This window comes from Rothia sp. CCM 9419 (genome assembly GCF_048512815.1).
In the GTDB taxonomy this organism is placed as follows: domain Bacteria; phylum Actinomycetota; class Actinomycetes; order Actinomycetales; family Micrococcaceae; genus Rothia.
The window spans coordinates 115343-230685 of sequence record NZ_JBLXXY010000003.1; the positions used below are offsets into that span (position 1 = coordinate 115343).

Annotated in this window: 95 protein-coding genes and 7 tRNA genes (2 of these 102 running past the window's edge); 74 read left to right on the forward strand and 28 right to left on the reverse strand. The window is 48.6% G+C overall.

Annotated features, from left to right (window positions below; genetic code table 11):
* A protein-coding gene (locus ACN08W_RS03795) for a DUF3732 domain-containing protein (protein WP_419108842.1) crosses the window boundary here: on the forward strand, window positions 1-893 show its 3' portion. The gene continues 268 nt to the left of window position 1, outside the view; 893 of the gene's 1161 nt are visible here — the last part of the coding sequence; the start codon falls outside the window, past its left edge; the stop codon is at window positions 891-893.
* Between the two features lie 1545 nt (window positions 894-2438).
* Here the strand turns inward: ACN08W_RS03795 and ACN08W_RS03800 are convergent.
* Window positions 2439-3179, reverse strand: a complete 741-nt coding sequence (locus ACN08W_RS03800; RefSeq protein WP_419108843.1) for an ABC transporter permease — start codon at window positions 3177-3179, stop codon at window positions 2439-2441.
* On the reverse strand, window positions 3154-3879 hold the full coding sequence (locus tag ACN08W_RS03805) for an ABC transporter ATP-binding protein (protein ID WP_419108844.1): 726 nt from the start codon (window positions 3877-3879) through the stop codon (window positions 3154-3156). The genes ACN08W_RS03800 and ACN08W_RS03805 overlap by 26 nt, the downstream gene beginning before the upstream one ends.
* A gap of 77 nt (window positions 3880-3956) precedes the next feature.
* On the opposite strand from ACN08W_RS03805, the gene ACN08W_RS03810 reads away from it, so the two are divergent.
* A complete protein-coding gene (locus ACN08W_RS03810) occupies window positions 3957-4133 on the forward strand; it encodes a hypothetical protein (RefSeq protein WP_419108845.1) in 177 nt (58 codons plus the stop codon).
* A gap of 777 nt (window positions 4134-4910) precedes the next feature.
* Here the strand turns inward: ACN08W_RS03810 and ACN08W_RS03815 are convergent.
* Both ACN08W_RS03815 and ACN08W_RS03820 read right to left on the reverse strand, forming a co-directional pair.
* Window positions 4911-6302, reverse strand: a complete 1392-nt coding sequence (locus tag ACN08W_RS03815; RefSeq protein WP_419108846.1) for a hypothetical protein — start codon at window positions 6300-6302, stop codon at window positions 4911-4913.
* A 494-nt stretch (window positions 6303-6796) separates the two neighbouring features.
* Window positions 6797-6994, reverse strand: coding sequence for a hypothetical protein (locus ACN08W_RS03820; protein WP_419108847.1), 198 nt, complete (start codon window positions 6992-6994; stop codon window positions 6797-6799).
* A 767-nt stretch (window positions 6995-7761) separates the two neighbouring features.
* On the opposite strand from ACN08W_RS03820, the gene ACN08W_RS03825 reads away from it, so the two are divergent.
* On the forward strand, window positions 7762-8289 hold the full coding sequence (locus ACN08W_RS03825; protein ID WP_419101507.1) for a hypothetical protein: 528 nt from the start codon (window positions 7762-7764) through the stop codon (window positions 8287-8289).
* Window positions 8290-8398: 109 nt separating this feature from the next.
* Here ACN08W_RS03825 and hisN read toward each other — a convergent pair whose 3' ends face one another.
* The 4 genes from hisN to ACN08W_RS03845 form a co-directional block, all read right to left on the reverse strand.
* Window positions 8399-9187, reverse strand: a complete 789-nt coding sequence (gene hisN / locus ACN08W_RS03830; protein WP_419108848.1) for a histidinol-phosphatase — start codon at window positions 9185-9187, stop codon at window positions 8399-8401.
* Window positions 9188-9216: 29 nt separating this feature from the next.
* The gene (rsgA, locus tag ACN08W_RS03835; protein WP_419108849.1) at window positions 9217-10317 is read right to left on the reverse strand and encodes a ribosome small subunit-dependent GTPase A; all 1101 of its coding nucleotides are present in this window, start codon (window positions 10315-10317) and stop codon (window positions 9217-9219) included.
* Window positions 10310-11692 carry a 3-phosphoshikimate 1-carboxyvinyltransferase gene (gene aroA, locus ACN08W_RS03840; RefSeq protein WP_419108850.1) on the reverse strand — a complete coding sequence of 461 codons (1383 nt, stop codon included), beginning with the start codon at window positions 11690-11692 and terminating at the stop codon, window positions 10310-10312. The genes rsgA and aroA overlap by 8 nt, the downstream gene beginning before the upstream one ends.
* Window positions 11693-11893: 201 nt before the next feature.
* The gene (locus ACN08W_RS03845; protein ID WP_419103636.1) at window positions 11894-12406 is read right to left on the reverse strand and encodes a DoxX family protein; all 513 of its coding nucleotides are present in this window, start codon (window positions 12404-12406) and stop codon (window positions 11894-11896) included.
* 175 nt (window positions 12407-12581) lie between these two features.
* Between ACN08W_RS03845 and ACN08W_RS03850 the strand changes: the two genes are divergently transcribed.
* Window positions 12582-13211 (forward strand): sigma-70 family RNA polymerase sigma factor, encoded by a 630-nt coding sequence (locus ACN08W_RS03850; RefSeq protein ID WP_419103635.1) that lies wholly within the window; start codon window positions 12582-12584, stop codon window positions 13209-13211.
* Between the two features lies 1 nt (window position 13212).
* Window positions 13213-13482, forward strand: a complete 270-nt coding sequence (gene rsrA, locus ACN08W_RS03855; RefSeq protein ID WP_419108851.1) for a mycothiol system anti-sigma-R factor — start codon at window positions 13213-13215, stop codon at window positions 13480-13482.
* Window positions 13483-13573: 91 nt separating this feature from the next.
* Here the strand turns inward: rsrA and ACN08W_RS03860 are convergent, their stop codons facing one another.
* The 3 genes from ACN08W_RS03860 to ACN08W_RS03870 form a co-directional block, all read right to left on the reverse strand.
* Window positions 13574-13648, reverse strand: coding sequence for a 50S ribosomal protein bL37 (locus ACN08W_RS03860; protein ID WP_095343185.1), 75 nt, complete (start codon window positions 13646-13648; stop codon window positions 13574-13576).
* A gap of 191 nt (window positions 13649-13839) precedes the next feature.
* Window positions 13840-14439, reverse strand: a complete 600-nt coding sequence (locus tag ACN08W_RS03865; protein WP_419101500.1) for a GDSL-type esterase/lipase family protein — start codon at window positions 14437-14439, stop codon at window positions 13840-13842.
* Window positions 14440-14673: 234 nt separating this feature from the next.
* The gene (locus tag ACN08W_RS03870; protein ID WP_419108852.1) at window positions 14674-18387 is read right to left on the reverse strand and encodes a multifunctional oxoglutarate decarboxylase/oxoglutarate dehydrogenase thiamine pyrophosphate-binding subunit/dihydrolipoyllysine-residue succinyltransferase subunit; all 3714 of its coding nucleotides are present in this window, start codon (window positions 18385-18387) and stop codon (window positions 14674-14676) included.
* A 492-nt stretch (window positions 18388-18879) separates the two neighbouring features.
* Here ACN08W_RS03870 and ACN08W_RS03875 point away from each other — a divergent pair, with 492 nt between their 5' ends.
* The 5 genes from ACN08W_RS03875 (at window position 18880) to ACN08W_RS03895 (ending at window position 24305) form a co-directional block, all read left to right on the forward strand.
* On the forward strand, window positions 18880-20226 hold the full coding sequence (locus tag ACN08W_RS03875) for a hemolysin family protein (RefSeq protein ID WP_419108853.1): 1347 nt from the start codon (window positions 18880-18882) through the stop codon (window positions 20224-20226).
* Window positions 20226-21302 carry a hemolysin family protein gene (locus tag ACN08W_RS03880; protein ID WP_419103631.1) on the forward strand — a complete coding sequence of 359 codons (1077 nt, stop codon included), beginning with the start codon at window positions 20226-20228 and terminating at the stop codon, window positions 21300-21302. The genes ACN08W_RS03875 and ACN08W_RS03880 overlap by 1 nt, the downstream gene beginning before the upstream one ends.
* 180 nt (window positions 21303-21482) lie before the next feature.
* Complete coding sequence (locus ACN08W_RS03885) at window positions 21483-22547, forward strand: metal ABC transporter solute-binding protein, Zn/Mn family (RefSeq protein ID WP_419108854.1); 1065 nt, start codon at window positions 21483-21485, stop codon at window positions 22545-22547.
* A 4-nt stretch (window positions 22548-22551) separates the two neighbouring features.
* Window positions 22552-23406, forward strand: a complete 855-nt coding sequence (locus tag ACN08W_RS03890) for a metal ABC transporter ATP-binding protein (protein ID WP_419108855.1) — start codon at window positions 22552-22554, stop codon at window positions 23404-23406.
* A complete protein-coding gene (locus ACN08W_RS03895) occupies window positions 23403-24305 on the forward strand; it encodes a metal ABC transporter permease (RefSeq protein WP_419103628.1) in 903 nt (300 codons plus the stop codon). Before ACN08W_RS03890 ends, ACN08W_RS03895 begins: the two co-directional genes overlap by 4 nt.
* A 24-nt stretch (window positions 24306-24329) precedes the next feature.
* Here the strand turns inward: ACN08W_RS03895 and ACN08W_RS03900 are convergent, their stop codons facing one another.
* On the reverse strand, window positions 24330-24755 hold the full coding sequence (locus tag ACN08W_RS03900; protein ID WP_419106924.1) for a Fur family transcriptional regulator: 426 nt from the start codon (window positions 24753-24755) through the stop codon (window positions 24330-24332).
* Window positions 24756-24894: 139 nt separating this feature from the next.
* On the opposite strand from ACN08W_RS03900, the gene ACN08W_RS03905 reads away from it, so the two are divergent.
* The gene (locus ACN08W_RS03905) at window positions 24895-25548 is read left to right on the forward strand and encodes an MBL fold metallo-hydrolase (protein WP_419108856.1); all 654 of its coding nucleotides are present in this window, start codon (window positions 24895-24897) and stop codon (window positions 25546-25548) included.
* A gap of 38 nt (window positions 25549-25586) precedes the next feature.
* Entirely contained in the window at window positions 25587-25985 is a 399-nt protein-coding gene (locus tag ACN08W_RS03910) for an HIT family protein (RefSeq protein ID WP_419108857.1), read from the forward strand.
* Between the two features lie 98 nt (window positions 25986-26083).
* Here ACN08W_RS03910 and hrpA read toward each other — a convergent pair whose 3' ends face one another.
* Both hrpA and ACN08W_RS03920 read right to left on the reverse strand, forming a co-directional pair.
* A complete protein-coding gene (gene hrpA / locus ACN08W_RS03915) occupies window positions 26084-30334 on the reverse strand; it encodes an ATP-dependent RNA helicase HrpA (RefSeq protein ID WP_419108858.1) in 4251 nt (1416 codons plus the stop codon).
* Between the two features lie 141 nt (window positions 30335-30475).
* Window positions 30476-30548, reverse strand: a tRNA-Arg gene (locus ACN08W_RS03920).
* Between the two features lie 203 nt (window positions 30549-30751).
* Here ACN08W_RS03920 and argS point away from each other — a divergent pair.
* The 8 genes from argS (at window position 30752) to ACN08W_RS03960 (ending at window position 42009) form a co-directional block, all read left to right on the forward strand.
* Window positions 30752-32413, forward strand: coding sequence for an arginine--tRNA ligase (argS, locus tag ACN08W_RS03925; RefSeq protein WP_419108859.1), 1662 nt, complete (start codon window positions 30752-30754; stop codon window positions 32411-32413).
* A 1-nt stretch (window position 32414) separates the two neighbouring features.
* Window positions 32415-33902 carry a diaminopimelate decarboxylase family protein gene (locus ACN08W_RS03930; protein ID WP_419108860.1) on the forward strand — a complete coding sequence of 496 codons (1488 nt, stop codon included), beginning with the start codon at window positions 32415-32417 and terminating at the stop codon, window positions 33900-33902.
* Between the two features lie 186 nt (window positions 33903-34088).
* Window positions 34089-35369, forward strand: a complete 1281-nt coding sequence (locus tag ACN08W_RS03935) for a homoserine dehydrogenase (protein WP_419108861.1) — start codon at window positions 34089-34091, stop codon at window positions 35367-35369.
* Between the two features lie 45 nt (window positions 35370-35414).
* Complete coding sequence (gene thrB / locus ACN08W_RS03940) at window positions 35415-36419, forward strand: homoserine kinase (RefSeq protein ID WP_419103658.1); 1005 nt, start codon at window positions 35415-35417, stop codon at window positions 36417-36419.
* A 380-nt stretch (window positions 36420-36799) separates the two neighbouring features.
* Window positions 36800-38848, forward strand: a complete 2049-nt coding sequence (gene rho, locus ACN08W_RS03945) for a transcription termination factor Rho (RefSeq protein ID WP_419108862.1) — start codon at window positions 36800-36802, stop codon at window positions 38846-38848.
* A gap of 118 nt (window positions 38849-38966) precedes the next feature.
* Entirely contained in the window at window positions 38967-40046 is a 1080-nt protein-coding gene (gene prfA / locus ACN08W_RS03950) for a peptide chain release factor 1 (protein WP_419108863.1), read from the forward strand.
* A 4-nt stretch (window positions 40047-40050) separates the two neighbouring features.
* Window positions 40051-40965: a peptide chain release factor N(5)-glutamine methyltransferase gene (gene prmC / locus ACN08W_RS03955; RefSeq protein ID WP_419108864.1), complete on the forward strand. Its 915-nt coding sequence runs from the start codon at window positions 40051-40053 to the stop codon at window positions 40963-40965.
* A 45-nt stretch (window positions 40966-41010) separates the two neighbouring features.
* Window positions 41011-42009 (forward strand): L-threonylcarbamoyladenylate synthase, encoded by a 999-nt coding sequence (locus tag ACN08W_RS03960; protein ID WP_419108865.1) that lies wholly within the window; start codon window positions 41011-41013, stop codon window positions 42007-42009.
* Between the two features lie 68 nt (window positions 42010-42077).
* Here ACN08W_RS03960 and ACN08W_RS03965 read toward each other — a convergent pair whose 3' ends face one another.
* A complete protein-coding gene (locus tag ACN08W_RS03965) occupies window positions 42078-43082 on the reverse strand; it encodes an NAD-dependent epimerase/dehydratase family protein (protein ID WP_419103617.1) in 1005 nt (334 codons plus the stop codon).
* Window positions 43083-43339: 257 nt separating this feature from the next.
* Here ACN08W_RS03965 and ACN08W_RS03970 point away from each other — a divergent pair, with 257 nt between their 5' ends.
* The 13 genes from ACN08W_RS03970 (at window position 43340) to ACN08W_RS04030 (ending at window position 56059) form a co-directional block, all read left to right on the forward strand.
* On the forward strand, window positions 43340-45220 hold the full coding sequence (locus ACN08W_RS03970; protein WP_419108866.1) for a glycosyltransferase: 1881 nt from the start codon (window positions 43340-43342) through the stop codon (window positions 45218-45220).
* Complete coding sequence (locus ACN08W_RS03975) at window positions 45217-47067, forward strand: polysaccharide biosynthesis protein (protein ID WP_419103615.1); 1851 nt, start codon at window positions 45217-45219, stop codon at window positions 47065-47067. Before ACN08W_RS03970 ends, ACN08W_RS03975 begins: the two co-directional genes overlap by 4 nt.
* Window positions 47068-47112: 45 nt before the next feature.
* Window positions 47113-48162 (forward strand): MraY family glycosyltransferase, encoded by a 1050-nt coding sequence (locus ACN08W_RS03980; RefSeq protein WP_419106934.1) that lies wholly within the window; start codon window positions 47113-47115, stop codon window positions 48160-48162.
* Entirely contained in the window at window positions 48152-48559 is a 408-nt protein-coding gene (locus ACN08W_RS03985; RefSeq protein ID WP_419106935.1) for a hypothetical protein, read from the forward strand. Before ACN08W_RS03980 ends, ACN08W_RS03985 begins: the two co-directional genes overlap by 11 nt.
* Before the next feature lie 36 nt (window positions 48560-48595).
* Window positions 48596-48850, forward strand: coding sequence for a hypothetical protein (locus ACN08W_RS03990; RefSeq protein ID WP_419103612.1), 255 nt, complete (start codon window positions 48596-48598; stop codon window positions 48848-48850).
* 92 nt (window positions 48851-48942) lie between these two features.
* A complete protein-coding gene (atpB, locus tag ACN08W_RS03995; RefSeq protein ID WP_419103611.1) occupies window positions 48943-49734 on the forward strand; it encodes a F0F1 ATP synthase subunit A in 792 nt (263 codons plus the stop codon).
* A 128-nt stretch (window positions 49735-49862) separates the two neighbouring features.
* Window positions 49863-50072, forward strand: coding sequence for an ATP synthase F0 subunit C (gene atpE, locus ACN08W_RS04000; RefSeq protein ID WP_419101473.1), 210 nt, complete (start codon window positions 49863-49865; stop codon window positions 50070-50072).
* A gap of 48 nt (window positions 50073-50120) precedes the next feature.
* Window positions 50121-50675, forward strand: a complete 555-nt coding sequence (locus ACN08W_RS04005; RefSeq protein WP_419103610.1) for a F0F1 ATP synthase subunit B — start codon at window positions 50121-50123, stop codon at window positions 50673-50675.
* Window positions 50675-51490 carry a F0F1 ATP synthase subunit delta gene (locus tag ACN08W_RS04010; RefSeq protein WP_419103609.1) on the forward strand — a complete coding sequence of 272 codons (816 nt, stop codon included), beginning with the start codon at window positions 50675-50677 and terminating at the stop codon, window positions 51488-51490. Before ACN08W_RS04005 ends, ACN08W_RS04010 begins: the two co-directional genes overlap by 1 nt.
* Before the next feature lie 162 nt (window positions 51491-51652).
* Complete coding sequence (gene atpA / locus ACN08W_RS04015) at window positions 51653-53278, forward strand: F0F1 ATP synthase subunit alpha (protein ID WP_419103657.1); 1626 nt, start codon at window positions 51653-51655, stop codon at window positions 53276-53278.
* A 79-nt stretch (window positions 53279-53357) separates the two neighbouring features.
* A complete protein-coding gene (locus tag ACN08W_RS04020; RefSeq protein WP_419108867.1) occupies window positions 53358-54290 on the forward strand; it encodes a F0F1 ATP synthase subunit gamma in 933 nt (310 codons plus the stop codon).
* Window positions 54291-54335: 45 nt separating this feature from the next.
* Window positions 54336-55799 (forward strand): F0F1 ATP synthase subunit beta, encoded by a 1464-nt coding sequence (atpD, locus tag ACN08W_RS04025; RefSeq protein ID WP_419101469.1) that lies wholly within the window; start codon window positions 54336-54338, stop codon window positions 55797-55799.
* Complete coding sequence (locus tag ACN08W_RS04030) at window positions 55799-56059, forward strand: F0F1 ATP synthase subunit epsilon (RefSeq protein ID WP_419101468.1); 261 nt, start codon at window positions 55799-55801, stop codon at window positions 56057-56059. Before atpD ends, ACN08W_RS04030 begins: the two co-directional genes overlap by 1 nt.
* 148 nt (window positions 56060-56207) lie before the next feature.
* Here the strand turns inward: ACN08W_RS04030 and nucS are convergent, their stop codons facing one another.
* Window positions 56208-56927: an endonuclease NucS gene (gene nucS / locus ACN08W_RS04035; protein WP_419106936.1), complete on the reverse strand. Its 720-nt coding sequence runs from the start codon at window positions 56925-56927 to the stop codon at window positions 56208-56210.
* A gap of 92 nt (window positions 56928-57019) precedes the next feature.
* Here nucS and ACN08W_RS04040 point away from each other — a divergent pair, with 92 nt between their 5' ends.
* Window positions 57020-57352: an ATP/GTP-binding protein gene (locus ACN08W_RS04040; protein WP_419101466.1), complete on the forward strand. Its 333-nt coding sequence runs from the start codon at window positions 57020-57022 to the stop codon at window positions 57350-57352.
* A 93-nt stretch (window positions 57353-57445) separates the two neighbouring features.
* On the opposite strand, the gene ACN08W_RS04045 is transcribed toward ACN08W_RS04040, so the two are convergent.
* Entirely contained in the window at window positions 57446-58714 is a 1269-nt protein-coding gene (locus tag ACN08W_RS04045; RefSeq protein ID WP_419103606.1) for an AI-2E family transporter, read from the reverse strand.
* A gap of 160 nt (window positions 58715-58874) precedes the next feature.
* Between ACN08W_RS04045 and ACN08W_RS04050 the strand changes: the two genes are divergently transcribed.
* From ACN08W_RS04050 to ACN08W_RS04080, 7 genes are all read left to right on the forward strand, one after another.
* A complete protein-coding gene (locus ACN08W_RS04050) occupies window positions 58875-59801 on the forward strand; it encodes a co-chaperone YbbN (RefSeq protein WP_419108868.1) in 927 nt (308 codons plus the stop codon).
* A gap of 293 nt (window positions 59802-60094) precedes the next feature.
* Window positions 60095-60850, forward strand: a complete 756-nt coding sequence (locus ACN08W_RS04055) for an ABC transporter ATP-binding protein (RefSeq protein WP_419107003.1) — start codon at window positions 60095-60097, stop codon at window positions 60848-60850.
* Complete coding sequence (locus ACN08W_RS04060; protein WP_419108869.1) at window positions 60826-62421, forward strand: hypothetical protein; 1596 nt, start codon at window positions 60826-60828, stop codon at window positions 62419-62421. The genes ACN08W_RS04055 and ACN08W_RS04060 overlap by 25 nt, the downstream gene beginning before the upstream one ends.
* Window positions 62422-62481: 60 nt before the next feature.
* Complete coding sequence (locus ACN08W_RS04065) at window positions 62482-62778, forward strand: DUF3039 domain-containing protein (RefSeq protein ID WP_419101461.1); 297 nt, start codon at window positions 62482-62484, stop codon at window positions 62776-62778.
* Window positions 62779-62955: 177 nt separating this feature from the next.
* Window positions 62956-63708 carry a hypothetical protein gene (locus ACN08W_RS04070; protein ID WP_419108870.1) on the forward strand — a complete coding sequence of 251 codons (753 nt, stop codon included), beginning with the start codon at window positions 62956-62958 and terminating at the stop codon, window positions 63706-63708.
* Window positions 63672-64370: a hypothetical protein gene (locus ACN08W_RS04075; RefSeq protein ID WP_419108871.1), complete on the forward strand. Its 699-nt coding sequence runs from the start codon at window positions 63672-63674 to the stop codon at window positions 64368-64370. The genes ACN08W_RS04070 and ACN08W_RS04075 overlap by 37 nt, the downstream gene beginning before the upstream one ends.
* Before the next feature lie 150 nt (window positions 64371-64520).
* A complete protein-coding gene (locus ACN08W_RS04080; RefSeq protein ID WP_419101459.1) occupies window positions 64521-66317 on the forward strand; it encodes a DEAD/DEAH box helicase in 1797 nt (598 codons plus the stop codon).
* A gap of 142 nt (window positions 66318-66459) precedes the next feature.
* Here ACN08W_RS04080 and ACN08W_RS04085 read toward each other — a convergent pair whose 3' ends face one another.
* Together ACN08W_RS04085 and ACN08W_RS04090 are read right to left on the reverse strand one after the other, a co-directional pair.
* Window positions 66460-67083, reverse strand: coding sequence for an isochorismatase family protein (locus tag ACN08W_RS04085; protein WP_419101458.1), 624 nt, complete (start codon window positions 67081-67083; stop codon window positions 66460-66462).
* A gap of 111 nt (window positions 67084-67194) precedes the next feature.
* On the reverse strand, window positions 67195-68460 hold the full coding sequence (locus ACN08W_RS04090; RefSeq protein ID WP_419108920.1) for a nicotinate phosphoribosyltransferase: 1266 nt from the start codon (window positions 68458-68460) through the stop codon (window positions 67195-67197).
* Window positions 68461-68727: 267 nt separating this feature from the next.
* On the opposite strand from ACN08W_RS04090, the gene clpS reads away from it, so the two are divergent.
* From clpS to ACN08W_RS04125, 7 genes are all read left to right on the forward strand, one after another.
* Window positions 68728-69021 (forward strand): ATP-dependent Clp protease adapter ClpS, encoded by a 294-nt coding sequence (gene clpS / locus ACN08W_RS04095; protein WP_419101457.1) that lies wholly within the window; start codon window positions 68728-68730, stop codon window positions 69019-69021.
* A gap of 1 nt (window position 69022) precedes the next feature.
* Window positions 69023-69586, forward strand: a complete 564-nt coding sequence (locus tag ACN08W_RS04100; RefSeq protein ID WP_419108872.1) for a DUF2017 domain-containing protein — start codon at window positions 69023-69025, stop codon at window positions 69584-69586.
* A gap of 98 nt (window positions 69587-69684) precedes the next feature.
* Window positions 69685-70644, forward strand: a complete 960-nt coding sequence (murI, locus tag ACN08W_RS04105) for a glutamate racemase (RefSeq protein ID WP_419108921.1) — start codon at window positions 69685-69687, stop codon at window positions 70642-70644.
* Window positions 70645-70656: 12 nt separating this feature from the next.
* Window positions 70657-71505 carry an MBL fold metallo-hydrolase gene (locus ACN08W_RS04110; protein WP_419103894.1) on the forward strand — a complete coding sequence of 283 codons (849 nt, stop codon included), beginning with the start codon at window positions 70657-70659 and terminating at the stop codon, window positions 71503-71505.
* A 41-nt stretch (window positions 71506-71546) separates the two neighbouring features.
* Window positions 71547-72275, forward strand: a complete 729-nt coding sequence (gene rph / locus ACN08W_RS04115) for a ribonuclease PH (RefSeq protein WP_419108873.1) — start codon at window positions 71547-71549, stop codon at window positions 72273-72275.
* Between the two features lie 2 nt (window positions 72276-72277).
* On the forward strand, window positions 72278-72931 hold the full coding sequence (gene rdgB / locus ACN08W_RS04120) for an RdgB/HAM1 family non-canonical purine NTP pyrophosphatase (RefSeq protein ID WP_419105977.1): 654 nt from the start codon (window positions 72278-72280) through the stop codon (window positions 72929-72931).
* A 32-nt stretch (window positions 72932-72963) separates the two neighbouring features.
* Window positions 72964-73839, forward strand: coding sequence for a phosphotransferase (locus ACN08W_RS04125; RefSeq protein WP_419108874.1), 876 nt, complete (start codon window positions 72964-72966; stop codon window positions 73837-73839).
* Window positions 73840-73963: 124 nt separating this feature from the next.
* Here the strand turns inward: ACN08W_RS04125 and ACN08W_RS04130 are convergent, their stop codons facing one another.
* Window positions 73964-75106 (reverse strand): ADP-ribosylglycohydrolase family protein, encoded by a 1143-nt coding sequence (locus ACN08W_RS04130; protein WP_419108875.1) that lies wholly within the window; start codon window positions 75104-75106, stop codon window positions 73964-73966.
* Between the two features lie 92 nt (window positions 75107-75198).
* Here ACN08W_RS04130 and ACN08W_RS04135 point away from each other — a divergent pair, with 92 nt between their 5' ends.
* Genes ACN08W_RS04135 through ACN08W_RS04145 form a run of 3 tightly spaced genes read left to right on the forward strand, consistent with a single transcriptional unit; the run spans window position 75199 to window position 80865 of the window.
* Window positions 75199-76356 (forward strand): metallophosphoesterase family protein, encoded by a 1158-nt coding sequence (locus ACN08W_RS04135; RefSeq protein ID WP_419108876.1) that lies wholly within the window; start codon window positions 75199-75201, stop codon window positions 76354-76356.
* Window positions 76357-76358: 2 nt separating this feature from the next.
* Window positions 76359-79532 (forward strand): AAA family ATPase, encoded by a 3174-nt coding sequence (locus ACN08W_RS04140; protein WP_419108877.1) that lies wholly within the window; start codon window positions 76359-76361, stop codon window positions 79530-79532.
* The gene (locus ACN08W_RS04145; RefSeq protein WP_419108878.1) at window positions 79513-80865 is read left to right on the forward strand and encodes a hypothetical protein; all 1353 of its coding nucleotides are present in this window, start codon (window positions 79513-79515) and stop codon (window positions 80863-80865) included. Before ACN08W_RS04140 ends, ACN08W_RS04145 begins: the two co-directional genes overlap by 20 nt.
* 97 nt (window positions 80866-80962) lie before the next feature.
* Here ACN08W_RS04145 and ACN08W_RS04150 read toward each other — a convergent pair whose 3' ends face one another.
* The 6 genes from ACN08W_RS04150 to bcp form a co-directional block, all read right to left on the reverse strand.
* Window positions 80963-81760 carry an alpha/beta fold hydrolase gene (locus ACN08W_RS04150; protein WP_419103887.1) on the reverse strand — a complete coding sequence of 266 codons (798 nt, stop codon included), beginning with the start codon at window positions 81758-81760 and terminating at the stop codon, window positions 80963-80965.
* 114 nt (window positions 81761-81874) lie between these two features.
* Window positions 81875-82990 (reverse strand): YihY/virulence factor BrkB family protein, encoded by a 1116-nt coding sequence (locus ACN08W_RS04155; protein ID WP_419108879.1) that lies wholly within the window; start codon window positions 82988-82990, stop codon window positions 81875-81877.
* A 227-nt stretch (window positions 82991-83217) separates the two neighbouring features.
* Entirely contained in the window at window positions 83218-84702 is a 1485-nt protein-coding gene (locus ACN08W_RS04160) for a malate:quinone oxidoreductase (RefSeq protein WP_419108922.1), read from the reverse strand.
* A gap of 168 nt (window positions 84703-84870) precedes the next feature.
* A complete protein-coding gene (locus tag ACN08W_RS04165) occupies window positions 84871-86715 on the reverse strand; it encodes an ABC transporter substrate-binding protein (RefSeq protein ID WP_419108880.1) in 1845 nt (614 codons plus the stop codon).
* Between the two features lie 113 nt (window positions 86716-86828).
* A tRNA-Leu gene (locus ACN08W_RS04170) sits at window positions 86829-86910 on the reverse strand.
* A 107-nt stretch (window positions 86911-87017) separates the two neighbouring features.
* Window positions 87018-87494: a thioredoxin-dependent thiol peroxidase gene (gene bcp, locus ACN08W_RS04175; protein WP_419103884.1), complete on the reverse strand. Its 477-nt coding sequence runs from the start codon at window positions 87492-87494 to the stop codon at window positions 87018-87020.
* 338 nt (window positions 87495-87832) lie between these two features.
* Between bcp and ACN08W_RS04180 the strand changes: the two genes are divergently transcribed.
* The 3 genes from ACN08W_RS04180 to ACN08W_RS04190 all read left to right on the forward strand — a co-directional run bounded on the left by ACN08W_RS04180 (window position 87833) and on the right by ACN08W_RS04190 (window position 88858).
* Window positions 87833-88453: a MarR family winged helix-turn-helix transcriptional regulator gene (locus ACN08W_RS04180; protein WP_419108881.1), complete on the forward strand. Its 621-nt coding sequence runs from the start codon at window positions 87833-87835 to the stop codon at window positions 88451-88453.
* A 98-nt stretch (window positions 88454-88551) separates the two neighbouring features.
* Window positions 88552-88627 (forward strand) — tRNA-Lys (locus tag ACN08W_RS04185).
* A 155-nt stretch (window positions 88628-88782) separates the two neighbouring features.
* Window positions 88783-88858 (forward strand) — tRNA-Lys (locus ACN08W_RS04190).
* 88 nt (window positions 88859-88946) lie between these two features.
* Here the strand turns inward: ACN08W_RS04190 and ACN08W_RS04195 are convergent.
* The gene (locus ACN08W_RS04195; protein WP_419108882.1) at window positions 88947-89402 is read right to left on the reverse strand and encodes a hypothetical protein; all 456 of its coding nucleotides are present in this window, start codon (window positions 89400-89402) and stop codon (window positions 88947-88949) included.
* Between the two features lie 446 nt (window positions 89403-89848).
* On the opposite strand from ACN08W_RS04195, the gene ACN08W_RS04200 reads away from it, so the two are divergent.
* From ACN08W_RS04200 to metG, 5 genes are all read left to right on the forward strand, one after another.
* Entirely contained in the window at window positions 89849-91681 is a 1833-nt protein-coding gene (locus tag ACN08W_RS04200) for an acetolactate synthase large subunit (protein ID WP_419108883.1), read from the forward strand.
* A 3-nt stretch (window positions 91682-91684) separates the two neighbouring features.
* The gene (ilvN, locus tag ACN08W_RS04205; protein WP_419103880.1) at window positions 91685-92194 is read left to right on the forward strand and encodes an acetolactate synthase small subunit; all 510 of its coding nucleotides are present in this window, start codon (window positions 91685-91687) and stop codon (window positions 92192-92194) included.
* 119 nt (window positions 92195-92313) lie between these two features.
* The gene (gene ilvC, locus ACN08W_RS04210; RefSeq protein WP_419105967.1) at window positions 92314-93342 is read left to right on the forward strand and encodes a ketol-acid reductoisomerase; all 1029 of its coding nucleotides are present in this window, start codon (window positions 92314-92316) and stop codon (window positions 93340-93342) included.
* A gap of 297 nt (window positions 93343-93639) precedes the next feature.
* Window positions 93640-95235 carry a phosphoglycerate dehydrogenase gene (serA, locus tag ACN08W_RS04215; RefSeq protein WP_419108884.1) on the forward strand — a complete coding sequence of 532 codons (1596 nt, stop codon included), beginning with the start codon at window positions 93640-93642 and terminating at the stop codon, window positions 95233-95235.
* A 160-nt stretch (window positions 95236-95395) separates the two neighbouring features.
* Complete coding sequence (gene metG, locus ACN08W_RS04220; protein WP_419108885.1) at window positions 95396-96934, forward strand: methionine--tRNA ligase; 1539 nt, start codon at window positions 95396-95398, stop codon at window positions 96932-96934.
* An 85-nt stretch (window positions 96935-97019) separates the two neighbouring features.
* On the opposite strand, the gene ACN08W_RS04225 is transcribed toward metG, so the two are convergent.
* Window positions 97020-98087 carry a hypothetical protein gene (locus tag ACN08W_RS04225; RefSeq protein ID WP_419108886.1) on the reverse strand — a complete coding sequence of 356 codons (1068 nt, stop codon included), beginning with the start codon at window positions 98085-98087 and terminating at the stop codon, window positions 97020-97022.
* A gap of 101 nt (window positions 98088-98188) precedes the next feature.
* Between ACN08W_RS04225 and ACN08W_RS04230 the strand changes: the two genes are divergently transcribed.
* The 15 genes from ACN08W_RS04230 to ACN08W_RS04300 all read left to right on the forward strand — a co-directional run.
* Complete coding sequence (locus ACN08W_RS04230; protein ID WP_419108887.1) at window positions 98189-99163, forward strand: hypothetical protein; 975 nt, start codon at window positions 98189-98191, stop codon at window positions 99161-99163.
* Between the two features lie 103 nt (window positions 99164-99266).
* Window positions 99267-100706: a threonine synthase gene (gene thrC, locus ACN08W_RS04235; protein ID WP_419108888.1), complete on the forward strand. Its 1440-nt coding sequence runs from the start codon at window positions 99267-99269 to the stop codon at window positions 100704-100706.
* Window positions 100707-100815: 109 nt separating this feature from the next.
* Window positions 100816-101880, forward strand: a complete 1065-nt coding sequence (locus ACN08W_RS04240; RefSeq protein WP_419108889.1) for a 3-isopropylmalate dehydrogenase — start codon at window positions 100816-100818, stop codon at window positions 101878-101880.
* Window positions 101881-102044: 164 nt separating this feature from the next.
* On the forward strand, window positions 102045-103145 hold the full coding sequence (locus tag ACN08W_RS04245) for a branched-chain amino acid aminotransferase (protein WP_419108890.1): 1101 nt from the start codon (window positions 102045-102047) through the stop codon (window positions 103143-103145).
* A gap of 273 nt (window positions 103146-103418) precedes the next feature.
* Window positions 103419-104552: a pentapeptide repeat-containing protein gene (locus tag ACN08W_RS04250; RefSeq protein ID WP_419108891.1), complete on the forward strand. Its 1134-nt coding sequence runs from the start codon at window positions 103419-103421 to the stop codon at window positions 104550-104552.
* Between the two features lie 68 nt (window positions 104553-104620).
* On the forward strand, window positions 104621-106363 hold the full coding sequence (locus tag ACN08W_RS04255) for a pentapeptide repeat-containing protein (protein ID WP_419108923.1): 1743 nt from the start codon (window positions 104621-104623) through the stop codon (window positions 106361-106363).
* A gap of 410 nt (window positions 106364-106773) precedes the next feature.
* On the forward strand, window positions 106774-107880 hold the full coding sequence (locus ACN08W_RS04260; protein ID WP_419108892.1) for a pentapeptide repeat-containing protein: 1107 nt from the start codon (window positions 106774-106776) through the stop codon (window positions 107878-107880).
* A 237-nt stretch (window positions 107881-108117) separates the two neighbouring features.
* On the forward strand, window positions 108118-109620 hold the full coding sequence (locus ACN08W_RS04265) for a pentapeptide repeat-containing protein (protein ID WP_419108893.1): 1503 nt from the start codon (window positions 108118-108120) through the stop codon (window positions 109618-109620).
* 40 nt (window positions 109621-109660) lie between these two features.
* The gene (locus ACN08W_RS04270; RefSeq protein ID WP_419103870.1) at window positions 109661-110434 is read left to right on the forward strand and encodes a fumarylacetoacetate hydrolase family protein; all 774 of its coding nucleotides are present in this window, start codon (window positions 109661-109663) and stop codon (window positions 110432-110434) included.
* Window positions 110435-110498: 64 nt separating this feature from the next.
* Window positions 110499-112016, forward strand: a complete 1518-nt coding sequence (gene gltX / locus ACN08W_RS04275) for a glutamate--tRNA ligase (RefSeq protein WP_419108894.1) — start codon at window positions 110499-110501, stop codon at window positions 112014-112016.
* A 222-nt stretch (window positions 112017-112238) separates the two neighbouring features.
* A tRNA-Gln gene (locus ACN08W_RS04280) sits at window positions 112239-112310 on the forward strand.
* A 35-nt stretch (window positions 112311-112345) separates the two neighbouring features.
* A tRNA-Glu gene (locus tag ACN08W_RS04285) sits at window positions 112346-112418 on the forward strand.
* 160 nt (window positions 112419-112578) lie between these two features.
* A tRNA-Glu gene (locus tag ACN08W_RS04290) sits at window positions 112579-112651 on the forward strand.
* Window positions 112652-112766: 115 nt separating this feature from the next.
* The gene (locus ACN08W_RS04295) at window positions 112767-114524 is read left to right on the forward strand and encodes a dynamin family protein (protein WP_419108895.1); all 1758 of its coding nucleotides are present in this window, start codon (window positions 112767-112769) and stop codon (window positions 114522-114524) included.
* Between the two features lie 3 nt (window positions 114525-114527).
* Window positions 114528-115343, forward strand: partial view of a dynamin family protein gene (locus ACN08W_RS04300; RefSeq protein WP_419108896.1) — the beginning only. It continues 900 nt past the right edge of the window; only the first 816 of its 1716 coding nucleotides appear in the window; its start codon is at window positions 114528-114530; the stop codon falls past the right edge of the window.

Sequence of the window (115343 nt, forward strand, 5' to 3'; positions counted from 1 at the left end):
ATCTAGACTACTCAGATGAGACCATCGATGAGTTGCGAGTGCTTCTGAACTCTCTGGAAACTCGCCTCGAAGCATCGAACGGGGTGTCGTCGCGACGCCAAGCGATAATCGAACGTCTGGAGGCGAGGCGTGAACCTCTGGTGGAGGAACTCCGAGAAAACGTTATTGAACTTGATGCTGTTGCTCAGCAAGAAGCCGCAATCGCGGCGGGCCGTGAGCGACGCGAGCGAATCGCATTCCTCCAAGGCCGGGTCAGCCAAGAACTCGAACGAGGCGTGGACATTGTTGCTGACCTTACTGAACTGCGAAACGCTGAACGTCTGTACCGCTTACAACTTGACCGGTTGGAAGATATTAGTGAGCGTGACGATCCTGCCGCCGCTCTTCGCGTCGGTATTGACTCGGTGTCTGAACTGATGACGGATTATGCGCGTTACCTTCACCTAGAAGGTTCCAAGCACTATGTCCGTCTTGATCCAGTTGAGCTGACCGTATCTATTCAACGACCTGGAGGCCGCATACCACTTAGTCGCATGGGAAGTGCTGAAAATTGGATCGGCTACCATCTCGTCGCTCACCTCGCCCTTCACAACTGGTTCGTGACCAACAATCGGCCTGTTCCACGGTTCCTTATGTTCGATCAGCCTTCACAGGCTTTCTTCCCCGAAGAGATTGTTGATGCTGCTGAGGATGAGAATGCCGACTGGGAAGCAGTACGTAGACAATTCGCACTGATGCGAGATGTTGTAGTGGAACTTGCCGGTAAGCTTCAAGTCATTGTGTGTGATCACGCGAACCTCGCAGATGGCTGGTTCCAGGACGCTGTCATCGGGAACTGGCGAAACGGTGTCGCCTTAATCCCCACGGACTGGTTAGATGAAGAAGCAGGATGAACCAGAGCCACACGTGTCCTTATTCTACGGAATCCGCTACGGGAAAACGGACTGGCTCGCGGAGAAGATAAATGACACAGATTTTGTCCCTTTTGTCCTTTATATGACTATCGTGGTTCGTTGATGCCTCTATAATGATTGTGCCGGAGCGATAAATTTCTTCGGCTGCTGTCTGGGCATAAGCTAGTAGATAAATGAGGTTTCCCTCGTCTGCTGGTACTTCGGGATGTGGTCTAGTCCGGGCACTCATACGCATACTGTCTCCTTGATATAGATATATGTGACGCGAGAGTGCCTGAATTATCCGTATCGTCTGGATAACTGGGGTGCCCACACACGGTATTACTTGTGCCGTTACATATCCATTGATAGCTACTGGATATGATTCGGTACCAATCTAATTTTCAAGTACTAGCTTTAACATTGAGACAAAAACTGGTCAAACCGGTTAGGGTAAGAGGGCTTAACATCCGGTATTAGTGGCCTCTGAGTCAGCGTATAACGTCAACTTTGAGGGGAGAAATCTCTATTTCTCAGGGGAAGAGAATCATATTGGAGCAACACGTCAAGTAACAAGTAATCTCGTTAAACACGGATTTTGACACACGTTCCCTGAATTCTACTATTAAAATGCTCTACCCATTTTGATACACAGTTCAGTTTAGCCGAGTGGTGTGCTGAGATGGCGTTTTTACTTATTATCGTAGGTTTCTTATGGTCTTCCGCAAACGGTAGCTACGGTTTTGTGACTGCTGGGAGTATTACTTTTTGGGGACGGTTTAAGTGTGTTAACGGTTACAGGAGGACGGTACCGTCCTATCCGCTAAATTATGTAGCTTGTACTAAAAGTATAGGTTGTCACTAAAAGGTTGAGGACCCCCACATATTCGATACAAAACATGGGTATACGGTTAATGAATGAACTGTAACTCCGGTGTTTACAGAAATCCGCGGTCTGAAGCTGATCCTCCACAGCCCACACTCGCTATAGCAAAGGTATAAAATGAGAATACAAACAAGAGCGTCGCAGCAGACTTCCCTGAAGAACACATACTTCTAGAAGGCAACCTACCAAAAATTCACGGCAAACGCATAGATACTAATCAACGGGTCGAGGGAAGTCTAACAAAACAAAGTTTTAAACGATACTCTTGACGGTCCAAGGATGCGGAAATGCTCGATGTCTGTTTTTTTTGATGGGTTGCGTATTTTCGTAACCTCTTCTATACCGTTTTAGCGAGAATGCAATGGCACTTGAAGTGCTGTAAGAAATCTGTGTATGAAGCGTTCTATAGCTCCTTGGCACAACTCCATGCTTCGTGAGCATTGAGATTCAACTGACCTAGACATCGAATAAGTTTTTTCGTCTATTGCTCTCGAAACGTTTAGTGTTGCCAAGCCAATCCGCGAGTTGCGATGTGCGTCGGTAATGTTTCCTTGGCCATGACCAGTTGTACCGCGTCGAAGCCATGAAAGTCCTATATTCCCCAGCAAGGCGCCAAATGAAAGTGTCTTCCCAACTATAGTCAGGGCATGTTTTGTGGATTACTTGGGTGCCTTCCATCTCAGGTAGGCGGCAGTTGATATTGCGCTTAGAAGCACCACTAAGACCGCCGCAGACTCCAACAGAACACCACCGGAAACGGCATGAGCCGCTGGATCCCAAGCTGCTCTGAGTAGAAGATTGAGCCGATAGAGCGGGTTTATCTGAGCAATCGTCTTGAGATATTCTGGCATTATTTGCAGAGGAAGCGTGGCATCACTCAAAAGCATCAGGGGAGTAAATATTGCTATGCCTACGGCTGAGAATTTGGCGGTTTCGTCGAATAGCGCTCCGAAGGTGAATCCGAATACTAAGGCAACGATTACTGTTCCGAGGAAAGCTGGAATGAAAGACCACAGCGCTGGAGGGGTAATATCAAAAACAAAATAGGCTAAGAGCAGTATTAGCATGAAAGAGAGCACAGAAACGAGAAATACTTTGAGCACAACAACACACATCACTCTGAACATACTTACTGGAGTGACTGATAGGCGACGATATATCCCACGCTCTCGTTCTGAAACTACCTGGTTGGCAACGTTGAACACACCGGTAGCAAACAAAATAATGACACAAAACCCTGGAATATAGGCAGCAAAGAAGTCTAGGCCACCATAAGAAGCATCTTTGTAAATTGATCCAAATATTCCGAAGCTTATAGCAGGCATTACCACGCTAAATAAGAGGTAAAGCGGTTGCCGAAGGTAAATTTTAAGTTCAATTTTGAGCTGCTCGAGAAGCATGAGCGGACCTCGATTCCTGTGCGATACGTATGTAGAGACTATTCAAATCTGGTGCGCCGGTTTGCTCAAGGAGAGAATCAACCTGACCCGCGTAACGAAGCTTACCGCGGTCTAAATGTACTAAATGGGTACAATTCTCTTGAACCTCAGACATATAATGCGATGAGACCAGAACCAGTCGTCCGACGCAGAGGTCACATAGTGTGGTCCAGAAATCGAGGCGGGCAAGCGGGTCTAGACCTGTCGTGGGTTCGTCAAGAACCACTACGGAGGGGTCATTGAGAAAGGCGAGGGCAAGGTTGACTTTCTGTTGCATACCGCCAGAGAGCGCGCCGTATCGTTTATTAATGAACGAACGCATGTCAAGAAGATCAACAAGATCATCAATAGGCAGTACCGGCCCTGAATAGTAGGTGGAGAATAGGCGCAACAGCTCTAAGGCTGTGGCTGATTCGTAGAAGTTGTTTTTCTGTAAGACGACACCAATTTTCTCTTTCAACGGAGCGCCTGATAGTTCTGCAGAGAGGTCAATTTTCCCCTCGCTTGGTTGCTGAATCCCCATTATTATCTCAAGGAGCGTTGTTTTTCCGCTACCGTTATGCCCGATGACCGCGACAGTCGCATCGGTAGGCGTTGAGAAGGAGACTGAGTCCAGTGCTTTGACGGAGCCGAAGCTTTTCGATAGGTTTTGAATGTCCATTCGACCAGTAATCTCTTAGATGTTGGTTTGCCGACGGAAAAAGAAGGCAGACCGGATGATTTGCTGTTGCACCAGCTGTGGGTGTGAACGTTGCAGGAAGAAATCAAGACTCAGCAAAGCAACTATTGCATAAAGAAAAGCCCGATGAAGCAGCAGCTTCGAAGGGGCGTCATCATCTTGTCAAGTTCTACGACTTCGATACCGGCGAAAGCGTCGCAGGCTCATGGCAGTTTCCTTTAGCTAGATTTGGATAGTGCAAAGTGCATTTACCCCTCGGAGGGGTGGCGCTTTCAACCGACTCCGGCAATCTTATAATAGTGCAAAATATCTCATTTTTGTAGTTTTAATCAACAATCTTGGCACTATCTAGTTTTTGAAATGACTAGGACCGTCCACAATTCGCCATTTAATCTGATGAGATTCTGAGTAATGTTTCGCACTTGCAATTATCGCTTGGAACGGTCCATTCGGTTTTGTCTCGATTGCTTGTTCTACATACTGGTATCGAATACGGTCGTAAATTCCTAGCTTTACGGCATCTTTCTGGAACTGGGGAATAAGTCATACTGCTCATACGTTTACCGAGAGAGTCAGAGAGTCAGAGAGTCAGAGAATCAGAGAATCTAGCGTAAGGCTGTAAGGATTAGTTCTACACGATATGTTATCGGTGCCAGATTTTAGCGTTGACGGTCTATATGTATATTCGCTGATCTAAGTGCTTAGAAATACTATTGGTGTTGTTCCTTAAACTGCTGAAGATTACGGTGTTTCGCTTTTCGCGAGGAGATACCCGTCGATGTTTTGAGAATATCTAGAAACATTCGAAGCATTATGAATGGAGCTGTCCTAGCATGTCTTGCCAGGTATAAGAAGGAATATCTCCTTGGCAGTTATTCTTCGAAGTACATAGTTAATTAATGATTATTAGTTTTGATAGATGGAACTAATAACAAGATTCCCGATGATGTAGAGGTAAGCCCTTTCGAGGGGAAAATCCACATGCATCGGGAATCTTTTTATCGGATCAAGCTTTAGTAGTCTTTTCTGCTCTGTTCATACATGGCCTCAAGCATCATATTGCGAGCTTTTTCTCTAGTGCTATCATAGGATGCTCCACCTTTACCAATACGTTGAGGATCCCAGTCTGCCATTTCGATAATGGGTTTGAGGGCACCGATAATTTGCTTTAAATTATCGGCGTTTTGGAAGAATTCTACAGGATTGACCATCCACCCCAGTTTTTTCTTCTCTTGATCCACTCGAATTAGCGCTTGAAGGCTAAAAATGGCTGGCATGATATAGCCTAGTGGCGGTACCTCATGGGAAATAGGCTCTTGTGAAAATAATGTTTTTTTACTGTGTGAGTTGCTGGATTTTCTCACAGCTGCGATACGGCCGAAAGATCCGGAATTGGAATTATATGCGGTGCGGTAGCCCTTATATATCAGGTCATAGCATTCTAAAACTTGAGGAACCATGCGTAATGCAGATGCAATATAGCTGTCTGTAACAGTTATGCTAAGCCCGTTGTCGCTTCTGGTGGTTGCTCCTTCTGCCTCCATAAGTTTAGTGAAACGGTTAAGAGCTTCGGCTTTACTTGAATAAGCGCTGGTTCCGCTAAGAGGTGAGATGCCGTACTCACTGAGTGTTGGAATCTTAGCAAATGTGACCCATGAGAGGCAGACAAGGAATCTAGGATCAAGGCGACCTTCATCGTTTGTTCGCCATGCTACCTCTTTTGAGATATTTTCGGGCAGAACGTTTTTGAGCGGATCAAAAGCTCCACTTTGGTTTGCTATAGCGTCGGCCGCTAACTGTGCATTCTGATTCCTGTTTGCACAAATGCTGAGGATTAGATCGTTGAATAGAGATTTGCTGTCTTCCGCTTGTTCTCTATTGGATGGGCTTAGTATTTCTACTGGGATAAGGGCTTCTAATGTTGGGGTAGATGCCTTTGCCTTTTTTAGTTTTTCGATTAGGTCGATGTTTTTGTGCCAGCATTCTTTTAAGTCGCGCCATACTCTAATCTTGTTGATCTCTTTTTCAGGGACTTCTGCTTCGGTGAGGAGTGCAATACCTATGGCCAAGGCATTATGCCCGCCGTCGAGGATTCCTTCTCTATGAGAATCAGAGAATTCGAGCTGGAAGCGATTTCTGTCGCGATCTGTCACTTCGGAGGATCCAATTAAAAGCCCTTTGGAGTAGAAAGGCATCATTGCTGGGTTATGTTGAAGTGTGTAGAGAATATCTTTGGTGATGGCTGTTTTCTTTGAATGGCGAGGGTTGGCTTCTAGCTCTTCTTGAGTGATGAGAGTGATAAGCCCAGACATTTTCACGAACCCTGTAATTCTGCGAAGTTCGCCAATATTGGAGTCGTTGTGGAACTCTAGTTTTAAAATGACTGGTGATTGAGCGCTGTTCATGGTGCCTCCTATTTAGGTTAACTACGGAATCTCGATGCGAAAGGATCTATCGTTGCAATACGCATCGAGTTTCCAGAGCTAATCTCCGGAAGCCACCTAACAGTACCTGTTAAGTTCAGTCCTACATCCCATCCGGGAAATATATCTCGTCTCGAGATTGGCTCGGAATCTTATGGAATTGCATCTTCCAATTCCGTCCTTGCCTGTAATTAGTATAAAGGGGGAAAAACACAGATTCAATATTCTATTTTGTTATATAAGTCTCAATATAGAGTTTTGAATCTGTGTTTAGGGCGCGTGAATTTTTGCTTTGCTGGATTTTCTTTAGCTATAAACTAAAATCTTTGATCCTCATATGATCCAGGCACTCTTGCGTCTAAGCAATCTGACATAACCGATATACCACATCTTGCGCAATGATACTTGATAAAGATCCTGCAACGTTTTCCAGGTGTTTGGGCGATAGCGTGCCTGTTCGGATGGAGAACAACGTATTAAAGAGGGTTATTGTCGCACTGGCTGCGACGAAGAGTAACCACAAGATTTGTGAACAGTGCTGTTTCTGCTCGTGTTATTCCGATGATTATGAGTAGTCCGGTACCGGCTGAGCCTATGGCAGGGAGGATGAAAGCTTGCCAGATAACGGCTCCTAATAACAGAATTTCTAATTCCTTGTGTTTTTTTGACTCCAAAATGTGTTTCTTTCTGTAGAGTCAGCTTCGAGGGTATTGCGGAAGCACCGTGCTTGCGCGAGTGTGTTACCAAAAGGAATACCATGTGCACGGTTGCACTACCTAGGGATAGGGTTGAAAACGCTCCTACCCCTAAGAGGTCGCAAACTAACATGTTTGACTAATCATGATTCCTAAATGCCAAGAAGTACATGACAGAAGAACCCAGACCCATACCTAAAGAAATCATAAGAACCTTTGGTAAATGAAGATTCTCTATCTCTTGGCTCACTACCAAGAAAAGACAGGAAAGAGAAAATGCAAGTAAAAAAGCGCCGATACTCTGAATACGAATACTTTTCACAATAAACCTCTCTGTTTACTGATTGTTCATCTCGACAGTTGTCTGCCTTAACTGCTACCGCACTGTCTTTAACTAGACCGGTAAAATCCTGTATTCGCCAGTAATAATATACGCTATGAAGAGTTTTGACCAAGGACTCGCAGTGAATTCTTGTAGCGTCTTGTAGCTTGCTAAATATGGTGTTTCCAGAACATCAGCTGGTTACCATGTTCTAAATATAGAATATCGTTCCAAGTTTCCAGCCATCAATAGGTATAGCAAAAATGTGTGTGGGGAGAGAGGGAACTGTTGTCAGGATTCATCTGACCAGATAAAACTTCGCCTAGTTCTGGTTTGCTGGTTATGGAGTGTGGTTAAATGGTTTCAAAGAAAATGATTGCTAGACGACTTATCGTACATGTCGGAAAGCAGGGGAAGGGCACTGATGAACGTAGCTACCGACCAGAACACACCACAACCTGAGAATACTGTTCCACCAGCACCGGCAGAGCCTGTGTATGGTGCACCACGGTTAGGTGATGTGCCCGAAGAATACCAAGTACCAGAGCAATACCGGCGCCCCTACGGTGCGCACCCTGCGGATAAGCGCGGAATCTCATACTTTCCGGCCGTAGTATCACTTACCAGCGGTGTTTTTGCGCTGGTACTAACCTTTATGCTTCTTGGTGCAAGCGGTCTAGCTTATATTCCGTGCATCGTTGCAACTATCTATGCGACGATTGCGTTTAAACGGTTTAAGCAGCGTCCGCAAACAGCATATTATCGAAGCAAATCAAAACTTTACGCGAACCTTGGGTTAGGGTTCGCTATCCTTTCAGCGATTTGTACGACCATCTTCTTGATCGTCTTCCCAGAGCTAGGAAACCTCGACCCAGACTGCGATAACGTTGAGCCTGGTAGCGTGGACGAAATTATTTGTGAAAGCTATGACGACTCGTCACAAGACCTATAACCTCATATGCATAAAGAACACCTGCTGTTCTCCCAGCAACGAGAGGGTAACAGCAGGTGTTCTTTTTACCCATGGTGTACATGTGTTAGAACGTATCGTCTAAAGACTATTATGCACCTAAATATTTCAACGCCTCATCATGCAAGAGAGAGTTCGTCGCCATCGCATTACCACCAAACGGGCCATCAACACCTTCTAAAGAAGTAAACCGCCCACCAGCTTCTTGCACAATAGGTACAAGCGCCGCCATATCATAGAGGTTGAGTTCTGGCTCGGCAGCAATATCAACAGCACCCTCGGCAACCATACAATACGACCAAAAATCACCATAGGCGCGGGTACGCCACACCGTATCAGTAAGTTCAAGGAACTTTTCGCGTTTGCCGGCTTCTTTCCACCCCGTCATCGAAGAATACGAGAACGACGCATCGGCAAGAGTCGATACTTGCGACACTTTAATCGGGGTAGCCTTCGCTAACGAACGCCCCGTATAAGCACCTGTACCGCGTGCCGCCCACCAGCGTCGTTGCAATGCAGGGGCAGAAACAACACCAACTACCGGCTCACCCTGATCAATCAGAGCAATCAGAGTCGCCCATACTGGCACCCCACGCACAAAGTTCTTTGTCCCATCAATAGGGTCAATAACCCACTGGCGAGGGGACGAACCACTCTGCCCAAATTCTTCACCCAGAACAGCATCACGAGTGCGCACACGAGAAAGCTGAGAACGAATCAGCTGCTCTGCTTCACGGTCTGCGTCGGTTACCGGTGTAAGGTCAGGTTTTGTCTCAACGGTAAAATCATGAGCCTGAAAACGTGACAGCGTCAACCTATCGACACTATCGGCGAGGATATGCGCTAAACGCAAATCGTCAGTATAAGAAACATTAGCCATAAAAATTCTGTCTTTCTGAGAAGAAACTGTTAGTACACAACACCAAGTTCTTTATCGGCGTTTGCAGAAGAATCTTCTGCAACACCAAGAAGCTTCCGAAGAGACTCAAGACGAGCCTCACCCGCCTCACCAGCATGCCCCTGTTGGACGTACTCTGCTATAGCGCACTCTGTAGCATCATAACCATGGGTGCAACCTTTAGGGCAATGGGCGCTCGCTGGCGATAAATCTTCAAAGGCTGACACAATATTTTCAGCGGGAATATGTGCCAACCCGAAAGAGCGAATACCGGGGGTATCAATAATCCACGTACCTTCTGAAGAGTGTGAAGGTCGTAACGCTAAAGCTGAGGATGAGGTATGTCGCCCTCGCCCTGTGACCGCGTTAACATGCCCAGTGTCTCGCTGGGCGCCGGTGAGAGCATTAACAAGTGTAGATTTACCGACACCAGAATGCCCTAAAAGCACGGAGACATGTTCGTCTAAAACCTGTGTGAGAGGTTCAATCAACGTGGTATCGAGCCCTTGGGCGTTTTCTTCGCTAGGTGCTAGACCATCAGAAGAACCTGAAAGCATAATCTTTAATGAGGTGTGAGCGTAGTAGTCAAGAACTTCTTGCGGATGCTTCACATCAGTTTTTGTGATGCACAGGATGGGTGTGATGCCTGCATCGAATGCGGCAACAATAGAACGGTCAATAAAGCCTGTGCGAGGTTCGGGGTTTGCTGCTGCAACAACAATAATGAGCTGGGTGGCATTTGCGACCACAACTCGCTCATAGGGGTCTGTGTCGTCTGCACTGCGACGTAGTACGGTGTCGCGTTCTTCAATACGAACAAGACGTGCAAGCGTCCCTTCACGGCCGGAAGTATCACCGACGAGGGCAACCCTGTCGCCTACAACAATCGCTTGACGGTGTAATTGTTTAGCTCGTACTGCAAGTACTGAACGTTCTTGTGTGGTGCCTTCATCAACGATGGCGGTGTACCGTCCACGGTCTACGGTGATGATACGACCAATCATCGCGTCCTCATATTTGGGGCGTTCTTTGGTGCGTGGGCGGGAACCCTTTTTATTGGGGCGGATACGTACCGCGTGTTCGTCCCAGCTTGTGCGGTATTCTTTAGCCATCGCGCTTCACCTCTTGGGCAAATTCTTCAAGCATGTTATGCCACATGGACGCAAAGTCGGGGAGTGTTTTTGCTGTGGTTTGGATGTTATGCACTTGTGTACCTTCAACCGCTAACCCAAAGATTGCGCCGGTTGTTGCCATACGGTGGTCGTCATAGCTGTGTATGAGCGCAGGTTCATGGACGGGCGCGTGGATGCGTATTCCGTCAGGTAGTTCTGTTGCAGAACCACCAGCACGGTTAATTTCGGTGACGAGAGCTGCTAACCGGTCGGTTTCATGGCCTCTTAGATGTGCAATACCGTGTAGTGTGCTTGTTCCTGGGCGAAGTGCACACAGCGCGGCAACTGTGGGTGCTAGTTCACCGGCATGTGATAGGTCAATCGTTAGTTCAGAGTGATCGTTGACAATAAAATGTGGTGTGCCTTGGGCGATGAGAGTGCCTTCCTGAAGCCTTGTTTTTGCACCAAAGAGGGGAAGAATTTCTTGCCAATGCGCCCCGACTTGGGTGGTTTTGTTAGGCCAATGTGGGATAGCAACCTGTGTGCCGAGAACTGCTGCTGCAGCGAGGAAAGGCCCAGCATTAGAAAGGTCTGGTTCGATGAGAACATCAAAACCTGCAAATGATCCTGCTTTAACAGTCCATGTTGCTGGTTCTTGATATTCGACGTTAACACCAACATTTTTGAGGGTTTCAACGGTCATTTGAATATGAGGTATTGATGGAAGTGAAGCACCGGAGTGTTCAAGACGTAACCCGTGAGCGAAACGGCAGGCAACAAGGAGCAATGCGGAGACAAATTGTGAAGAGGAGGAGGCGTCGATACGGAGGTTTTGTTCGTGAATATTTCCGGTAGCGTGCACGGTAAAAGGTAACGCGTTAGTGCCGTTGTCTTCTACTCTGACACCGAGAGAGCGTAGTGCTTCGATAACAGGTGCCATGGGGCGTTTGCGTGCATGTGGGTCACCGTCAAAAGAGAAGGAGCCAGATAGTAGCGCAGCTAATGGTGGAACAAAACGCATGACGGTGCCGGCTAAACCGACATCAATATTTTTGTGGCAGGGTGTAGTGCTAGAAAAGTTGATGGGTGTGATGCGCAAGTCTGGGCCAAAAGGGGAGTCTGTTGCAATTTCTTCGAATTTGGCGCCTAATTGTTCGAGTGCCGCAATCATCAGCGCGGAGTCACGAGAATGAAGGGGCGCTCGAAGAGTGCTGGGGGAGTCTGCTATTGCTGCTAGAAGGAGATAACGGTTGGTGAGAGATTTAGAACCGGGGATGGCAACGGTTGCTCGGGCGTGCGGATGAGAACCACCGTAGGGGGCGTTCCAGATATGAGGAGATTCTGAAGACGTACCGGGGATGTTTTTCTCAGTCACAGACACACTTTCGTTCACAATTGTTGATAGAAGAATAGCTCATGCTATGGATGGGGCTGGTGATATTCTTCAAACCTGTCTTCACCATTCTACGCAGGTTCATGCTAAATACCACTGCCTGTTGAACGGCGGGATGTTCGTTTAACGGAATGTACCTCGCCTACGGTGAGGCGAGGTACATTTTATGAAAAAGTTTAGAGTTTAGTTGTTGAGGAATTCTTCGGTGCGTTCACGAACATCAGCAGAAATCTTTTCAGATTTCTTTGCCATTTTTTCGCTGAACTGGTTGGCACGCCATGCGAGGGAGGGGTTACCATCGCGGTCTACTGCTGCAATGGCGATAGCGCCAAGAAGAGAACCATTGGTGAGTGCGTGGCGGCGGCGAGAGGCGCGTTCTTCTGAAGAGTTTGCTTCTGTTGCTTGGTATTCAACGTATGCGTTCAGGATGCCGGTGCCCAGAAGAGTCACAGAGGATAGGCGAGGGAACTTGCCGAGAGCGAAAAGGGTTCCAGCAACAACCTGCGTTCCTGCAATGACCTGTCCAACTAGTTTTTCTTGACCTTTGAATGACTCTAGCTGAGGAACAGCTTTGGAGCTGAGCTCAAGAGCACGGTTGAGGTGCACGGTTGAGTCTGCATCACGTAAACGCTCAACACCGGAGATGATGAAGCTTGATGCCAAAAGTGGGCGTGCAAGGCGACGTACAAAAGACATTTTTCCTCCTTGGAGCGGAATTATTTCCGAGTTTTGCTAAAAGTCTGTCATAACGATACTAAGCACACGAAGTGATATACCTGCTAAATGACGCGCATAAAAATAATGTTCCGTCATAAAGTGACTCGATATGCTAGAAAAGAGACAAAAGAGCAACACACTCAGAAAGTCATTAATGAACACGCCCATAACCCCAGAAGCGACGGCTCCTCCTCCTAGCGAGGGGAATCTTCAAGAGCATAAGATACGCTTTGAACGAGAAGCCATGATGTATGTGGATCAGCTGTATGCTGCCGCTCTGCGCATGTCACGAAATCCTGCTGACGCTGAAGACCTCGTACAAGAAACGTACGCTAAAGCTTTCTCTTCTTTCCATCAATACGCTGATGGCACCAACCTAAAAGCCTGGTTATATCGTATTCTGACCAATACGTATATTAACTTGTACCGCAAACGCCAGCGTGAACCGTACCAGACGCACAGCGACACTATTGAAGACTGGCAGCTTGCAAAGGCTAGCTCCCACCAGTCAACGGGTCTGCTCTCTGCAGAAGCACAAGCTCTAGAACACCTGCCAGATAGTGCCGTGATTACCGCATTACAAAACCTGCCAGAAGATTTTCGTATGGCGGTGTACTACTCCGATGTGGAGGGTTTCTCCTACAAAGAGATATCGGAGATTATGAATACTCCCGTGGGAACAGTGATGTCTCGTTTGCACCGTGGACGTAAACTCCTGCGAGACTCTCTCGCCGAATATGCCCATAGCCAAGGTTTAAAGACCCCCACTCAAAAGGAAGCATAAGATGTCACACCATTCTTGTTCCGAAAAACTCACTAGAATTTACGAATACCTTGATGGCGCTCTTTCCTGCGAAGATTTGCAAGAACTGCAAAATCATTTAGCAGAATGCCACGATTGTGCACAAGAATACGATCTTGAGTGCGTGATTCGTTCTGTGGTGAAACGTTCTTGCCGGCAGAGCGCACCGTCTGATTTAAAAGCTCGTATTCTAGGGACTATCAATAACCTCAAACAGGGGCATATCCTTGAATGCTCCGAAAAATCTGAATAGAATCCGCGCGAAAGTGGTATCTGTTGTGTCAGCTTAAACGACAGCTCCTCAGCTTGTAATAAGCTGAGGAGCTGAAAAGTATCAAGGTACCTTATGCGTTGGGGCGCTTACCGTGGTTTGCGCCGCCCTTACGACGGTCCTTGCGCTTACGACCGCGCTTGCTCATGAGAGCCTCCTTATAAAAGTTCAACACAAATGATTTAAGAAAATCTTGTGTTTATGTCCTGTCTCAACAAGAGACACCGTTTTCTATTCTGGCATACTCCACCGCTAAATGCACCTCAGACGAAGAATGTTCTTAAGGAAAAGAACATCACACATTCTCTCAAGGGGGCAAAAGCGGGGGTATAACGTGGTTTAGATAGGTTCTGGTAATTGCAACCAGTTATACCAGCCACGATGAAGGACAAGCCACGCAATAAGACCGTAACCAGACTGCCCAGGGCGCCCGTCATTAGCCGCTAAGTCATTACGCCACTGCTCATGGTGCAAAAGTGGGTTAAAAGTATCAACGTAGACGTGATTGCGGCGGGTCACAACATCAGCATACGCAGCGTTGAGGTCGGCGATACGACGGTTACGTTCAGTATCTAAGGATGGAGGAGGGCCTACAACCAAAACCTTCACATTGTTTTGGGAAGCCATATCTACCATATTTGCCAAGTTCAAACGGCTTCGCGCACTTGTAATATCAAGGTCGATATCGTAGGTAGAAGGTGCAATCACCAAACGGTTATCTGCACCTTGAGCAAAACGACGGCTAGCTTCATCAAACCAACGTGCGTTAAGCAGTTCAGAACCTTCCCCAGGGGCAGCAAGGTTATATGCAGAAACCTTTGCAGTGTGCTGAGGTGTGCGGGCAAGAACACGACCAAACCAGCCCAGCGCACGCGGATCGCCTACGCCAGCTAAGAGGTCGTCACCAACGGCAACTAATCGAATATTTCGCTGATCCACAAGAATCTTTCTGTCAAAACTATGGGCGTAAACCTCTTTAGAGGTTCACTCTCTTGTTACTAAGAATAAACTCTATACGCACTTCTGTGTTCTAAATAGAGGTGAGTTGAGAAAAAGAACCTGAAAAAGAACAAAAATGCCACCAGAAAATACTATTCTGATGGCATTTTTGCTACTTATCCGCAGGCTTCAGAGCACACCTTGAGGACATGTCTCATCGACTGGCAGATCTGTTTAGCTGTCAAAAACATCTTCGATGAGGCTATCAAGCTCTGCCGTATGGCGTTTACCTGTACCAGCAGCAGGAGCCGCAGCAGCTGGACGAGAAGCCAACCGCATACGATACCCAATCTCTGGTAATAGGTATAATGCGATAAACGGCCACTGCCCCTGATTAGCTGGTTCATCTTGAGCCCACACAATATCTTCTGCCTGAGAATACTGAGCTAATTGAGCCTGAATCTCTTCTAACGGCAAAGGATAAAGCTGTTCTACACGAATAATTGCAGTGGTACGGTCTGCCCGTCGGGCACGTTCTGCTTCAAGGTCATAGTAGAGACGTCCACTGACAAACACCACACGCTTAACATTCTGAGGACTCAATCCTGCAGTATCTGCTAAGACCGGCTGGAAGCTACCCTGCGTGAAATCTTCCACCGAAGAGTTCGCTGCCTTGAGACGCAATAGCTGTTTTGGTGTGAAGACAACAAGCGGTTTATGCGGGCGAGAGAGTGCATGACGCCGTAATAGGTGGAAGTACGATGCAGGTGTTGAAGGAATAGCCACCGTCATATTGTTCTCTGCACAAAGTTGTAAATAACGTTCTTGACGGGCTGAAGAATGATCTGGGCCTTGACCTTCAAAACCGTGCGGTAGAAGTAATACGAGTGAAGAACGTTGCGCCCATTTCTGCTCTGCAGAGCTAACAAACTCATCAATAATGGTTTGTGCACCATTAGCGAAGTCACCAAATTGGGCTTCCCAGACTACTAAGGAATCAGGGCGTTCTACCGAATAGCCGTACTCAAAACCAAGAACTCCGTATTCGGAGAGCAGAGAATTATAGATGCTAAAACGTCCTTGGGTGCTGGACAGATGTTGTAGTGGGTTCCATTCACTATCGTTGTGCACATCATGTAAGACAGTGTGTCGTTGCACGAAAGTGCCACGCTGAACATCTTGACCAGACATGCGCACATCAACACCTTCTAGGAGCAAAGAGCCAAAAGCTGCCAGCTCACCAAAGCCCCAGTTAATACCACCGTCTGTAGCCATCGCTTGACGCTGTTCCATCAGCTTTTTGAGCTTCTTATGAGGGGTGAAACCTTCGGGGAAAGCGACAAAAGACGCACCAATACGTTCAATAACTTCAGTGCTAACAGCGGTTGACCCCGGTACACGAACATCATCTTCACTTTGTTGAGCGGCGGGGCGTTCAATATTAGATACTGCTGCCGCATCAGCAGTGACCAAAGGCGTTGTGGACGCTAACGCTGCGTGAGTTTCCGTGAAAATTTGTTCGAGAAGGTCTTGATAATCTTTGCGTACTCGTTCGGCTTCGTCATGGGAGATATCTCCACGTCCAACAAGAGCTTCTGTGTAGAGTTTACGGGTGGACTCATGAGAGTTAATCTCGTGGTAGAGCTTAGGCTGAGTCATTGACGGGTCGTCAGCTTCGTTATGTCCACGACGGCGGTAACAGATGAGGTCGATAACAACATCTTTATGGAACATCTGGCGGTATTCAAAAGCCATTTGTCCGGCACGAACTACCGCTTCAGGGTCGTCTGCATTGACGTGGAAAATAGGTGCTTGGACCATGCGGGCAATATCCGTTGAATAGGTGGCAGTACGTCCATCATCAGGCGAGGTGGTAAAACCAATCTGATTATTAACAACGATATGAACCGTGCCGCCTGTGGTATACCCTTGAAGCTGGGACATCTGTAGTGTCTCCATCACAACACCTTGACCAGCAAATGCAGCGTCACCGTGCACGAGAATAGGTAGCACCGGGAAACCTGTGATGCCGTGTTCTTCAAGAACATCCTGTTTTGCTCGGACGATGCCTTCAAGTACCGTATTTGCGGCTTCAAGGTGTGAAGGGTTGGCTGCTAAATAGACTTGCGTTTGGTTACCGTCGTCAGAGCTGAAAATACCTTCGGTGCCGAGGTGATATTTGACGTCACCGGAGCTGCCACTGAGACGAGGATCAAGCTCCCCATCAAACTCACGGAAAATTTGTGCGTAGGACTTTCCAGCAATATTTGCGAGAACGTTGAGGCGTCCACGGTGTGCCATGCCGATACCAACGCCAGAGAGCCCGGCGTCGGCTGCTTCGGAGATGACAGAATCTAGCAGAGGAATGAGTGACTCTCCACCTTCGAGAGAGAAACGCTTCTGCCCAAGGTATTTGGTTTGAAGGAAAGTCTCGAACGCTTCTGCTGCGTTGAGCTTCGCAAGAACACGGAATTGTTCTTCTCGTGATGGTTTGGTGTACCCGTGCTCAAGGTGGTCTTGGAACCAGCGGCGTTCTTGGGGGTCTTCAATGTGCATATATTCAACCGCCATCGTGGAGCAATATGCTTCACGAAGGAGGGTGAGGATGGTTCGTAGGGGGAGTGAGTCTTTGTCTCCAAAACCGCCTGTTGGCCAGATACGGTCAAGATCCCAAAGAGTGAGGCCGTAATTTTCGATGCGTAGGTCGGGGTGTGAGAGCATCTCATAGCCGAGGGGGTTAGTTTGGGCGATGAGGTGTCCGCGTACACGGTATGCGTGGATGAGTTGCTGAATACGAGCAACTTTAGATACTTCCGCTGAAGGGTCTACTTGGTTATCTACTGCCCAACGAACTGGTTCAAAGGGGATGCGGAGGTCTTCAAAGATTTGGTCGTAGAATCCGTCTCCGCCGAGCAGATAGTGTTCAATCTGTCGTAGGAATTCACCTGAGCCGGCACCTTGAATAACACGGTGATCATAGGTGGAGGTAAGGGTCAAAATTTTAGAGACACCGTGTTGGGCGATAGTTTTTTCTGATGAACCGCGGTACTCGGCAGGGTAATCGAGTGCACCAGCTGCAATAATGCATGCTTGACCCTTGGAAAGACGTGGCACAGAATGGACTGTTCCAATACCGCCGGGGTTCGTCAATGAGATAGTGGTGCCTTGAAAATCTTGGACGCTTAGTTGCCCGTCACGGCCGCGTTTGACGATGTCGTCATAGGCTTCCCAAAACTCGCTAAAGCTAAGTTCTTCGGCACCTTTGACGTTGGGTACGACGAGATTTCGTGAGCCGTCAGGGCGAGGAATATCGATGGCTAAACCAAAATTAATATGTGCTGGGTGGATAGCAACAGGCTTGCCTTTGTCATTTGTTCCGTAGAGGACGTTCATAGACGGTAGGGCAACTGTTGCACGAATGACGGCGTAACCGATGATGTGGGTAAAAGAAATTTTTCCGCCACGAGTTCTTTTAAGGTACTCGTTAATGGCCAGACGGTTATCAATGAGGAGTTTTGCTGGTATGGCTCGAACGGTTGTTGCGGTTGGGACGCTCAACGATTCTTCCATGGTGGTGACGACAGCTTTTGCTGGACCACGCAAAGGAACTTCTTTGTCCTCTTTGGGGGTATTGTTCTTTGGCTCAGCTGTTGTCTTGTGGGGGAGTGTTTTAGCTGCTTGAGGTGTGGGACGGGAAGTAGCTGGTGCTGGTGTTGTAGCACGTTGTGTGGGATGAGATGTTGTAGCGGCAGGAGCTTGTGCTACTGGTTTTTGAGTTGTCTGAGCTGGGGTGGTGTTCGTTTGTTCAGCCTGCATTGCCTGAAAAATAGGCCACCAGCTTTGTGATACGGAGTTTTTGTCGTGCTGGTATTGTTCAAATAGCTCTTCTACGAGCCATTCGTTGCCAGCAAATTCTTCGGGCACGTGGTGCTCTGGCAGTGTGGGCACAGTCTCTACGCCTCTTCCATAAGTGTCATGTTTCATACAGAGCAGCGAGAGCCTCGCGCTAAAACCTCAAAGGTTTTGAAGTGTCAGTGGTGGTTTCTCACTGTTGTATTGTGGGATGCTTGCACCACCAAAACCTTGGCGGTGTGTGCTTCAACTCAGTTTAGTAATTTTTTACCTGAACTTTCCACCTTGACGCCAATCATTTCACAATAAAATGTGAACTGATGCATATTCAAGTGATATGTATGCTCCATTTCCTCAAGTAGATAGCTATCTCTCACTTTGAAACAGAATGGATGTTCCCCTCCACCTTAAGGCAGCCCCTTTGGTAGAATCTTGTGCCATGGATGAACCTTCTAGTTATCGCCATAGACCCATGACCTATGCTATTGAGCATTCGTATAACACTATGAGCGACCAATATTTCTATGCCCTTTACCCAGCGCTACCATCTCAAAACGCCCGCGCAATGAAGCCGGCGGTGCACTAACGATGGAATGGATATTACTTTTACTAGGGCTTCTACTGATTCTCGGAACAGGGTTCTTCGTTGCCGTAGAGTTCTCCTTAGTTGCACTTGACCAATCAGCAGTGCAAAAAGAAATTGATTCTGGAGATCGTGGCGGCGAAAAAGTGCTCCGTTGCCTCAAATCACTCTCTACACAACTTTCAAGTTGCCAAATCGGTATTACCATCACCACCTTGCTCACCGGCTATACTCTCGACTACGCCATGAAAAGCCTAGTGGTAGATACTATTTCGTCATGGGGACTACCCGATAGCATCGCTAATATCTTGACCCTTATCTTTGCGATGGTTATCGCCACCTTGCTATCCATGATTCTCGGTGAGCTTATCCCTAAAAACCTCGCTATCGCCGAAGCCTATAAAGTGGCACGCACATTAGCTCCTGCACAACTTGTTTTCACGAAAATCATCGCACCCTTTGTCCGTCTCATGAACGGCTCTGCTAATAAGATTCTTCACCTCTTTGGTATGGAAGCAAAAGAAGAACTTTCTGGTGCTCGCTCACCCGAAGAACTTTCTTCTATGGTGCGACGTTCCGCAGAACAAGGCGTATTAGATTCTGATACTGCACGGTTCGTTGGTAAAACTCTTTCATTTGCCGAACTCACCGCTGCAGACGTGATGACACCGCGACGTAAAGTTGTCATGCTAGAAGATACTGAAAGCGTCGCTGAAGTTGTGAAAGCCGCACAGAAGACCGGATATTCTCGCTTTCCTATTTATCGTGGAGATCAAGATAACGTTGTGGGCGTTGTCCACATTAAACGTGCTGTAAGTGTTCCGATTGAGGTGCGTGAAACCTTGCAAGCAGGAACCTTGATGGAAAATATACTTCAGGTTCCTGAGACTGTTCATCTGGATTCTTTACTGTTACAGCTACGCAATGGTGCACTCCAGCTAGCTATCGTCTTAGACGAATATGGTGGAACTGCTGGCATGGCGACCTTAGAAGACCTCATCGAAGAAATCGTTGGAGAAGTCTCTGACGAACATGAGCTTCTTGAAACCGAAGACAGGCCACTCATGCTCAGTAATGGAGACTGGTTGTTCTCGGGGCTACTTCGACCGGACGAACTCAACGAGTATATTAACATTCTCCACATTGAGGACGACGCCTCCTACGAAACGATGGGCGGATATGTGATGGATCGTCTGGGGCGTATTCCCAAAGTGGGAGATACTCTTTCCATTGAACAGGGCTCTTTTAAAATTGAGGCGATGGAACAGCGGCGAGTAGATCGGATTCGTTTCATCCCGCAAGATCCCTACCGTAAAACTACTTTGGCAGCTGCTAACGAGGGTAAAAAATAATGAATGATATTACCGCAATGTTGCTTTTAGTACTGCTTTTAGCTGGTAACGCTTTTTTCGTTGCCGGTGAATTTGCGATTATGTCTACCCGTCGTTCTCAGGTAGAGCCCTTAGCGCAAGCTGGTAATAAGCGAGCGCAAACGGTACTTTATGCGTTAGAAAACGTTTCGTTGATGTTGGCAACCTGTCAACTGGGTATTACGGTTTGCTCGTTGTTGATTCTTAACGTTTCTGAGCCTGCTTTGCATCATATGGTTGCTGGCCCGTTAGAGCATTGGGGTGTTCCTCTTGCTGTGGCGGATACTTTAGGGTTCTTGCTTGCTTTGGTGTTGGTGACGTTTTTGCATGTGATTCTTGGTGAAATGGTTCCTAAGAATGCTGCGGTGTCGTTGGCGGCTGAGGGGGTAGCTTTGTGGATTGCTCCACCTTTGGTATGGTTTTCAAAGCTTTTTGGGCCTATTGTCTGGTTTTTAAATAGCATTGCAGACCGTGCGCTTAAGGCGATGAAGATTGAGCCGAAGGACGAGGTGTCTTCTACTTTTACGTTGGATGAGTTGCAGAATATTGTTGCAGAGTCGACGGCTGAAGGAACTGTTGCTGACGGTTCGGGTGTGCTTTCTGGGGCGTTAGAGTTTTCTGAGAAGAAGGTTTCGGAGATTATGATTCTGCCTTCTGATGTTGTGACGTTGCCTCGTTCGAGTACTCCTGAAGATATTGAGCGCGCTGTTGCTCATACTGGTTATTCTCGGTTTTTGATTGAATCCTCAGAGGGTGGCCCGTATCTGGGGTATGTGCATGTTAAAGATGCGTTGTCAGTGGTGGGGGAGCGTCGTAAGGAGGCAATACCATGGGGGTCTATTCGGCCGATGTCGGTTGTTCCTCCGTCGATGGAAATTGATGATGCTCTTGCTGTGATGCAACGTAAGAGTTGCCATGTGTCGCATGTTGCAACATCGGATGGTACGTCTTATGGTGTCTTGTTCTTGGAAGATGTTTTAGAACAGCTTGTGGGCGAGATTAGAGATACGACTCAGGAACATGTGCGTAAGCGTGATGTGTCTTTGCGTCGTTCGTAAGTTGGTATAAGAGTTTTTAAAGGGGGTAGTCCGGTGGCGGTCTACTCCTTTTGCTCTAGGTGGTGGGTGTTGGTGCTAAAAGTGATGTAGTACTCGTTGTGATGAGCAATGTTTAGTTGATAATGGAGTATGCTAAATGAGAACCGTTTTCAGAGGTCTATAGAGTTTGGAGCTCCCGCTATGAAAAAGTTTTTGACAGGAATCGCATTTCTTTCTATTGCTTCATTGAGTTTAAGTGCGTGTGGAAGCACCGTCGAAAAGAGTGAAGAGTCGGCGAAGAACTCCGAAAAAGGCGTTATTAAAGTTGTGACGAGCACTGATGTGTATGCAAATATTGTTGAGAGTATTGGTGGGGACACTGTCGAAGTAACTCCTCTTATTAACTCAACGAGCGAGGATCCTCATTCGTACGAGGCAACTAGTGCTGACCGTTTGAGTGTTAAAGATGCGCAGTTGGTGGTGCTTAACGGTGGTGGCTACGATCAGTTCCTTGAAAATATGGCTGGTCAAGATCATAAAGACCAGAAAGTGCTGAATGCTGTTGAGATTTCTGGTCTTCAAAAAGATGATGACCACGCTCACGAGCACGGTGACGAACACGCTCACGAACACGCTCACGAACATGGGGACGAGCACGCTCACGAACACGGCGACGACCACGGACACTCCCACGAACACGGTGACGACCACTCCCACGAGCACGGACACCATCACCATCATCACGGGGACTTTAACGAACACGTCTGGTATGACTTTGTAGCTATGCAAAAACTTGCGGGAGCTATCGCAGAAGACCTCGCAGAAGAAGCCCCCGAGCACGCTGAACAATACCGCCAAGCAGCCGGAAAATTTAAATCAGAGTTGGGAGAACTCATCTCACAAACTCGAGGAATTAACGCTGAAGGCAAAAAATATATTGCAACAGAACCTGTCCCCGGATACCTACTCACCATGGCAGGATTCTCTGACGCAACACCTTCAGAACTAACCTCAGCCGTAGAATCCGGTAGCGACATTGCACCATTAATCATGAACCAGGTTAAAGAAGAACTCCAAGAAAAACAGGTTGGATTCTTCGCCTACAATGAACAGACATCTTCACCACAAACAGAAGAACTGCTCAAAGACGCTCAGGAAGCACAGATTCCTCATGTATCATTCACCGAAACCCTGCCTGAAGGGAAAGACTACCTAGGATGGATGAAAGAAAACATTGAGAACATCAAAAAATCACTAACTTCCTAAAAATATGCACAACAACATCACAAAGTCCGCCTCTAAGACTGCTATCACCATTCGCGGAGGCGGACTTTCCTACGGGCAAAGAACTCTCTGGAAAGACCTTGACCTCACGGTTGAACAAGGAGAATACTTTGCAGTACTTGGACCCAACGGCTCCGGAAAATCAACATTCCTCAAAGTTGTTTTGGGACTAGAAACCCTCAGCCACGGAAAAATCAGCATCCTTGGCTCCCCAGCACGCACCGGACACCCCGGCGTCGGATATATTCCACAACAAAAAATGATGCCGGCACACACCCCGTTACGTGCCCGTGACGTTGTCCGTTTAGGTATCGACGGGCACCGTTGGGGAATACTGACCCACGGGCGGCGAAAAGTACAAGCACGAGTCGAAGAACTTTTAGAAGCTGTCGGCGCAGAAGAATACGCAAACGTTCCCGTAGGATTACTCTCTGGTGGTGAACAACAACGTATCCGCATAGCCCAAGCACTCGCACATAACCCAAAAATTCTTCTCGCCGATGAAGCTCTACTTTCTCTTGACTTAAACCATCAATACGCTGTTGCTGAACTCATCCACCAATATAATCGCCAACAGCAAGGGACTGTCATCTTCGTAACCCACGAAATAAACCCCATTATTGACCATGTTGATAGAGTCCTCTACCTTGCTAACGGGCGTTTTACGATTGGAACAGTCGAAGAAGTCATGCGCAGTGAAGTGCTGACCAACCTCTATCAGACTCCGGTGAGCGTCATCAAAACAAATGGACGATATATCGTCGTTGGTGGAGAAAATCACGCGCCAGGAGCAACTGTTGAAGAACACACCCATTGCACTAACTCGGGAGAACTCTCATGATTAATACTCTTGCATATAGTTCCTCCCTGTTCTCACAAATCTTTGTTTTTGACAGGTATGGAGAACTGGTTGAACTGCTCATGCCTTCTATTCTGGCAGGCGCAGTACTAGGGCTCATTGGAGGGTTTGTTGGCACCTTCGTCATGATGCGTGACCATGCATTCGCCGTTCACGGTATCGCTGAAATGTCATTCGCCGGTGCAGCGCTGTTTCTCCTGCTGGGATATAATGTCGTCACCGGATCTCTTGTTGGCTCAGTGCTCTCTGCTTTATTGATGGGCGTACTTGGTTCGAAAACACATAGTACAAACTCCGTTATTGGTGCATTGATGCCATTTGGGTTAGGAATGGGCATCTTATTCTTGTCCTTATACCCTGGACGTTCTGGTAACAAGTTTTATCTTCTGACCGGACAAATTGTTTCTGTTGATGAGTCACAACTGAACTACATGATAGTGGGTGCCATCTTTATTATTGGTATTCTTATCGCTATCTGGAGGCCTCTCACTTTTGCTTCTTTAGACCCTGACGTTGCTCGCGCTAAAGGCGTACCACTGCAATTTTTGTCGATGGTTTTTATGCTAGTTTTAGGAGTCGCAGTTGCCCTATCTGTGCAGATTGTAGGGTCTCTACTGGTGCTAGCGCTACTGATTACTCCTGCTGCTGCAGCTTTGCAACTAAGTGCTAACCCGTTAAAAGCGTTAGCGTTATCTATTCTTTTTGCCGAGATATCTATTGTTGGTGGCATTATGCTTGCGCTTGCTGGCTCTTTACCGATTAGCCCATACGTTACAAGCATTTCCTTCATTTTGTATCTGATAAGCCGTGTTATCAGCGCAGTACGTCGCCGTTATAGTGGCTCTGGACGTCGAACCGTGAGCGTATCATCACGGGTATAAATATCGTATAAAACGAGAGCTCTGCTAGGGGAGGTCTTTCTTCTGGCATAAGGAACACACACCGGTTACCTCAATAACATGGTCGATATCTGTATAACCGTATTGTGCTCCAATAGCTGTGGCCCAATCCTCAATAGAAGGTGCTTCTAACTCAACTGCAGCACCGCAACGGCGGCAGAGTAAATGATGATGGTGATGTTCTACTTCGCATTTACGGTAGATAGATTCTCCATCTTCGGTTTTGAGTACGTCCACCTCACCGTATTCTGCTAAAGATTGCAAAATACGGTACGTTGTCGCTAAAGAAACAGCCTCTTGACGTGAAACCATGAGCATATGTAATTCTTGCGCTGAGATAAAATCATCTAAGCCCTCTAACGTTGCTTTAACAATGCGACGCTGCTTTGTGTTGCGTACCTCAGGTTTAGCGTTCTGAGATTCAGCCATCATGCTCTAGCCCTTCATATCACCGAAAATATACTTTCAACACCTTACACTAGGGGATATAGATACGCTATATTGCGATATTTATCCCCATCTCTAGAATAATCTGAGAGACTATAAAGCACACTCATATTAGGGTGGATACATGAAACTTACGAAATACACTCATTCTTGTGTTCGTCTTGAACACGAAGGAAAAATACTAGTTCTTGACCCCGGAAACTTCTCGGAAGTATCTGAAGCTCTCGAGGGCGCCGACTATTTATTGATTACCCACGGGCATCCTGACCATTATGACCCTGAACGTGTTGACCCTTATCTTCAAGAACATCCTGAAGTACGTATCTACGCGCCGGCGCCTGTTGTAGAACAGATGTCTCGCACCCTACCTAACTCCCAGATACAGGCTGTAGCTGGTGCAGAAAGCATCACTCTTGACGGTTTTAATATCAAAACATTTGGTGGTCAGCATGCGTTGATTCATCCGCTCATCCCAATGATTCCTAACGTTGGGTACTTTATCAACGATAACTTATACCACCCCGGTGACAATTTTGTTGTTCCTGATGGAGTCAACGTTAAAACGCTCCTTGTTCCAATCCACGCACCGTGGAATAAAATTGGTGAGGTTATTGACTTTGTGGCTTCAGTACGTGCTCCACGTGCCTACCAGATTCATGATTCTCTCTTAGCAGATTCTGGTCGAACGATGATTGGCACACACACGAAGAACTTTGCTGCACGGTATGGAACAGAATTTTCGTTACTTGAACCCAAAGAGAGCGTAGAAATCTCCTAAAGTTTTGACGAACTGCTCAAAGAAAGGCAGAACACCTGATGACCACCATCTTTACAAAAATTATGACCGGCGAACTACCTGGACACATCGTCTATGAAGATGACCAATGCGCAGCATTTTTGACGATTGAACCAGTGAACTCTGGACATACGCTTGTCGTTCCTCGAGAAGAAATAGACCATTGGGTCGACTTGCCCGATGGTTTACGTAACCACCTTTTTGCTGTGGCACAGAAAATTGCACAAGCTCAACGTACAGTATTTGACTCAGAACGTAGCGCCTTGATGATTGCTGGTTTTGAAGTTCCGCATACTCACTTTCACGTGTACCCTGCCAATAGCATGGCAGACTTCTCGCCCGAAGCTATCCAACGTGACGTTCCGCCAGAAGAACTAGCACAACATGCACAGTCCTTACGTGAGGCCTTAGCAGAATAACTCGCGTCCATATGCTGTGGGGTGTGGGTAAAACTAGTGTCAGTTTTACCCACACCCCACAGCATTGAACAGCACGAACCGGTACAACCGTAGATGAGCTAGTTTCGAGAGGATTTTTCTAACGCTTCACGTAAAGCTTTTTTGATACGTTTTTCGGAGACCGTATATGCTGTGCCCAAATTTTGTGCAAAGAAACTGATGCGTAGCTCTTCGGTCATCCAGCCAACATCTTTTAACTCTTGGGTAACGTGCGTACCAGCTGGTAAAGATTTAACTGCCTCATCATAGGCATCTTCGAGTTCTTGTACAATGAGCATCTGCTGATGATCTCGATGTAGCTGAGACCCTAACTTTTCAAGACGGCGTGAAATACCTTGAAGATAGCGCGGAATATGCGCTAAATGCTGATACCCCGTTTGAGCGACAAACCCCGGGTAAACAAGATTCTCCTGCTGAGATTTCATATCGCTCACAGCATGGATGACCGATAAAGAGGTAGCCTTCTTTAACATTTTCTGTACAGCAGCAGACTCACGAAGAATATCTGCAACAAGCTTCGTAACCTCAAAGACAGTATCTATTAAATCGGCTCGTACACGATCATAAAGTATCTGATACTCAGCTTTCGTCCATGGTGGGTTTTCTGGGGTGAGATGATCGATAGCAGCTGCTAAACAATCTTGAACCAACTGATCTACCGAACCATGCGGATTCTGGGTAAAAATCAGTTTCTCCTGATGCGAAAGATGATCGCTAACATAACGAACTACCGACGGTAACTCAAGACTTAGAAGCCGTATGACCGCTTGACGTTGTGAGGAGCAGGCCTCCACCTCCTGCGAAAAAATCTGCAAACCAACGCTCTTTTGCTGATCGGTAAGAGCCGGATACCCCGTAACCTGTTGGGTTGCAATAGTGCGAGTTATTGTTCGCGGAAAATCTTCTTCTGGCCAGTGCAACAGACCTGAACGTTCACGAACTGAACTATCAGAAGCTGTCGAATCTCCTTGGCTCGCAGCGCCAGCTTTCTTCTGTGGTGATGGTTTGGGCGCTGAAGACTGTGCAACCGTATGAGCCGTTTTGCCTAGAGCAGTAAGTGCCGCAATATCCTCAACACTAGCTCCTAATGACTGGGCTAACGCGTTTCGTACCTGTTCATGAAGAGAGCTTTGCAAAGCAAGAAGATCTTTTCCTTCTCCTACGATAACGTTCTGATGATTACGCACCTGGAACGTGAAACGTAGATGTTCAGGTATCTTCTTCTGATCAAAGTCTTCGGGCTGCACCGGCACTGAACGCAACTGTTTAAGACACCGCGCCACGGACTGGTCAAAAACATCTTCTATCGGAGAAAATTCTTCGTCTAAAAGTTTTATGACCTGGCGAGCAACGTCTGGTGCTGGAACAAAATTCTTGCGAATCTGTTTTGGTAATGAACGAATTAATGCTGTGACGAGTTCTTCACGAAGACCGGGAATAAGCCATTGGAAAGGTTCTGGGCTGAGCTGGTTCAAAAAGAGTAACGGTATCTGCACCGCAATACCATCAGTATGCGCAGATGATGCTGTATCGACGGGGTGAGGGGCGTACTCATATCGTAAATCGAGGTGTAGCTCACCACCGTCTGTGGTGACGGTCCATGTTCGGGGGAACTGGCTTTCATCGTAATCGGCTGCTTCTTGATCGATGAGGTGGTCAGTCGAAAAATCGAGAAGATGTTCGTTGCGAGTACGTTCTTCTTTCCACCACCGATCAAAATGTCGTGCTGAGACCACATGGGCAGGAATACGCTGATTGTAGAAATCAAAGAGAGCTTGGTCATCGACACGTAAATCTCGTCGTCGAAGACGCGTCTCTAACTCTTCAATATCGGCTAAAGCGCGCTGATTACGTTTGAAGAAACGATGTCGTGTCTTCCAGCCACCTTCAACAAGTGCTGAGCGAATAAATATCTCGCGACATAACTCTGGATCAATACGAGAGTACTGAACTTTACGGTCAGCAATAATAGGCAACCCCAGTAATGTTACTTTCTCGTGAGCGAGGACGGCACCAGCAGCAGCCGACCAATGAGGGTCATCATATTGTCGTTTAACGAGGTGCGAGCCGACTTCTTCCACCCATTCTGGGGATATTTTGGCGTTGGTTCGAGCCCATAGTTTTGATGTTTCTACAAGTTCTGCACCAACCACCCATTCTGGTTTTTTTGAGAATAGTGACGAAGCAGGGAAAATATGGAAACGTGTTCCTCTGACTCCACGATATTCTCCGCGTGTGCGCTCATCTTTTAACCCGATATGAGAGAGCAAACCCGAAAGAACACTCTTGTGCAAATTCTCTTCATGCGCTGCCGGTTCAATAATGCGCCCAGCGCTAACCTTAATCTTTGCTTCTTGGGCAATATCGCGTAGCTGCGCAAAGAGATCTTGCCATTCTCGAACTCTCAAAAAGTTGATATGTTCGCGGTGACAAAGCTTTCTAAACTGTGATGAGGAAAGTTCTTCTTGCTGCTCATGCAGATACTGCCATAACAATAAGAAACTGGAAAAATCAGAGTTATCGTCGACAAAACGGCGGTGGAAAGTATCTGCTTGTGCGCGTTGTTCGTAGGGACGTTCTCGAGGGTCTTGAATGGTCAACGCAGCAGCAAGAACCATCATCTCTTTAGCACATCCACGTTTTTGAGCTTCAACGATCATACGGCTCAAACGCGGGTCTAAAGGAAGCTTAGACATGGCACGCCCGATAACGGTCAGCGGTGAGGAACCGCGACGTCGGCTATGAGAAGATTTCATACTTAATGCGCCGAGCTCTCTCAATAAGGCGACGCCGTCGTTGATGGCTCGATTCTCAGGTTTCTGCACAAATGGGAAACGCTCAATATCCCCAATGGACTGAACTACACCCATAGCGCTCATATTGAGGATGACGGCGGCGAGGTTCGTGCGTAGAATCTCGGGGTCTGTGAATTCTGGGCGTGAAAGAAAATCCTCTTCAGAGTAGAGACGTATTGCAATACCGGCACTGGTACGGCCACTACGACCAGAACGCTGCCGTGCACTTGCCTGAGAGATTCTTTCAATCGGTAGACGCTGAACTTTGGTGCGTGCTGAGTATCGTGAGATTCTTGCCGTGCCCGTATCAATCACGTAGGTGATACCCGGTACTGTTAGCGATGTCTCTGCTACGTTTGTTGCCAGTACAATACGAGGTTTTGAACCGGTACGGAAAATACGATTTTGCTCTGTTAAAGAGAGCCGAGCATATAACGGTAAAACTTCGTAGCGGGGCAGTTGAGGGGTGTTACGGATAAGCTGTTCAATAGCTTCTTGAGCATCTCGAATCTCTCGTTCTCCGGCGAAAAAGATGAGGATATCCCCGTTCCCTTCACGTGATAGCTCAACGATGCCGTCGAGAATACCGTCGATAGGGTCTCTATCTTCTGTTGCTAGGTCTTCGGAGTCTTCGTCAGGGTGTTCTGCCTCTTCCGATAACGGGCGATACCTGATTTCAACAGGGTAGGTTCTTCCCGAGACTTCGATAATCGGTGGCGCATGAGGGGGTAGCTCGTCGTCGGCGCTGAGTTCTTCTGCACAAAAGTGTCGGCTAAAACGTTCTGGGTCAATAGTTGCCGAGGTGATAATCACCTTCAAATCTGGCCGTTTGGGAAGAATCTGTTTGAGATACCCGAGGATAAAGTCGATGTTAAGGCTACGTTCGTGTGCCTCGTCGATGATGATAACAGAATACTTTGTTAGCAGCTTATCGTGATGTATCTCTGCAAGGAGGATACCGTCAGTCATTAATTTGATGGCAGAAGTATCGCTCACCTGTGAGGTGAAACGTACCTGATAACCGACGGTGTGACCGAGCTCTTCACCTAACTCTTCGGCGATACGCTCTGCTACCGAGCGCGCTGCAATACGTCGTGGTTGGGTATGACCGACCATGCCGTATTCTGCTAATCCCATTTCTAAACAAATTTTAGGTAGCTGAGTTGTTTTACCTGAACCAGTTTCACCAGCAACAATCACAACTTGGTGAGAGCGAATGGCATCGATGATTTCTTGTCGTTGCGTACAAACTGGAAGGTCTGCAGGGTAGGTGATACTTTCTGGTGCAATAACTCGCCGTGGCTTTGGTGGCTGCTTTGCCCCCTGCGATGATGAACGGCGGGAACGCCGTGTATTCTTTGGGGCACCAGATTTACTTGTACCGCGAGATGAACGATGAACGTTCTTGTGTGACTCTTGTGCTGATGAGCTACTCATACGGGTCGGGGCGTGATGAATAGTAGCGGCAAGAGCGCTTAAAGAAGGGGCTTGAGGCGAAGTTTTTTTCTCAGACATGGGTACGCAACTTTAGGTGATGTTCACAGTGGGGCGGTAGAAGCCGTAATGGCTTTGTTCTTTGTAACCTTGATTCTTTGTAACGATGAATCACGTCGAATAGTTTTTGTGGTGGCGAGGTATCTTTGGGGAAGAAAAAAGTGCCCCCGAAAGGATTCGAACCTTCGACACCCAGCTCCGGAAACTGGTGCTCTATCCACTGAGCTACGGGGGCACGGTGCTACATCGTCTACGGACGATGGATGCAACGACTATCCACGATACCAGAAGCACCCGAGGAAGACGATATTTGCGGTGAACAATTTAGGTGCAATATCAACAACACAAAACATCTAAAAGTGGGGAGGAGACGCCGAATCTACGATTTACCCTGTAGAGAAACTTGGCTCACCGATACTTTTAGGTAAACTTATCAGCATGACACCTGAAGAACTCTCAACGGCAATTGCACAAATCCTCTCTAACACCGTTAACGCTGGTGAACTAACCCTCAACGGTGAAGAACAACTTCCCACCGTTAAAGTGGAACGACCAAAGAACCGTGAACACGGCGATTGGGCGACCAATATCGCTCTGCAACTTGCTAAAAAAGTGGGTAAAAATCCTCGAGAAGTTGCACAGATTCTTGCTCAACCCATATCAGATATTTCAGGTGTCGCATCAGTAGACATCGCAGGCCCCGGATTCTTAAACATTGTCCTCGAAGCAGGCGCAGCAGGAGAACTTGCACGCACCATCGTCACAGCTGGAGAAGCCTTCGGACACAACGACACCCTCGCCGGAAAAACCATTAACCTCGAATATGTTTCCGCTAACCCCACTGGACCTATCCATCTCGGTGGTACCCGTTGGGCTGCGGTAGGAGATTCTCTCGCACGTATTCTTGAAGCTCAAGGCGCAAACGTTGTACGAGAATACTACTTCAACGATCACGGTAACCAGATTAACCGTTTCGCACGTTCCCTTCTTGCTTCCGCACGAAACGAACCTGCACCCGAAGACGGTTACGGTGGAAACTACATCTCTGAAATTGCTCAGGACATTCTCAAAACTCACCCTCATGCTCTTGAGAGTGAAGACCCCCAAGAAGTGTTCCGCGCTGAAGGCGTCGAACTCATGTTCTCCCAAATCAAACGCTCTCTGAAAGAGTTTGGTGTGGAATTTGATGTGTTCTTCCACGAGAATTCCCTCTTCGAATCTGGAAAAGTTGATGAGCTCCTCGAAAAGCTCAAAGAATCATCAAACCTGTACTTCGCTGATGGTGCATGGTGGCTCAAATCTACCGATTACGGTGACGATAAAGATCGCGTCGTCATCAAATCTGACGGGAACGCCGCCTATATCGCCGGAGATATCGCCTACTTCCAAGATAAGATTCACCGTGCACAAAACCCCGCAGACATCGCCATTTACATGCTTGGTGCAGACCATCACGGGTACACTGCACGTCTTAAAGCTGCTGCCGCCGCACTTGGCGATGATCCACGTCGCGTCGAAGTGATGATTGGTCAGCTCGTCAATCTCGTCAAAGATGGAAAACCTGTACGTATGTCTAAACGTGCCGGAACCATCGTCACCCTTGAAGACCTCGTCGAAGCAGTTGGAGTAGACGCCGCACGCTACACACTGACACGCTACTCTGTGGATTCAAATATTGATATTGACCTTGATCTGCTCACCAAGCAGAGTAACGAAAACCCCGTATTCTACGTTCAATACGCACACGCTCGTACCTGCGCTGTCGCACGTAACGCAGAACTTGCCGGGGTAAACACCGACCTCTTTGACCCGCAAGCGCTTGACTCTGAACTCGACGCTCAGCTCCTTGGTGTGCTCGGAGAATACGCTAACACCGTCAAAGAAGCAGCGCTCTTCCGTGAACCTCACCGTGTAGCACGTTACGCCGAAACATTGGCTGGAACATACCACCGCTGGTACGGTGCTTCACGTGTCGCACCACGTGGTGACGAAGAAATTACCGCCGTACATAGCAGTCGCTTGCTCCTTAACAACGCCACCGCACAGGTGCTTCACAACGCGCTATACCTGCTGGGTGTAACCGCACCAGAAAGAATGTAACGTGAGCGACCAAACACCTCTCTACGTGCCGTCGTGGCTACAAATGCCCGAACACCCAGAAGTTCTTGAACCTACCATTTGGGAGCAAAACTTTTCACGGGCAGAATCTGGCGAACTACTCGTCGACGGAACACCGGTTGAACAGCTGCGTGAACGTTTTGGCACTCCACAATACGTTTTTTCGGAGTCTGTTTTTCGTCGGCGCGCTCGCACCTTTAGAGTTGCTTTTGAGCAAGCTTTTGAAGCAGTCGGGGCGCCGGTATCTATCTACTATGCTGGTAAGTCTTTTCTGTGTAGCGCTGTTGCTCACTGGGCAGATGACGAAGGGCTTTACCTTGATACTGCTTCGGGCGGGGAACTCGCTTTAGCTATCCGTGCCGGTGTGCCGGCACATAAAGTTGCTTTACACGGTAATAACAAGTCTGACGCTGAGATTCGTCGTGCTTTAGAGTACGGTGTTGGTCGTATCGTCGCTGATTCTGTGCCTGAAGTTCAGCAGATTGCTCGGATTGCTGAGTCGATGGGTATTATTGCGCCGGTACTTTTACGTTTGACCCCTGGTGTTCATGCCTCAACTCATGATTTCATTGCAACCGCACACGAAGATCAAAAATTTGGTCAGTCGTTGGTGTCTGGGACAGCTGAACTGAGCGGGTTAGATTCGCAGACGTTAACCAGTTTGGGTATCGGTCAAGAAGATTCTTATGCCACGGTTGCAGCGGTGTTAGCTCATCAAAGCCAACACCTTGATTTTCGTGGTGTGCATTGCCATATTGGGTCGCAAATTTTTGAGGCAGATGGTTTTATCGCTGCTGCCACAAAGGTGCTTGAATATATGCAATATCTGAATCAGCGCCTAGGTATCAACCTTGCTGAGCTTGACTTAGGTGGCGGTTACGGTATTGGGTACACCTGCTCAGATACTCCGCGTGAAGCTGAACATATTGCTCAAGAACTAGCAGATTCTATTGCGCAAACGTGTGAGCGTCTGTCGATGCCTATTCCTCATATGAGTTTTGAACCGGGACGTTCTATTTCTGGTCCTTCTGGAATGACTTTATACACGGTAGGAACGGTCAAAGACGTTGCTGTTGAAGACGAGAATGGTCAGACGCGTGTCCGCCGGTATGTGTCGGTAGACGGTGGTATGAGTGATAACGCTCGTCCAGTCTTGTATGAAGCAGACTATACGGCAGTTTTAGCGAATCGTGCTCCCACGGGGGAGCAGGTGCTTTCTCGTGTGGTCGGTAAGCATTGCGAATCGGGAGATGTCGTGGTGCGTTATGTTTATCTTCCACAAGATATCCGTGCCGGCGACATGTTGGCTGTTCCGGCAACTGGCGCGTATTGCTATGCGTTGAGCTCAAACTACAACTATTTGACGCGTCCGCCGGTGGTTTCTACAGCGACTGATCGAGAGCCATCTGTGATTGTTCGCGGTCAAAGCGAAGATGAGATGCTCTCTTATGATGTAGAAATAACACAATAGTTGATGTTGATTCATATAACGACATAAAAGAACGCACTGCCGTAACGCTTGGATATCTCTAAGCTAAGGCGTGCGTTCTTTTGTAGAACCTGCAAAAATAACGATAGTTGATGAGCGCTTCTCTCCTGTGATGGGGAAGGAGACGATACACCCCTTATCCATAGAAAGATTGGTGAGTTGTACCCGATGAAAAAGATTAAGGTAGCCCTTTTAGGAGCGGGTACTGTTGGTTCTCAAGTTGCTCGTATTCTTTTAGAGGACGCTGTTTCCTTAGGACAGCGTATCGGTGCTGATATTGAGCTTATTGGTATTGCTGTACGTGATGTAACGAGTTCTCGTGATTGGAATGCTCCTGCATCGTTGTATACAACTGATGCGGAATCATTGATTGACGCTGCGGATGTTGTGATTGAGCTTACCGGCGGTATTGAGCCGGCGCGTACTCGTATTCTTCGTGCTCTTAACGCTGGTAAGTCTGTGGTCTCTGGTAATAAGGCTTTATTGGCGCAGCATGGTGCTGAGCTTCAAGCGGCAGCGAAGGCTAGCGGTGCTCAGCTTTCGTATGAGGCAGCTGTTGCTGGTGCTATCCCTATTCTGCGTCCGTTACGTGATTCTCTTGCGGGGGATCAGATTCAACGTGTTTTGGGCATCATGAATGGGACGACTAACTACATTCTTGACCAGATGGATACCACTGGGGCGCAATTTTCTGATGCTTTAGCGCAGGCACAAGAGCTTGGTTATGCAGAGGCTGATCCGACGGCTGATGTTGAAGGTCTTGATGCTGCTGCTAAGGCTGCAATTGTGGCGTCGTTGGCATTTCATTCTGAGTTTACGCTGGCAGATGTACATTGTGAGGGTATTAGTGCTATCAGTGCGGAGGACGTTCAGGCTGCCGCATTAGATGGGTATGTTATTAAACTTTTGGCTATTTGTGAGCGTCAAGGTGAGGGGATTAATATTCGTGTTAGTCCTACGCTTGTTCCGCGTGAGCATCCTTTAGCGTCTGTGCATGATGCGTATAATGCGGTGTTTGTTCAGGCTCGTGACGCCGGTGAGCTGATGTTTTATGGGCCTGGTGCAGGCGGTGCTCCGACTGCCTCTGCCGTGTTAGGTGATTTTGTGTCGTTAGCGCGACGTATGGTTCTTGGTGGTGCTGGCGTTCCAGAATCTACCTATGCTGGTTTGTGTGCTGTTGGTATGGACGAAGTGGTGACTCGTTTCGCTATTGGTTTGCGGGTTGAAGATAAGCTCGGTGTTCTGGCTAATGTTTCGCGTATTTTTGCTGAGCATGGGGTTTCGTTGCAGGCTGTGCGTCAGGTGAAAGATCGTTCGGGGGATTCTGCGGTGATTCGTTTGGTTACTCACCGTGCAAGTGATATTTCGGTACGCCGGACGATGGCTGTTGTGGATTCTCTTGAGAGTGTTCGCGAGATTATTTCTGTTGTGGCGGTAGAAGGGGAGTAATTTTTCCTTGTGTGCTGTTGTGTTTGTGGAGAAAGTGTGACTTCTATGCCTGTTTCTTCTGGTATTTCACGTGGTTTCGTGGCGGATTATATTCCGGTGGGTCGGCGCGTTAGTGTTCGTGTTCCTGCTACGAGCGCTAACTTGGGGCCGGGCTATGACTCGTTGGGTGTGGCATTGTGTCATTACGATGAGTTGGAGGTGACTCGCATTTCTGAGGGCTTAGAATTTGATATTTGTGGTGCTGGTTCTCAGAGTGTGCCTCGTGATAGTTCTCATCTAGTGGTTCGTGCGATGATGAGGCTGTGGGAGGCTGTCGGTTTAGAGGGGTTGCCTGGTCTTCATCTTCGGGCGAAGAATAATATTCCTCATTCTCGAGGTTTGGGATCTTCTGCTGCTGCCATTGTTTCTGGTGTGTATGCGGCTAATGCGTTGTTGCCTGAGTCTTTGCGTAAGGGTGCTGCCGAACTTTTGACGATTTGTTCGGATATGGAGGGGCACCCCGATAATGTTGCTCCTTGTTTAGAGGGTAATTTTGCGTTGTCGTATGGTGAGTTGGGGCAGTGGCATACGTTGAATGTTGCTGTGCATGAAGAAATTTTTCCGGTGGTTGCGATTCCAGAGTATGAGGTGTCTACTGCTAGTGTTCGGGCGTTGATTCCGGAGGTTGTGAGCCATCGTGATGCTGCGGTAAATTCTGCGCGTACGGGGTTATTGACTCAATCTTTGCATGCTTATCCGGAGCATCTTTTTGCGGCGACCGAGGATTTGTTGCATCAGCAGTATCGTGCTGATGCGATGCGTCCGTCGTATGAACTGGTGTGTTTTTTGCGTGAGCGTGGGTACTGTGCGGTGATTTCTGGTGCTGGGCCGACGGTGATGGTTTTGGGCCGTTCGATGTCGGAGCGTAGTGAGGTGATGGATGCTATTGCTGAGGGCCTTGAGCGTTCTGATATTGGCGAATATGGGTCAGAAAAGCTTTTTTGGCGTGTATTACCTGTAGATATTGATCGAGAAGGTGCTATAGTTACTGGAGAAGAAACCGTTATCTGACCTCTTATGGTGAAGAAAAATGGTGTTTCTTTGACACAAGGCGGGATAGCTAAGAAGCAGCTATTTCGTGTTTTATGTTGTAAAGTGCTGATATTTTGTAATGGAAGACTTTACGATTCGTATGCGTTTTCAAGCATGTGCATAGCCGTGCGCTTGGACGTCTAACTTTCACATGACATTCTCTTGAGAAACTCTTTTCCTTGTTTTCTTGGAATATTGTGTCTGCCCTATCACCAACTTTTTCGATGTCGGTGTGTGGTGTGTGCGGATGCATGTGGGTTAACTATTCACTGGGCTATCTGATGTCTGGTGTGGCACTTATTCTGTTGTGCCGATCATTACCGAATCTTATTTCGAATATCGAGGGGGAAGGAACCTTCTTGGCTGAAACTACCGACCGTACCGCTGGTGCGGAGGAAACTAAATCGCCGTCTTTGAGCACTCTCAAACTTACTCAGCTTCAATCTCTAGCAGTACAGCTAGGTATTACGGGTGCACGACGTATGCGTAAATCTAATCTTGTTGAAGCTATTTCTAACCATCAGCGTGGTGGTGCAATGGCTGAGCGCGAAGAGCAAAGTGCTGAATCTCAGGAGCAGAAACCTGCTAAAGCTCAAAAAACTACTCGTAAGCGTACCGTCCGTGGTGCAAAGAAGGTTGAGGAATCTTCTGCTGCTGAGGTAGAGACTTCTAGCGAAGCGGGTGAAGCAGATTCTGCTCAGCCGTCAAAGAGCGAGAAGAGCGAAAAGAAAACTACACGTCGTCGTTCTTCCCGTAACGCTCAGGAAAAGAACCTTTCACAGTCTTCTGAAGAATCTTCAGCTCAGGAGCAAGAGAACGGGGAAGCGGGGGAATCTGAGAAGACTACTCGCCGTACTCGTACTCGTACTGATCGTCGCCGTAAGGGTTCTGAGCAGAAGCATGATGAGAAGAAGAATGTTTCTTCTGAAGAGGTAGAGAATACTTCTGCTGAGGATGTTTCTGTTGCCGATGAGAGTTCAGAACGTTTTGAGGATGATGAGCGTCCTCAGCGTAAGCGTACTCGTAATCGTCATGACCGTAACGACCGTGACCGTGAGCGTGGAGACCGTAACGACCGCGACCGTGAGCGTGGAGACCGTGACCGTAACGACCGCGGCGAGCGCGAAAATTCACATGGTCCTGATGAAGACCGCCGTGGACGCAACCGAAACAACCGACGCGAACGCCAAAACGAACGTCGCAACCGAAACAACCGACGCCATCACAATGATTACGACGAACCAGAAATCAGCGAAGACGATGTACTCGTTCCTGTCGCCGGTATCTTAGACGTCCTCGAAAACTATGCGTTTGTCCGTACCTCCGGATACCTCCCCGGACCTTCCGACGTCTACGTCTCTTTGAACCAAGTCAAACGATACGGGTTACGTAAAGGCGATGCTATCGTCGGTGCTATCCGCGCTCCTCGTGAAAACGATAAGCACAACAACCGTCAAAAGTTTAACGCGCTACTACAGCTGACCTCTATCAACGGTCTTGACCCTGAAACTTCAAAGAACCGTCGTGACTTTAGCAAACTTACCCCGCTATACCCTCAAGAACGTCTACGTCTTGAAACCGATGCGAAGAAACTGGGCACCCGTGTGGTTGACCTCATCGCACCGATTGGTAAAGGCCAGCGTGGATTGATTGTCTCACCTCCTAAAGCAGGTAAGACTCTCATGCTTCAGTCCATCGCTAATGCGATTACGACTAATAACCCTGAAGTTCACTTGATGATGGTACTTGTTGATGAACGTCCTGAAGAGGTCACCGACATGCAGCGCACTGTCAAGGGTGAAGTGATTGCTTCGACCTTTGACCGTCCCGCAGACGACCACACAACCGTTGCTGAACTCGCTATTGAACGCGCAAAGCGCCTTGTTGAACAGGGTCTGGATGTTGTCGTTCTACTTGACTCGATGACTCGTTTGGGACGTGCCTACAACCTTTCAGCGCCGACTTCTGGTCGTATCCTCTCTGGTGGTGTAGACTCTGCGGCACTGTACCCACCTAAGAAATTCTTCGGTGCAGCACGCAACATTGAAGAAGGCGGCTCCTTGACCATTCTTGCCACCGCATTGGTTGAGACTGGTTCTAAGATGGATGAGGTCATCTTCGAAGAGTTCAAAGGCACTGGCAACATGGAATTGCGTCTATCTCGTCAGCTGGCAGATAAGCGAATTTTCCCTGCGGTGGATGTTACCTCTTCGGGTACTCGCCGTGAAGAGAATCTTCTTTCACCAGAAGAAATTAAGATTATGTGGCGTTTGCGTCGTGTTCTTGCTGGTCTGGAACAAGAGCAGGCTCTTGGCGTACTCACCTCAAAGCTACGCGAAACCCAATCAAATGTTGAGTTCCTTTTGACCGTTCAAAAGTCCGGTTTGGGAACGAATACAGGAGACTAGAGATAGTTGGTGTGTGCCGTCTTTGGATGAGACGGCACACACGTATCATATCGACCACTATTATTTGCACTAAAAGTCGAGGGATGGACGCTCTCGCGAATAGTAAAGAAGGCATATTTTGTACGAAATTCAGTCTCTGCTTGATGAGCATGCTGATCTTCAGAAACAACTAGCAGACCCAGCAGTTCACGCAGATCAGGGTAAAGCCCGTAAACTGGGGCGACGCTATTCTGAGTTGAACGGTATCGTTGAGGCTTATCATCGTGTCAACACTTTGACTGAAGACTTGCAAGCAGCTCAAGAAATGGCTTCCGAAGACCCAGACTTCGCTGAAGAAGTCCCTGTTCTACAACAACAACTTGACGAGGCCTCCGAAAAATTACACCGTCTTCTCATTCCTCGTGACCCTGACGATGGACGTAACGTCATCCTTGAAGTCAAAGGCGGAGAAGGCGGAGACGAAGCAAGTCTTTTCGCTGCAGACTTGTTACGCATGTATTCTCGTTATGCTGAGTCTAAGGGCTGGAAGACCGAGATTATTTCTTCGACAAGCACCGACGTCGGCGGTTATAAAGATGTTCAGGTTGCTATTAAAGGGCAGTCAACAGACCCTGCAGAGGGTGTTTGGGCGCATCTCAAGTACGAAGGCGGTGTGCACCGTGTTCAGCGTGTTCCCGCTACTGAGTCTCAAGGACGTATTCACACTTCAGCTGCCGGTGTTTTGGTGTTCCCTGAAGTGGATGAGCCTGAAGAAATTGAGATTAACCAGAATGATTTGAAGATTGACGTGTATCGTTCTTCTGGTCCTGGTGGTCAGTCAGTGAACACAACAGACTCTGCTGTGCGTATTACTCACTTGCCTACTGGCATTGTGGTAGCTATGCAGAATGAGAAGTCTCAGATTCAAAACCGTGAAGCGGCGATGCGTGTGTTGCGTGCTCGTCTTCTGGCATGGCAGCAAGAACAGATTGATGCTGAGAATGCTGAAAAGCGTCATTCTCAGGTGCGTACCATGGATCGTTCTGAACGTATCCGCACCTATAACTTCCCTGAGAACCGTATTGCTGATCACCGTACTGGATATAAGTCCTATAACCTTGATGCGGTACTTAACGGAGACCTCGAAGCGATCGTTCAGTCTGCTATTGCCATGGATGAAGCGGCTCGTTTGGAGCAGTTAGGTCAGGAAGAGAACTAGATTTTTGAGTTCAGAGTTTATGCTTATGCCCGATGAGGAGCTTGATTCCGCTCTTCGTCGGGCATCGGCGCACTTAGCAGAAGCTGGAATTGATCAGGCTGAGGTTGATGCTCAGCTACTTGTAGCGCATCTTCTTGAACAAGAAACCGGAGAGGTTATTTCTCGCGGGAGAGTTCAAGCCTTAGCGTTAGTGGATGCGCCTGTTCCTGCCGGATACGAGAAACTGGTGTCTTTACGGGCTGAGCGGATTCCGCTACAGCATCTTACCGGTGTTGCGTATTTCCGTTCTCTTAAATTGTCTGTTGGGCCTGGTGTTTTTATTCCTCGTCCTGAAACAGAACTTCTTGTCGAACACGCTTTAGGGCGTGTGGATAGGTTACGTTCTGTTATAGATTCTCCTATCCGTATTCTTGATTTGTGTACTGGTTCTGGTGCTATTGCGGCGGCTTTGGCAACAGAACGACCTCATGTAGAGGTGACAGCTGTTGAGCTGAGCGATTTGGCGTATGCTTGGGCAGAGCGTAATCTTCAAGGAACGGGCGTTCGCTTGGTGCAAGCTGATGCCAGAGATGCTCTCGAGGGAGAAGAGGGGAGTTACGATATTGTTGTGAGTAATCCTCCGTATATCCCTGAGAACGCTATTCCGTGTGATGTGGAAGTCCGTGAACACGACCCTCATATGGCGCTTTATGGTGGTAGTGAGGATGGTATGAGAATTCCGCGGGCTATTGCCTCTCGGGCTTTTGAACTTCTGAAGCCTGGTGGGTATTGCATCATGGAGCATGCTCAGACTCAGCGTGAGGTGATGGTTGAGACTTTTGAGTCTTTAGGGTTCAATGCTATTGAATCTATTGACGATTTAGCCTCTCGTGCACGACATACTGCCGGTGAGAAACCGAATTATTCGCAGAATAATTAAGAGAATATCCGTAGAGTTCTTTGAGAACATGAGAGAATAAACCACGTGAAAGCTACCCTGTATTCAACCGATACTGAACAGAACCGTACTGAGGCGCTTGCTGCTGCTCAGAAAGCTATTAAAGAGAAGAAAACGATTGTTCTTCCTACCGATACCGTGTATGGCATCGGCGCTGATGCGTTTTCTCCTGAAGCGGTTACTAAGTTACTCTCTGCTAAGGGGCGTTCACGGCGTATGCCTCCGCCGGTGTTGATTTATAGTTCTTCTGTTTTACCCGGTCTTGCTGATGAGCTCTCTGCTGATGCTTCTGCTTTGGCAGAAGCGTTTTGGCCCGGTGCACTCACCATTATTTGTTACTCTCAGCCGTCTTTGAACTGGGATTTGGGGGATACTCAAGGAACTGTCGCTCTTCGTGTTCCTGACGATGAGGTTGCTATTGATGTGCTTCGTTTAACGGGCCCGTTAGCGGTGTCTTCTGCGAATAAGACAGGTCGTCCTGCCGCGGTGGACGCGCAAGAAGCTTTAGACCAGTTAGGTGATGATGTTGAGCTAATTCTTGATGCTGGTTCTCGTGCTCTTGACGGTGAGGGTGCTGAGCATACTGTTCCGGTGGCTTCTACTATTGTGGATTGCACGGGGGAGCAGGCTGTTGTTGTTCGTGAGGGTGCTATTTCTCTTGATGCTTTACGTGAAGTTGTTCCGGAGATTGTCACGAAAGCTGAGTTAGAGTCTCGTAGCCAGTTGAAAGATCCTCAAGAGAATCATGATGAATTCTCTGAACTTGATGATGACTTTTTAGAGCCTGATGAGTCGTCGGATACTCCTAGTTATCGTCAAGCACCGGTGCCGGCTTCGGGTAGTTTACATGAACGTCTTGTTTCGGAGTCTTCACCGGTATCTGGTATTGATCAGCGTCGTTCTTTGGCTCAGCCGGTGCGTTCTGTCCGTCAGCCGTTAGATATAACTGTGACGAAGCCGTTGAGTACTGCTCAGGCTCATTCGTTGGTGTTTGACGGTGCTGAAGATGAGAGTTCAGCGAATTAATGTGTTCTCCTCATAAAAATATGGGGTGCTTCTCACGTTGGTGAGGAGCACCCCATATTTTTGTGGTTTTATGATGTTGAAGAGGAACGGTATTTTCGGTCCTTTTTACGCCCGAGGGCAAGATGAGCGCTTCTGAGGACTTCTTGGATTCTTGGTTCTGGAATGAGCCCATGATGACGTGCCCAAGAGTCATCTATTCTTTGTCCGAACCACATGACTTCTACACGGCGTACAGTGCCTTGAAAACGGTCGTCTAAAAGGCGTGAGAAAGCGTAGCCGCTTCTAATGATGCCTTGGCATAGTTGATGAGGTAGGGTGAATGGGCGTCGTCGACCAGCATCAATGAGAACGGAGGAGCAGGTGCTTCCTTCCCACGGCTGAACAACGATTGCTGGTAGTCGTTGAGGGAATTGACCGACCATGGACACGAATTCTGCTAATGCGTAGGATGATGAAACAGGTGAGGATTGCTGACCTGTTCCGGCAACGGAGCCGAGGAATGAAGACGCAATTTTTGCAAAGGATTCTGTGGTTTTACGTCCTGAGCCTTGCACACTGGTTGCACGGATAATACATATTTCTGGTGTGCGAGCGTGTTGTTGTGATTCTTCTAAGAGCATGAGGAGTACTTTTTCTCCGAGTGCTTTTGAGAAAGAATATGCTGAGAAGGGTGAGGTTTTGATTTCGTTGTTGAGTACAGGGGAGGAGCCTTGTACTGCGGCAGATGACATGTGAAGTATTCTTTTGACGCCGGTACGTTGGGCTGCAATAGCGATAACTGCTGGTAGCAGGGCGTTGGCTCCGATGAGAGGTGCTAACTCTTGTTGGTGTGGGGCAGCTAATCCTGATGCGTTAATGACGACGTCTGCTCCAGCAAAAGAATCAGCCAGAGAGTTGATGATTCCTTCGAGCCTATAGGCTTCTTTGATGAGTGCTTGCGGATTTGTCTGTGATGTTGCAAGACGAGGAGCTTCGATAGGGTCGCTGTCGATGCCGTCTGCTTGTAGACGTGCAATAATGGACGACCCGACGAATCCGCTTGCTCCAATAACTTTCCAGCTTGCCTCAGCCACAATGTCCCCTTTCTAGACCCGTCGATGAGGTTAATGACGGGCTGATATACCTAACATAATCATAAGTGGTGCAAAATCACTAACAGACACAGCAACCTTTTAGGTATCTTATGGGTGATAAAAGGGGTATCACCGTCTGATGTTCAGTAAACTAGCTAGAGTTGTTCAATACTGATAAGTAGAGGGCATCGACGATTTGAGCTCTTAGCAGGTGCTTAGAGTTGTATGAATCCTAGAAAGGTTATGGTCTAGAGGTAATGTCGCATCTTCATATCTCCCAACGAGTACCTAACTCAGCGACGAGTTCTCAGGACCATATTGTAGCGGTCGTTGTGACCTATAACAGGTTGGATCTTCTGCGTATGACCATGGAGGGAATACGACAGGGTGCTTGCCGTCCTGATTGTGTTGTGGTGGTAAATAATGATTCTACTGATGGGACGGCTGCATATTTAGATGACCTTGAATATGACATTCCTTTAGATATTATTCATTTATCTAAAAATACTGGTGGCGCTGGTGGCTTTGCTGTTGGTATTGATCGTGCGTTGTTTACTCATCAGGCAGATTTGGTGTGGGTGATGGACGACGATACTCAGCCTTTAGAAAATACTCTTTTAGCCAGTTATCGTGCGTGGCGTGATTATTCGGTGATTCGTTCGGAACGCCCTGCTTTTGTTGCTTCTCGTGTGGTGTGGAAGAACGGTCTTGACCATCCGATGAATACGATGCGTACCATGTTTGGGGCTACTCGTCGTCAACATCAGTTGGCGCAAAAAGTGGGTGGGCGCCCCATTCGTTCTGGCTCTTTTGTGTCGTTGCTCATGGACGCTGCTGTGATGCGTCGTGTGGGGTTGCCTTGGGCTGATTTTTTCATCTGGAATGATGATTTTGAGTATTCTACGCGTTTGGCTCATCATCGGCATGCTATTGCTGTGGCTGATTCTGTGGTGGTTCACCATACTAAGACTTTCGGCACAACAGATGCTGACCCCGGGAAACGTTTTTATAATGATGTGCGTAATAAGATATGGGTGTTTACACGTTGTCGTACGCTCACTCCTTTAGAAAAAGTGCTGTACAGCGGTTCTACGGTAAGACTGTGGTGTAGTACTTTATTGCGTACTTCAAAGAAAAAAAAGTACGCCGGCTATTTCTATCATGGTATTAAAAGTTCTTTGAAGCCTTTTCGTTCTAATCAGGACGTGCTTGCTGGGGCGTATGATTTTTCAGATGTTCGTCAGCAGTGTGTGTCGTGTTCTTCGCCTGAGCAGAAGTTTTCGGTGTTGATGAGCACTTATTCTCGTGATGATGCACGTTTCCTTGACCGTGCTATTGCCTCGAATACGGTTGAGCAGAATCGAGCTCCTGATGAGTTTGTTTTGGTCAAAGATGGTGTTCTAACACCTGAGTTAGATGAGGTCATTGAGCGTTGGTGTGCTCGTTCTCGAAAAGGTGAGGTGTGCCCGATTAAGGTGGTTTCGTTACCTCGTAATGCGGGTCTTGCAAATGCTTTGAACGAGGGGCTTAAAGAATGTTCCTATGATGTAGTGGCTCGTGCTGATGCTGACGATATTTCTTTACCGCATCGTTTTGAACGTCAGCTTCCTGAGTTGGTTGGCAAGAATGTTGCGGTGCTTGGTTCGTCGATGTTTGAAGTATCTTTGGATGCTTCTTATATTGAGTCTGAACGGCATGCTGTTCTTGGTTCTGAGCAGATTCGTTCTGCTTTTGCTCATCGAAATCCGATGTTTCATCCTACGGTGATTTTTCGTAAGTCTGCAGTGGAGGCTGTTGGGGGTTATGAGGAAGTCCCTGGAGCTGAGGATTATTGGTTGTGGAGCCGTATGAATGCTGCTGGCTTTGTGTTCCAGAATATTGCTGATTCTTTGGTGAAATATCGTACTGGTGCTGGTGTGTATACCCGTCGTGGTGGTGTGGGTGCTTTTACTAAGGATGTGAAAGTGCAACAGACTCTTTATAACGGCGGTATGATTAACAAGACTGATTTTGTGACGAATTTAGGTGTTCGTCTGGTGTATCGTTTTGTTCCTGTTGGATTACGTAAAAAGGCTTTTCGGTCGTTGATTGGTAGTGGGCAGGTTGATAATAACCTGCGGAAGGAAAAATGTTCATGACGGATATGTCCAGTGATATGGTGCATGATTCTTCTGCACGCCCTGAGCGCGACCATAAACAGCGGTGGATTTATTATCGTATGGCCTTGGACGCTGGTGCTTGGATTGCCGCTTTATTCATTGGGTTCTTCTTGAGGTATGGAAGTTTTGAGCTGATTAACCCATTCGGTTTTTCTGTGGTTACTGCGATAGCTCTAAGTATTCAGCTTGGAGTTGGGTATGCCGTTGGTTTGTACAGTAATCGTTTACCGTATGGTTCTTTTGCAGAGACGAAGCTTCTGGGGTATACCGTTTTATCTGCTGTGGCAGTTATTCAGGCTGTTCTTATTCAGTTTTCGTGGCATATTGGTGTGCCTCGCTCAGCAATATTAATTGTTGCGCCTTTTGCTCTGATTATTATGTCAGTGTTCCGTTATTTTAAGAGGATGCTTCAGGAATATCAGAATCTTTCTCCTGTTGATAAGGCAGTTCCTGTGATTGTGTATGGTGCAGGTTTTCTTGGGCAACAATTAGTGACGAACCTGTTATCGGACCCGAGCTCTCTCTATCATCCTGTTGCACTTGTTGATGATGATCCTTCGTTACGTAATCAGCGTATTCAGGGTGTTCCTATTCGAGGAACCCGTGAAGATCTTCGTCATTTGGTGACGAGGCTTGGCGCATCTGCCGTTATTTGTGCAAAGAAAGAATTGCCGCTGGGGTATCAGACGGTTGCGGAGGAGATGCGAAGTTTGGGTGTGGATTTTTTGCATTATGCTGGAGTGACGGCTGGAGTGAATGGGAATCTCCATTATGAATACCCTTTAATGAGAAATCCTGAGCTTGAAATAGATCGTAGAATTATTGAGGCTGTACGCGGAAAAGTCGATTACAACGTTGAGCGCCAGGATATTTTTCAATATTTACAGGGTAAGCGTGTTCTTGTGACTGGTGCTGGTGGGTCTATTGGATCTGAGTTGTGCCGTCAGATTATGGAGTATGAGCCAGAAAAATTAATCATGCTCGATCGTGATGAGACCTTGCTTTTAGACGCCCTTTATGGAATTAAATATTCTGGTTCTTTAGCTGATGACGGTATCGTGGTTGCTGATATTCGTGACGTTGAGGCTGTGAACAATGCTTTTGAAGAACATCGTCCACATGTGGTTTTTCATGTTGCTGCGTTGAAGCATGTGGCTGCTCTTGAATCGAATCCGAAAGAGGGCTGGAAGACTAACGTTCAAGGAACGCTTAACATTCTTGAAGCTGCATCTAAAGTAGAGGTTGATGTTTTTGTGAATATCTCTACTGATAAAGCTGCTGACCCGAAGAGTGCTTTGGGGCAGTCCAAACGCACCGCTGAAAGACTGTGTAGCTGGTACGGGCAAACTACTGGAAAAAAATATGTTTCCGTTCGTTTCGGTAACGTTTTTGGTTCCAGAGGTTCTGTTAAACCGCTATTTATCAAGCAGATTCGCAATAATAAACCGTTAACGGTGACAGATGCTAAAGCTACCCGTTTTTTCATGTTGGTTGATGACGCCTGTGCATTGGTCCTTCTTGCTGGTGCCTTGGGCAATAGTGGCGAAGTTCTCGTTCTGGATATGGGACAGGCTGTTCCTATCGAGAAAATTGCTCGGCAAATACTTGAGGTGTATAAGTGCCCTGACCTTGATATTCAATACACCGGATTACGGGATGGCGAAAAGTTAGAGGAAGTTCTTTTCAGCAAAGAAGAGAAAAACGTTTCGAATGAGAAGAATAAACATATTTCTCATGCTCATGTTCCGCCGTTTGCACCAGCAGATTTAGACTATGAGCAGTGGTGTCAAAACTATATTAATCACCGTGGGTATGGGCGAAAATAGGATGACCTGCTATCCTCTCGTGTCTTTTCAGAATGGGGTGTTGTCGTGGAAAACATTATGATGTGGGTTCCTGCCTTCGTTGCTTTTATGGTGAGTCTTTTCTTGCCACGGGCAATTATTCCTTTGCTGAAAAAATGGAACATGGTGGATATTCCAACTGAACGTTCTTCGCATCACCGTCAGACGTTGAGGGGGATGGGTATTGCCGCTGCTGCTGGCACTTGTATCGCTTATATTCTCGCGATTGTTTTCGGCATGATTTCTATTGACCGTTCTGTTGCGCTTTCTGTTTTGGTGGGAATGCTTGGCTCAGTAATTCTTGGTTGGCTCGAAGATTATCGAGGCGTTCCTATTCTTTGGCGTTTTGGTATTCAACTTGCTATCGGCGTGGTCGTGACATCTTTGCTGACCTATTCTTTGCATACATCGTGGGTGTGGGTTCCTCTAGCGGTTTTGGCCATTGCCGCTTATATCAACGTTGCAAACTTTATGGACGGCTTGAACGGTATTTCTGGGTTGCACGGTTTTATTGTTGGCGGATTTTATGCTTATGCCGGTTGGGTGAATGATCTCAATTGGTTATTTATTGGTGGCTCTGCTTTATCACTGGCGTATTTAGCATTTTTACCGTGGAATCTTAGAAGTGTTAATAATGTTTTCTTGGGGGATTCTGGTTCTTACTTTTTAGGTGGTTCTATTGCGTCAATGGCTGTTGGCGCTTTTCTCTCTGGAGTGTATTTAGAGTATTTGTTATCTCCTGTTTTGGTGTATTTGGCGGATACGGGTGTGACTCTTTGGCTGCGTATCTATCGTAAAGAGAAGTGGTATTGTCCGCATCGCCAACATGCTTATCAGCGTTTGACCGATGTTGGTTTATCCCATATCCAAAGTGCTTTAGTGGTTTCGTTGTTGACTATTTTTATTTCGGTTCTTGCTATTGTGACGTTGCCGTATGAAACTCAGGAAGCTATTTGGGCCGGTTTACTGACTTTTGTGTTGCTTGGTATGTATTTGTATTCTCCTCAGCTGGTGAAGAAATTTAAAAAAGATAGCCTTGAAAAGAGTCAGGGGCAAGGGTCTGTTGATGGGCAGTAATAGCTCTGTCTGGAAAAACATTTTCTTTTCGGTGAGTAAAATTGTTATTCCAGTAACGATCACAGGTATTATGGTGGGAGCACTTATTCAAGGGCGCTGGGGTTTTCTAGCTTTCTTGGTAGGTAGTCTCATCGTTCAGATATGGTTTAGCATAGATGTTCTTGTTGCTCATCGTGCTGAGCGTGTTTCGATGGCAAATGTGGCACGCCAAATGGTGGTGTGCTACGTCATTAAAGTAATGATTGGTGCAATGTTGCTACTGATTGTTCCTTTGCCACAAGCGATGACGAATGGTTGGATGCTATCTGGCGCTTTGATTACTACATTGGTGTGGTTAGTGATGACAATGAAGAGCATTATGGCAATGCGTATCTTGTATTTTGCTGATCATGATTAAGGTAGATAGTCAGAATAAGTGTGAAGGAAATAAAAAGTGAGTAAAGCGCAGAATCCTTGGTGGCGTGGCGATAAAAAGCTTCGTACTACGGGAGAGCTTGTTGCAGGTGGCGGAATTGCTGGGGCAATCATGACTTTGCTCTATGTCATATTGGGCATTGCTATCTGGAGTTTGGTAGGCTTTGTGCTGGATCACTTTTTAGGAACTCGATGGTTAGTTTTTGCTGGTGCCCTTGTTGGCGCAATCGGAGGGTTCTACCTCGTTTGGTATCACATGACGAACCGTAACTGACCACATCATTGAGTCACACATAATTTTTCAATAACATACTTATATGTACACGGTCATTTTGACCAATACTTTGATGCAAGAAAGGACTTGCCTTGATCGTAAACGGGCTTGTTACCGCCGCGGGATATGTTCCTCCCACGGTTGAAGATACTCATCTTCCCGATATTTTCACGATTGGTTCGTTTGGTTTCGGCAAGCAGATGCTGCTGGTGATACTTTCCGTTGTCATCGTCGCAGCATTTTTTATGCATGCAGGTCGCAAGCGTGCGATGGTTCCCGGACGTGAGCAATTTATCGCAGAGAGCGGTTACCTTTTTATTCGTAACTCTCTAGCAAAAGAACTCATTGGCGCTCACGCATATAAGCCTTTTGTGCCATTGCTCTTTACTGCTTTTTTCTTCATCTTGGTTAATAACCTTTTTGGTTCTATTCCTGGTATTCAGCTACCTCCAATGTCTCACGCTGGCGCAGCGTATGTAATGGCAGGCTTCGCATGGTTTACATGGGTTGGCGTAGGTATCAAACGTAAGGGCTTTGGCACGTTCTTCAAAGATCTCACCATGCCTTCTGGTGTTCCTCCTATCTTGTACATCATTCTTGTACCGATTGAGTTCCTCTCAAATCTTTTGATTCGCCCTGTAACTCACGCCCTTCGTCTTTTTGCGACGATGTTCGGTGGGCATATGGCGATTTTGGTTGCTGCATCTTTGACTCAGTACCTCATTGTTGAGGTGGGGGGATTCGGTTCTCTTGCAGCTGTAGGTTCTGGTGCTCTCGGTCTATTCTTCTACTTCCTTGAACTGATGATTCAGTGTATTCAGGCGTACATCTTCACGTTGCTTCTAGCTGTTTATCTACAAGGTTCAGTTTCAGAAGGACACTAAAAAAGTTTTCTCAAGTTCATCTAGAGCTTGAAGGATATAGCATCCCGTAACATGCGGGTAATCACCACATAATCAAAACTCTGCTCGTTGAACAAAACACATAACGGGCACTGTTGAAAGGAAACAACATGGCAATCGCAGGCTCCCTGAGTGTTATCGGCTACGGTCTTGCATCTATCGGTGGCGGTATTGGCGTTGGTCTAATCTTCGCTGCTTACATGACTAGCGTTGCTCGTCAGCCTGAGTCACAGCGCACTCTTCAGCCAATGCTCTTCATGGGCTTCGCTTTGGTTGAAGCACTTGCAGTTTTGGGTCTCATTCTCGCGTTCATTATGTAATAAAGGCTCACGCCTTATTCTCTAATCTATAGAACAGGAATTTTCCCTATGTCATATTTGATGGCTGCTGGAGAGGAGCACAGCGTTAGCCCTCTCTTCCCGAATGTTTGGGAAATGGTCATTGTCTTCATCGGGTTCCTGATCCTCCTCCTCATCGTTACCAAATACGTTATCCCGATGTTCGAAGAGATCTATCAGGAACGTAAAGAGGCTATTGAGGGCGGTCTTGCTAAAGCTGAAAAAGCTCAGGCAGAAGCGGCCGCAGCACGCGAAGAGTACAACCAACAGCTTGAAAGCGCTCGTTTGGAAGCACAGAAGATTCGCGAAGAAGCTCGTACTGAGGGTGAAGCAATTCTTGCTGAGTTCAAAGAACGTGCAACTGTTGAGGCTCAGCGCATTACCGATAATGCACAGAAGACTATCGAAGCTGAACGTGTAGCTGCTCTAGTTTCTCTTCGCTCAGAGGTAGGAACTTTAGCAACATCTTTGGCTGGCAAAATTGTTGGCGAATCCCTTAACGATGATGAGCGATCAGCTCGTGTAGTAGATCGTTTTCTTGCTGACCTTGAAACCGAGCAGCAGAACGCAGGTGTAGCTCGGTAATGGCAGGAGTATCTACTGAATCACTGAAGAAGGTGGAAGCGGTTCTTGCTGCACAGCGTGCAGTAAGTCCTGACTATCTTGCTAAAGAGCTGTTTGCTGTTGTTGACGTCCTAGACGCTGATGGCGGTCTGCGACGAGCACTGACCGACCCTTCTCGTAGCGAACAAGCACGCGAAGGAATCGTTCAGAAAGTATTTCGCGGTAAGGTCTCGGAGCCGGCACTGAACGTTTTTGTAGCGGCTGCAACTGCACGTTGGTCTGCTGAACGTGATTTAGCTGATGCTCTCGAGCATGTGGCTGTTGATGCAACAGCTCAAGCTGCAGAGGTACGCGCAGGCGCCAACGCTTTGGAGACGGTTCTTGATGAACTACTCACTTTCATCAACACTTTGAATTCTTCTGCACCAGCACAGATCGCTCTCAACGACGACCGTGCACTACCAGAAGCAAAGAAAAAACTTGCTCTCACTCTTGCTGGTTCTCCAGCAACAGCTGAAGGCCAGTTGTTGATTGAACGTGTGAGCGTCGCACCTCGCGGAATGACACCTGCACGTTTGGCAGAAAAATTCGTTGAAATTATCGTCAAACGTCAAAAACGCTCGGTTGCACGTGTTGTATCAGCCCGACCTCTAACCGACGCACACATCGAAAAGTTGCGCCGTGGGCTTTCACAAGCCTATGGACAAGAACTGAAGCTAGACATCACCGTTGATCCTCAGGTAATAGGCGGACTCAAGGTTCAAGTTGGAGACGACATTATTGACGGCACCGTCCAGTCACGTCTGAACGAACTCAACCGCTCTATCGTTGCCTAAGACCACGGATTGCATACGCAATAGTGATTTAGCAGATACAGATGGAAGGTGCGGTTCTTCTCACCACGGTGGTTAGAAGAACGTACCAACCGTAAAGCAAGTTTCGGTTTTCACCCACGACCTGTGGGGGAGAACCACACATTAGGAGAGCAGGGACAAAAGATGGCCGATTTGACCATCAACGCCGACGACGTCCGTAACGCGCTAAACGAGTTTGCAGCGTCTTACGAACCCGGCAAAGTAGAACGAGTAGAGGTGGGTCGAGTATCGTCAGCATCTGACGGTATCGCCCGCATTGAGGGTCTTCCCTCCGTCATGGCTAATGAGTTGCTTCGTTTTGAAGACGGCACTCTTGGCTTGGCGCAGAACCTAGACACCCGCGATATTGGTGCTATTATCCTTGGCGATTTCACCGGTATCGAAGAAGGACAAGAAGTACACCGCACCGGTGAAGTTCTTTCCGTACCCGTAGGCGACGCATACCTTGGTCGTGTTGTTGATCCTCTGGGTAACCCCATCGACGACATGGGACCTATCGAAGCTGAAGGTCGCCGTGCGCTAGAACTACAGGCACCTGGTGTTACCCAGCGTAAGTCTGTGCACGAACCATTGCAGACCGGCCTTAAGGCTATTGACGCAATGATTCCTATCGGTCGCGGACAGCGTCAGCTCATCATTGGTGACCGCCAGACCGGTAAGACCGCTATCGCCGTCGATACCATTTTGAACCAGAAAGCTAACTGGGAATCTGGCGATCCTCAAAAGCAGGTTCGTTGTATCTATGTAGCTGTCGGTCAGAAAGCATCGACTATCGCTGCAGTACGTAGCACCCTTGAAGCACGCGGCGCTTTGGAATACACCACCATCGTTGCTTCTCCTGCATCTGATGCAGCAGGCTTCAAGTACCTCGCACCTTACACCGGTTCTGCTATTGGTCAGCACTGGATGTACGGTGGCAAGCACGTTTTGATTATCTTTGACGACTTGTCAAAGCAGGCAGAAGCATACCGTTCTGTTTCCTTGCTTCTACGCCGCCCACCAGGACGTGAAGCATACCCCGGCGACGTTTTCTACTTGCACTCTCGTTTGCTTGAGCGTTGTGCAAAGCTCTCTGACGAGCTAGGCGCTGGTTCGATGACTGGTTTCCCCATCATCGAAACCAAAGCAAATGACGTCTCCGCGTTCATTCCTACGAACGTTATTTCCATTACCGACGGACAGATCTTCTTGCAGTCTGACCTCTTCAACGCAAACCAGCGTCCTGCAGTTGACGTAGGTATCTCGGTTTCTCGTGTGGGTGGTGCCGCACAGACCAAGGCCATGAAGAAAGTCTCCGGTACTCTCAAACTCGACCTTGCACAGTTCCGCGCAATGGAAGCTTTCGCAATGTTCGCTTCTGACTTGGACGATGCGTCCAAACAGCAGCTCACTCGCGGTGCTCGTTTGACGGAGCTTTTGCGTCAGCCTCAGTACACCCCGTACGCGGTTGAAGAGCAGGTTGTTTCTATCTGGGCAGGTACGAACGGATACCTTGATGACGTTGAGGTCTCTGACGTACTCCGTTTTGAGAAAGAGTTCATCGACTACCTCCGTCGTTCCACTGGCGTCTTGACCGCTATTAGCGAGTCCGGAAAGCTTGAAGACGACACTGTAGCTGCATTGAAGAATGCGGTTGCTGAGGTCAAGCGTAACTTTTCCTCTGAAGGTACTAGCCACCTCGTAGACGCTGGTCATGAGGAGCATAAGCCAGTATCTGATGCGGACGTATCTCAGGAAACCATCGGTTAGCGATAATCCTGATGTGGTTGTGCTGTTCTGAGCCTAACAGCGTAGAACAGCACAACTGCTAGGACTGAAAGGAAGCTCTATGGGAGCCCAAATTAGGGTTTACCGCCAGAAGATTAATTCGACGTCGTCGATGAAAAAAATCTTCAAGGCGATGGAGATGATCGCGACCTCTCGTATCAATAAGGCACGTAAGAGCGCAGATGCTGCAAGCCCTTATGCTGCTGCTTTGACAAAGGCTGTTACTGCTATTGCTACTCAGCACCCCATTCAACACCCGTTGTTGACTGATACGTCTGTTAAGCATCGTCGTTCAGCTATTTTGGTGATGACGAGTGACCGTGGCTTAGCTGGATCATACTCTTCATCCGTTTTGAAAAAAGCGGAGGGTCTGATTGAGAAGTTGCGTAGCGAAGGTCGCGAGGTTCAGCTTTACCTTGTTGGCCGTAAAGCAAAATCATATTTTGAATTCCGTGAACGCCCGTATGAGCGTGCATGGGAGGGTAACACCGATAACCCCAACGTCGAAATGGCTATCGAAATGCGTGAAGCTTTGCTTGGTGCGTATGAGCGTCCTTTCGAAGAGGGCGGTGTCGATGAATTGCATATCGTGTACACCGAATTTTTGTCGATGGTAACTCAGGAAACAAAGATTCTTCGTCTACTACCGATTGCTGTTAAAGAAGCACGTCGTATGGGTGAAGAAATTGTTCCAGGTGTTCGCCTTGATGAAGAGCAATTTGAACAGGATGCTATGTTCGAGTTTGAACCTAGCCCTCAGGAAGTGCTGGACGCGTTGATGCCTCGTTATGTGGCGTCTCGTCTGTACGCCTGCTTATTGCAAGCTGCTGCTAGCGAACTTGCTTCTCGCCAGCGTGCGATGAAGTCTGCTGGTGATAACGCAGATGAACTTGTCAAGAAGTACACTCGTTTGATGAACAACGCTCGTCAGGCTGAGATTACTAACGAGATTTCTGAGATTGTCGGTGGCGCTGACGCCCTCGCCGCATCTTAACAGAAGACCAACCAATAACTTTCTCTTATTAGGTAAGTGAGAACTATGACCTCCACTGTAAATGAATCGGCAGCTACGCCGACTCAGGGCGCTACTGGCCGCATCGTGCGCGTCATCGGCCCTGTTGTCGACGTTGAGTTTCCTGCCGGTCAGGTACCGGATATTTACAATGCGCTCACCGCTGATTTAACTCTCGGTGGCACTACTACTACGATTACTTTCGAGACCGCTCAGCACTTGGGCGACTCTATCATCCGCGCAATTTCTTTGAAGCAGACCGACGGTTTGGTGCGTGGACAGGCTGTTGTTGACACTGGAGCACCTATTTCTGTTCCTGTGGGCGACGGCGTGAAAGGACACATCTTCAACGTTCTCGGTGACGCTCTTGACGTCGATAACTCCGAGATTAAGGCTGACACTTACTGGCCTATTCACCGTACTGCTCCTGGCTTCGCAGAACTTGAAGGTTCTACCGAAATGCTTGAGACCGGTATTAAGTCCATTGACTTGCTGACCCCTTATATTAAGGGCGGTAAGATTGGTCTGTTCGGTGGTGCGGGCGTTGGTAAGACCGTTTTGATTCAGGAAATGATTACCCGTGTGGCTCGTAACTTCGGTGGTACTTCTGTATTCACCGGTGTGGGTGAGCGTACTCGTGAAGGTAACGACCTCTGGGTTGAAATGGAAGAAGCCGGCGTTCTTAAAGACACCGCGCTTGTGTTCGGTCAGATGGATGAGCCTCCGGGAACTCGTCTTCGTGTGGCTTTGACTGGTTTGACCATGGCGGAATACTTCCGTGATGTGAAGAATCAGGACGTTCTGCTCTTCATCGACAACATCTTCCGTTTCACTCAGGCAGGTTCTGAGGTATCCACCCTTCTCGGTCGTATGCCTTCTGCTGTGGGTTACCAGCCTAACCTTGCTGATGAGATGGGCTTGTTGCAGGAGCGTATTACCTCAACTCGTGGTCACTCTATTACCTCTATGCAGGCTATTTATGTTCCTGCGGATGACTACACTGACCCTGCTCCAGCGACAACCTTCGCTCACTTGGATGCAACAACTGAGCTTTCTCGTGAGATTGCTTCTCGTGGTCTGTACCCTGCTATTGACCCGCTTTCTTCAACCTCACGTATTTTGGATCCGCAGTACATCGGTAACGAACACTACGATACTGCTATCCGTGTGAAGGCTATTCTTCAGGAGAACAAGGAACTTCAGGACATCATCGCGATTCTTGGTGTGGACGAACTTTCTGAAGAGCAGAAGGTTGTTGTTTCTCGTGCACGTCGTATTGAGCAGTTCCTCTCTCAGAACACTTACACTGCGAAGCAGTTTACCGGTGTTGAGGGTTCAACTGTTCCGTTGAAGGACACCATTGAGTCCTTCCAGATGATTTGCAACGGCGATGTAGACCACATCCCTGAGCAGGCGTTCTACAACATTGGTGGTATGGACGATGTCTTCCGCCGCTACGAGGAAATCAAGGCACAGACTGGAGCCAAGTAATGACGGCACTAAAAGTCGAGGTTGTATCTCGTGAACACCGTGTGTGGGAGGGCGAGGCGAAATATGTTCGTGCTCGCACTGTCACCGGTGATTTGGGTATCCTTCCGGGGCATATCCCGACGTGTGTTCTTCTTGCTGAAGATGGTGAGCTGTATATTGAGCCGGTTTCTGGTGAGCCGATGACGACCACTCTTCAAGAGGGGTTTTTGACGGTTTCTAATGACCGCGTCACTATTGCTGCTAAGCACGCGAAGGTCTAAATAAACCTCATATGAGAAGAGGTGTTTGTTTCTTCTCCTTCTGTTCAGAAGGGTGAAGAAGCAAACACCTCTTGTTTTTAATGGTGGTGCTCTAACACTGTGAGTCTAAGAGCATGATGAATTTTTATATGGTGTTATATTTTGGGGTTTAGAAGAGTCGGTTTTCTGATTGGTCTACTCCGCGCATGGCGTCGTAGTCGAGGCTGATACAGCGGATACCGCGGTCTTCTGCGAGGGTTCTCGCTTGTGGTTTGATGCGTTGAGCTGCGAATACGCCTTTGACGGGGGCAAGTAGCGGGTCACGATTGAGTAGTTCGAGGTATCGGGTGAGCTGTTCAACACCGTCGATGTCGCCTACACGTTTGAGCTCTACCGCAATGGATGCGCCGTTGGCGTCTCGTGCCATGATGTCAACAGGGCCGATAGCGGTGGGGTATTCTCTGCGGACGAGAGTATATCCGGCACCGAGGGTTTCGATTTGTTCGGCAAGGAGGCGTTGTAGATCGGATTCTACGCCGTCTTTGACGAGTCCGGGGTCGATGCCGAGGTCGTGGGAGAGTTCTCCGATGACCTCGTAGATTCTGATGAGAAGACGGTCGTCGCTTTTGGCTGCTTGTACCGTCCATAATTGTTGTATTTCGGGGTCTGCCAGTTCGGTGAATTGGCTGCTTTGGGTGAGTTTTTCTCCCTCTAGGACGTGCATATTGACCGGTGGGTTCATCCAGTTCAGGGGCTTATAGGAGCCTCCGTCGGAGTGGATGAGTACCGAGCCGTCATTTTTGAGCATGAGTAGGCGTGTGGCACGGGGGAGGTGGGCACGTAATCTGCCCTCATAATCTACGGAACATTCTGCTATAACAAGTCGCACGCACATAACTCTAACAGTTTGTGCAGGCGCTGGGTGTCGATTCTGTGGGTGTGTATTTGAGTGTGAGCCGGATATGTACGATAGTAGTATTTATGTCCCGCAATTCTTCTCGTCGTCGTAATGGCAATTCTGGCCGTGCTCCTAGTAAGTGGCAGCGTGCCGCTGTTTCTTCTGGCCGTGATATTTCGAGGATTCTTGATCCGTCTCCGACGGTTGAGGTCGCTTCAGATGGTCACTGGTATGTGCAGTATATGCCGGCGGTGAATGCTCGCAAGAATTATATTTGTCCTGAATGTGGGCGAACTATTAGCCCCGGTGTTGCACATTTGGTGGTGTGGCAAGAAAATCATCTTTTTGGTAAGGCTCAGGCTATTGCTGAGCGTCGGCATTGGCATCAGCGGTGTTGGCAGACTCGTCGCCGTTGATATTTTAGGTGTAATCCTGCAATAGGACGGGGTGTGGGGTATGAAGAACGATTCTTCATACCCCACACCCCGTTGTATTGGTGTTATACGGTTTTAGTTTTTGTCCTGTCTTGGTACGAGTATTTCTTGAACGAGGATGAGGCAAGACGCCGCAACAGGGATGCCGATGAGTGCACCGAGTACGCTCCAGAGGCTTCCGCCTGCAGCCACTGCAATGATGGCGATACCACCGGGGACTGCAACAGCTTTAGACATGATGCGCGGTGAGATGAAGTACGCTTCAACTTGTAGGTAGATGAAGTAGCAGATAGCGAATGCTAGAGAGACTTGCCATCCAGCGGTGAGTGAGAATACGGAGACGATAATTCCTGCGGAGACTCCACCAATAAGGGGGATAAAGGCAAGGATGACGACGATGAGTGAGAAAAGCTCAGGAAAAGGAACCCCTACGATGAGCATGACGGTTAGCGCAAAAGTGCCGTTGAGTAAGGCTACGGCTGCTTGCCCGAGAACATAGTTACCAACGGATTCGGTGATTTTGTCGGTGAGTTTGCTGACGGTTTCACGTTTTGAGGCGGGAGTGAGTCGAACAAACCATGCTTTCATCAGGGGTAGTGATGAGAGGAAGTAGAGGCTCAAGAAGAGCACAATAATTGTTCCGGTAAGAATGTTGGCAACGGTTGAGCCAGCGTTGACGAGGGTGTTGAAGAAGGAACTGACAACGTTGGAGTCTGAGGTGAGTCCTTGGAATGTTTTTGATACTTCGTTTGTGACCCAGTTACGTATACCAAATTTTTCGTCGATGGAGGTGAAAAATGGTGAGTTGAGGAAGTCTGCGAAGTCGTTGGGGAAAGAATTGACGAATTGGATGGTCTGTCGCGCAATTTTTGGGACGACCCATGAGATGAGTCCAACAACGACGAGGGCGAAAGTGACGACGACGGCGGGTACGGCGGCTGCACGTGGAAGGCCGAGACTTTCTAGCTTGCGTACGGCGGGGTCGAGTCCGAGGGCGATAAAGAGCGCCCCAACAATCCAGCCGGCGAGTGGGCCGATATTGGTGAGGAAGTAGAGTGCTAGTAGTGCTGCACCAACACCGACGGTCAGGAGGAAGCCGACACGAACAGGGTTAGCGATAGCGATAGCGGGCGCTTCGAAGGTGTTGGGTGAAGAGTCGGTTTCTTCTGCCGTGTTTTCGATGGTGTCGATGCTGGTTTCTTCTGTTAACGTTTCGGGTTCTTCTGGTGGTTCAAAGCGTGGGCGAGGTTGTGGGCTAGGTAAGCCTACGCATTTATTTTTGCATTGGTTGAGTTTTTCTTTGAGATGTTTGAAAGTTTTCTCGACTGCAGATTCTTTGGTCATAATTTTTTATTTTCGTCTTGATATACGGTGTATCTGAGACAACTTTATACCTTATTCCTGAGAGTAGGATTCAGCCGACGGCTAGAAACACTGCTTTATGACGAGAAAAAACGGTAGATTTTAGATAACGCAACATTCTTTTATTTGTAGGAGGTAAACTGTGGCTTCTTCTCATGAACCTTTTATTCCGTCGTCGGTACGTCGTGCACCTGACTTATCTCAGTTGGCTCAACAGCCGGCTTCTGCTGAGTCTTCTGCACCTGCTGGTGATACTGCGGTGAGTTACCGGTATGAGGTTACCAGTGGCGAGGATTTTCAGAAGTATGTTCAGATGTCTTCGCAAGGTGCTGTTATTTTTGTGCTGTGGTCTGCACAGTCTGCCGCTTCGGAGCAGACGTTGCGTGCCGTTGAGGAGGTCGTCAATTCTGCTGGCGGTAATTTGTTGTTGGCGTCGGTGGATGTGGGTGCTCACCCTGAGATTGCTCAGGCGTTTCAGGTGCAGAGCGTTCCGGCAGGTGTAGCAGTTCTTGCTGGGCGTCCAGCACCTTTGTTTAATACTCCGATTGATACGGCGCAGGCGACAGATGTGTTGCAACAGGTTCTTCAGATTGCTGCAGAGCACCAGCTTCCGGGTGGTTTCGCTCCTTCTGCGGGTGAGGTTGCCGAGAAGCCTTTACCTCCGTTACATCAAGAAGCGTTAGACGCTATTGATCGTGGTGATTATGCTGCTGCTCAGCAAGCGTATCAGCGTGCTTTAGCGGAGAACCCGGGGGATAAGGACGCTAAGCTGGGGCTGTCTCAGGTGAATCTGCTATCACGAGTGTCTGCCTATGATACGGTGCAGGTGCGTGCTCAGGCGGCGCAAGAGCCGTTGAATGTTGAGGCGGCGTTGGCTGTTGCTGACCTTGATATTTCGGGTGGGCATGTTGAGGATGCGTTTAACCGTCTTATTAACGTGTTTAAACAGGTGGACACTTCGGCTCAGAACACGGTGCGTGAACGTCTGGTAGAGCTTTTTGATGTGGTTGGTTCTGCTGATCCTCGCGTGGTTAAAGCGCGCACTGCTTTAATGACAGCCCTCTTCTAAAAGAGACCGTAACACACCGCCTAACCGCTTGCACCGGTACGGTGTTGGGCGCGTAGTATGAGCGATGAATATTTGCTGTGGTTGACAAGAACACCTAGACTGTGAACCACAGCATTTATTATTTTAACTGTTAGATGATGTGCCGAAATAGTATGCGCTCGCAACGAGAGGAACGCTTCGTGACAGATCAGATTCCGTGGAATACACCTTCTCAACCAGACACCGAAGAACGCAACTTTTCCCAAGTGAGCGAGCAGATTCCAACACCAGAGCATTCTGCCCCGTCACAGCCCATGGCGTTGAGCTTACGTCATCTGGTCAAAGAATATCGAGACAAGGTGGCTGTAGACGGTATTAATCTGGACATTCCTCGTGGTTCTTTCTTTGGGCTGGTGGGACGTAACGGTGCTGGTAAAACGACCACACTGAACATGGCAACAGGGTTGTTGCGTCCTACCGCTGGAACAGCGCATATTGGCACAATAAACATTTGGGAAGATCCTATTGCCGCTAAAAAGCAGGTGGGTGTTCTTCCTGATGGTGTGCGTCTTTTTGATAAGCTCACCGGCGAACAACTTTTATATTATGCGGGCATGTTACATGGGTTAGACCGTCAGACGGTTAAAGAACGTAGTGCCGACCTGTTGAACGTCCTTGAAATGGGTGATGCTGGTGGGCGTCGCGTATGCGATTATTCTGCTGGTATGACAAAGAAAATTGGGTTAGGGTGCGCGCTGATTCACGCCCCTTCACTTCTGATTCTTGATGAGCCGTTTGAGGCGGTAGACCCTGTTTCGGCGTCGAACATTCAGGATATTTTGCGCGGCTATATCCAATCGGGTGGAACGATTGTGCTCTCATCACATGTGATGGATTTGGTGGGTCGCCTATGCGACCATGTGGCAGTGATGAACGAGGGACGTATCGTTGCTTCTGGCACGTTAGATGATGTGTGTGCTGGCAAGACTTTAGAAGAGCGGTTCATTGAACTGGTTGGTGGACGTGTTGTTTCGGAGGGAATCTCATGGTTAAAGTCCTCCTCAAACTAAAATGGGCAGATTTTCTTGCCTCTTTTAAACGTAATATGTGGGCTATCTTTGGCACCATTATTGCGCTGCTCTATGGGTCTGGTCTTCTTGTCTTATGGGCTTTTGCGTCACTGACAGCCGGCACAGAATCACCCCAACAACAGATATGGGCGCTGTGCTTTGGTGTGGTGTCTAGCCTTATCTGGCTGGTGGTGCCCTTGTTCTTTGCATGGGTTGATAATGCGCTTGACCTCGATAAGCTTGCCCCGTACCCGTTGTCTGCACGAGATATTCAATGGGCGCAACTGTGGGGCAACCTCATAGGTGTTCTCGGCTTTTTAACGGCTCTTGCCACGCTCGTGACTGCTGGTGCTTTCATTCATCAGCCGTTAGTGTTGGTCAGCTATATTTTGTGTGCTCCGGTGGGGCTACTGTTAATGATGATGATGTCTCGCCTGATTAATATGGTGGGTCAGCGTATTTATCAGAATCGTATGCTGCGTAACGTGATGTCGGTAGTCATGGTTATTCTGATGATTTGTTTAGTCCCGTTTCTTATGCTGATTGCTGGTGCTGTGGCATCTATCTGGGATTATCTTCCAACCATTCTTAACATTTTGGCGTGGAGCCCGCTGGGCGTTATATGGGCTGTTCCCGGTGATGTTCTTGACGGCGCATGGGTGATGGCTGCTGGTCGTTGTGCTCTAACTGCTGTGTATGTTGCGGTTGGTTGGGTGCTATGGAATAAGTTGCTCACTCATGAGATGGAATATTTGGGTGCTTCAACAGCGAAAACTGGTACACGCACTAAAGAAGCAGGGAATATCGGTATTTTTGCGCATTTTCCAGCCCATACACGTTGGGCTGTTGCTGCTCGCACCATACATTCTTTCTTCACCGATTCTCGTATGAGCGCATATATGGTGATTCCGCCTGCATTCTATGTGCTGATGGCTTTTGGTGAAGCGTTCTCAGCTTCTGCTGGCAGGGATAGCGGCGCTTTTTCTGATATTGGGCCATTGTTTATTGCGTTGATGGTAGGCTCTACATTCTATTATTTGGTGGCGTATGATGATTCTGCGTTGGCTACACATCTTATTTCTCCACTGCGTGGAAAGGATGACCGCTGGGGCCGTTTCTATGGTTTGAGCATTCTCTTCTTGCCGATTCTGCTCTTCTGTTTAACGTTTTTCTTGTGGTATCGTGGCGCTAGTTTTGTGGAGTTTTTCGCTCTTGCTGGTGGTTCGGTTGGTGCTTTTTGTACGGCTGCTGCTATTAGCTCATTATTTGATGTGACGTTGCCGCCGCCGACTCCGCCACCTGGTTCTGGCCCGTTCAAAACACCGCAGAATACGGGCGGTGCTGGTTTGGTTCTGGCACGTTTAGGTGTCTCGTTATTGATTTTTGCGGCGCTGATACCAACCTTTGTGCTGTACGGCGTCTACTTGTTGACGGGGCAGGACGTGTGGGCGTGGTGCACGGGCGCAGTGTCGCTGGTGTATGGTGTGCTGTGCGTGTGGTGTGTGATGCGTGTGAGTGCTCGCCGGTATGAGCGTCATGCTCCTGAGTGTTTTGCTCAGTTGAAGAGGTAACATACTTTTCTTTTGTGTAGTATGTGGTTATTGATGTATTGCTGTTTGTGAGGAGGAGAGATGTCTTCTATTCCTGGAGTTGAAGATCCTTTTGCGCCAGATACGCGTGGTGGCACTGCGTTGTTGGAGCGTGAGCTGACGGAGACTGTTGAGCCGGGTGACCATGAGCGTTTTAGCCATTATGTGCGTAAAGAGAAGATTATGGAGTCTGCTCTGACGGGTAATCCTGTGCGTGCGTTGTGCGGTAAGGTGTGGACTCCGGGGCGTGACCCTGAGAAGTTTCCGGTGTGCCCGCAGTGTCAGGAAATTTATGATGGTTTGCGTCCGGGTAAGGATGATGGCGACGGCGAGAATTAGCTGAAGCTGTGAGGCGACCCTATCTAGCTATGTGGCTGGGTAGGGTCATTTTTTGTGTGCGCTTTTGTGACGAAGTGTAGGTGCTAAAAATTTTAGTTCAGCTTATAATAAGGCTGACTAGGTGGAGGCTGTGCATTCTCTGCACTCTTATAATATTTGATGGTTAAAGGTCTTGATATGAGTAATACTTTTTTAAAAGATACACCTCGTGTTTATATAATTTTCGCTTTGATGGGAGTATTTTATTTTTTATCACAGCATATAAATTTACTAAATCCACTAAATTGGATAAATTGGATAAAAGGTTCATGTGTGTTTTTAGATGATTATCTATATTTTTTCATCTTATTAGTGAAGATTTTTATTTATTTTTGCGCTGTAATAGTTTGTGTTTACTTAAGAAAATCATTTATATGCAATATTGAAAACGGTAAAATAATTCATGATTTTAACATTAAATTCATTAGAGTATTCCCATTTATGTTTAAGCATAGATTAAAAGACTATAAATTCTTATGTTCCTCAGAGAAATCTTATATTGATGGTATTGAAGCTTACATAAAAGAAACTTCTGTTAAAAGCGGGAAAACTAAGAATGAAATTTACAGAGTGCTTCTTGATAATTCTGAGTTTAGACAGGGGCGCTGCGATGCTATCTGTGTTGTAAGAATAAAAGATATCTATCTGGATATGAAGAAAAATTTTATATTTCAGAACGATTTCAACTTTATCCTTTTTGTATTTTTTGTAATTTTTCCAATTTTTGCAATTTTTCTTGAATTTGATATTATGTCTACTCTCTTTCGGTATGGAGGTGGTTATATCACAGGAAATTTTGGATGGCATATTTATATTCTTGGTTTTGTGTATATTCTTTTTTTACGCTTATTTTTTTGGTTGTTCCTAGAATTTTTGTATTCGGAAAAGTAGGTCTATTAGTTTTTGCCGTTTTGTTCAATTTTGGTCCTTGGGTTGATTGGTATGATGAGATAAAAGATGATAAATTTTATATTGTAATGTTTATATTAATTTTCACCTTTTTGTTAAATATCTTTAGGGGGGAACGCAAGGAACGGCATCCATTAAAGAATTTACTTTCCTCGTACATTTATATTCTTGTGTTTGAATTTGCGGCTTCTTATTCTGCTCAAATGGGAATTTTATTATCGAAGTCGCCAGTGTCAAAATCAATACACTTACTAACATCAGATCCAGTATTGGTAGATCCAAAACCAACATTATTTCTAGCGTCAACGACTCCTCCGGAAACGCAAATATATAGTGCTCACAATGGGGGATGGTTCTCTCTAGTGCAAGATTCAGCTGTGCAAGTTTTCCGTGACTATGTGAACAATCCTTGGCTGCTCTATGGTAGTTTTGTAATTTTATTTATTGTATGGTATTTAACGTATCAGATATTTCTATTGTTGCCTGGTGCTTCTTACTATGAAAATAAAGAAAAGGAAAATGCTAAGAGATGCTATGAGATATTAAACTCTCCTGAATTTAATAAACGGTATGTGCAAGATGTGCAAGTAAAAAATTCTGGAAAATCATTCTTGGCGAAGAAAAAACAGCTGAGAAGAAAATAACTCTATCTAAAAAGGGTGTTCCTCCTACCTTGTGATGTACGTGAACTCGTGCGCAAGTAGAGAAAACAAGCCAAGCGCACTAAACTCAACAGAGCACCCACGCACATAAAGCACACGGGCGCCACCACAAACACAGGGGGAGAGAACACCATGAGCGAAAACAACGAACAAGAATCACTATTCGACGCACATAACACACCCAACACTGAACTCTCACCCGCATACCCCAACCGTGCAGCATGGGGCACCGCCACCAAACTACGCGCATGGCAGGCAGAAGCCATGAACAAATACTTCAGCGAAAACCCGCGCGATTTCATGGCAGTAGCAACCCCCGGCGCAGGTAAAACCACCTTCGCGCTCACCGTCGCCAAAGAACTCTTCAACCGCGGAGTCATCAACCGGCTCACCGTCGTCGCCCCCACAGACCACCTCAAAAAACAATGGGCAGACGCCGCCGCAAAAGTACACATCGCCATCGACCCCAACTACAAAAACTCCGACGGCTCACACGGGGCAGAATACCAAGGCGTAGCACTTACCTACTCACAAGTAGCGCACAAACCCCTACTACACCGCGCCCGCACCGAAAACGGGCGTACCCTCGTCATCATGGACGAAATTCACCACGCCGGCGACGCCCTCTCATGGGGAGACGGGCTACGCGAAGCATTCGAACCCGCCACACGCCGACTCGCCCTCACCGGCACACCCTTCCGCTCCGATGACTCACCCATTCCATTCGTCCGCTACGAAGAAGACCAAGACGGCATACGACGCTCCGCATCTGACTACTCCTACGGGTACGGCCCAGCCCTCAAAGACCACGTCGTGCGCCCCGTCATCTTCATGGCATACTCCGGCAAAATGCAATGGCGCACCTCCGCCGGCGAAGAAATGGCGGCACAACTCGGTGAAGGCTTCACCAAAGACGTCACCGCACAAGCATGGCGCACCGCACTCGACCCGCAAGGGCAATGGATACCCACCGTGCTCACCGCCGCCGACAAACGCCTCACCGAAGTACGCCGAACAGTACCCGACGCCGGCGGACTCGTCATCGCCACAGACCACCAAGACGCACGCGCCTATGCCGAAAAACTCCACGCCATCACCGGCGAAAAACCCACCGTCGTACTCTCCGACGACAAAACCGCATCCGAAAAAATTGACCAATTCTCCGCCGGAAACCAACGCTGGATGGTCGCCGTGCGCATGGTATCCGAAGGCGTCGACGTACCCCGACTCGCCGTCGGTGTTTACGCAACATCAACCAGCACCCCGCTCTTCTTCGCACAAGCCGTCGGACGTTTTGTGCGTGCACGCAAACGAGGAGAAACCGCGTCGGTGTTCCTCCCATCAGTACCGCAACTGATGATTCTCGCCAACGAAATGGAAACCGAACGAGACCACGCACTCGACAGAAAAACCGCAAACACACCCGCCGACCCGCTCAACGAAGGACTCGACGACCACCTCATCGACGAAGCCAACCGTGAAGACCGCGCCAGCGAACAACTCACCCGCGGAAAATTTGAGGCACTCGGCTCTGAAGCGTCTTTTCATGGGGTGCTCTACGACGGCGCAGAATACAGCACCGGCGGTGTAGCACTCGGTTCTGAAGAAGAACAAGACTTCCTCGGCATCCCCGGGCTACTAGACGCCGAACAAGTCAGCACGCTACTTCAAGCACGCCAAAAAGAACATGCCGCACGTAAACCACAAGGCAGCACACCCACCGTGGTTGATCACCGGCAGCTCAAAAACCTCAGAAATCAGTTAGCGAAGAATGTTTCTGCCTATGCTATTCGTTCTGGAAAAGCGCACGGGGTGATTCATAACGAGTTGCGTCGCGCCTGTGGTGGGCCAGCGGTTGCGCAGGCAACTGCCGACCAAATTAGGGCACGCATCGATAAGCTGGCTGACTGGTTTATTGGAAGAAAATAACAACACACACTAGGCGGGTATAAGTGTAGAGCGCCCATAAAACATTAAAGAAAATACGGTGAGCGTATTACACACCACCCTATGTGGGGTGTGTAATACGCTCACCGTAAAAGCCTCTAACGGCAGAAAAAGCGGGGGAGTGCTAGTCTTCTACGACGGTAACGCCCGCGTCCTCTAACTGCTCAACAGCATCAGACAAACCCTGCTCACTCACAGGTGCTGTCAAACCCAACAGAACACGAGTGTCATAGCCGGCATCAATAGCGTCAAGCGCCGTAGCCTTCACACAAAAATCGGTGGCAATACCCACCACATCAACCTCAGCAATCTCATGCTCTTGAAGCCAATCATCAAGAGAGACCTTCGGAGAATCATCCACCTGCTGAGCCTGAGCATCACGCTCACCAGTCATCACAGTATCCTCCGGTGCAAGAAGCCCCTCAAAACCAGAATAAGCAGCCTCAAACGCACCCTTACGGAAATACCCGTCAATATAATCGGTATCAAGGTTAGGGTGAGTCTGCGCGCCCTCACTATCGGCAACACAATGCACCGGCCACGATACCTGATAATCAGGAGTATCACTAAAATGCTCACCAGGGGAGATATGCCAATCCAAGGTCGCCACAATCGTGCTGTACTTATGATGGTTGTTCTCCACATACTCACTAATGAGAGACGCAACCTCCGCACCAGACTCAGTAGCTAAAGAACCACCCTGACAAAAATCGTTCTGAACATCGACAATAATCAACGCTTTAGACATGGTATAAACCCGTTTCTTTCTAGACATCTATGCTGTGTGTACATGTTGCCTCACCACATAACCAGCCGGCTACGAGGTGAGGCAACACCATATCAAAAAAGAGCAAAAACCCTATTTCTGGTCAATAAACTCGGTAGGAATCACCGGATCACCAGCAGAAAGACGATGCGCCGCATACGGAAGCTCCTGAATAGAACGCTGATGACGCTCCGCCGCACGACGCACACCCTCAGCACCCACAAAACCAGGCAGAAGCTGCCCGTCCTTGACGAACTCGACAAGTAGCTCACGAGACCCCTCAACCTTCAACGGGGTCGGCCCAACACCAATCAGCTCCGCCGTAGCAACACCACGAGAATTCAACTGGCGTACAGCAGACTTACGCCCGCCATGAGAACCCTTACCCCGAGAAGCCTTAGCAACAGGCTCCATCACACCATCACTATTCTCGCGGGCAACAACCTTATACACCATTGAGGAGGTAGGAGCACCAGAACCGGTCACCAGCTTAGTGCCCACACCATACGAATCAACAGGGGCAGCAGCTAAGGACGCAATAGCGTACTCATCTAAATCACTGGTGACCGTAATCTTCGTGTTCGTATTTCCTAAAGAGTCAAGAAGTTCGCGCACCCAACGCGCCTGAACCACCAAATCGCCAGAATCGAGACGAACACCGCCAAGCTCCTGACCGGCAAGATCAACCGCTAAACGAACAGCTTTCTCCACATCATAGGTATCCACCAAAAGAGTGGTCTTATTACCAAGAGAAGCTAACTGTGCGCGGAATGCTTCCTCTTCGCTATCGTGCAAAAGAGTGAAAGAATGAGCGCTCGTACCAATCGTGTGCAAACCGTAGCGTCTGCCTGCCTCAAGGTTAGACGTCCCCTCAAAACCGGCAATGACGGCGGCACGAGCAGCCGCCACTGCCGCCTGTTCTTGGGCGCGTCGGCTACCCATCTCAAGACACGGGCGGTCGTTTGCAGTAACAGACATGCGAGATGCCGCCGAAGCCACCGCAGAATCATAATTCAAAATAGACAGCAGATACGTCTCTAAAATGCAGGCCTCAGCAAAAGTGCCCTCCACCTGCAACACCGGAGAATGAGGGAAGAACACCTCACCCTCAGCATAACCATAGATGTTTCCGCTAAAACGAAAATTCTCTAAATACGAGAGCGTCTCATCATTGACCACCTGCGCATCCGCTAAATAATCTAGCTCTGCGGTGGTAAAACGAAAATCTGCAAGACCCTCTAAGAAACGTCCTGTACCGGCAAGAACACCGTAGCGTCTGCCTGCAGGAAGACGGCGAGTAAAGACCTCAAAAACACTGTGACGGTGCGCCGTACCAGACTTAAGCGCTGCCTGAAGCATCGTCAATTCATAATGGTCAGTTAATAAAGCTGTTGAAGTAGACACGACACTAACTTTACTGCCTGAAAGAACGTTATATAACCTCCAGCACGAACTTTATACTAAATACATAAGGTAAAATTGCATGTAAGTAGATTGCTGGACACAAAACAACACCACACTCCACACCACACTGGCCAAAGACAGCTCAACCGATAGGATAGACCAGTAGCTACCGACCACCCATCCACACGAGAGCTCACCCACCCCAGGACGTAAGGAGCAAACATGTCAATTGCCCCACAAGAAGCCCCACACCAAGAGGCCAGCACCCACCAACAACCAGACACCCCCTGGAACGTCATCGTCTGGAACGACCCCGTCAACCTGATGAGCTACGTAACATACGTCTTCAAAGTACACTTCGGCTACAGCACCAACAAAGCCAAAACCCTCATGCTACAAGTACACAACGACGGAAAAGCCATCGTCTACACCGGCACCAAAGAAACCGCCGAAAAACACACCCAAGCACTACACAGCTGGGGACTCTGGGCAACCTTCGAAAGGGCAGAAAACTAACATGGCACAAGGATTCAAAGCCACACCACGCGGATACACCGCACAATTCTCCGCCACCGAAGCAGAACTACTCGGCAAACTCTTCAACGACGTAGCCACCGCACTCACCCCCGACGAACAACCAGAAAAAGACCCCCTCGCCGCACTCATCGGCATCACCGAAAACACCGACATCCCCGAAGACCCAGCCGTCGCACGCATGCTCCCCGTCGCATCCGACGACCCAGAAGTAGCCGACGAATACCGACGCTACACCGAACTCTCACTACGCCAACACAAAATAGGCAACCTCAAACTTGCACACATGCAAGTACAACACCAAAACATCACCCTCAACGACGAACACGCACAAGCATGGGCCTCCGCACTCAACGACGTACGCCTCACACTCGCCGAAAGACTCAACATCCACAGTGAAGAACAAGCCGAGAAAATCGGCGAATACACCAACAACAACACCGTCGAAACCGTCGAAGAATACATGTCCTTCGTCTACAACTTCATCACATGGCTCCAAGACACCCTCATGGAAGCAATGCTCAGCCAACTACCCGACGAAAACTAACACACCTCACACCACAGCGTGAGATTTATCCTCTTTCCCACAACATAACACTCAGGAACACCACAACAACACCCACACACAGTATTCTCGAAAACACCATGACCGACCAAAAACACACCACCATACAAACGAGTTGGGGAACGCACATACCAGCAACCCCCACCTCCAACGCACCCATCGGAGTCTTCGACTCCGGAGTCGGCGGACTCACCGTCGCACGCGCAGTAATGGACCAGCTCCCACACGAAAACATCATCTACGTCGGAGACACCGCAAACGGCCCATACGGGCCACTGACCATCGCACAAGTACGCGCCAACGCCCTACGCATCATGGACGAACTCGTAGACTCCGGCGTCAAAATGCTCGTCATCGCCTGCAACACCGCATCAGCAGCCGTACTACGCGACGCACGCGAACGCTACACCAAAAAATACGGAATACCCGTCGTAGAAGTCATCCAACCAGCAGCACGCCGAGCAGTCTCAGCAACACGCAACGGAAAAATAGGCGTTATCGCCACCGAAGCAACCGTCAACTCACGAGCCTACGAAGACACCTTCGCCGTGAGCACCTGCGACATCTACTCCGTACCCTGCCCACGATTCGTCGAATTCGTCGAAAACGGTATCACCTCCGGCGAAGGACTCCTCGCCACCGCACAAAAATACCTCACACCCCTCAAAGAAGCCGGCGTCGACACCCTCGTGCTAGGATGCACACACTACCCGCTACTGACCGGCGTCATCTCATACATCATGGGGGAGGACGTCACCCTCGTCTCATCCTCAGAAGAATCAGCAAAAGACGTCTACCGTGCACTCGTACAACACGGCATGGAACGAGAAGCAGGGCTGAGCACCTCCCACGAATTCCTTGCCACCGGTGAAACAGAATCCTTCGAAAAACTTGCCCGACGCTTCCTCGGCCCAGAAGTCACCAGCGTTAGACACACAGAATCTATCGCACACCAATACCCCACCGGCTCACTAGCAGTGATGACACCAGAAACCCCGCGTATCAGCGTCTCACCTGCCATCAGCGAGCACAACAAATAAGGTTCATCATCTATGCGTTTGACCGTCATCGGCTGCTCCGGCTCATTCCCTAGCGCCACCTCACCAGCGTCCTGCTACATGATCTCAGCAACAGACCTCAACGGCAAAACCTGGCGAATACTCGTAGACATGGGCAACGGGGCATTAGGCGTCCTCCAACGTCACGTCAAACTCGAAGACATCGACGCAATCCTCATCTCCCACCTCCACCCAGACCACTGCATCGACCTCTCCGGCGTACACGTCGCCGTCAAATGGGACCCCCGCGGATGGAACAAACCACCCATCCCGCTCTACGCACCCGAAGGCATCCACGAATACCTCCTCAACACGCACGGACTGACCATGGAAACCAGCATGGACACCGAATTCACCTTCCACGAATGGCAAGCCGAACAACCCGTCAACATCGGCCCATTCACCGTCACACCCTATGATGTTGTCCACCCCGTCGTAGCACCCTACGCGCTACGTATCGAATGCGACTCAGACCAAGGGCACACCATCATCGCATACTCTGGAGACACAGACTCCTGCCCCGGACTCGTCAAAGCCGCACACCAAGCAGACCTCTTCCTCTGCGAAGCCGCCTACCAAGAAGGACGAGACGACCACCTACGCGGCATCCACCTCACCGGAAAACGCGCAGCAGAAGCCGCCAAAGAAGCCGGCGCACGCAACCTCCTCCTCACACACCTACCCGTATGGAACGACCCCGAAACCATACGCGCCGAAGCAGAAACCGTATACGACGGCGGAATCGGAATAGCAGAAGCCAGCGCAACCTACGTCGTACACCCCAGACCACAACACATACCAGCACACACCACCACCCTCAAAGTCATCGGAAAACGACTCTAAAAAACCGCACCCCAACCACCTACAAGAAAAGAGAACAACTCATGACAACACGCAAAGACGGACGCGCACACAACGAACTACGCCCCATCACCATCACCCGCGGATGGTCACAAAACGCAGAAGGCTCAGCCCTCATCGAATGCGGAAACACCCGCGTCCTCTGCACAGCATCCTTCACCGAAGGCGTACCACGCTGGCTCAAAGGACAAGGCAAAGGATGGGTCACCGCAGAATACGCAATGCTGCCACGCGCCACCAACAGCCGTTCCACCCGCGAATCCGTCAAAGGCAAAATTGGTGGACGCACCCACGAAATCTCACGACTGATCGGACGCTCCCTACGCGCCGTCATCGACACCCAAGCACTCGGCGAAAACACCATCGTCCTCGACTGCGACGTACTCCAAGCAGACGGCGGAACCCGCACCGCCGCCATCACCGGCGCATACATCGCCCTCGTACAAGCTATCGAATGGGCTAAAAAAGAACGCATTATCAACCGCAACGCACAACCCATCACCGGAAGCGTCTGCGCAACATCCGTCGGCATCATCGACGGAACACCCATGCTTGACCTACCCTACGAAGAAGACGTCCGTGCCGAAACCGACATGAATATTGTTGTCACCGGCGACGGAAAATTCATCGAAGTACAAGGAACAGCAGAAGGCGTGCCCTTCGACAGAGACGAACTTAACGCACTCCTTGACCTAGCATTAGAAGGAACAGCAGAACTCACCCGTATTCAGCGTGAAACACTAGGAGAATAAACATGCCAGCCCGCATCGTCCTCGCCTCACACAACACCGGAAAACTACGCGAACTACGAGAGATTCTGCGCGACAAAATTAGCGGACTCAACGTCGACGAAGACGTCGTCGACGCCTCAACCATAGGTGCTGTTGACGTCGTCGAAGACGGCGTAACCTTCGCAGAAAACTCCCTCAAAAAAGCGCGCGCCGTTGCAGCCGCAACAGGGCTTATCGCCATCGCCGACGACTCCGGACTAAGCGTTGACGTGCTCGGCGGTGCCCCCGGTATCTTCTCGGCACGCTGGTGCGGACACCACGGCGACGACACCGCAAACCTCAACCTACTACTTGCCCAACTATCCGATATTGACGACGAACATCGTGGAGCACAATTCTGCTGTGCCGCAAGCGTCGTCACACCCACCGGCGAAGAACACGTCGAACACGGGTACATGCGCGGAACACTCTTACGCGAACCACGCGGAGAAGGAGGCTTCGGATACGACCCCATTCTCGTACCCGAAGACCTCGAAGCACCATACGTGGGGCAAAGCTGCGCAGAAATACCACGCGAGGTCAAAAACACGATGAGTCACCGCGCTCGCGCATTTGAAGCGCTGATTCCTCACCTGATTGCACTGTTATCTGACGAACACGGTTCAGACGAACAATAGTTCTTCAGATGTTAGCGGCGTAGGAGTAAACGATGACACCACATCACGGGTATCTAGAGCAGGCACAATACCTGCCAGTGGTTCAAGCTGTGATGGCTCAAGCCGGTCTGAATATCTCACAAGATCGGTGGGATATTCGCACCAGCGGCTCCGCCCATATTGTGATTAATATGGGTGGAGAACTGAGTATTCGCGTGGCAAAAAGTGACCAAGTTGCCCGCCATGTGGCGCGTCGTACAGAAGTGCTTCGCCGTTTACCGCACCATTTTTCTTTTGAAGTTCCTCGCCCCATCACTCGAACCATCACCCGCCAAGGTTTTACCGCAGTAGGGCTACGGTGGATTAAAGGCGAACCAAGAAACCCCGGGCCTGCACCAGCAAAATATTTGGCGCAACTCGTCCGCGAAATACACCGTGTTGATTATGAGGGGATGGAACCATACCTTGATTCTGCACACCAGCATTGGGGCGGAGAAGACGGGCTGAGTGCCCTCGAACAGGATGTGCTTCCGCGTCTTCTCAAAACGAACCGTTCAACAGCGCAGAACATTATTCAACAAGTACATGACCTTCCCGAGGTTGAACCCGTACTCATCCATAATGACCTTGCAGGGCATAACATCCTCTGGAACGGGGATAAACTTACTGGCGTCATTGACTGGGACCACGCAACTCTTGCCGACCCCGCCTACGATTACGCGTCCTTAGGGAACTGGTACGGGTGGGACTGCCTCAGCTCATTCTTAGGAGAAGATGAGATTCATCGGGCACAAATTATCTCTCGTCTGGTGGCGTTAGAAGCGGTAGCATACGCCATTCATAACGGTAAAGGTGGCGGTATTATCCGTTTAGCCGTCGAAAGAGCCGACCACTGGTTACAAACGCACCGTCAAAGCCTCATACAATAGGACTAAACCTCACAAAACGTCAGAACCTACGTACATAGAGCCGTTCACTATGAAAATAGTGGCTTGTCGATGAGACAAACCCACAAACAAGCCACTATCAACTCAAAAATATGAGAACCGTAATCTAGCTCTTCTGCTGAACGGCAGAACCACCCAACTGGGCACACCAACGATTGAGCGCCTCATCTATCACATCAAGCACTTCAAGACGCGACGTAAATTCTGGCGAAAAAATACTTGAACCATAACCAGCGCCCAAAAGAGCGCCCGTAACCGTTGCAGAAGAATCAGACACCAACGGCACACGCACCGCATGAGCAATCGCGTCAAGAGCAGAAACTTCTTCACGATTCTCTGCAACCAAAGCAGACAACACTCCACGACCGAGCACCGCAGAAGAAACCTGCTCATGACGAAACGCCTCATCTAAAAGATGTGTTGGCACATCCTGCTCAGACAAGGCTTTTGCCTGACGTAACGCACAACGAATCTTCTCACCGTTAGAAGGAATCCCACGCTGAGGAAGAGAATCAATCCAATCCAAGACCGAAAGGACCGCCTGCCGAATAGGCTGCTCTACCACATCACGATAGGCAATGGCATAACGAATCAACAACGTATAGGCAATAGAAGAAACTATTGTTTCGGGGTGCCCGTGGGTAAGAGCCGTAGCCCGTGCACTCAACGAAATAACAGTGCTTTCTTGCTCAAGAGGAAGAAAACCAAAAACAGCAGAAGGCGCTAACGCTCCGGTAGTTTGCTCATCGGGGCAAACATGTTTATCAAGCGTTTGCATCTGACCAGTGTTTAATGAGCGAGAAATAGCGGGGTCAAGAGTGTGAGCTTTTTGTAAAGCTGGGTGGCTATCAATCTCGCGTGGCAAAGATATTGGCGCATCAGACTCGAGAACACGTCCGGTACCGCGATACCACCGCAAATACGCTAACCACAGGCACGCTAACTCATCCGCTGAAGAACCCTCATTATTCCATTCAAGAACTTCTGTAAGAGCGTCTAAAGTGAACAGGGTCAGCTGAGTATCTTGAGAAATTGTAAAACAGGTGATGTGATGCGAGAACAATGAACGTAAAAGCTCATGACGTACAACAGCATCTTCTAAAATGTCATCTGCTGAAGAAGACTCGGGGGAGAGAACCTGCCTGCCAGCATAGTCTCCTAGAGCTGTACCCCATAAAACGCCTCGAAGAGAATCTCGATACGTAGGCGACTCGGGGCTAGGGGCAATAATACCTTCTGCAGAAATCATAACTGCCATTCTAAACTCTAGATAACTCAACAGTGAACTACTTTGAAGAAAAACTTCTGCAGTGTTAAGCGCCAATAGGTAAACTAGGGGATATGCGTATTCTGCACACCTCTGACTGGCATCTTGGACGTTCATTCCACGGGTTCTCCCTAGAAGAACACACCCAAGAACTTCTGAAAGAACTGATAGATACTATCCGCACCAAATCTATCGACGTGCTTCTTATCAGTGGAGATGTCTACGATCAGGCTCAGCCACGTGTGAATACCGTCAAAATGCTGTCGCAAACCCTCGAAACTATTAACGCTTTAGGGTGCGCTATCGTCATTTCTAGCGGTAACCACGACTCCTCTATCCGTTTAGGGTTTGGAACAAAAATTCTTGAACGCTCCGAAGTTTACATGCGCACCAGTATCGACAACATTGACCAGCCGGTCATCATCGAACGTGACAACCAAAAAGTAGCTATCTACGCCATCCCATACCTCGAACCACGAAGCGCCGGCGCACGCTTTGAGGTGGAACCAACCCACGCGCACGTTCTCGAATACGCTAGTAAACAAGCCAAAAAAAATCTACAAAAACAACAACACATCACGGCCTCTATCATGATGGCGCACTGTTTTGTGACCAGCGCAGAACCCTCAGAATCAGAACGCAACATCCATGTGGGCGGGTTAGGCACCGTAGGCGCTCAAACCTTTGAAGGGTTCAGCTACACCGCGTTAGGGCACCTGCACCGCCCCCAAAAAATTACCGACACCATCCGTTATAGCGGATCATTATTGGCGTACTCCTACTCAGAGGAAAAACATCGTAAAGGGGCGTGGATTCTCGACATTACTGACGACGGGGCACTAAACATCCAAGAACATCATTGGCGCACAACAGTTAACCTGAAAACCCTTCGAGGCACACTACACGAACTGCTCAACAACCCCGAATACAGCGCCTACTATGAGCACTATTGCAGAATCTACATCACCGATACACCCCGCCCCACTGGTGCTCTTGAACAACTACGCCAAAAATATCAGAGTATCGCTGAGCTCCATTTTGAACCAGAACAACGCAGCGAAACAGAACCAAAAACATACCGCGAACGTATCAAAAAAAGTCACGACGTCGTTGCGACCTGCACCGAATTCTTCGAACACGTCCGACAAAATCCACTGACCGAAACAGAAAAAACATACGTCAACAGCATCGTCCAACAAGCACAACGCGAACTCGAAGCGAAAGAAGGCTAACGATGAGACTGCATCGACTAGAAATGACCGCCTTTGGGCCGTTTGCGCACACCGTCAGCATCGACTACGAAAAACTTAACGAGAGTGGACTCTTCCTCCTCACAGGGCCCACCGGATCAGGAAAAACCACTATCTTTGACGCTATCTGCTTCGCCCTATACGGAAAAACCTCTAGTGCAAGAGCAGACCTCAAAAGCCACTTCGCCACACCAGAAGCCATTCCCTCCGTCGAACTAGAATGCACCATCAGCAACACTCGACTAAAAATCTGGCGTAGCCCCGAATGGCAAAACCCGCAGAAAAAAACAAAAAACCATCACCGAGTTCACGTCCAACAATTCAACACCACCACACAACAATGGGACACTCTCGCCGAACGAATCAGCGACGCAGCCACCTATATCACCGGACTCATCGGACTCGACGAAAAACAATTCACCCAAATCATGCTCCTACCACAGGGCGAATTTGCGAAGTTTCTCAACGCAAAATCAGCAGAAAGAGAAACCCTCCTCAAAAAACTATTTCCCATCGACACCTTCGAAAAAGTACAAGAACTCCTCAAAGAACAAGCACAACAAGCCAACGAACACACCACACAGATAACGGAACAACTCCGCCACCTTGAGGAACAATTCTTCAACACCTACCAACGCTGCCGTATCGAACACCTCGAAGAAGAACTCAACCACGCTGCACAAAATCTCATAGACGAACTCCCCGAAGAACAACACAACACCTATCTACAACAGCTCAAACAACTCACCCAAGAACACACCCCAACCACCCCAAAAGATGACGACACATACACTCTTGACCAACGTCAAGAACAGATGGAACAACACCACACCATCATCCAACGTGTACTGCCACTAGTACGTCAACTACACCAAAACATTGCAGAAGAACTAGAATGCAACCACGAACACAAAACCCAGCTCCAACGCCGTATAGAACACCACCACCACTACACTCAGCTACAAGAACAACAACAGCAACTTACCGCGCAAACCAGCCACATCAACGAACAACGCCAAAAAGTACGCCGAGCACAAGAAGCACAACAACTCCTACCGCTCTACCGTCGCTTCATCGAAACTCAACAGCAACAAGAACACAACACCCAACAGCAACAAAAACTTGCCCACCACATACAACAACTCTGCACCGAACACCACCAACACATCCACCACAACCCTCAAAGCATTGAACTGCCCCTCATCACACAACTCTACGAACACCCGTTAGAACACAGCACCAACCTCAAAGAATATGGTGAACAACTCCCACACCTACTCCAAACACTGCACGAACTCACACGAGAAGAAGAACAACTCAACCACGCCAAAAAACACTACCAACAGCTACTCACACGCCAAAAAACACTGAGCACGGCCGTTGAACAAACCCAACAACAACACGAAAAAACACAACAACGCTACGAAGAACTCAACGAACAATACCAACAACTAGCAGACACCGAAGAAGAACTCATACACGCCCAACAGGAATACACCCACGCACAAAACATTCTTGCCCTATCCCAAGAACACGAAAAAGAACAACAACACCTCAACAAAGAACAAGAACACTACAAAACCTACGAAACGCAACGACGAAAAGACGCACAACACCTCGAAAAACTACAACAACTACGCTACAACCAAACCGCCTATAGCCTCGCAATCAACCTCACACCCAACGAACCCTGCCCCGTCTGCGGATCCTGCGAACACCCCGCACCAGCACACCACAACACCACCGAAGAACTCGTCGAACAACGAGACATCGACCAAGCACAACAACAACTAGAACACTCCACCGAAAACACCAAAAACAGCCACCAAAACGTTCAACGTATCACCCAACACCTAGAAGAACTCACCCGCAATGGCGCACTACCCATCGACCAAGCCCACGAAAACCTCACCGCACACCGCGAACAACAACACCAAGCAGAACAACGCCACCACCAACGCAACATCCTCAAAGAACAACTCAACTCCCTAGAACACCAGCTTCAAGAACTCAAAGAACAAGCCATCCAACACCACACCAGCTACGAAGAACACCAGAAAACTCTCAACGAACAACACCAACACATCACTACCCAAGAAAACACCCTCAAACAACACCACACCAACTACACACTGAACGAAAGAATACAAAACCTCAACAAGCTCAACAGCATCCTCGACGAACTCAAAATCACCCGCGCCCACGCACAAAACATCAGCGAACAACACCAAAAAAATCAGGATGAATGGCACCAAAAACTAGAAGAATCATCCTTCACCAGCATCCAAACAATACAAGACGCCACCATCCCCACCACACAACTACAACAGTGGGAAGAAGACATCACAAACCACGACGCAAACACCCACTACATCACACAAGCGCTCACCCACGAACACATGGTTGCCGTCGCCAACGAACTAGCACAAGGACACCAACCACCAAGCCCCAAAGACCTCGAACACCAACAACACAAAACCAAAAACCTGAGCACCTATAAAGACGTCCTCCTCGGACAAACCCTCACCCTCGAACAAGCCCAAAACACCACCACCGAACTCCTCGAACAATACCGAGAACACCGTGCAACATGCGAAGAACTCACATCTCAAGCACAGATGAAACAAGAACTCGCTAAAATTGCGCACGCAACATCTACCGACAACACCCTCAAAATGCAGCTGACCACCTACATCCTTGCTGCACAACTTGAAGACATCACACAAGCAGCCAGCGAACACCTCCAAGCCATGACACACGGAAGATACCAACTCCAACACAGCGACCACAAAACACAGAGCAAATCTGGTCTAGGATTAGCCGTATACGACCACTGGCACGATAGACAACGCTCACCCGAAACGCTCTCAGGAGGAGAAACCTTCATGGCATCACTCTCCCTCGCACTCGGACTAGCAGACGTCGTACAACACCGACACGGAGGAATAGAAATAGACACCCTCTTCGTCGACGAAGGATTTGGTACCTTAGACGAAGACACTCTCAACAACGTCATGGAAACACTCGACGGACTACGCGAACAAGGACGCGTCATCGGACTCATCTCACACGTGAACGAACTCAAAACCCGAATACCTGAACACATCACCTTGGTCAGCTCACCAGAAGGGTCAGATATTGTCACCCAAATATCCTAAACAGACCGAAACACCGAGCTACACCAGAACACTACGCATACGACACTCCGTACGCTACCTACAAAACCGCCTCATCTACCTGACATCGATTGTCGGCAAAAAATTTATTATCTTCTCACTTTTTAGCCGACTACCCACCTACATGGTGGCGCTCGCAGTGCTCATTAGCATGGGAACACGCACCAGCGAAATCACACTTGGCGCGTATTCTGCGGGGCTCATCACGATGAGCTCAGCGGTGATGCAAAGAACCTATAGGCGTATAGCTCAACGTCTTGGGTACCGTTCAGTAGTGTGCATTACGGCAACATTGAACATTCCGGCGGTAGCGTTTTTGATGGTGCAAACGGTGCAATTTGCTCCCAACCGTGCCAGCGGATCCATACCTATCTTCTTGATAGCTTCTGCATTGGCAGGAGCAACCACCATACCGATAAGTGCCGCTATGCGTAGTTATTGGAGTGAACGTTATACGGCAACTCAAGATCGTCGACTCCTGAACTCTGCTATCGCTTTAGAATCTATCCTTGACGTTATTGCGTTGCCTCTGGCTGCGGCAAGTGTGGGTGCTATCGCTATTTTTTCGGGGGCGTTATCCTCGCTATATGCTGTTATCTTCATTGACGTCTTCGCAATTTTCTTTATCTTGTGGTTTCCGAAAGCTATCGTAACGCTCAAATTTTCGCACCCCTCCATTGAGACGATACCTATTCCCATCCGTAACCCGCCTCCTTTTGGTGTTTTGCCGATGCTTGGTATCGCCTGCATTGGTACAGCAATCGGCTCGACACAGACCGCGTTGGTGATTCGCGGTCTACATTCTGACACCCTCGAATTTGTGGGGTTTTATATTGGCATGATGGGAACTGCTGGCGCTTGTACCTGCGTTATTTTGACGGTTCTACGGTTACGTTTAGGCACATGGCAAGGCTGGCTCTTAGACGCTCATCTCCTGTTATTGGTGGGTTTGATTCTGTCTATCCCACAATCTCAATTCTGGATTACTGCTGTTCTTGCCATCTACGGTGGACTGCTTGGCGCATCACTGATGTGTATGGAGTCGATTATGACTGCTATTGCGGCGCGTGCCAACGTGGGCTTAGCCTTATCTGCCATACAAACCACTTATATTGGTGGGCTTGCTTTAGGGTATGTGTGGGCGGCAACCGTGGGTGAGAGTTTAGGGCAACAATCAGCGATGCTTATTCCGCTATTTGCGGCTGTTCTTTTTGCGCTCTTATCTCACGTATATGGTGCCAAATGGAGAGCAACCTACGAAGAACGTCTTCCACTCTTAGAAGATTTTGACCCTCCGTCGTCGACAACCTCATAAGGCTCTTCCCCTTAAAATATGGGTGTGCCCCTGCTGAGCTTTTCTGTTCGGCAGGGGCACACCCATGTTTCTTATACTAAGAGATAGAGAATCTGCTCTAGATAATAAAGGCTTCTTCGCTTTCTTGAACGAGCGCTAACACACGTTTTTTAAAGACTCCGCTGGTAAGAGCATTGACATGGTTACGTCCGTCTAAGATGAGCTGTTCATAGGGAACGTGAGCTTCGGTCAGAGCCTCAGTAAGCCACGAATAATCACCGGCTACGCTATCTTCACTGCCGCGCACCAGCAGAATAGGGCAGAGTGGGTGTAAAAGTGTTGGGTCAAAATCAAAAGCTAACGGCAAACATGCAAAATGTTTGAGTGATGATTCTCGTATGAGCGAATGATTAATGACGGCGGGGAACGTCGGATTAATATTTTCTTGCTCTAAGGAACCTAAAAGATATTGTGCGATGAGTGGTAGATGATCGTGCTGAGGTAGCCCACCAATACTTGTAGAGAGCACGTTATGACCTGCGTAGGAGCTAGCTTCCCATGCGATACGGGCACCAGCGCTAAACCCTACAAGGTGGGCAGGGGAGTCAAGCTCGTCAATAAATTGTGCCACGGCGTGAGCTGCTGATACGAAGAATCCGTGTTCTTCAGGTAATGGAATATCACCCGTATAGGTTAGTGATGGGTCTGGGTTTTTGAGGTCTTCATTGCGGTGATACGGCAAATCAACGATGATGCAAGGATACCCTTCAGCGGTGAACCGTTTGACCCATCCGGTGCGCACCCATAATTGTTCTCCGGTTGCGGCGAAGCCGTGTAAAAAGATGATAGGGGAACGTTCTGGGCTGTTTTGTGCAGCAGGGAATATCCGATACGAAAGAGGAGGAAAAATAGTCACCAGTCCACTGTAGTGTGCAGTGTGACTGGTGACCAAAGAAAATGAGGAAGATAACGTTCTGCCCTCGTACACCCCATCCCTCTATCAGGGTGTACGAGGGCAGAAAACAAGCACCTACTGTTGAGGTGAAGATTTCTCTTTCTCAAGTTTTTGAGCAAGCGCCTGATAATCTAAACCGTTTTGGGATAGGCGAATCGCTTTCCCCTCAGCAATAAATTTCTCTTTTGTCTCAATAATTTTGATGGCTTGAGTATTATCGCGTGGGCGAAGCTGAACGAATTCTTCTGCCGAAATACCGGCACGTAGTTCGCGCATACGCTCAATTTCTGCGTCAATTTCTGCGCCGAGAAGTAGCACATTGTTCATAATCCAGATGAATAGGAGCATGACGATGACAGCGCCGATTAGACCATAGGTGGCGTTATATTTGCCGAAGTTTGATACATAGAACGAGAACCCTAAGCCGGCGATACCCATTGAGACCAATGCGAAGGCTGCACCAGCCGAGAAGATTCGTAGTTTGGGTTGTTTGACGTTGGGCGTGCCGTGGTAGAGCAATGCTACGAGTGCAACGGCGAGGCAGAGGATAATAGGCCAACGGAACCAGAGCCATACACTGGTGAATGCGGTGAGGTCTAGACCGGGGACGCTATCTGAGATGAAGGTGAGGACTCCACCACTCATGAGCAGCACCATGAGCATGAGAACAAGCATGAAGACGAGAATCGCGGTGACTAATAGGTTTTGAGGTCGAAGTTTCCAGATGGGTCGGCCTTCAACGACACCATAAAGCCTATTGAGTGCACGCCCAAAAGCGCCGATGTATCCGGAAGCTGTCCAGAGCGCACCGACAACACCGGTAATAAGCGCTAAACCAGCAGCACTTGATGAGGTGAGCTGAGAAATGGGTTCTTCGACGATAGAAAGAACTTCTGCTGGGGCAATATCACTAATGAAATTGATAATTGCGTGCGTGGTTTCTTGGCCACGTCCGAAAACGCCGAGGAGAGAAACTACTGCCAATAGAGCAGGGAAGATGGAAAGCACCGCATGGTAGGTGAGTGCTGCTGCCATATCGGTACAACCGTCAGTACCAAACTTGTTAAAGGCACGTTTGATGACGTACCCCCAGTTAAAATTGGTGACTTCTTTGATGGTGTAGCGTTTATGAACTTTTTCTGGTGCGGGGGCTTCTTGAGCGCGAGTGATTGTTTGTTCCTCTAAAGACATCCGAACTCCTAGTCGATGCGAATGAGTTGCTACGTAAGCTTAACATGTTTGTTCAGTGTGCTTCTAGAACTCTTGGGCTTTAGCTGTTAGCTTCCCTCAAAAATACTGGGATACTGTATTTTTATGTTGATAAGGGGTGTGACAAGTGGCAATAGAGTAGAAGGCGTGCAAAAATCTTTGCACGCCTTCTACTCTGATATACATGAATCGTCTGTATCTTGTGGGTGTTAGTACGAGAGTCCTAGAACCTTTGAGGTGTGTTCTAGTACTTCGTCGGCAAGTTCTGGTGTTTCGTTGAGTCGAACGCCGAAAGCCGGAATCAGTTCACGGATACGAGACTCCCATGCTGGGAACTGTTCTTTAAAGCATCGTTGTAGGAGGTTCAACATGATGGGAACAGCTGTAGATGCTCCGGGAGAAGCACCAAGAAGCGCAGCAAGAGAGCCGTCGTGAGCAGAAATGAGTTCTGTACCAAATTGGAGGATGCCGCCTTTAGCGCTGTCACGTTTCATGACTTGTACACGCTGACCTGCTTGAATTAGTTCCCATTCGTCGGCTTGAGCTAACGGATAGTATTCGTGTAATGCGTCAATACGGCTTGACTGATTCTTTGCAAGTTCCCCTACAAGGTATTTTACGAGAGAGAGGTTATCGAGCCCTGCACGAACCATCGGGTAGAGGTTATCGGGGCGTACCGATAACGGAAGATCTAAGAACGATCCTTGTTTTAAAAAGTTTGTGCTAAAACCGGCGTAAGGCCCAAAGAGTAGGGAACGTTGCCCGCGAACATAGCGGGTGTCAAGGTGAGGCACCGACATGGGTGGGGCGCCGACAGAAGCTTGACCGTACACTTTGGCGCAATGTTCTGTTGCGGTGGCTTCGTTGGTGTTTCTTAAGAATAGGCCAGATACGGGGAACCCTCCGTAGCCTTTTCCTTCTGGGATACCAGATTTTTGGAGGAGTTTTAATGCTCCACCGCCAGCACCTAAGAACGCAAAACGAGTATTAACCACAAGGTGTTCTTCGGAGTTCAAACGGTTTTTGACCGTAATTTTCCATTGCCCGTTGGTGTCTTGGACGAGTTGAGTGACGTGGTGACCGTATCGTACGCTCACTCCCTGTGAGGTGAGGTAGTTGGTGAGCTGTTCGGTCAAGTACCCAAAATCGACGTCTGTTCCTTCGGGGGACCAGTTTGCTGCTACTTTTTGTTCAGCATGACGTCCTTGCATGGTCAGTGGCGCCCACTGGTGTATTTCTTGGTGGTCTGTAGAGAACTGCATTCTCTCAAAGAGTTTTTCGCGACGGAACGCCTCAAAACGTGCCTTGAGGTAGGCGCTGTGCTCTTCACCAAAGACTAAAGACATGTGCGGTACAGAGTTGATGAAGGAGGCGTCTGTGAGTTTTCCTTCTGCGACGAGCGAGGCCCATAGTTGTCGAGACGTGTAAAACTGTTCGTTGATGCCTAATGCTTTTGCCGTAGAGACGGTACCATCTGCACCTGCTGGTGCGTAATTGAGTTCGCATAGTGCAGCATGTCCGGTGCCAGCATTATTCCACGGGCTAGAAGATTCTTGACCTACGCGGTCTAGACGCTCAAACATGATGATGTTCCATGATGGCTCTAATTCTTTGAGCAACACACCAAGGGTTGCGCTCATAATGCCACCACCGACGAGTACGACGTCAGTCGATTCCGTTGTAGCCACGGTTATTACTCCCAAGAGATGATAAGTCAATACGAGGTAAGTCTTCTTTGACTTACCACAAAGATTTTTGCGGTATCTGGTGATGCGCAAAAACCTCTGAGTTTTAGACTAACTTATTCGGCGCCTTCAACGGTGAATCCTTTTGCTTGCAACCTGAAAAAGACTCGATAATTTTTAGGAGTGAGCCTTTGCTAAAGCAAAATTTGCGATGCCTGTGGCACTGAGCGGGTAATAATCGACGCGTGGGCCAAGCGCTACCGAAGAAATAGGGTATGCGATAGGGATTGCCGGCATTAATAATGCGATGTGCAGATTAATTTCTTGGTATGCGATACGGCGTTCGTCGATGTCGTTGATTTGGTCTGCTGCTCTCATCGCACTGAGAATTTGTGTGTAGGTTATTTTTTCTCGCGGTAATTCTGCCAGTGAAGTGGTATCTGGTGCAGGGGCGTCGTCTTTTTCTGTTGTTGGAGCTTCTGTATCGTCTTTGGGTTGTTCGTCAGTTGGTGCGTCGAGTTTGTGGTTGTCGGGTGCTGATTCTTCGAGGATTTCTAATTCGCCGTCTTCGACATAGGTGGCTTCACTTTGTTCGGCTGAGTGCACGATTTCTGAGGTGGGTGCTAGGACCCTTGAGATGAAGGCGTTTGGGTCGCGGTAGGAGCCTACGAACCCTGTTAATGCTAGGGCACGTTTTGTGCTTTGCTTGCTAATAATGTCGAGGTAGCCTTCATTCCACGGCACGGGCATTGGTTTGATGTTCAGCCCGATAGAGACGAGGTTTGCTGCCAAAGACGCATAAATAGCTTCGGGGGATTCCATCGTCGCTAAAGAAACACCTGTGGGGTAGTAGAAGGTGAGTTCTTCGCCGTTGTATCCGCTTGCTTCGAGTTGTTCTTTGGCGCGGTTTTTATCGTAGTTATAGTAGGCGCGTGTGTCATCATTTTTCATCATGAATAGCGCTGGTAGGAAGTCGTTTGCGACGTTTGTTCCTTGAGGGAAATTATTGCGCACGACATCGTGACGGTCGAGGGCGTGAGCTATGGCCTGACGCATGAGCGCCTTGCTCAGAAGGGGGTGATCCGTGTTAATGCTGATATAGCAGATGGCGTAGGGGTCTCGTGGTTGGATGAGGTTGCCAGAGCGTGCTAGCGGAACATAGTTGTCGATGGCTACGAGGTCGTAGGCATCAATATCGCCGTTGCGTAGAGCATAGTAGCGTTTATCAGAATCGGAGATGGTGCTGATGATGAGCCGTTCAATAACAGGTGCTGCTCCCCAATAAGTGGGGGAAGCTTCGAGGGTTGCTGTTGAGCCGTCCCATTCTTTGAGGGTGTATGCGCCTGTTCCTACGGGTAGTTTTTTGAAATGGTATTCGTCATTGAGTGAGGCGGGGGAAGCAATGCCAAATGCTGGTTGGGTGAGCGCCTTAATAAAAGATGTTGAGGGGCGTGAAAGTGTGAAGATAATTTTTTCGTCGATGGCTTTGCAGTCTGTGACTAGCGGTGTTCTTTGGTCTGGTGCGGTGACTCCACTAAAAAGTTGCAGGTAGTCAGTGCGAGAATATGCGGTGGTGTCGGCTGCTGCGTGAACCCATCGTTGATAGTTTTTGATAACGGATTCTGCGTTAAAGGGAGACCCGTCATGGAAAGTGACGTTATCTCGTAGAGTGAAAGTGTATGTGAGTCTGTCTGAGGAGAGTTCCCATTGGGTTGCTAGAGAAGCTTCGGGTAAGCCGGTGTCGACGTTTGCTCTGAGGAGGGGCTCAAGAACTTGTGCTGAGATGCGTGCCGTTTCAAGTGTTCCGCTGGTGGCGACATCTAGTGATGGTGTGGGTGCTGCGTTTGCGAATCGAAGAGTGATCGGTTGGTGTTTGGTCGGTGTGGGTGAAGCGCTTGCATCGTGGGTGTGTGGTGTTGTGGTGTCTTGGTGCTCTTGTGCAGAGCAGGCGCTAAATGCTGTTGCGGTAGCAAAGAGTGACCCGTAGCGGAAAAGTTCGCGGCGGTTGAGACCAGAAGACACAGAAACACACTTCCCTTGTGAGCGGTAAGGTCGACGAAAGAGCTGTATTGACCTGTAGATATAGATAAAGCCCAGTATATACCGGGCTTTATCTTTTCTATGATGTTATGCAGTGCGCAAGGAGGGACTTGAACCCTCACGCCCGAAGGCACAGGAACCTAAATCCTGCGTGTCTGCCAATTTCACCACTCGCGCATGTTCAGCTGAGCGAACTCTAGAAATAGTACACGATATATTTTGGCTGTGCAAATCGGCAGAGAAAATAATGCAGAATTTTTGAGATGAGGGTGCTGGAATACGCGTTAGCTGGGGTCAATACCGAGGTCGCGGCGCAGTTTTGCAACGTGTCCTTTAGCTCTCACATTGTATTGAGCGAGGCTGATGTTTCCGTTTTCGTCGATGACGAAGGTGCTGCGAATAAGCCCAATATAGGTTTTTCCATAGTTCTTTTTCTCGCCCCATGCACCATAAGACTCCGCTACAGTGTGGTCCTCATCTGATAGGAGTTCGAAGTTGAGTTCTTGTTTTTGGGTGAAGTTCTGGAGTGCTTGAGGAGAATCGGGGGATACTCCGAGTACAACGTATCCGTGGCTTTGTAGTGAGGCGATGTTGTCACGAAAGTCGCAGGCTTGGTTGGTGCAGCCGGGAGTATTTGCTTTGGGGTAGAAATAGAGTACGACTTTTTGCCCGGAGAATTGTTCTAAGGAGACGATTTCTCCGTTGCTGTTTTTGAGTGAGAATGCTGGTGCTGGTGTTCCAATGTCGAGGCGTTCTGCCATGATTGAATGCTCCTACTATTTATTAGGGGGTGTTGTTTAGGGGTCTATCTTATCGGGTGGCAGATGTTTTGCACTAGGTGCGTGTTGGTGATTGTTTAGGGTGGGGGAGTCACTAAAACCAAACCTGTGTCCAATATGTGAAACACTTAGGTGTGATGTTCTCGTCTCTTGAGGCTCTACGGTTTTTCTCGGTGTTCTGAGAGCGTTCTCAAAAACCTGAGGTTTGCTTGACGAAACTATGTGCACGGGCTGTGTATAAGGTCTGAATGTGATTATTCTTTGCTTGCCAAAGTATAGATTCCGTCAAAATATGTAAAGACTTTACCTATACTAGATACATGCCTGATATTGGTAATTGGTCAATTAATCGTTTGTTATCTACGTCCGCTCGCATGCTTGAACATAGCTGGAATAACCACCTACGCGAGTTGGGATTAACTCACGCCGGAGTTACCGCTCTTGGTGTCATTGCTCGTGAAGGAAAAACTTCACAAGTTCGTATCGCCTCCATCGTTGGAGTGCAAGCTCAAACCATGGGAAAGACTCTATCCCGTCTAGAATCTCACCACTATGTTTTTAGAGTGCGCAACGCCAACGATCGCCGCAGCTATCTTTTAGATATCACTGACGCGGGACGAGATGTACTTGCACGCGCTGAAAAAATTGATAAGAATCTCGCCTCCTTGGGCGCATTAGCTAACCCCGAATTTCGTGAGATGCTCGTCGATATTGTACGTAAACTCTCGGAAGAAGAAGGTAACGACATCGTTCTTCACGGTGCTCACGAAGAACATCGTGCCGCCGTAGGACTTGCCGACTTCACCGGAGACATTGAACCCGTACAACCTGAAGGAGAAGCTCCCATCGAGGTGTCTCAAGTTGTTGGCCCAACAACTGCGGTGCTTGACATTGTTACCCCTGAACTTCTTGACGCTGCTCGTGCTCAACGAGAACAATAAACCCCAACAACTGTGTTTTGTGCAACATTGAGAGTGTAGGGTTTGCTATATCTTCATAATGTCGGATATAGTTTATTCGTTGCTTCAGCAACGAGAATGCGCCTCTAGCTCAATTGGCAGAGCAATTGACTCTTAATCAATGGGTTGTGGGTTCAAGTCCCACGGGGCGCACCACATAATATTGAGGGTCTGACTCGAACGAGTCAGACCCTCAATGCTTTAACACTGACTCACCCGATGCGCGGTGTGCCGCATATCTCTTGTCTGAAAATTTGCGTCTTCCTCCTCACCGAGGTATAGTTTTTATTCGTTGCTTCGGCAACGAGAATGCGCCTCTAGCTCAATTGGCAGAGCAATTGACTCTTAATCAATGGGTTGTGGGTTCAAGTCCCACGGGGCGCACCACACGAAAAGGGTGGTTACCAACAAAAACGGTAACCACCCTTTTCTACATCTGTAGAGCGTATCAACACGCAGAAAACATCAAAAAATATTAGTCCTCAAGCCACGACTCACTCAGAAAATTCTGAAAATCAAGAATGTCACTAGACTGCTCTAATACACCCGAACCATTCTCTAAAACAATCTCAATACTCTGAGGAATCGTCAAAATAAAAGACGTACCCGTCGTAGACTCCAAACCAAAAGTATCTTCATTCAAACTATAGGCACGAATCGCGTTCGTATTATCAATAGAGGTAGGAGTCCCCGCCGGTAAAGCCTGCGGCAAAAGCACGGGAGCCACAATGACCTCTCGCGGAGTATCACGATACCCAATAATGAAATACTCTTGAGAATCCTGCTGCTGAATAGCAATATCAGGATTGCGATACAACGCATGACCTGTAGCAAAAATAAGGTTATAAGCACCATAGTTGATAATCTGCTCATCAAATACTGGGTGCAAAGCTGCCGTAATGAACTCGCTAGAAAGCGTATGTGTGGTCATGAACCCCAGTCTAGGGTAAACGCCCCTCTAACGCGACTATTAAAACATTATTGATGTTTTGCACGTCATATTTAACATAAGGTCACGCTCGTTAAAAGACGACATAAACAGCGCATAACCCGCCCAAAAAGACGAAAGACCTCACAATAACGTGTCGGATGATGAGATGTCTTTGACTTTTACCGCCCATCACGACAAATATTATAGCTATGCAAATGCAACGCAGTTCACAACACATTATTAGCCTTCTAGTCGTCAGATAGGGCGCGCTAGCCTAGGCAAAACTTTGTTGTGTTCCATGCATGCGTACCCTTCGCTCCACTCAGGCGGAGGGTTTTTTCGTATCAGGAAAACACCAAAACCTCCTACGAACATGATCGGCAGACACACCCGTCAACGACCATGAAAAGCATCACCACCACTAAAACGTCAAAGGGCAAAAGAAAATGACCACGGGTCCATCGATGACACCAGCTGTACTCGCTCAAAACGTTGGCAAACACAACGACAGCATCGCAACCGAAACCCACACCGAACGCATGACCGGTTCACAAGCGATCATCCGCAGCCTCGAAAAACTCGGCGTAACCGACATCTTCGGCCTACCCGGAGGAGCCATCCTCCCCACCTACGACCCACTCTTTGACTCCACCCAAATTCGCCACATCCTCGTACGCCACGAACAAGGCGCAGGACACGCAGCCCAAGGATACGCACTATCCACCGGAAAAGTAGGAGTCTGCCTCGCCACCTCAGGCCCCGGAGCCACCAACCTCCTCACACCCATCGCCGACGCAAACATGGACTCCGTACCCATCGTCGCCATCACCGGACAAGTCTCAAGCTCCGTCATCGGCACCGACGCCTTCCAAGAAGCAGACATCGTCGGCATGACCATGCCCATCACCAAACACAGCTTTATGGTCCGTGACCCCCAAGAAATCCCACGCTGTATCGCCACTGCCTTCCACATCGCCTCCACCGGACGCCCCGGCCCCGTGCTCGTAGACATCACCAAAGACGCACAACAAGGCATGATGGACTTCTCATGGCCACCCACCGTCGAAATCCGCGGATACACACCCGTCACCCGCGGACACTCCAAACAAATCCGTGAAGCAGCAAAACTGCTCGCACAAGCACAACGCCCCGTACTCTACGTCGGCGGGGGAATGGTACGCGCCAACGCACCAGAAGAACTAAAACGCCTCGCAAAAAACACCCACGCACCCGTCGTCACCACACTCACCGCACGCGGCGCATACCCCGACTCCGACCCACAAAACCTCGGAATGCCCGGTATGCACGGCACCGTACCAGCAGTCACCGCACTCCAAAAAGCTGACGTACTGCTCTCACTCGGAGCACGCTTCGACGACCGCGTCACCGGCGTCCTCTCATCCTTCGCACCCGAAGCGAAAGTCATCCATATCGACATCGACCCCGCCGAAATCTCAAAAATTCGTTACGCAGACGTACCCATCGTAGGAGACCTCGCACAAGTACTACCCGAACTCAACAGCCTCCTCGAAACCGACTACGCAACAGAACTCAGCCCACTCGAACCATGGTGGCAAACCCTCAACGCCCTCAAAGAAAACTACCCGCTGGGATACACCACCACCGACGACGGACTCGGCTCACCCCAATACGCCATCGAACGCATCTCAGCGCTGAGCGGACCCGACGCCTACTATGTTGCCGGCGTTGGACAACACCAAATGTGGAGCGCCCACTTCCTCAAACACGAAAAACCACGCCACTTCATCAACTCGGCAGGACTCGGCACCATGGGCTACTCCGTGCCCGCCGCCATGGGCGTACAAGTAGCACACCCCGACGCAATCGTCTGGTCCATCGACGGAGACGGCTGCTTCCAAATGACCAACCAAGAACTAGCCACCTGCGCACAAAACAACATCCCCATCAAAGTTGCTATTATCAACAACTCCTCACTGGGCATGGTACGCCAATGGCAAAACCTCTTCTACGACGGACGCTACTCACACACCCACCTCAACACGGGGGCCGGCACCGTACGCATCCCAGACTTCGTCAAACTAGCAGAAGCCTACGGTTGTGTCGGGCTACGCTGCGAATCAGACGCCGACGTTGACGCAACTATCCAACAGGCGCTCGCCATTAACGACCGCCCCGTCGTCGTAGACTTTACCGTCAGCCCCGACGCCATGGTCTGGCCCATGGTGCCCACCGGAGTCTCCAACGACCTCATCCAAATCGCCAAAGACACCTCACCCATCTTTGAAAGAGAGGACTAAGCCATGAGCCGCCACACTTTCTCCGTCTTAGTCGAAGACAAACCCGGCGTGCTGGCACGAGTCTCCGGACTCTTCGCCCGAAGAATGTTCAACATTGAGTCCCTCGCCGTCGGTAATACAGAAGTTCCCGGCATCTCACGTATTACCATTGTGGTAGACGCCGAAGGAAACCTATTAGAGCAAGTGACCAAACAGCTCAATAAACTCATTCACGTCCTCAAAATTGTTGAACTCACACCAGAAACCTCAGTGCAACGAGACCACATCATGGTCAAAGTTAAAGCTGACGCACAAACACGTCTGCAAGTCACCCAAGCAGCAGACCTCTTCCGCGCCCAAGTGGTTGACGTCTCTACAGAGTCCGTCATCATCGAAGCAACCGGATCCGCCGAAAAGCTCAGCGCCCTACTCGACGTGCTAGAACCCTTCGGCATCCGAGAAATTATCCGAGCCGGAACACTCGGACTCGCACGTGGTCCACGTTCCATGAGCGAAAAAGCCCTCAGAAGCTAAACCGCTCAACACCACCACAGGGGCACCCCAACACGGGCACACCCCGACACGAGTTTTTAGATACGACTGCTCAACACCAGAACAGTCACCACACACTAACACCAAGGAGAACACCTCTCATGGCAGCAAAAATCTTCTACAACGATGACGCAGACCTATCCATCATCCAAGGACGCTCCGTCGCCATCATCGGCTACGGCTCCCAAGGCCAAGCACACGCACAAAACCTGCGCGACTCCGGCGTCGACGTACGCATCGGCCTAGCAGAAGGCTCTAAATCACGAGCCAAAGCAGAAGCAGAAGGCTTCACCGTTATGACTGTTGCGGAAGCAACCGCAGACGCAGACGTCATCATGATCCTCACCCCAGACCAAGTACAAGCACAGGTCTACACTCAAGACATCGAACCCAACCTTGAAGAAGGCGACGCACTCTTCTTCGCACACGGATTCAACATCCGATTCGGCTACATTCAAGCACCACAAGGCGTCGACGTCGCCATGGTCGCACCCAAAGGCCCTGGCCACACCGTACGCCGCGAATACGAAACCGGACGTGGCGTACCAGCACTCGTAGCCGTTGAAGTCAACGCATCCGGAACCGCCCAAGAACTAGCGCTATCCTACGCAAAAGGCCTCGGCGCAACCCGTGCAGGCGTCATCGAAACCACCTTCACCGAAGAAACCGAAACCGACCTCTTCGGCGAACAAGCAGTACTCTGCGGCGGCGTATCACAACTGATCCAATACGGTTTTGAAACCCTCACCGAAGCCGGATACCAACCAGAAATCGCCTACTTTGAGGTCTGCCACGAACTCAAACTCATCGTTGACCTCATCAACGAAGGCGGAATCACCAAACAACGCTGGTCCTGCTCCGACACCGCAGAATACGGCGACTACGTCTCCGGCCCACGCGTCGTCACACCAGAAACCAAAGAACACATGAAAGCTGTGCTCAACGACATCCAAAACGGAACCTTCGCACAACGCTTCATGGACGACCAAGCCAACGGCGCACAAGAATTCCTCGAACTACGCGCCAAAGGCGAAGCTCACCCCATCGAAGCAACCGGACGTGAACTACGCAAACTCTTCTCATGGAACAAAGTCCAAGACGACTACACCGACGGAAGCACCCAACGCTAAAACACCATAAACACCCCAAAAAGTAGAGCCGATGAGAGTCACCGCCCTCATCGGCTCTACTCATGGTCTTGGCAACATCCCACGTAACGGCTAAGACACAGTAGCACCATCAAGAAACTCAACGGTAAGATAGTCTACTAACCGGCGCTGTTGGCCGTCAGGGTGAACTGACAGCACCTCCTCCACAACAAAATGAGCGCAAAAGCTCACCAACATACCATGAGCGTTACCGCCGTATCGGGTGAACGGTACCGCCCCCTTCAAGACTGCCTTGAATACCCCTTAAGGAACATTTTCGTGACTCATAAACCCGTCGTTCTCATCACAGAAGAACTCTCCCCAGCAACCATCGAAGCACTCGGCCCCGACTTCGACATCCGAGCCGTCGATGGAACCAACCGCCCTGAACTACTCAAAGCACTAGCCGACGTTGACGCCATCCTCATCCGCTCGGCAACCCAAGTCGATGCCGAAGCCATCGCCGCCGGAAAACACCTCAAAGTGATTGCACGCGCCGGAGTAGGACTCGACAACGTCGATATCAAAGCAGCAACAGCCGCCGGCGTGATGGTCGTCAATGCACCCACCTCAAACGTTATCTCTGCTGCAGAACTCACCGTCGGACACATCCTCGGACTAGCACGCAACATCGCACCAGCATCTGCCTCCATGAAAGAAGGGCAATGGAAGCGCTCGCAATATGCTGGTGTAGAACTTTACGAAAAGACTATTGGCATTATTGGTTTGGGACGTATCGGCAGTCTGGTTGCAGAACGTCTTAAAGGTTTTGGTACTGAACTGATTGCGTACGATCCGTTTGTGACCTCTTCTCGTGCAGCAACAATGGGCGTTGAACTCGTTGAGCTAGATGAACTATTAGAGCGTGCTGACTTTTTGACGATTCACATGCCACGTACACCAGAGACTATGGGCATGATTAATGAGCAGTCTTTTAAGAAGATGAAGAACACCGCCTACGTCATTAACGTTGCTCGTGGTGGGCTTATTGATGAGGCTGCGTTAGATACTGCGTTGCGTTCTGGCCAGATTGCTGGTGCCGCTATTGACGTGTTCGTGAAAGAACCTGCAAAGAACGTTCCATTTATTGAATTGCCGAACGTGGTGTGTACCCCGCATTTAGGTGCGTCCACCGCTGAGGCTCAAGAAAAAGCTGGTGTGTCGGTGGCTCGTTCGGTACGTCTTGCGCTTGAAGGTGACCTCGTGCCTGACGCTGTTAACGTTGCCGGTGGCGCTATCGATAAGGATGTGCGCCCAGGTGTGCCTTTGGCTGAGAAGCTTGGCCGTATTGTGACGGCGCTTAGCAGTGGTGAGGCGATGACTCATGTTGAGGTTAAGGTTGCTGGAGAAATTGCTACAAAAGATGTGACTTCGTTGAAGCTTTCGGCGTTGAAGGGTGTCTTCACTGATGTTGTTTCGGAGAAAGTGTCTTATGTGAATGCTCCGATGATTGCTCAACAACGTGGTATTGAGGTGGAGCTTACTACTACGGAGGAGACAGAATACTTCCGTAATGAGACGATTCTTTCGGCGGTACTTGCATCAGGTAGCACTGTTAAAGTTTCGGGTACGGTTACTGGCCCTAAACTTGTTGAGAAGCTGACAAATATTGGTGGCTATGATCTTGAGATTCCGATTACGGATTATATGCTCATCCTTGAGTATGAAGATCGCCCAGGCATGATTGCTGCGATGGGTACGCTTTTGGGTACGGCGTCAATCAATATTGCTGGTATGCAGGTCTCTCGTGGGGATAAGGGTGATCAGGCGGTGGCTGTGTTGGCGCTTGATTCTGCTCCTAGTGCAGAAGTGGTCAATAGCATTAAGAATATTGTGAATGCTTCACGTGCTGCGTGTGTGAACCTTGCACAATAGCTAAGCATTAGCAGTAGAAGGGGGTGGGCACCATTTTGGGTGTTCACCCTCTTCTTTGTGTTGGTGGTGCTGTTGTATATTGATGTGAATTATGGGCTATTTATGGATAAAGACTGTGAAAAGTTCCGTTTTATCTGTAGCGCCATATAAAGTAATGGGTATGAGTTCAACCCCGTATTACATCACCACTGCTATTGCTTACCCGAATGGTGACCCTCATATTGGTCACGCATACGAACATATTGCTACTGACGCCATGGCGCGTTTTAAACGTCTTGACGGTTATGACGTCCGTTTTTTGACTGGTACTGATGAGCACGGTCAGAAGATGCAGACTACTGCAGCTAAGCTTGGTATGAGCGCTAAAGAGCTTGCTGATCAGAACGCTATTCGTTTCCGTGCGATGGACGATATGATGGGCGTTTCGTATGACCGTTATATTCGTACTACTGACGCAGACCATTATGAGGCTTCACAGGCTATTTGGAAGCGTATGGAAGCAAATGGCGATATTTATCTTGATAAATATGCTGGCTGGTATTCTGTGCGTGATGAAGCCTATTATGCGGAGGACGAGACGGAGCTTCGTGACGGTCAGCGTTATGCGAAGACGACTGGCACTGAGGTGGAGTGGACGGAAGAAGAGTCCTATTTCTTCCGCTTGTCTAAGTATCAGGATCGTTTGCTTGAACTATATGAGAATGAAGGTTTTATTTATCCTGAGACTCGTCGTAATGAGCTAGCAAGCTTTATTCGTGGGGGATTGAACGATCTTTCTATTTCTCGTACAACTTTTGACTGGGGTGTTCCTGTCCCCGGTAATGATCGACATGTGATGTATGTGTGGGTTGACGCTCTCACCAACTATTTGACGGGTGTAGGCTTCCCCGATGTTGATAGTGAGATGTTCACAAAGTATTGGCCTGCTAACGTTCACATGATTGGTAAGGACATTTCTCGTTTCCACGCTATTTATTGGCCTGCTTTCTTGTGGTCTGCTGGTATTGAGCTACCACAGCGTGTCTTTGCACACGGGTTCTTGCTCGTTGATGGTGAGAAAATGTCGAAGTCTGTTGGTAACGTGGTTGGCCCTGCTGATTTGGTGAAGACGTTTGGTCTTGACCCGTTCCGTTTCTTCTTGTTGCGTGAGGTGTCTTTCGGACAGGACGGCTCGTATTCTCCTGAGGCTATTAAGAACCGTATTAACGCTGATTTGGCGAATGATTTAGGAAACTTGGCGCAGCGTTCTTTGTCGATGATTGCAAAGAATTGTGGCGGTTGTGTTCCTGAATTTGGTGAGTTCTCGGATACTGACCAGAAGATGCTTGATGCTGCTGCTGCTTTATATGAGAGTGTGCGTGCTGATTTTGAGGAGCAGGCTTTCCACCGTGCGTTGGAGAGTATCTGGAAAGTTGTTGCTGATTGTAACCGTTATTTCACTGCTGAAGAGCCGTGGAAGTTGAAGAAGACTGACCCGCAACGCATGAACACTGTTTTGTATGTGACTGCTGAGACGTTGCGTCGTGTGGCGTTGTTGGTTCAGCCGGTGATGCCAGAGTCGATGTCTAAAATGCTTGACCTTTTGGGTGTTGCCGAGTCGGAGCGTACTTTTAGTTTCTTTGATCAGGTGCTGGTTGCTGGTGCTCAGTTGCCGAAGCCTTCTCCTGTGTTCCCTCGTTACGAGGATGATAAAGAGTAAAGTGCTGGCAATAGAAAGCTCGTAGAAAGTATGGTGCCTCTCATGTTCTAGAACATGAGAGACACCATACTTAATATGTAGGGTTTTAGGCGCTAAACCATTTGAGTTCGGTGACTACAGCTTGAATTTGTCGGGCTAATGCGAGATAGCCCCAGCCGTTGAGGTGAATACCGTCGGTGGCGTAGAGGGAGCGGGGGAGTCTGCCTTGTTGGTAGTCGTCGGTGTCTTCTTTGCTGTTCCACACCCCAGAACCGTTCAAATCGCCATAACGTAGCCATGGTTGTTGGGTGACTTCTCGTAGGTATTCTTGGGGGTTGATGAATGCGTTACCGTAGGTTTGACGTCCCCACTCGTTGTATGCGCGAACTGCTTTGGCGCGCCCTGAGTCGGGGCCGTCTCCATCTACCGCGAAATGCCCGAGAATGATGGTGCGTTCTGGTGCCATATCAACAGCGATTTGGGTGTGCTCTTTGATGCGGTCGAGTTCGGTGATGTTGTTGCGTCCTATTTGCACAAGGTGGTGCGATGAATAAGAAATCATCTGCTGATAAGAGGAAAATACTGAGGCTTTAGCTACTGTTGCGGGTGCGTAGCGTGGTTCTCCGGCGATGGTGCGTGTGAACGTATATGAGCCGGGTGCGCCTTTGATGGCTTGTAATGTGCCGGGGATGTCTTGAACATAGCCGGGGTAGTAGGAGGCGTCATTCCATTCGATGGCGGTAGATTCTGTTTGTTGTACGGTGACAGAACCTTCTGCGGGGATGAGGTCTTCAGGGAATTTGAGTGTCATGGTGAACCGTGGTGCACCTCGACGCGCCAGAATGTTGGTGGAGGTTTCGGAGCCTTGACCAAAGTTGAGGACGGGTACTTGAAGGTATCGGGTGAGTAGGGTGCTCAGGCGCACATCGTAACCGGCAACAACACCTTCTGTGGCTCGTGCCCCCTCAATAGAGGAGCTACCCCATAACGCTAAAGAGGGGCCTGCAATAGCCGGATAGATGAACTTCTCAGGGAAGTTGTGTGCCGTAGGTGCAGCTTGTGCAGGTGCAACACTGCGGGCTGTGAGAACAGTTGCCCCAGCGACAGCGCCACCTAGCGCGCCCATACGGAACAAACCTCGACGAGAGGACGAAAAATCTGGTGTATTGTGCATAAGTATTGCCTAAAGCACCCTTTCTATGGGTGTGAGTAGTATGTTTCGGAATGAGTTTGTCACTATACTAAGATAGTAAAAATTTTTGAGAGTGAGTGAGCGTGTCCCAAAACCCTAAGACTTCACAACGAAGCCTTATCATCCTGTCTACTATTGTACTGACGGTTTTAACTGGTTGCACACCGCCACCACAAAATTTTGAAGAACTGAAATATACTCCAGCTCAAGAAGAACACCTCAACGAACTTAAAGAGTGGATTTTCCCTCCTCACGAAGCAGAACAGGCACGCCGTAAATTTACGGCACGATGCGTGCAAGCACGTGGCGGAGTATACGAAGAACCAGCACGAGAATACCAACTTAAAATATCTTTTGCTGGGGGACTGACCGCACAAGAAATTAGTGAACGTGGCTACCGTCCAAGCTCACAAGAATTAGCGCAAGCACACTATGATACGGCTGGTAAAGCAGCATTCTTTGGGGACGCTCAAAATGGTACGGTTAGCACCGATTTTATGGATTATCACAGTGGGGATATTCCTCGTGACGGGTGCATGGCGCAAAGCTACCAGTATATTTATGGCACCGTTCAAGATGGCATGAATGTTGCCTTATTAGCACCTACTTTTGCGCAGACTATTCGTGATGATGTCCATCAGGATAAGGACTACCAAAAACTGGTGGAACAGTGGTCTGCGTGCATGGAAAAAGCTGGGTATGCTGATTTGCATACGGTAGAGGCAGCAGAAGATGTAGCGTCTTCTAGCACTGAGCAGCAACAAAAAGATATTGCGCAAGCTGACACCCGATGCCGTACCGATATTAGTTATGATCAGAAAACTCATGATATTGAGAACGGGTATTATGAGGCGGTGTATCAGCGTCTTAAGCAGGTGTCTTCTCAGATTAAAAAGATTCACCAGCGAGCGTTAGAGAATGTTGCTCATGACCGTGAGAATCCTCAGAATTCTTCTCCGATTGAACAGCCTTCTCCAACACCAAGTAGCAGCATGACAGACGCTACGGCACAGCCTGATACTGCCTCAGCGGGCGCTTCTGTTACTGCACATGGTTAGCATCTCTTGTGAGGGCGTGTAACCTCACGACATGCAACGCAATATCTCACCGATAGAGATAAGAGAACCCATAAACCTGATAAAAACCCCTAGACTTGAGATTATGCAGTACATATCGACGCGAGATACCACCCGAACTCCTGCCCGTTTTACCGATATTCTTCTTAGCGGGCTAGCACCTGATGGTGGGCTTTACCTACCCACCGAATACCCACAGCTTGATGACGCGACCTTGACTCGTTGGCGTACCGTCCTTAACGCTGAAGGGTATGCGGCACTTGCCGCTGAGGTGCTTCTACTTTTTGTGGACGATATTCCTGCCAAGGATCTTCGTGCTATCACAGCCCGCGCCTACACGTACCCTACGTTTTCTGATGAGCAGATTGTTCCTGTCTCCACGTTAGAAGACGGTATTTTCTTGGGGCATTTGTCTCAGGGGCCAACGGCGGCGTTTAAAGATATGGCAATGCAACTTTTGGGTGAGCTTTTTGAATATGAGCTTGCACGCCGTGGCGAACGCATGAGCATTGTGGGTGCAACCTCGGGGGATACGGGTTCTTCTGCCGAGTATGCGATGCGTGGGCGTGAGAACATTAACGTTTTTATGCTGACTCCTGCCGGTCGTATGACAGAGTTTCAGCAGGCTCAAATGTTTGGTCTTGATGAGCCGAACATTTTTAATATTGCGCTCGATGGTGTTTTTGATGATTGTCAGGATATTGTCAAAGCAATTTCTGCTGACGCACCGTTCAAAGAGAAGTACCGTATTGGTGCGGTCAATTCGATTAACTGGGCTCGTCTTCTGGCTCAGATTGTGTACTACGTTTCGTGTTGGATTCGCCTTACCGACCAGAACACTGAGCGTGTTTCGTTCTGCGTACCAACCGGTAATTTTGGTGATATTTGTGCAGGGCACATTGCTCGTCAGATGGGGCTACCTATTGACCGTCTTATCGTTGCCACCAACGAGAATGACGTATTAGACGAGTTTTTCTGTACGGGGCAGTACCGTGTGCGTTCTTCGGCTGATACGTATAAGACCTCTAGCCCGTCGATGGATATTTCTCGGGCATCGAACTTTGAGCGTTTTATCTTTGACGTGTTGGGCCGTGACGCGGCAAGGGTTGGGGAGTTATTTGGTACGGCTGTTGCTTCTGGCGGGTTCTGCCTTGCTGATGATGAGGCGTTCTCTGAGGTGAGTGGCCGTTATGGTTTCCTCTCTGGGAAGTCTACTCATGAGGATCGTATTGCGGTGATTCGTGATTGTTATGAACGCTACGGTGTGCTGCTTGACCCTCATACGGCAGACGGTGTGAAGGTTGCTCGCGGGCTTCGTGAGCAGGTGTCTACTCCGATTGTGTGCCTTGAGACGGCGTTGCCGGTGAAGTTTGCTGAGACGATTTATGAGGCGACTGGTACGGAGCCGGAGGTTCCTGAACGTTTTGCCTCTATTCTTGAGGCTGAGCGTCGCGTGAAGGATATGCCGTGTAGTGTTCAGGCAGTGCAGGAGTATATTGTGCAGTGTCTTGGTGCTGATTTTTAGGGTGTAGTTTTTTACTTCGTGTGGGTGCGCCGGTTCGTGCTGTTTCATATTATGAAACGTTGGGTGGGTATTCTGCCATGCTACGAACCGGCGTACTACTTTAAGTAGTATGACTGAACAACGCACCCTCAACCTTGCGATTATTCCGGGCGACGGTATCGGCCCAGAAATTGTGGCACAAGCAGAACGCGTCCTTGACGCTGTTGCTACACGAGACGGTTTTGCCCTCACCAAAACTACGTATTCTTTAGGTGCAGAGCATTGGCTTGCCACCGGTGAAACTCTCACTGATGAGACGTTGACGCAGCTAGGTGGGCATGATGCGATTCTTTTTGGTGCGGTAGGTGCCGACCCTCGTTCTGCTCAGGTGCCTTCTGGGCTGATTGAACGTGAGATTCTCCTAAAATTACGGTTTTCGTTTGACCATTTTATTAATCTGCGCCCTTCACGACTATTTGCGGGTGTGAGCTCTCCTTTAGCTGACCCTGGTGACATTGATTTTGTGGTGGTACGTGAAGGCACTGAAGGCCCGTATGTGGGTAATGGTGGTGTGATTCGTTCTGGTACGGATGCTGAGATTGCAACCGAAGTGTCGGTGAACACGGCGTATGGTGTGCAACGGCTAATGCGTTATGCCTTTGAACTGGCGACACGGCGTGAACGTAAGAAGCTGACGCTGGTGCATAAGAACAATGTGCTGGTGCATGCGGGCGGTTTATACACTCGCACTTTAGAACAGTTGAGTGCCGAATACCCGCAAGTGAGCGTGGATTATTGCCATGTGGATGCGGCAACTATCTTTTTGACAACTGACCCGTCACGTTTTGATGTGATAGTAACCGATAACCTTTTTGGTGATATTTTGACTGATCAGGCTGGTGCTATTACCGGTGGTATTGGGTATGCGGCGTGCGGAAATATCAATGCTTCAGGCCAGTACCCGTCCATGTTTGAGCCGGTGCATGGTTCTGCACCAGATATTGCGGGGCAGAATGTTGCTAACCCTACGGCAACGATTCTCGCTGCTGCCATGTTGTTACGCCACGTTGGGCTAGAGGATTCTGCGGTGCGTATTGAACAGGCAGTGGAGCATGACTTGGCAGAACATGCTGGTCAGGCCCGTAGCACGGATGTGATTGGTGCAGATATTGTGACGGCTTTAGAGAAAATCTAGTGTTGAGTAGGTGCGGTGTGCTTTGATAGAGAGAACACACCGTATGTGAGGCACTTCGCACAGGGTGCCCTCCGCTTGTGAATGTGAAGAACTTACAACCCCTCACACGAGCAGGCTAACTGCCGGTGTGGCATGAAGAATAATTTGAGAGAAGAGAAACGACGATGTCTTTAACTTTTAATGTTGAACCCAACCCTTCACCAGCTACCGAAGCTGACCGCGAAAAAGTCTTCGCTAACCCTGGTTTTGGTGACTTTTTCTCTGACCACATGGTCAGCATTGACTGGAAAGGCACATATGTTGACGGCGGCGAGTGGTCTAACGCGCGGGTGAGCGCGTACGCACCGTTGAGCCTTGACCCTGCTTCTTGTGTGTTGCATTATGGGCAAGAAATTTTTGAGGGCGTTAAAGCGTACCGTCATGCGGATGGTTCTATTTGGACATTCCGCCCGCAAGTTAATGCTCAGCGTTTGCAGCGTTCTGCTCGTCGCCTTGCCATGCCAGAACTACCCGAAGAGCTTTTTGTAGAGTCTTTGAAACAGCTGGTGAGCATTGACCGTGAGTGGGTTCCTCGCGGTGAGGGCGAGGCGTTTTATTTGCGTCCATTCATGATTTCTACCGAGGCGTATTTGGGTGTTCGCCCTGCCCATGAGGTGAAGTATTTGGTGATTGGTTCTCCGGTGGGCAACTATTTTGGTACGGTTGCGCCGGTAGATATTTGGTTGTCTACCCAGTATGCGCGTGCTGGTGTGGGTGGTACGGGTGCCGCTAAGTGTGGCGGTAACTATGCTGCGTCGTTGATTGCTCAACTTGAGGGTGAACAGCATGGTTGCAAGCAGGTCATTTTTAAAGATCCTCACCGTGATGACGCGATTGAGGAGCTGGGTGGCATGAACGTGTTCTTTGTTTTTGGTGATGAGAATAAGCTGGTGACCCCTGAGCTGACGGGCACTATTCTTGAGGGTGTGACTCGTCAGTCGATTATTCAGTTGGCGAAGGACCGTTGTATGACGGTGGAGGAGCGTAAGTTTACTCTTGATCAGTGGCGTGAGGGTGTTGCTTCTGGTGCTATTTCTGAGATTTTTGCGTGTGGTACTGCTGCGGTGATTTCTCCTGTGGGTGCGTTGAAGTCTGCTGATGGTGTGATTGCTGCCCCTGGTGATGGTGCTGCTGGTGAGGTGACGTTGAGTTTGCGTCAGGAGCTGGTGGGTATTCAGACTGGTGTGGTTGAGGACCGTCATGGTTGGTTAACACGTTTGGTGTAACACCCAAAAATAGTAGTAGCACCCTTCTCATTGGGGAGGGTGCTGTGTGAGGTTTGTGGTGTGTTCTTGTGACTGAAGGGGTGGCAAGGGCACACCACATTTTTATGCGTCATATTGGTGAAAATATGTGGTGTTTTTGCTGGTGGTAGGCGATAATTATTTCTAGTTCATAATTTTGATAATAAATACATCTGTAGCATTGGTTTATCTGGACTAGTGCTTGGAAAGAAGTAACTATGAAGTCCGTACGTATGAGTGAAAGGATCCGTGTATATGGACGAAGAGTTAAAGCAAGCTAAGGGCGGAAAAAAACTTGAGCCACCATCTCGGCTTACTGCTCTATTTTATTCTTTGGTTTCGGGATTTACTGGATTATTATTTTTTGAAATTGGATTTTTTGCCTTTTGTGGAAAGTTATTTTGGCCTTTTGGTGTAATTAGCAATTTAACGTCTCTGCTGGTCAATATTGCGAATCCATTATTTATATTATTGTCTTTTGTAGTAGCGTTTTTTTGTGTTCAGTATTTTTTTATTCGCCGTAAATCCACACAAAGCTATATCTTGCGTTTAATCAATCACATCATTCCTTTATTTTTGCTTTTTATTGCAATCTGTGTATGTTTAGTTATTTGGGCAAATACTGGCGGAATAGAGGAATGGCAGAAACTTGCTCCTGAAATTATTACTGGTGTTACGAGTCTTACTGCTGCTGTTGGTGTATTCGCCACGGTTGCTGTGAATTATCAGAATCATGAGGAAAACCGCAAAAATGAATCTAGGATAGAGACTGATAAACGTGACTATGAGACTATCAAAGCCTTAAATGAGCGATTGCATAATATTCTTAAAAATAGAAATAGTGAAAAAGAGGAAGAACTTGTATCGAGTTATTTTCAGTTAGCTGGACTGTATAAAGATTGGGGATTATTAGGAAAGAATTCTAATATCATTAAAAAGCAACGAAACACTCAGCAGAAGTATATTCTGAAACTTATATTTGGCACGGTGTCTCAAAAAGATGATCCTAAGTCTCAAAAAGATGATCCTAAGTCTCAAAAAGATGATCCTAAGTCTCAAAAAGATGATCCTAAGTCTCAAAAAGATGATCCTAGCAGAGTAAATAATACAGAACGTTCTTTTCGTGAAATTGCAACATTGAATTCGGTGATTGCGGACCTTTTCTCTAAAGAAATGATGGAAAATGGTAAGGAGTCAGATTTTATTGAACTGCTTGACCTCCAGTATGTAAACTTTTCTGGGTTAAATTTTTCTAAACGAATTTTAAAAAATGGTAATTTTTCTGGCGCAGATTTTACTGAAGCTAATTTCGCTGGTGCTGATTTAACTGGTTCATCTTTTAAGGATGCGAATCTCTCAGGTGCTATTTTTGATGGTGCTATAATTTGATTATTTTATCTTAAAAACGTCTTAATGTTGGGTAGTCTGAAAAAATAAGGATGATGAATTTTAAAATGATGGAAGATTGTAAAGGATATAAGAATTTTGAAAATGCTTATCTCGTTAATGCATCTTTTGTTGATGTTGATTTAGCTGGTGCGAATTTAACTGGTGCGAATTTAACTGGTGCGAATTTAACTGGTGCGAATTTAACTGGTGCGATCGTAAACAATGCCATTTTCTCTAAAACAAATATAACTAAAGCAATTCTCAATGTTGAGGATATAGATAACTCTTTAAAGATAATGGAAGCGTTTTGGTATGGTATTCCTATAAATAAAATATTTAAAGATGTTAAAAAGAAAGCTTCTGAGATAGTCAAAGAACTGAGTGGTATGACTTTGCGTAATTTTTTCACACGCGAGGAAGGGGTGGGTGAAATAGAACTATCCGGAATGGATTTATCTAACTTGGATTCTAATGAAAAAGATTTAAGTAATTTAGAGTTTGTTAATTTAAAATTAGAAAAATCTAATTTGAATGGATTTAATTTTTCTGAAGCTAAAATGACATATGCGAAAATGTCTGGTGTGAGATTATTTGAAGCAAATATTTCCAGTGCGGTTTTAATTGGTGCAGACTTAACCTTTGCGAAGCTGGAAGGTTCGGATTTATCCAATTCCAAACTAATCGAAGTAGACCTAACTGGAGCGGACCTAACTGGAGCGGACCTAACTGGAGCAGACCTAACTGGAGCGGACCTAACTGATGCAAACCTGATTGGTGCGAAACTAACCGCAGCAATTTTAACTGGTGCAAAGTTAATAAATGTGGACCTAACTAGAGTTGAATTAAAAGATGTGAATATGGAAAGGGCGATTCTATCTTCGGTAAACCTTTCTGGGGTTGTTTTAACTACCTTAGTGTTGAAGGCTGTAGACTTGTCTTCTGCAAATTTAGTTGGAGCGCGACTGGATGAAGTAGATATGCAGGATGCAAACCTTCAGGGTGCAAACCTTCAGGATGCAAACCTTCAGGATGCAAACCTGCAGAGAGCAGAACTTCAAAGTGCAGACCTTCGGGGTGCAAACCTGCAGGGCGTAAAACTTCAATACGCGAACTTGCAGGAGGCGAAACTCCAGTACACAAACTTCCAAAACGCATACCTTCGAGGCGTAAACCTTCAGGGCGTAACCCTTTGGGGTGCAGACCTTCAGGGCGCAGAACTTCAAAGTGCAGACCTTCAGGGTGCAGACCTTCAGGGTGCAGACCTTCAGGGTGCAAATCTTCAGGACGCAGACCTTCAGGGTGTAAACCTCTGGGGTGCAAACCTTCAGGGTGCAAACCTTTGGGGTGCAAACCTTCAGGACGCGCACCTTCAGGACGCAAACCTTCAGGGCGCAAACCTTCAGGACGCAAACCTTCAGGACGCGCACCTTCAGGACGCACACCTCTGGGGCGCAAACCTTCAGGACGCGCACCTTCAGGACGCACACCTCTGGGGCGCAAACCTTCAGGATGCAAACCTCTGGGGCGCAAACCTTCAGGATGTAAACCTCTGGGGCGCAAACCTTCAAGACGCAAACCTTCAAGACTCAGACCTTCAAGACGCAAACCTTCAATACGCAGACCTTCATAATACGCGCCTTTATAATGTAAAACATCTTACCGCTGAACGGTTTGCGCGAGCTGAGAACATTAAATCTATCAAAACGCGAAAATGGGATTTGTTGACTGGTGAATACAGCGAAGAAGACCAAGCTCTCAAGAACCTCATTCAAGAAGCCTTAGAAATCCAAAAACAACGTAAAAATAGTTAGCCTGATATGTAGAAAATAAAACCATGGTAGAAAAAATTGATAAAATAATAAAAGAAAAGTACGAAAACTTTAAAGGTAAGATTAAAACTTTTAAAGAGGATATTATTCTGTGGATAAAAAAATCTTTTAGTAAGATAAAGCTGTCTTATATTTTCTATGCGTTGCCATCCTTAATTAGTGGGATTCTTATAGGAGAAATATGGTTATTCTCCAGCAGGGGTGGAGAAAATCAAACATCACGGTCTGACGGGCAATTTTGGTTTAGTGACATTCGTGTTGTATGTCTTGGTGTTATAGGTTTTGCTCTACAATTATTCTTTATAAGTCAGAAAGAAAAACTAAACTATATTGGTAAAATTATTTACTATATAGTTCCTCTATTTGCCTTTATTATTTCTATCGGTGTTTGGGTGCTCATTTGGGCAACTTATGGTGGCGATGAACAGTGGCGTGATGTGCGCTCAGAGATTATCACTGGCTTTACGGGTCTTGTTGCCGCGGTAGGTGTTCTCGCAACAGTTTCAGTCAATTATAAAAATCATGAAGAAAACCGTATCTCTCAAGCAGAAAATGTAGAAAAACAGCTTGAAGAGCAGCGTAAGTTGCGAGAACAACAATATGTAACAGAACAAGAGCGGCGCGATGGCGAGACGATTAAAGATCTTAATGAGCGTTTGCACGCGATTCTGAAAAACAGGCATAGCACCGATGAGAATATGCGCGCTTCAAGCTACTTTCAACTAGCGGGGCTGTACAAAGACTGGGGACTGCTGGGGAAAAATTCCGAGATTATAGATGCTCAGCGGAAGGTTCAGCAGAAAAATATTTTGAAGCTGATTTTTGGTACCGTACCTCACGAAAACGCCGAAACTAAAAAATATACTCAGAAGAATAGTGCTCAAGTCCAGTCTTCTTTTCTTCCTAAGAAGGTAAAAGAGCATGTTAAACGTTCTTTTCTTGAAATAACGACTTTGAATTCTGTTATTGCTGATATTTTCCCCAATGCCAACGACACCGATGAAGACGATAAGTCTTTTGACTTGCAGTATGCTGACTTGTCGAGACTGACCTTTGGTGAGGTATTTTTTCCTGAGGGGTCTAATTTATCTCATGCGGATTTGACCGGCGCACACCTTGAGTTCGCAAACCTTCAGGAAGCACACCTTGAGTTCGCAAACCTTCAGGACGCACACCTCGATTTCGCAAACCTTCAGGACGCACACCTCGATTTCGCAAACCTTCAGGAAGCACACCTTCAGGGCACAAACCTTCAGGAAGCAAACCTTCAGGAAGCAAACCTTCAGGAAGCAAACCTTGAGGGCGCAAACCTTCAGAACGCAAAACTTTATAAGGCAAAAGAACTTACCGCTGAGCAACTGGCGAAAGCTCAGCGTATCGAATCTGCCGAAACACGAGCATGGCATCGGTGGGCTTATAAACGTGGCAAAGAAGACCAAGCTCTCAAAAACCTCATTCAAGAAGCCTTAGAAATCCAAAAAAAATATAAAAATATTTAGAACTAATATCTACAGGAAAACTCTAATATGAATGCTAGAACTTCTAGAAAAAATAGCTATATAAGTATAAAAAAATTCTTTTCGTTATCTAATATTTTTTATCTGCTTCTATCTTGTGTTAGTGGAATGCTTATAGGAGGAATATGGGTATTCTCTAGTAGGCGTGGAGAAGGTCAAAATCCATGGTCTAACTGGCAGTTTTGGTCTAGTGATGATAGCATTTGGTGGTTTGCTCTTATGGGGTCTATCGTGCAGCTATTGTTGATAGTCTTCATCAAAGACCGAATTAATTATATCGGTAAAATTATTTACTATATATTTCCTCTATTCGCTTTTGTTATTTCTATCGGTATTTGGACTCTTATCTGGTCGAAATATGATGGAATGTGGTCAAATATTCAGAAAGAAATTATTACTGTATTTGCTGGTCTTATTGGTGCTATCGGTGTTTTTGTAACAGTCGCCGTAAACTACGAAAACCATGAACAAAACCGAAACATTCAATCTGAGATAGAACGTAAACGACGCAAGACTGAACAAAAAATAGAGAACGCTCGGCGCGATAACGAGACGATTAAAGATCTCAATGAGCGCTTGCATGAGATTCTAAAAAATAGGCATAGCACCGATGAGAATGTGCGTGCTTCGAGCTACTTTCAGCTAGCGGGGCTGTATAAAGACTGGGGGCTACTGGGTGAGAACTCTGCAATTATTGAGGCTCAGCGGAAGGTTCAGCAGAAAAATATTTTGAAGCTGATTTTTGGTACCGCACCTGACGAAAACGCCGAAACTAAAAAATGTGCTCAGAAGAATAGTGCTCAAGTCCAGTCTTCTTTTCTTCCTAAGAAGGTAAAAGAGCATGTTAAACGTTCTTTTCTTGAGATAAGGACTTTGAATTCTGTTATTGCTGATATTTTTCCGAATATTTATGACAAGGATAAGGAGTCTTTTGAGCCTTTTGATTTGCAGTATGCTGAATTGTCGGGGCTGACTTTTAGTGAAGTATTCTTTCCTCAGCGGTCTAATTTATCTCATGCGGATTTGACCGGCGCACACCTTCGGAGCACAGACCTTCAGCGTGCAAACCTTCAGGACGCAAACCTTCAGGACGCAAACCTTCAGGAAGCAAACCTTCAGCGTGCAAAACTTCAGGAAGCAAACCTTCAGCGTGCAAAACTTCAGGAAGCAAACCTTCAGCGTGCAAAACTTCAGCGTGCAAAACTTCAGGAAGCAAACCTTCAGAACGCAAAACTTGAGAACGCAAAACTTGAGGACGCAAACCTTCAGCGTGCAAAACTTCAGGGCGCAAAACTTCAGGAAGCAAACCTTCAGGAAGCAAACCTTTGGCACGCAAACCTTTGGCACGCAAACCTTCAGGGCGCAAAACTTCAGGGCGCAAAACTTCAGGGCGCAAACCTTCAGGAAGCAAACCTTCAGGAAGCAAACCTTTGGCACGCAAATCTTCAGGACGCAAACCTTGAGTTCGCACACCTGCGGGGCGTAAACCTTCGGTACGCAAACCTTCGGTACGCAAACCTTCAGGACGCATACCTTTACGATGTAAAAGAACTTACCGCTGAACAGCTTGCGCAAGCTCGTAACATCGAATCTATCCAAACGAGAAATTGGCAGTTTGGTCCGCCTGACCATAGCAAAGAAGACCAAGACCTCAAAAACCTCATCCAAGAAGCCCTAAAAATTCAAGAAGAACAGAAGAATAATCCTCCTCAAAACTCGTAGCACTATGCGCACGCGCCCCAAACGCGGTAGCCTATAAACTATGCGCATTGCTCGATACACCAAAGAAGACCAACTACACTTCGGCGTCGTAGAAGGCGCCGAAGGAGAAGAAACCATCACCGAACTCCTCGGAGACCCGTTCTACCGCGGAATCGAACGCTCCAACACCAGCTACCCGCTTCAAGACGTTCGCCTACTCTCACCCATCATTCCGCGTTCCAAAATCATCGGCGCCGCCCGAAACTGGCACGACCACGCCACCGAACTCGGCAATAACACCCCCACCAGCCCGCAATTCTTCCTCAAGCCCAATACCTCCGTCATTGGCCCTTCAGACCCCATCACCTTGCCAGAATGGTCCGAAGACGTCTCCTACGAAGGAGAGCTCGCCATCATCATCGGGCGTATCGCCAAATCTGTCACCCCAGAACGTGTACGTGACGTCATCTTCGGGTACACCGTCGCTAACGACCTCACCGCACGTGACGTACAACAAACCGACCTGCAATGGGCGCGAGCCAAAGGATTCGACGGCTCCTGCCCACTCGGCCCATGGATCGAAACCGACCTCGACCCAGACGCACTCTCCATCAAAACGTGGATTGACGGAGACCTCAAACAAGACGGCACCACCGCAGACATGATTTTCTCAGCCACCGAACTCGTCTGCGCAGCATCCGAAATGTTCACGCTCCTACCCGGCGACGTCATCCTCAGCGGAACACCCGAAGGAGTTGGCACCTTGCACGAAGGAAACGAAATTGAGATTGAAGTCGAAGGTATCGGCTCACTGATTAACATTGTTCGCCGCTAACACACACTGTTCGCGGTATATTCACCATCTTGTATCGACTAAGAAAGAACTGTAAAAACACCCCATGACAGATATGACCGTCAAACTCAACAACCCCGCCGAAACCCGCGTACGATTCTGCCCCTCACCAACAGGCACACCCCACGTCGGCATGGTGCGCACCGCATTATTCAACTGGGCGTACGCACGCCACACCGGCGGTAAACTCATCTTCCGCATCGAAGACACCGACGCTGCACGCGACTCCGAAGAATCCTTCAACCAAGTACTCGAATCCTTGCACTGGCTCGGAATCGAATGGGACGAAGGCGTTGGTGTCGGTGGCCCGCACGCACCCTACCGTCAGTCAGAACGTGGAGAAATCTACCAAGACGTCATCAAAAAACTTGTAGACGGCGGATACGTTTATGAAGACTTCTCCACCCCAGAAGAAGTAGAAGAACGTCGCCGTGCACGCGGTGAAGACCCAAAACTTGGGTACGACAACTTTGACCGCAACCTCACCGAAGAAGAAAAAGAGCAATACCGTGCCGAAGGGCGCCAGCCTGTTCTGCGTTTGCGTATGCCCGATGAAGACATCACCTTCAACGACCTCGTACGTGGCGAAATCACGTTCAAAGCCGGCACCGTACCCGACTATGTGGTGGTTCGCGCCAACGGCAAACCGCTCTACACTCTCGTTAACCCTGTTGATGACGCTCTTATGGGTATTACTCATGTGCTTCGTGGCGAAGACTTGCTCTCTTCCACACCGCGTCAGATTGCGCTTTATCGTGCGCTCGTGCAGGTTGGTGTGGCACAGTTTATCCCTGAATTTGGGCACCTTCCATACGTGATGGGTCAAGGCAATAAGAAACTCTCTAAACGAGACCCAGAATCAAACCTGTTCTTGCTACGCGATAGCGGCTTCATCAAAGAAGGCCTGCTCAACTATCTTGCCCTGCTCGGTTGGTCACTCTCACATGATGAAGACATTTTCACTATTGATCAGCTCGTAGAACACTTCGACGTTAAAGATGTTCTCGCTAACCCGGCACGTTTTGACGTGAAAAAGGCTGAGTCCATTAACGGTACGCATATTCGCCGCCTGGGCGCAGAAGACTTCTGCCAGCGACTCGTCCCATACCTACACGCTGGGGGAGTGCTACCTGTCGAAACGTTTGCAGAGCTTTCAGCAGAACAGCAGAACATTTTGACCGAAGCTGCACCATTGGTTCAAGAGCGTATGCAGCTGCTCGGTGAAGCACCCGGTATGCTCGGGTTCTTGTTCATTGCTGATGAGCAGGTCACTATTGCTGAGGACGCTCGTAAACAGCTCAAAGAGTCTGCCCCCACCGTGTTGCAGGCTGCGCTAGATGTGCTCGAACCTCTCGAAGATTTTACGGCGGAGAACATTCAGCAGGTGCTTCGTGAAGCCATTGTTGAGGGCCTTGAGATTAAGCCTCGTTTGGCGTTTGGTCCGTTGCGTACTGCCATTTCGGGTGCGCGTGTTAGCCCACCATTGTTTGAGTCGATGGTGATTCTTGGTAAAGAATCTTCGTTGAATCGTTTGCGTGCTTTGCACACAGACCTTAGCGCATAAAAAGATTGCCACAACTGCTGCACGGCGCACTGAATGTGTGCGGGCAATAGGGGAGTGCCCTCATGCCAATGCTGGTATGAGGGGCGCTCCTGCTATGGAAGGGGTGTACCCTTTCAACACTAAAATGTGACACATGTCTATGTTCTTTAATTTGCGTGAGTAGAAAAACTCGTATAGAGTTATTAATCGTTGCAAAGATGAGTTCATCTGAGCAGCACATAATGGGATATGGTGTAATTGGCAACACTACGGTTTCTGGTACCGTCATTCTAGGTTCGAGTCCTGGTATCCCAGCGATATTTTCTCTCCTCGTGGAAGAAAATATTTTCGGCCCCATCGTATAGCGGCCTAGTACTCCGCCCTCTCACGGCGGCAACACCGGTTCAAATCCGGTTGGGGTCACAGGCTAAAACCCTCCAATGTTCTCATTGGAGGGTTTTTCTATACCCTAAAAACAGCACTCTTCAAAACACCTATCATCCTGTGATGTAGTTCATGAGGGTTTGAGTTGTGGCAAACACAAAACACCTAGTAGACTACACAGGTAGGTCACAGACCATACGGCCCCATCGTATAGCGGCCTAGTACTCCGCCCTCTCACGGCGGCAACACCGGTTCAAATCCGGTTGGGGTCACACGCTAAAACCCTCCAACCCTATGGTTGGAGGGTTTTTCTTATATGTTTTAACAAACAAAAAACCTCCACCCAAGAACCACAGCAGAACACCCAACAGCCGGTAAGATAAAGCTGTGGAAAAAACAAACACAACACCTCGCACCGCACCAAACATCACAGCAGAACTCGACGCCATGCGCCGAGCACGAGACACACTCGAAAACATCACGCTGCCACTAGAAACCACCGAAATCGACGAACACCGTGCACTACTGAAAAAAACACGCACCCAACTCGACGACTACGTACTACCACGCCTCGCCACACTCGACGCACCACTAACCGTCGTCGTAGGCGGCTCCACAGGTGCCGGCAAATCAACACTAGTAAACACCCTCCTCGGGCAGGCCATCACACGCTCCGGCGCAATACGACCCACCACACGCCAACCCGTCCTCATCCACCGCGAAGAAGACGCACCAGCACTCACACCCGAGCGCATCCTGCCACACCTCGAACGCATCCAAACCCACGACGGAAAACTCGTCGGAGCAGACCCAACACTCACCGACCAAATCTACACCGTCCAAACACAGAACATACCCGCCGGTATCGCCCTCATCGACGCACCCGACGTAGACTCCGTCAGCGAAGACAACCGCCGACTCGCAAAACAACTGCTCTCCGCCGCAGACCTCTGGCTCTTCGTCACCACCGCAAACCGCTACGCCGACGCCGTACCCTGGGAACTACTCACCGAAGCCGCCGCACGCGACATCACCATCGCCGTCGTACTCAACCGTGTACCAGAAGGCGCAGAACAAGAAATTGAAGAAGACCTCCGCCACATGCTACAACGTGCCGGAATCACCCCAGCACACCTACTAACCGTCAACGAACAAGAACGCGACGAACACGGCATGCTCTCACGCATGAGCATCACCCCACTGATTTACTGGCTCAGCGAACTCGGCGCAAACTCCGAAGAACGCACCCGCATCGCACAACAAACCCTCGAAGGAGCGATACGAACAGCCGCCACCCGTATCGAAGCCCTCGCACACGCCCAAGAACAACAACACGACACCGCTCAACGACTCACCTACGCCGTTGAAGACTCCTATATTCAAGCCGTCAAAAACGTTATCGAATCAACACAAGACGGCGCGCTCCTACGCGGAGAAGTCCTCTCACGCTGGCAAGACTTCGTTGGCACCGGAGAATTCTTCCGCAACATCGAAACCAGTATCGGACGACTGCGCGACAGAGTCTCAGGCTTCTTCAGAGGAAAACCCAGCCAAGCCATCGTCGTTGAACAAGCACTCGAAGTCGGCTTGCACTCAGTGATCGTAGAACAGAGCGCACAAGCGGCAGAAAACGTGCAACGCCGATGGAACGAAGAACGCGCAGGGCGAGCACTCCTTGCCGGAGAAGACCTCGGAAAACTCCCTGAAGACCTCCCTGCAACTGTTGCCGAAGAAATCCGCCAATGGCAACAAGACATCATGAAAATGATGACAGAAGAAGGCGCAGGCAAACGACAACGCGCCCGCTTCCTCTCCCTTGGAATCAACGCCGCAGCCGTCATTCTCATGGTTGCTGTCTTCTCTATGACCGGCGGGCTGACCGGAATTGAAGCCGGTATTGCCGGCAGTTCTGGCGTGGTTGGCACTAAACTCCTCGAAGCAGTCTTCGGAGAAGACGCCGTACGACGTATGGCTCAAGGGGCACGTAAAAACCTCGAACTACGTATCCAAAAAATCTTCTCAGAACACGCCACCACCTTCATTCAAAAAATTGATGAGAACCACCTCGGAGCACCCACCGACGAAGTACAGGAAGCTGCACACACTGTTGCGCAGGTTGCTCAACAACTCAAAAGGGGACGCTAAACGATGCCCGCAACACGAGAAAACCACATGACCACACTCTCCGCTAGAGTTGACGCACTCAACCATGCTGTAGAACAAGGCACCGGACGCGTTGCTCCCGAAACGCTCACCTACGCCCAAGACGTTCTCGACCGCACTAAACGCCGCCGAGAACTCTCCTCAGAACACACCGTCATTGGGTTCTTTGGGGCAACAGGTTCGGGAAAGTCATCCCTTTTCAACGCCGTCATTGGTGAAGATATTGCCCGTAGTGCAGCACGACGCCCCACCACCTCCACCGCGCAAGCAGCTATCTGGGGTGAAGAAAGCAGCGAACAACTACTGAACTGGCTAGAAGTAGAACACCGCGTTGTGATGGACACCCACCCCGAACACGCTGTGCAAGCACTCAACCAAGCCGATATTCCGCTATCGCACGGGCTATGGAATAAAGTGCGCTCTGCCATCGGTAAAAGCGCCACCGAAAAACGCTCTGGCGGGCTCATCCTCCTTGACCTACCAGACTTTGACTCCGTCGAAAAAGCGAACCGCCGTATCGTGGAACGTATGGCAGGGTGCGTGGACGTGCTCGTTTGGGTTTTTGATCCACAAAAATATGCTGACGCCGTCATTCACCACGAGTTCATTGCACCCATGGCAGAACACGGTGCGGTCATGATGGCTGTGATGAACCAGTCCGATAAGCTACATGCTGAAGAAATACCTGCTGTTCTCGACTCTCTCGAACGTCTACTTGCAGAAGACGGGCTGAGCCGTTCACTCTTGAGCAAACCCTTGGCAGTCTCGGCACGAACCGGTTATGGTATCGAATCGTTACGC

What these genes read in the sequence shown, in the direction of transcription:
- ACN08W_RS04130 (WP_419108875.1), bottom strand. Translation starts at nt 75,106, where the DNA reads ATGATTTCTGCAGAAGGTATTATTGCCCCTAGCCCCGAGTCGCCTACG.
- ACN08W_RS04005 (WP_419103610.1), top strand. Translation starts at nt 50,121, where the DNA reads ATGTCATATTTGATGGCTGCTGGAGAGGAGCACAGCGTTAGCCCTCTC.
- ACN08W_RS03985 (WP_419106935.1), top strand. Translation starts at nt 48,152, where the DNA reads ATGGGCAGTAATAGCTCTGTCTGGAAAAACATTTTCTTTTCGGTGAGT.
- ACN08W_RS03850 (WP_419103635.1), top strand. Translation starts at nt 12,582, where the DNA reads ATGAACACGCCCATAACCCCAGAAGCGACGGCTCCTCCTCCTAGCGAG.
- ACN08W_RS03815 (WP_419108846.1), bottom strand. Translation starts at nt 6,302, where the DNA reads ATGAACAGCGCTCAATCACCAGTCATTTTAAAACTAGAGTTCCACAAC.
- ACN08W_RS04090 (WP_419108920.1), bottom strand. Translation starts at nt 68,460, where the DNA reads ATGCTTCAGGCAGCGCTTAAGTCTGGTACGGCGCACCGTCACAGTGTT.
- ACN08W_RS04255 (WP_419108923.1), top strand. Translation starts at nt 104,621, where the DNA reads ATGGAAGATTGTAAAGGATATAAGAATTTTGAAAATGCTTATCTCGTT.
- ACN08W_RS04060 (WP_419108869.1), top strand. Translation starts at nt 60,826, where the DNA reads ATGGTTAAAGTCCTCCTCAAACTAAAATGGGCAGATTTTCTTGCCTCT.
- ACN08W_RS03805 (WP_419108844.1), bottom strand. Translation starts at nt 3,879, where the DNA reads ATGGACATTCAAAACCTATCGAAAAGCTTCGGCTCCGTCAAAGCACTG.
- metG (WP_419108885.1), top strand. Translation starts at nt 95,396, where the DNA reads ATGAGTTCAACCCCGTATTACATCACCACTGCTATTGCTTACCCGAAT.
- ACN08W_RS03845 (WP_419103636.1), bottom strand. Translation starts at nt 12,406, where the DNA reads ATGTCTTTTGTACGTCGCCTTGCACGCCCACTTTTGGCATCAAGCTTC.
- ACN08W_RS04065 (WP_419101461.1), top strand. Translation starts at nt 62,482, where the DNA reads ATGTCTTCTATTCCTGGAGTTGAAGATCCTTTTGCGCCAGATACGCGT.
- ACN08W_RS04245 (WP_419108890.1), top strand. Translation starts at nt 102,045, where the DNA reads ATGTCTTTAACTTTTAATGTTGAACCCAACCCTTCACCAGCTACCGAA.
- ACN08W_RS04110 (WP_419103894.1), top strand. Translation starts at nt 70,657, where the DNA reads ATGCGTTTGACCGTCATCGGCTGCTCCGGCTCATTCCCTAGCGCCACC.
- hisN (WP_419108848.1), bottom strand. Translation starts at nt 9,187, where the DNA reads ATGGCTAATGTTTCTTATACTGACGATTTGCGTTTAGCGCATATCCTC.
- ilvC (WP_419105967.1), top strand. Translation starts at nt 92,314, where the DNA reads ATGGCAGCAAAAATCTTCTACAACGATGACGCAGACCTATCCATCATC.
- ACN08W_RS04200 (WP_419108883.1), top strand. Translation starts at nt 89,849, where the DNA reads ATGACCACGGGTCCATCGATGACACCAGCTGTACTCGCTCAAAACGTT.
- rsgA (WP_419108849.1), bottom strand. Translation starts at nt 10,317, where the DNA reads ATGGCTAAAGAATACCGCACAAGCTGGGACGAACACGCGGTACGTATC.
- ACN08W_RS04265 (WP_419108893.1), top strand. Translation starts at nt 108,118, where the DNA reads ATGGGGTCTATCGTGCAGCTATTGTTGATAGTCTTCATCAAAGACCGA.
- ilvN (WP_419103880.1), top strand. Translation starts at nt 91,685, where the DNA reads ATGAGCCGCCACACTTTCTCCGTCTTAGTCGAAGACAAACCCGGCGTG.
- ACN08W_RS04045 (WP_419103606.1), bottom strand. Translation starts at nt 58,714, where the DNA reads ATGACCAAAGAATCTGCAGTCGAGAAAACTTTCAAACATCTCAAAGAA.
- ACN08W_RS04155 (WP_419108879.1), bottom strand. Translation starts at nt 82,990, where the DNA reads ATGTCTTTAGAGGAACAAACAATCACTCGCGCTCAAGAAGCCCCCGCA.
- ACN08W_RS03910 (WP_419108857.1), top strand. Translation starts at nt 25,587, where the DNA reads ATGACCACCATCTTTACAAAAATTATGACCGGCGAACTACCTGGACAC.
- bcp (WP_419103884.1), bottom strand. Translation starts at nt 87,494, where the DNA reads ATGGCAGAACGCCTCGACATTGGAACACCAGCACCAGCATTCTCACTC.
- thrC (WP_419108888.1), top strand. Translation starts at nt 99,267, where the DNA reads ATGCAGTACATATCGACGCGAGATACCACCCGAACTCCTGCCCGTTTT.
- ACN08W_RS03970 (WP_419108866.1), top strand. Translation starts at nt 43,340, where the DNA reads ATGTCGCATCTTCATATCTCCCAACGAGTACCTAACTCAGCGACGAGT.
- ACN08W_RS04140 (WP_419108877.1), top strand. Translation starts at nt 76,359, where the DNA reads ATGAGACTGCATCGACTAGAAATGACCGCCTTTGGGCCGTTTGCGCAC.
- ACN08W_RS04180 (WP_419108881.1), top strand. Translation starts at nt 87,833, where the DNA reads ATGCCTGATATTGGTAATTGGTCAATTAATCGTTTGTTATCTACGTCC.
- clpS (WP_419101457.1), top strand. Translation starts at nt 68,728, where the DNA reads ATGTCAATTGCCCCACAAGAAGCCCCACACCAAGAGGCCAGCACCCAC.
- ACN08W_RS03900 (WP_419106924.1), bottom strand. Translation starts at nt 24,755, where the DNA reads ATGATGGCTGAATCTCAGAACGCTAAACCTGAGGTACGCAACACAAAG.
- ACN08W_RS03875 (WP_419108853.1), top strand. Translation starts at nt 18,880, where the DNA reads ATGGAATGGATATTACTTTTACTAGGGCTTCTACTGATTCTCGGAACA.
- murI (WP_419108921.1), top strand. Translation starts at nt 69,685, where the DNA reads ATGACCGACCAAAAACACACCACCATACAAACGAGTTGGGGAACGCAC.
- ACN08W_RS04085 (WP_419101458.1), bottom strand. Translation starts at nt 67,083, where the DNA reads ATGTCTAAAGCGTTGATTATTGTCGATGTTCAGAACGATTTTTGTCAG.
- thrB (WP_419103658.1), top strand. Translation starts at nt 35,415, where the DNA reads ATGCCTGTTTCTTCTGGTATTTCACGTGGTTTCGTGGCGGATTATATT.
- ACN08W_RS03825 (WP_419101507.1), top strand. Translation starts at nt 7,762, where the DNA reads ATGAACGTAGCTACCGACCAGAACACACCACAACCTGAGAATACTGTT.
- rph (WP_419108873.1), top strand. Translation starts at nt 71,547, where the DNA reads ATGACAACACGCAAAGACGGACGCGCACACAACGAACTACGCCCCATC.
- atpE (WP_419101473.1), top strand. Translation starts at nt 49,863, where the DNA reads ATGGCAATCGCAGGCTCCCTGAGTGTTATCGGCTACGGTCTTGCATCT.
- rsrA (WP_419108851.1), top strand. Translation starts at nt 13,213, where the DNA reads ATGTCACACCATTCTTGTTCCGAAAAACTCACTAGAATTTACGAATAC.
- ACN08W_RS04070 (WP_419108870.1), top strand. Translation starts at nt 62,956, where the DNA reads ATGAGTAATACTTTTTTAAAAGATACACCTCGTGTTTATATAATTTTC.
- ACN08W_RS04225 (WP_419108886.1), bottom strand. Translation starts at nt 98,087, where the DNA reads ATGCACAATACACCAGATTTTTCGTCCTCTCGTCGAGGTTTGTTCCGT.
- ACN08W_RS04055 (WP_419107003.1), top strand. Translation starts at nt 60,095, where the DNA reads ATGGCGTTGAGCTTACGTCATCTGGTCAAAGAATATCGAGACAAGGTG.
- ACN08W_RS03800 (WP_419108843.1), bottom strand. Translation starts at nt 3,179, where the DNA reads ATGCTTCTCGAGCAGCTCAAAATTGAACTTAAAATTTACCTTCGGCAA.
- ACN08W_RS04125 (WP_419108874.1), top strand. Translation starts at nt 72,964, where the DNA reads ATGACACCACATCACGGGTATCTAGAGCAGGCACAATACCTGCCAGTG.
- ACN08W_RS04080 (WP_419101459.1), top strand. Translation starts at nt 64,521, where the DNA reads ATGAGCGAAAACAACGAACAAGAATCACTATTCGACGCACATAACACA.
- hrpA (WP_419108858.1), bottom strand. Translation starts at nt 30,334, where the DNA reads ATGTCTGAGAAAAAAACTTCGCCTCAAGCCCCTTCTTTAAGCGCTCTT.
- rdgB (WP_419105977.1), top strand. Translation starts at nt 72,278, where the DNA reads ATGCCAGCCCGCATCGTCCTCGCCTCACACAACACCGGAAAACTACGC.
- argS (WP_419108859.1), top strand. Translation starts at nt 30,752, where the DNA reads ATGACACCTGAAGAACTCTCAACGGCAATTGCACAAATCCTCTCTAAC.
- ACN08W_RS04135 (WP_419108876.1), top strand. Translation starts at nt 75,199, where the DNA reads ATGCGTATTCTGCACACCTCTGACTGGCATCTTGGACGTTCATTCCAC.
- atpD (WP_419101469.1), top strand. Translation starts at nt 54,336, where the DNA reads ATGACCTCCACTGTAAATGAATCGGCAGCTACGCCGACTCAGGGCGCT.
- ACN08W_RS04250 (WP_419108891.1), top strand. Translation starts at nt 103,419, where the DNA reads ATGGACGAAGAGTTAAAGCAAGCTAAGGGCGGAAAAAAACTTGAGCCA.
- ACN08W_RS03975 (WP_419103615.1), top strand. Translation starts at nt 45,217, where the DNA reads ATGACGGATATGTCCAGTGATATGGTGCATGATTCTTCTGCACGCCCT.
- ACN08W_RS03890 (WP_419108855.1), top strand. Translation starts at nt 22,552, where the DNA reads ATGCACAACAACATCACAAAGTCCGCCTCTAAGACTGCTATCACCATT.
- ACN08W_RS04010 (WP_419103609.1), top strand. Translation starts at nt 50,675, where the DNA reads ATGGCAGGAGTATCTACTGAATCACTGAAGAAGGTGGAAGCGGTTCTT.
- ACN08W_RS03905 (WP_419108856.1), top strand. Translation starts at nt 24,895, where the DNA reads ATGAAACTTACGAAATACACTCATTCTTGTGTTCGTCTTGAACACGAA.
- atpA (WP_419103657.1), top strand. Translation starts at nt 51,653, where the DNA reads ATGGCCGATTTGACCATCAACGCCGACGACGTCCGTAACGCGCTAAAC.
- ACN08W_RS04240 (WP_419108889.1), top strand. Translation starts at nt 100,816, where the DNA reads ATGACTGAACAACGCACCCTCAACCTTGCGATTATTCCGGGCGACGGT.
- ACN08W_RS04040 (WP_419101466.1), top strand. Translation starts at nt 57,020, where the DNA reads ATGTCCCGCAATTCTTCTCGTCGTCGTAATGGCAATTCTGGCCGTGCT.
- ACN08W_RS04195 (WP_419108882.1), bottom strand. Translation starts at nt 89,402, where the DNA reads ATGACCACACATACGCTTTCTAGCGAGTTCATTACGGCAGCTTTGCAC.
- ACN08W_RS03935 (WP_419108861.1), top strand. Translation starts at nt 34,089, where the DNA reads ATGAAAAAGATTAAGGTAGCCCTTTTAGGAGCGGGTACTGTTGGTTCT.
- ACN08W_RS03885 (WP_419108854.1), top strand. Translation starts at nt 21,483, where the DNA reads ATGAAAAAGTTTTTGACAGGAATCGCATTTCTTTCTATTGCTTCATTG.
- ACN08W_RS03895 (WP_419103628.1), top strand. Translation starts at nt 23,403, where the DNA reads ATGATTAATACTCTTGCATATAGTTCCTCCCTGTTCTCACAAATCTTT.
- gltX (WP_419108894.1), top strand. Translation starts at nt 110,499, where the DNA reads ATGACAGATATGACCGTCAAACTCAACAACCCCGCCGAAACCCGCGTA.
- ACN08W_RS04270 (WP_419103870.1), top strand. Translation starts at nt 109,661, where the DNA reads ATGCGCATTGCTCGATACACCAAAGAAGACCAACTACACTTCGGCGTC.
- ACN08W_RS04100 (WP_419108872.1), top strand. Translation starts at nt 69,023, where the DNA reads ATGGCACAAGGATTCAAAGCCACACCACGCGGATACACCGCACAATTC.
- ACN08W_RS04020 (WP_419108867.1), top strand. Translation starts at nt 53,358, where the DNA reads ATGGGAGCCCAAATTAGGGTTTACCGCCAGAAGATTAATTCGACGTCG.
- ACN08W_RS04030 (WP_419101468.1), top strand. Translation starts at nt 55,799, where the DNA reads ATGACGGCACTAAAAGTCGAGGTTGTATCTCGTGAACACCGTGTGTGG.
- ACN08W_RS03880 (WP_419103631.1), top strand. Translation starts at nt 20,226, where the DNA reads ATGAATGATATTACCGCAATGTTGCTTTTAGTACTGCTTTTAGCTGGT.